This window comes from Halobacillus sp. ACCC02827, from assembly GCF_030291935.1.
Lineage (GTDB): Bacteria > Bacillota > Bacilli > Bacillales > Halobacillaceae > Halobacillus.
The window spans coordinates 1-115,343 of the sequence record NZ_CP128168.1 but is presented as its reverse complement, the minus strand read 5'-3'; the positions used below and the strand labels follow the sequence as shown (position 1 = coordinate 115,343).

The 115,343-nt window shown below is 47.4% G+C and carries 99 protein-coding genes, 13 tRNA genes, 9 rRNA genes, 1 other RNA gene and 1 other annotated feature (1 of these 123 running past the window's edge); of the genes, 11 read left to right on the top strand and 111 right to left on the bottom strand.

Annotation, left to right across the window (positions count from 1 at the left end):
- From gltX to spoIIE, 38 genes are all read right to left on the bottom strand, one after another.
- Positions 1-1,202: the 5' portion of a glutamate--tRNA ligase gene (gene gltX / locus QRD89_RS00630; protein ID WP_008635857.1), read on the bottom strand. Its footprint begins 268 nt before the window's first position; only the first 1,202 of its 1,470 coding nucleotides appear in the window; it begins with the start codon at positions 1,200-1,202; the stop codon falls past the left edge of the window.
- Positions 1,203-1,260: 58 nt separating this feature from the next.
- Positions 1,261-2,451 (bottom strand): bifunctional 2-C-methyl-D-erythritol 4-phosphate cytidylyltransferase/2-C-methyl-D-erythritol 2,4-cyclodiphosphate synthase, encoded by a 1,191-nt coding sequence (locus QRD89_RS00625; protein ID WP_039871166.1) that lies wholly within the window; start codon positions 2,449-2,451, stop codon positions 1,261-1,263.
- Positions 2,452-2,562: 111 nt separating this feature from the next.
- Positions 2,563-3,666 (bottom strand): PIN/TRAM domain-containing protein, encoded by a 1,104-nt coding sequence (locus QRD89_RS00620; RefSeq protein WP_008635855.1) that lies wholly within the window; start codon positions 3,664-3,666, stop codon positions 2,563-2,565.
- A 154-nt stretch (positions 3,667-3,820) separates the two neighbouring features.
- On the bottom strand, positions 3,821-4,894 hold the full coding sequence (disA, locus tag QRD89_RS00615; RefSeq protein ID WP_008635854.1) for a DNA integrity scanning diadenylate cyclase DisA: 1,074 nt from the start codon (positions 4,892-4,894) through the stop codon (positions 3,821-3,823).
- Entirely contained in the window at positions 4,895-6,274 is a 1,380-nt protein-coding gene (gene radA / locus QRD89_RS00610) for a DNA repair protein RadA (RefSeq protein ID WP_008635853.1), read from the bottom strand. It abuts the gene before it with no gap.
- Between the two features lie 157 nt (positions 6,275-6,431).
- The gene (clpC, locus tag QRD89_RS00605; protein ID WP_008635846.1) at positions 6,432-8,891 is read right to left on the bottom strand and encodes an ATP-dependent protease ATP-binding subunit ClpC; all 2,460 of its coding nucleotides are present in this window, start codon (positions 8,889-8,891) and stop codon (positions 6,432-6,434) included.
- Between the two features lie 18 nt (positions 8,892-8,909).
- Positions 8,910-9,980, bottom strand: a complete 1,071-nt coding sequence (gene mcsB / locus QRD89_RS00600) for a protein-arginine kinase McsB (RefSeq protein WP_008635845.1) — start codon at positions 9,978-9,980, stop codon at positions 8,910-8,912.
- On the bottom strand, positions 9,981-10,529 hold the full coding sequence (gene mcsA, locus QRD89_RS00595; protein ID WP_008635844.1) for a protein-arginine kinase activator protein McsA: 549 nt from the start codon (positions 10,527-10,529) through the stop codon (positions 9,981-9,983). It lies immediately after the preceding gene.
- 21 nt (positions 10,530-10,550) lie between these two features.
- On the bottom strand, positions 10,551-11,009 hold the full coding sequence (locus QRD89_RS00590; RefSeq protein WP_008635843.1) for a CtsR family transcriptional regulator: 459 nt from the start codon (positions 11,007-11,009) through the stop codon (positions 10,551-10,553).
- Between the two features lie 164 nt (positions 11,010-11,173).
- Positions 11,174-11,866 (bottom strand): MgtC/SapB family protein, encoded by a 693-nt coding sequence (locus QRD89_RS00585; protein WP_008635841.1) that lies wholly within the window; start codon positions 11,864-11,866, stop codon positions 11,174-11,176.
- 85 nt (positions 11,867-11,951) lie between these two features.
- A 5S ribosomal RNA gene (gene rrf / locus QRD89_RS00580) occupies positions 11,952-12,065 on the bottom strand.
- 86 nt (positions 12,066-12,151) lie between these two features.
- A 23S ribosomal RNA gene (locus QRD89_RS00575) occupies positions 12,152-15,070 on the bottom strand.
- 182 nt (positions 15,071-15,252) lie between these two features.
- Positions 15,253-16,816, bottom strand: a 16S ribosomal RNA gene (locus QRD89_RS00570).
- 116 nt (positions 16,817-16,932) lie between these two features.
- Positions 16,933-17,008: transfer RNA gene (locus QRD89_RS00565), tRNA-Ala, on the bottom strand.
- Positions 17,009-17,020: 12 nt separating this feature from the next.
- Positions 17,021-17,097 (bottom strand) — tRNA-Pro (locus QRD89_RS00560).
- Between the two features lie 6 nt (positions 17,098-17,103).
- Positions 17,104-17,180 (bottom strand) — tRNA-Arg (locus QRD89_RS00555).
- Between the two features lie 12 nt (positions 17,181-17,192).
- Positions 17,193-17,281, bottom strand: a tRNA-Leu gene (locus tag QRD89_RS00550).
- Between the two features lie 60 nt (positions 17,282-17,341).
- Positions 17,342-17,416 (bottom strand) — tRNA-Gly (locus QRD89_RS00545).
- Positions 17,417-17,423: 7 nt separating this feature from the next.
- Positions 17,424-17,505 (bottom strand) — tRNA-Leu (locus QRD89_RS00540).
- 7 nt (positions 17,506-17,512) lie between these two features.
- A tRNA-Lys gene (locus tag QRD89_RS00535) sits at positions 17,513-17,588 on the bottom strand.
- Positions 17,589-17,639: 51 nt separating this feature from the next.
- A tRNA-Thr gene (locus QRD89_RS00530) sits at positions 17,640-17,715 on the bottom strand.
- Between the two features lie 15 nt (positions 17,716-17,730).
- Positions 17,731-17,806: transfer RNA gene (locus QRD89_RS00525), tRNA-Val, on the bottom strand.
- Positions 17,807-17,818: 12 nt separating this feature from the next.
- Positions 17,819-17,932, bottom strand: a 5S ribosomal RNA gene (gene rrf / locus QRD89_RS00520).
- A 142-nt stretch (positions 17,933-18,074) separates the two neighbouring features.
- Positions 18,075-20,993 (bottom strand): 23S ribosomal RNA (locus QRD89_RS00515).
- A 182-nt stretch (positions 20,994-21,175) separates the two neighbouring features.
- Positions 21,176-22,739, bottom strand: a 16S ribosomal RNA gene (locus QRD89_RS00510).
- Together the 16S, 23S and 5S rRNA genes with 9 tRNA genes alongside form the textbook arrangement of a ribosomal RNA operon.
- A 364-nt stretch (positions 22,740-23,103) precedes the next feature.
- Positions 23,104-24,588 (bottom strand): lysine--tRNA ligase, encoded by a 1,485-nt coding sequence (lysS, locus tag QRD89_RS00505; RefSeq protein ID WP_008633529.1) that lies wholly within the window; start codon positions 24,586-24,588, stop codon positions 23,104-23,106.
- Positions 24,589-24,790: 202 nt separating this feature from the next.
- On the bottom strand, positions 24,791-25,291 hold the full coding sequence (gene folK, locus QRD89_RS00500) for a 2-amino-4-hydroxy-6-hydroxymethyldihydropteridine diphosphokinase (protein WP_008633528.1): 501 nt from the start codon (positions 25,289-25,291) through the stop codon (positions 24,791-24,793).
- Positions 25,288-25,653, bottom strand: a complete 366-nt coding sequence (folB, locus tag QRD89_RS00495; protein WP_008633527.1) for a dihydroneopterin aldolase — start codon at positions 25,651-25,653, stop codon at positions 25,288-25,290. The genes folK and folB overlap by 4 nt, the downstream gene beginning before the upstream one ends.
- Complete coding sequence (gene folP, locus QRD89_RS00490; RefSeq protein WP_081594773.1) at positions 25,646-26,416, bottom strand: dihydropteroate synthase; 771 nt, start codon at positions 26,414-26,416, stop codon at positions 25,646-25,648. Before folP ends, folB begins: the two co-directional genes overlap by 8 nt.
- A 180-nt stretch (positions 26,417-26,596) precedes the next feature.
- On the bottom strand, positions 26,597-27,523 hold the full coding sequence (gene cysK, locus QRD89_RS00485; protein ID WP_008633525.1) for a cysteine synthase A: 927 nt from the start codon (positions 27,521-27,523) through the stop codon (positions 26,597-26,599).
- Positions 27,524-27,737: 214 nt separating this feature from the next.
- Positions 27,738-28,622 (bottom strand): Hsp33 family molecular chaperone HslO, encoded by an 885-nt coding sequence (hslO, locus tag QRD89_RS00480; RefSeq protein ID WP_008633523.1) that lies wholly within the window; start codon positions 28,620-28,622, stop codon positions 27,738-27,740.
- A 5-nt stretch (positions 28,623-28,627) separates the two neighbouring features.
- Positions 28,628-29,419 carry a type III pantothenate kinase gene (locus tag QRD89_RS00475; RefSeq protein ID WP_008633519.1) on the bottom strand — a complete coding sequence of 264 codons (792 nt, stop codon included), beginning with the start codon at positions 29,417-29,419 and terminating at the stop codon, positions 28,628-28,630.
- Positions 29,420-29,547: 128 nt separating this feature from the next.
- Positions 29,548-31,590 (bottom strand): ATP-dependent zinc metalloprotease FtsH, encoded by a 2,043-nt coding sequence (gene ftsH / locus QRD89_RS00470; RefSeq protein ID WP_008633518.1) that lies wholly within the window; start codon positions 31,588-31,590, stop codon positions 29,548-29,550.
- A gap of 117 nt (positions 31,591-31,707) precedes the next feature.
- Positions 31,708-32,247: a hypoxanthine phosphoribosyltransferase gene (hpt, locus tag QRD89_RS00465; RefSeq protein WP_008633516.1), complete on the bottom strand. Its 540-nt coding sequence runs from the start codon at positions 32,245-32,247 to the stop codon at positions 31,708-31,710.
- 11 nt (positions 32,248-32,258) lie between these two features.
- The gene (gene tilS / locus QRD89_RS00460) at positions 32,259-33,653 is read right to left on the bottom strand and encodes a tRNA lysidine(34) synthetase TilS (protein WP_286096100.1); all 1,395 of its coding nucleotides are present in this window, start codon (positions 33,651-33,653) and stop codon (positions 32,259-32,261) included.
- Positions 33,654-33,733: 80 nt separating this feature from the next.
- Positions 33,734-34,657, bottom strand: a complete 924-nt coding sequence (gene prkT / locus QRD89_RS00455; protein WP_286096099.1) for a serine/threonine protein kinase PrkT — start codon at positions 34,655-34,657, stop codon at positions 33,734-33,736.
- On the bottom strand, positions 34,638-35,405 hold the full coding sequence (locus QRD89_RS00450) for a vWA domain-containing protein (RefSeq protein ID WP_255358545.1): 768 nt from the start codon (positions 35,403-35,405) through the stop codon (positions 34,638-34,640). Before QRD89_RS00450 ends, prkT begins: the two co-directional genes overlap by 20 nt.
- 31 nt (positions 35,406-35,436) lie before the next feature.
- Positions 35,437-37,878, bottom strand: a complete 2,442-nt coding sequence (gene spoIIE, locus QRD89_RS00445; RefSeq protein WP_026577055.1) for a stage II sporulation protein E — start codon at positions 37,876-37,878, stop codon at positions 35,437-35,439.
- 276 nt (positions 37,879-38,154) lie between these two features.
- Between spoIIE and QRD89_RS00440 the strand changes: the two genes are divergently transcribed.
- Positions 38,155-38,231: transfer RNA gene (locus QRD89_RS00440), tRNA-Met, on the top strand.
- Positions 38,232-38,252: 21 nt separating this feature from the next.
- Positions 38,253-38,324, top strand: a tRNA-Glu gene (locus QRD89_RS00435).
- A gap of 162 nt (positions 38,325-38,486) precedes the next feature.
- Here the strand turns inward: QRD89_RS00435 and QRD89_RS00430 are convergent.
- The 25 genes from QRD89_RS00430 to metG all read right to left on the bottom strand — a co-directional run bounded on the left by QRD89_RS00430 (position 38,487) and on the right by metG (position 62,153).
- Positions 38,487-38,873, bottom strand: a complete 387-nt coding sequence (locus QRD89_RS00430; RefSeq protein WP_008633506.1) for a S1 domain-containing RNA-binding protein — start codon at positions 38,871-38,873, stop codon at positions 38,487-38,489.
- Between the two features lie 75 nt (positions 38,874-38,948).
- Complete coding sequence (locus tag QRD89_RS00425) at positions 38,949-39,332, bottom strand: FtsB family cell division protein (protein WP_008633504.1); 384 nt, start codon at positions 39,330-39,332, stop codon at positions 38,949-38,951.
- 16 nt (positions 39,333-39,348) lie between these two features.
- Positions 39,349-39,939, bottom strand: coding sequence for a spore cortex biosynthesis protein YabQ (gene yabQ, locus QRD89_RS00420; RefSeq protein WP_008633502.1), 591 nt, complete (start codon positions 39,937-39,939; stop codon positions 39,349-39,351).
- Complete coding sequence (yabP, locus tag QRD89_RS00415) at positions 39,936-40,211, bottom strand: sporulation protein YabP (protein WP_026577056.1); 276 nt, start codon at positions 40,209-40,211, stop codon at positions 39,936-39,938. The genes yabQ and yabP overlap by 4 nt, the downstream gene beginning before the upstream one ends.
- A gap of 130 nt (positions 40,212-40,341) precedes the next feature.
- Complete coding sequence (locus QRD89_RS00410) at positions 40,342-40,602, bottom strand: RNA-binding S4 domain-containing protein (RefSeq protein WP_008633497.1); 261 nt, start codon at positions 40,600-40,602, stop codon at positions 40,342-40,344.
- A 3-nt stretch (positions 40,603-40,605) separates the two neighbouring features.
- Positions 40,606-42,072 (bottom strand): bifunctional methyltransferase/pyrophosphohydrolase YabN, encoded by a 1,467-nt coding sequence (gene yabN, locus QRD89_RS00405; protein WP_286096097.1) that lies wholly within the window; start codon positions 42,070-42,072, stop codon positions 40,606-40,608.
- A complete protein-coding gene (locus tag QRD89_RS00400; protein WP_286096096.1) occupies positions 42,069-43,649 on the bottom strand; it encodes a putative polysaccharide biosynthesis protein in 1,581 nt (526 codons plus the stop codon). The genes yabN and QRD89_RS00400 overlap by 4 nt, the downstream gene beginning before the upstream one ends.
- 94 nt (positions 43,650-43,743) lie before the next feature.
- Positions 43,744-44,280 (bottom strand): stage V sporulation protein T, encoded by a 537-nt coding sequence (gene spoVT, locus QRD89_RS00395; RefSeq protein ID WP_286096095.1) that lies wholly within the window; start codon positions 44,278-44,280, stop codon positions 43,744-43,746.
- Between the two features lie 181 nt (positions 44,281-44,461).
- A complete protein-coding gene (gene mfd, locus QRD89_RS00390) occupies positions 44,462-48,001 on the bottom strand; it encodes a transcription-repair coupling factor (RefSeq protein ID WP_286096094.1) in 3,540 nt (1,179 codons plus the stop codon).
- Positions 48,002-48,048: 47 nt separating this feature from the next.
- Positions 48,049-48,279: an anti-sigma-F factor Fin gene (fin, locus tag QRD89_RS00385; protein ID WP_008633487.1), complete on the bottom strand. Its 231-nt coding sequence runs from the start codon at positions 48,277-48,279 to the stop codon at positions 48,049-48,051.
- An 81-nt stretch (positions 48,280-48,360) separates the two neighbouring features.
- Complete coding sequence (gene pth / locus QRD89_RS00380) at positions 48,361-48,924, bottom strand: aminoacyl-tRNA hydrolase (RefSeq protein ID WP_008633485.1); 564 nt, start codon at positions 48,922-48,924, stop codon at positions 48,361-48,363.
- A 151-nt stretch (positions 48,925-49,075) separates the two neighbouring features.
- The gene (locus QRD89_RS00375) at positions 49,076-49,729 is read right to left on the bottom strand and encodes a 50S ribosomal protein L25/general stress protein Ctc (protein WP_008633484.1); all 654 of its coding nucleotides are present in this window, start codon (positions 49,727-49,729) and stop codon (positions 49,076-49,078) included.
- Between the two features lie 81 nt (positions 49,730-49,810).
- Positions 49,811-50,764 carry a ribose-phosphate diphosphokinase gene (locus tag QRD89_RS00370; RefSeq protein WP_286096093.1) on the bottom strand — a complete coding sequence of 318 codons (954 nt, stop codon included), beginning with the start codon at positions 50,762-50,764 and terminating at the stop codon, positions 49,811-49,813.
- Between the two features lie 16 nt (positions 50,765-50,780).
- On the bottom strand, positions 50,781-52,160 hold the full coding sequence (gene glmU / locus QRD89_RS00365; RefSeq protein ID WP_286096092.1) for a bifunctional UDP-N-acetylglucosamine diphosphorylase/glucosamine-1-phosphate N-acetyltransferase GlmU: 1,380 nt from the start codon (positions 52,158-52,160) through the stop codon (positions 50,781-50,783).
- 157 nt (positions 52,161-52,317) lie between these two features.
- Positions 52,318-52,617, bottom strand: coding sequence for a septation regulator SpoVG (gene spoVG, locus QRD89_RS00360; protein WP_008633479.1), 300 nt, complete (start codon positions 52,615-52,617; stop codon positions 52,318-52,320).
- 163 nt (positions 52,618-52,780) lie between these two features.
- Positions 52,781-53,599 (bottom strand): pur operon repressor, encoded by an 819-nt coding sequence (purR, locus tag QRD89_RS00355; protein ID WP_008633477.1) that lies wholly within the window; start codon positions 53,597-53,599, stop codon positions 52,781-52,783.
- A gap of 60 nt (positions 53,600-53,659) precedes the next feature.
- Entirely contained in the window at positions 53,660-54,526 is an 867-nt protein-coding gene (gene ispE, locus QRD89_RS00350; protein ID WP_008633474.1) for a 4-(cytidine 5'-diphospho)-2-C-methyl-D-erythritol kinase, read from the bottom strand.
- 104 nt (positions 54,527-54,630) lie between these two features.
- Complete coding sequence (locus QRD89_RS00345) at positions 54,631-54,810, bottom strand: small, acid-soluble spore protein, alpha/beta type (RefSeq protein WP_008633473.1); 180 nt, start codon at positions 54,808-54,810, stop codon at positions 54,631-54,633.
- A 166-nt stretch (positions 54,811-54,976) separates the two neighbouring features.
- Positions 54,977-55,237, bottom strand: a complete 261-nt coding sequence (veg, locus tag QRD89_RS00340; protein ID WP_008633471.1) for a biofilm formation stimulator Veg — start codon at positions 55,235-55,237, stop codon at positions 54,977-54,979.
- 196 nt (positions 55,238-55,433) lie between these two features.
- Positions 55,434-56,306 carry a sporulation peptidase YabG gene (gene yabG / locus QRD89_RS00335; protein ID WP_008633469.1) on the bottom strand — a complete coding sequence of 291 codons (873 nt, stop codon included), beginning with the start codon at positions 56,304-56,306 and terminating at the stop codon, positions 55,434-55,436.
- Positions 56,307-56,378: 72 nt separating this feature from the next.
- The gene (gene rsmA, locus QRD89_RS00330; RefSeq protein ID WP_026577062.1) at positions 56,379-57,248 is read right to left on the bottom strand and encodes a 16S rRNA (adenine(1518)-N(6)/adenine(1519)-N(6))-dimethyltransferase RsmA; all 870 of its coding nucleotides are present in this window, start codon (positions 57,246-57,248) and stop codon (positions 56,379-56,381) included.
- Positions 57,241-57,801 (bottom strand): ribonuclease M5, encoded by a 561-nt coding sequence (gene rnmV, locus QRD89_RS00325; protein ID WP_008633465.1) that lies wholly within the window; start codon positions 57,799-57,801, stop codon positions 57,241-57,243. Before rnmV ends, rsmA begins: the two co-directional genes overlap by 8 nt.
- A gap of 94 nt (positions 57,802-57,895) precedes the next feature.
- Entirely contained in the window at positions 57,896-59,137 is a 1,242-nt protein-coding gene (locus QRD89_RS00320; protein WP_062515808.1) for a G5 and 3D domain-containing protein, read from the bottom strand.
- A gap of 223 nt (positions 59,138-59,360) precedes the next feature.
- Positions 59,361-60,134, bottom strand: a complete 774-nt coding sequence (locus QRD89_RS00315; RefSeq protein WP_026577064.1) for a TatD family hydrolase — start codon at positions 60,132-60,134, stop codon at positions 59,361-59,363.
- Between the two features lie 66 nt (positions 60,135-60,200).
- Positions 60,201-62,153 carry a methionine--tRNA ligase gene (metG, locus tag QRD89_RS00310; protein ID WP_008633462.1) on the bottom strand — a complete coding sequence of 651 codons (1,953 nt, stop codon included), beginning with the start codon at positions 62,151-62,153 and terminating at the stop codon, positions 60,201-60,203.
- 417 nt (positions 62,154-62,570) lie between these two features.
- Here metG and abrB point away from each other — a divergent pair, with 417 nt between their 5' ends.
- Positions 62,571-62,846, top strand: a complete 276-nt coding sequence (gene abrB, locus QRD89_RS00305; protein ID WP_008633460.1) for a transition state genes transcriptional regulator AbrB — start codon at positions 62,571-62,573, stop codon at positions 62,844-62,846.
- Between the two features lie 108 nt (positions 62,847-62,954).
- Here abrB and rsmI read toward each other — a convergent pair whose 3' ends face one another.
- The 21 genes from rsmI to tadA all read right to left on the bottom strand — a co-directional run bounded on the left by rsmI (position 62,955) and on the right by tadA (position 79,921).
- The gene (rsmI, locus tag QRD89_RS00300; RefSeq protein ID WP_026577065.1) at positions 62,955-63,827 is read right to left on the bottom strand and encodes a 16S rRNA (cytidine(1402)-2'-O)-methyltransferase; all 873 of its coding nucleotides are present in this window, start codon (positions 63,825-63,827) and stop codon (positions 62,955-62,957) included.
- On the bottom strand, positions 63,796-64,095 hold the full coding sequence (locus QRD89_RS00295) for a GIY-YIG nuclease family protein (RefSeq protein WP_026577066.1): 300 nt from the start codon (positions 64,093-64,095) through the stop codon (positions 63,796-63,798). The genes rsmI and QRD89_RS00295 overlap by 32 nt, the downstream gene beginning before the upstream one ends.
- Positions 64,085-64,828 carry a tRNA1(Val) (adenine(37)-N6)-methyltransferase gene (locus tag QRD89_RS00290; protein WP_026577067.1) on the bottom strand — a complete coding sequence of 248 codons (744 nt, stop codon included), beginning with the start codon at positions 64,826-64,828 and terminating at the stop codon, positions 64,085-64,087. Before QRD89_RS00290 ends, QRD89_RS00295 begins: the two co-directional genes overlap by 11 nt.
- 76 nt (positions 64,829-64,904) lie before the next feature.
- On the bottom strand, positions 64,905-65,252 hold the full coding sequence (yabA, locus tag QRD89_RS00285) for a DNA replication initiation control protein YabA (protein ID WP_008633452.1): 348 nt from the start codon (positions 65,250-65,252) through the stop codon (positions 64,905-64,907).
- Between the two features lie 15 nt (positions 65,253-65,267).
- On the bottom strand, positions 65,268-66,095 hold the full coding sequence (locus QRD89_RS00280) for a PSP1 domain-containing protein (protein ID WP_008633451.1): 828 nt from the start codon (positions 66,093-66,095) through the stop codon (positions 65,268-65,270).
- A 7-nt stretch (positions 66,096-66,102) separates the two neighbouring features.
- Positions 66,103-67,089 carry a DNA polymerase III subunit delta' gene (gene holB, locus QRD89_RS00275; protein ID WP_026577068.1) on the bottom strand — a complete coding sequence of 329 codons (987 nt, stop codon included), beginning with the start codon at positions 67,087-67,089 and terminating at the stop codon, positions 66,103-66,105.
- A gap of 15 nt (positions 67,090-67,104) precedes the next feature.
- Entirely contained in the window at positions 67,105-67,545 is a 441-nt protein-coding gene (locus QRD89_RS00270; protein WP_026577069.1) for a YaaR family protein, read from the bottom strand.
- Between the two features lie 18 nt (positions 67,546-67,563).
- On the bottom strand, positions 67,564-67,893 hold the full coding sequence (gene darA / locus QRD89_RS00265) for a cyclic di-AMP receptor DarA (protein WP_008633442.1): 330 nt from the start codon (positions 67,891-67,893) through the stop codon (positions 67,564-67,566).
- A gap of 53 nt (positions 67,894-67,946) precedes the next feature.
- Entirely contained in the window at positions 67,947-68,579 is a 633-nt protein-coding gene (gene tmk / locus QRD89_RS00260; RefSeq protein WP_026577070.1) for a dTMP kinase, read from the bottom strand.
- 2 nt (positions 68,580-68,581) lie between these two features.
- A complete protein-coding gene (locus QRD89_RS00255) occupies positions 68,582-70,009 on the bottom strand; it encodes an aminotransferase class I/II-fold pyridoxal phosphate-dependent enzyme (RefSeq protein WP_286096091.1) in 1,428 nt (475 codons plus the stop codon).
- A gap of 139 nt (positions 70,010-70,148) precedes the next feature.
- A complete protein-coding gene (locus QRD89_RS00250; RefSeq protein WP_008633437.1) occupies positions 70,149-70,328 on the bottom strand; it encodes a sigma factor G inhibitor Gin in 180 nt (59 codons plus the stop codon).
- Positions 70,329-70,491: 163 nt separating this feature from the next.
- Positions 70,492-70,605, bottom strand: a 5S ribosomal RNA gene (gene rrf, locus QRD89_RS00245).
- Between the two features lie 87 nt (positions 70,606-70,692).
- Positions 70,693-73,611 (bottom strand): 23S ribosomal RNA (locus QRD89_RS00240).
- Positions 73,612-73,793: 182 nt separating this feature from the next.
- Positions 73,794-75,357: ribosomal RNA gene (locus QRD89_RS00235) — 16S ribosomal RNA — on the bottom strand.
- 365 nt (positions 75,358-75,722) lie between these two features.
- Positions 75,723-75,986 (bottom strand): pro-sigmaK processing inhibitor BofA family protein, encoded by a 264-nt coding sequence (locus QRD89_RS00230; protein WP_286096090.1) that lies wholly within the window; start codon positions 75,984-75,986, stop codon positions 75,723-75,725.
- A 72-nt stretch (positions 75,987-76,058) separates the two neighbouring features.
- Positions 76,059-76,283 (bottom strand): YaaL family protein, encoded by a 225-nt coding sequence (locus QRD89_RS00225; protein WP_369815270.1) that lies wholly within the window; start codon positions 76,281-76,283, stop codon positions 76,059-76,061.
- A 4-nt stretch (positions 76,284-76,287) separates the two neighbouring features.
- Complete coding sequence (gene recR, locus QRD89_RS00220) at positions 76,288-76,884, bottom strand: recombination mediator RecR (RefSeq protein ID WP_008636091.1); 597 nt, start codon at positions 76,882-76,884, stop codon at positions 76,288-76,290.
- A gap of 11 nt (positions 76,885-76,895) precedes the next feature.
- Positions 76,896-77,213: a YbaB/EbfC family nucleoid-associated protein gene (locus tag QRD89_RS00215; RefSeq protein ID WP_008636093.1), complete on the bottom strand. Its 318-nt coding sequence runs from the start codon at positions 77,211-77,213 to the stop codon at positions 76,896-76,898.
- Positions 77,214-77,242: 29 nt separating this feature from the next.
- Positions 77,243-78,967: a DNA polymerase III subunit gamma/tau gene (gene dnaX, locus QRD89_RS00210; RefSeq protein WP_286096089.1), complete on the bottom strand. Its 1,725-nt coding sequence runs from the start codon at positions 78,965-78,967 to the stop codon at positions 77,243-77,245.
- A 156-nt stretch (positions 78,968-79,123) separates the two neighbouring features.
- Positions 79,124-79,389: signal recognition particle sRNA large type (gene ffs / locus QRD89_RS00205), an RNA gene on the bottom strand.
- A 49-nt stretch (positions 79,390-79,438) separates the two neighbouring features.
- Positions 79,439-79,921, bottom strand: coding sequence for a tRNA adenosine(34) deaminase TadA (gene tadA / locus QRD89_RS00200; protein ID WP_008636096.1), 483 nt, complete (start codon positions 79,919-79,921; stop codon positions 79,439-79,441).
- A gap of 82 nt (positions 79,922-80,003) precedes the next feature.
- Between tadA and QRD89_RS00195 the strand changes: the two genes are divergently transcribed.
- Entirely contained in the window at positions 80,004-81,293 is a 1,290-nt protein-coding gene (locus QRD89_RS00195; protein WP_062515226.1) for a glycoside hydrolase family 18 protein, read from the top strand.
- Here the strand turns inward: QRD89_RS00195 and QRD89_RS00190 are convergent.
- From QRD89_RS00190 to acsA, 5 genes are all read right to left on the bottom strand, one after another.
- Positions 81,290-82,060, bottom strand: coding sequence for a DUF3891 family protein (locus QRD89_RS00190; protein ID WP_286096088.1), 771 nt, complete (start codon positions 82,058-82,060; stop codon positions 81,290-81,292). The genes QRD89_RS00195 and QRD89_RS00190 overlap by 4 nt on opposite strands.
- 141 nt (positions 82,061-82,201) lie before the next feature.
- On the bottom strand, positions 82,202-82,714 hold the full coding sequence (locus QRD89_RS00185; RefSeq protein WP_008636099.1) for a type 1 glutamine amidotransferase domain-containing protein: 513 nt from the start codon (positions 82,712-82,714) through the stop codon (positions 82,202-82,204).
- Positions 82,715-82,794: 80 nt separating this feature from the next.
- Positions 82,795-84,132, bottom strand: a complete 1,338-nt coding sequence (locus QRD89_RS00180) for a lysine N(6)-hydroxylase/L-ornithine N(5)-oxygenase family protein (RefSeq protein WP_008636100.1) — start codon at positions 84,130-84,132, stop codon at positions 82,795-82,797.
- A 30-nt stretch (positions 84,133-84,162) separates the two neighbouring features.
- Positions 84,163-85,470: a purine/pyrimidine permease gene (locus tag QRD89_RS00175; protein WP_286096087.1), complete on the bottom strand. Its 1,308-nt coding sequence runs from the start codon at positions 85,468-85,470 to the stop codon at positions 84,163-84,165.
- A 140-nt stretch (positions 85,471-85,610) separates the two neighbouring features.
- On the bottom strand, positions 85,611-87,320 hold the full coding sequence (acsA, locus tag QRD89_RS00170) for an acetate--CoA ligase (protein WP_286096086.1): 1,710 nt from the start codon (positions 87,318-87,320) through the stop codon (positions 85,611-85,613).
- Between the two features lie 358 nt (positions 87,321-87,678).
- Here acsA and queF point away from each other — a divergent pair, with 358 nt between their 5' ends.
- Positions 87,679-88,173 (top strand): preQ(1) synthase, encoded by a 495-nt coding sequence (queF, locus tag QRD89_RS00165; RefSeq protein ID WP_008636103.1) that lies wholly within the window; start codon positions 87,679-87,681, stop codon positions 88,171-88,173.
- Between the two features lie 53 nt (positions 88,174-88,226).
- Here the strand turns inward: queF and aldA are convergent, their stop codons facing one another.
- The 4 genes from aldA to QRD89_RS00145 form a co-directional block, all read right to left on the bottom strand.
- On the bottom strand, positions 88,227-89,678 hold the full coding sequence (gene aldA / locus QRD89_RS00160) for an aldehyde dehydrogenase (protein WP_062515218.1): 1,452 nt from the start codon (positions 89,676-89,678) through the stop codon (positions 88,227-88,229).
- A 121-nt stretch (positions 89,679-89,799) separates the two neighbouring features.
- Positions 89,800-90,051 (bottom strand): hypothetical protein, encoded by a 252-nt coding sequence (locus QRD89_RS00155; protein WP_008636107.1) that lies wholly within the window; start codon positions 90,049-90,051, stop codon positions 89,800-89,802.
- 97 nt (positions 90,052-90,148) lie between these two features.
- Positions 90,149-90,259, bottom strand: coding sequence for a YjcZ family sporulation protein (locus QRD89_RS00150; RefSeq protein ID WP_008636109.1), 111 nt, complete (start codon positions 90,257-90,259; stop codon positions 90,149-90,151).
- Positions 90,260-90,361: 102 nt separating this feature from the next.
- On the bottom strand, positions 90,362-91,018 hold the full coding sequence (locus QRD89_RS00145; protein ID WP_026577615.1) for a M50 family metallopeptidase: 657 nt from the start codon (positions 91,016-91,018) through the stop codon (positions 90,362-90,364).
- A gap of 95 nt (positions 91,019-91,113) precedes the next feature.
- On the opposite strand from QRD89_RS00145, the gene modA reads away from it, so the two are divergent.
- Both modA and modB read left to right on the top strand, forming a co-directional pair.
- On the top strand, positions 91,114-91,899 hold the full coding sequence (modA, locus tag QRD89_RS00140; protein WP_286096084.1) for a molybdate ABC transporter substrate-binding protein: 786 nt from the start codon (positions 91,114-91,116) through the stop codon (positions 91,897-91,899).
- Positions 91,900-91,903: 4 nt separating this feature from the next.
- A complete protein-coding gene (modB, locus tag QRD89_RS00135; RefSeq protein ID WP_008636128.1) occupies positions 91,904-92,575 on the top strand; it encodes a molybdate ABC transporter permease subunit in 672 nt (223 codons plus the stop codon).
- A 46-nt stretch (positions 92,576-92,621) separates the two neighbouring features.
- Here modB and QRD89_RS00130 read toward each other — a convergent pair.
- A tRNA-Arg gene (locus QRD89_RS00130) sits at positions 92,622-92,694 on the bottom strand.
- A gap of 209 nt (positions 92,695-92,903) precedes the next feature.
- On the opposite strand from QRD89_RS00130, the gene QRD89_RS00125 reads away from it, so the two are divergent.
- The gene (locus QRD89_RS00125) at positions 92,904-93,545 is read left to right on the top strand and encodes a deoxynucleoside kinase (RefSeq protein ID WP_008636130.1); all 642 of its coding nucleotides are present in this window, start codon (positions 92,904-92,906) and stop codon (positions 93,543-93,545) included.
- Positions 93,542-94,225: a deoxynucleoside kinase gene (locus QRD89_RS00120; protein ID WP_286096083.1), complete on the top strand. Its 684-nt coding sequence runs from the start codon at positions 93,542-93,544 to the stop codon at positions 94,223-94,225. The genes QRD89_RS00125 and QRD89_RS00120 overlap by 4 nt, the downstream gene beginning before the upstream one ends.
- Positions 94,226-94,443: 218 nt before the next feature.
- On the opposite strand, the gene QRD89_RS00115 is transcribed toward QRD89_RS00120, so the two are convergent.
- The 3 genes from QRD89_RS00115 to QRD89_RS00105 form a co-directional block, all read right to left on the bottom strand.
- Complete coding sequence (locus tag QRD89_RS00115; protein WP_026577618.1) at positions 94,444-94,911, bottom strand: NUDIX hydrolase; 468 nt, start codon at positions 94,909-94,911, stop codon at positions 94,444-94,446.
- 16 nt (positions 94,912-94,927) lie between these two features.
- On the bottom strand, positions 94,928-95,539 hold the full coding sequence (locus tag QRD89_RS00110) for an NAD(P)-dependent oxidoreductase (RefSeq protein WP_008636134.1): 612 nt from the start codon (positions 95,537-95,539) through the stop codon (positions 94,928-94,930).
- Positions 95,540-95,602: 63 nt separating this feature from the next.
- A complete protein-coding gene (locus QRD89_RS00105) occupies positions 95,603-96,811 on the bottom strand; it encodes an MFS transporter (protein WP_286096082.1) in 1,209 nt (402 codons plus the stop codon).
- A 252-nt stretch (positions 96,812-97,063) separates the two neighbouring features.
- On the opposite strand from QRD89_RS00105, the gene QRD89_RS00100 reads away from it, so the two are divergent.
- Entirely contained in the window at positions 97,064-97,426 is a 363-nt protein-coding gene (locus QRD89_RS00100) for a winged helix-turn-helix transcriptional regulator (RefSeq protein WP_026577620.1), read from the top strand.
- A 208-nt stretch (positions 97,427-97,634) separates the two neighbouring features.
- Here QRD89_RS00100 and QRD89_RS00095 read toward each other — a convergent pair.
- The 6 genes from QRD89_RS00095 to guaB form a co-directional block, all read right to left on the bottom strand.
- Positions 97,635-97,727: transfer RNA gene (locus QRD89_RS00095), tRNA-Ser, on the bottom strand.
- 265 nt (positions 97,728-97,992) lie between these two features.
- Positions 97,993-99,270 carry a serine--tRNA ligase gene (serS, locus tag QRD89_RS00090; RefSeq protein WP_008636146.1) on the bottom strand — a complete coding sequence of 426 codons (1,278 nt, stop codon included), beginning with the start codon at positions 99,268-99,270 and terminating at the stop codon, positions 97,993-97,995.
- A 55-nt stretch (positions 99,271-99,325) separates the two neighbouring features.
- Positions 99,326-99,549: a binding site (T-box leader), on the bottom strand.
- Between the two features lie 38 nt (positions 99,550-99,587).
- Entirely contained in the window at positions 99,588-100,178 is a 591-nt protein-coding gene (gene pdxT, locus QRD89_RS00085; RefSeq protein WP_286096081.1) for a pyridoxal 5'-phosphate synthase glutaminase subunit PdxT, read from the bottom strand.
- A gap of 18 nt (positions 100,179-100,196) precedes the next feature.
- Positions 100,197-101,081, bottom strand: a complete 885-nt coding sequence (gene pdxS, locus QRD89_RS00080) for a pyridoxal 5'-phosphate synthase lyase subunit PdxS (protein WP_286096080.1) — start codon at positions 101,079-101,081, stop codon at positions 100,197-100,199.
- Positions 101,082-101,205: 124 nt separating this feature from the next.
- Entirely contained in the window at positions 101,206-102,540 is a 1,335-nt protein-coding gene (locus QRD89_RS00075; protein ID WP_008636159.1) for a serine hydrolase, read from the bottom strand.
- A gap of 105 nt (positions 102,541-102,645) precedes the next feature.
- A complete protein-coding gene (gene guaB / locus QRD89_RS00070; RefSeq protein ID WP_286096078.1) occupies positions 102,646-104,115 on the bottom strand; it encodes an IMP dehydrogenase in 1,470 nt (489 codons plus the stop codon).
- A gap of 174 nt (positions 104,116-104,289) precedes the next feature.
- Between guaB and QRD89_RS00065 the strand changes: the two genes are divergently transcribed.
- A complete protein-coding gene (locus QRD89_RS00065; protein ID WP_286096077.1) occupies positions 104,290-105,006 on the top strand; it encodes a YaaC family protein in 717 nt (238 codons plus the stop codon).
- A gap of 17 nt (positions 105,007-105,023) precedes the next feature.
- Here the strand turns inward: QRD89_RS00065 and QRD89_RS00060 are convergent, their stop codons facing one another.
- From QRD89_RS00060 to dnaA, 8 genes are all read right to left on the bottom strand, one after another.
- Positions 105,024-106,121 carry an HD-GYP domain-containing protein gene (locus QRD89_RS00060; protein ID WP_062515210.1) on the bottom strand — a complete coding sequence of 366 codons (1,098 nt, stop codon included), beginning with the start codon at positions 106,119-106,121 and terminating at the stop codon, positions 105,024-105,026.
- Between the two features lie 74 nt (positions 106,122-106,195).
- The gene (gene gyrA, locus QRD89_RS00055) at positions 106,196-108,745 is read right to left on the bottom strand and encodes a DNA gyrase subunit A (RefSeq protein ID WP_008636167.1); all 2,550 of its coding nucleotides are present in this window, start codon (positions 108,743-108,745) and stop codon (positions 106,196-106,198) included.
- Between the two features lie 111 nt (positions 108,746-108,856).
- The gene (gene gyrB / locus QRD89_RS00050) at positions 108,857-110,779 is read right to left on the bottom strand and encodes a DNA topoisomerase (ATP-hydrolyzing) subunit B (RefSeq protein ID WP_008636168.1); all 1,923 of its coding nucleotides are present in this window, start codon (positions 110,777-110,779) and stop codon (positions 108,857-108,859) included.
- A gap of 76 nt (positions 110,780-110,855) precedes the next feature.
- A complete protein-coding gene (gene remB / locus QRD89_RS00045) occupies positions 110,856-111,134 on the bottom strand; it encodes an extracellular matrix regulator RemB (protein WP_008636169.1) in 279 nt (92 codons plus the stop codon).
- Positions 111,135-111,143: 9 nt separating this feature from the next.
- A complete protein-coding gene (recF, locus tag QRD89_RS00040) occupies positions 111,144-112,262 on the bottom strand; it encodes a DNA replication/repair protein RecF (RefSeq protein ID WP_008636170.1) in 1,119 nt (372 codons plus the stop codon).
- Positions 112,263-112,279: 17 nt separating this feature from the next.
- A complete protein-coding gene (yaaA, locus tag QRD89_RS00035) occupies positions 112,280-112,501 on the bottom strand; it encodes a S4 domain-containing protein YaaA (protein WP_008636171.1) in 222 nt (73 codons plus the stop codon).
- Between the two features lie 171 nt (positions 112,502-112,672).
- Positions 112,673-113,812: a DNA polymerase III subunit beta gene (gene dnaN, locus QRD89_RS00030; protein ID WP_286096075.1), complete on the bottom strand. Its 1,140-nt coding sequence runs from the start codon at positions 113,810-113,812 to the stop codon at positions 112,673-112,675.
- 175 nt (positions 113,813-113,987) lie between these two features.
- The gene (dnaA, locus tag QRD89_RS00025) at positions 113,988-115,343 is read right to left on the bottom strand and encodes a chromosomal replication initiator protein DnaA (RefSeq protein WP_008636174.1); all 1,356 of its coding nucleotides are present in this window, start codon (positions 115,341-115,343) and stop codon (positions 113,988-113,990) included.

The window sequence follows — 115,343 nt, the reverse complement described above, 5'->3', positions numbered from 1 at the left end:
ACTTCCATCGCAGCTTCGTCATATTGAATTTCCTGCTTGAAGAACAGATCCGTCAATTCCACAATTTCAGCACCGTAGTTCAGCTGCTCGTGGTATAGGGAAATAAGCTCACGTGCCCATTCCTGCTGCTCTTCTGTCATCGTTTCCGGGAAACGTCCTGCTTCAACCAAATGAGGAAGAGAAAGTTCAACGACCTTATCCAGATCCGAAGCTTTAATATACTGGTTATTCATCCACTTCAGCTTAGCTGGATCAAAAACAGCCGGGGACGTAGTCAGACGTTCCGCGTCAAAGATTTCAATCAGCTGCTCTTGTGTGAAGATCTCTTCTTCACCGACAGGGGACCAACCAAGAAGCGTGATGAAGTTGAACAGCGCTTCCGGCAGATAGCCAAGATTCTTATACTGCTCGATGAACTGGAGGATATGCTGATCCCGCTTACTCAGTTTCTTACGCTCTTCGTTAAGGATAAGCGTCATGTGTCCGAACTTCGGCGGCTCCCATCCAAACGCTTCATATACCATCATCTGCTTAGGTGTGTTGGAGATGTGCTCTTCCCCGCGCAGTACATGAGTAATCTTCATTAGATAGTCATCAATCGCTACAGCGAAATTATACGTAGGGATACCGTTCTTCTTCACGATAACCCAATCACCGAAATCACTGGAATCGAACGTAATGTCGCCGCGTACGATATCGTTGAACGTGTAGGAATGGTTTTCAGGTACACGGATACGAATACTTGGTTCGCGTCCTTCGGCTTCAAATTCTGCTATTTGCTCAGCCGTTAAATTACGGTGTGCTCCAGAATATTTCGGGGCTTCTCCACGCGCCATCTGCGCTTCTCGTTCCTGCTCAAGCTCTTCCGCAGTCATATAGCACTTATAAGCAAGGTCGCGCTCCAGAAGCTCATCAATATACTTCTGGTAAATATCCAGACGCTCCATTTGACGGTAAGGACCATACTCTCCGCCCTTATCCGGGCTCTCATCCCAATCCAAGCCCAACCATTTTAAATAGTTAAGCTGACTTTCTTCTCCACCTTCTACGTTTCGCTTCTCGTCTGTATCTTCAATACGGATGACAACTTTACCACCCGCATTTCTTGCGTATAAATAATTAAACAAGGCTGTCCTCGCATTACCGATGTGAAGAAAACCTGTAGGGCTCGGCGCATAACGCACACGTACTTCATTTGACATAATTGTTCTCCTTTCTTACTTCCGCTCTATTTCCTTGACTTATTTTATCATTTTTCGACTAATCTTGCCGAATTTCTTGCAATAAAACAACAGCTTGGGCGGCAATTCCTTCTTCCCGTCCTGTAAAACCAAGCTTCTCTGTCGTTGTCGCTTTCACATTAATCTTAGCCTTATCCGTTTCGAGAAGAGACGCAATATTACTTCGGATCTCCTCGATATATGGAGCCATTTTAGGAGATTGCGCAATGACCGTGCAGTCCATATTACCGAGCTCGTAGCCCCGATCTCTGCAAATATTCCAGACATGCTGCAACAATTTACCGGAATCAGCATCCTTAAATTCAGGATCCGTATCCGGAAAATGCTTGCCGATATCTCCTTCTCCAATCGCACCTAAGCAAGCATCTGCAATCGTATGAAGAAGAACATCTGCGTCGGAATGCCCGAGCAGACCTTTCTCATGGGGAATGTCGATCCCTCCGATTATACAAGGACGGCCTTCCGTCAGTTGGTGAACATCGTACCCTTGACCGATTCGAAACATAGCAGGTTCATCTGCCTTTCTTTGTAATTGTTTTTGGATGTAAGACTCCGCTTTATGTAAGTCTTCCGGTGTCGTCAGCTTGAAATTATCGTAACTTCCCTGGACAATTACAACATCCCGCCCTGTCTCCTCTACCAAAGAAGCATCGTCTGTTCCGTAGTATCCACGTTCCTTTGCTTGGTCATGCGCGTCTTTAATCCACTCATAGGAAAATGCCTGAGGCGTCTGTGCCGCCCACAAGTATTTTCGATCAAGTGTAGTCAAACCGTTATCACGCTTTTGCTTAATAGTATCTGTCACAGGAACAGCCAACAAAGCCGCCTGCTCTACACGTACCGTCTCTGCCAGTTCATGCAGATTCGTTTCAGAAACAAATGGACGCGCCCCATCATGAATGAAAACAGGAATAGATGGATTGCGGACGGCTTTCAGACCTTCGTACACACTGTCCTGCCTTTCCGCTCCCCCATTAACCATGGTCATTTCTTTTTCCACAGGGTGCTCTGCAAACATCTTCTCCATTTCTGAGCGCTCACGTTCATTTGTCACCAAAATGATCTCTTCACACCATGCATCCTGCTCAAAAACAGAAATAGTGTGACGGATCAGCGGTTTGGAGCCTATCGTGAGGAACTGTTTGTTTCGTCCGGCAAGCATCCGCTTCCCTTGACCGGCGGCAAGTATAATAGCTGTATAGTTCGTCATAACATCCACCCTACATTAAATTAAACTCGGATCACTTACTTCCTTATAAAACAACAAAAGCGATAACACACTGGTTATCACTTTTGTCTTACTTATTTGTTTATACCGTTTTTAAAGTGCTTTTTCAAGTGATTTCGGCTTCGCAAAAATCATTCGTCCGGCAGAAGTCTGCAGCACACTTGTGACAACGACTTCAATAGTTTTCCCGATATACTCTTTTCCTTCTTCTACAACAATCATAGTGCCATCATCTAAGTAGGCGACACCTTGATTCTGTTCTTTTCCGTCTTTAATCACTTGAATGGACATCTCTTCTCCAGGAAGAACGACAGGTTTAACAGCGTTAGCTAAATCATTAATATTCAACACTTGAACATTTTGAAACTCACACACTTTGTTCAAGTTGAAATCATTCGTAACGACGATTCCATTCATGACTTTTGCCAGCTTAACAAGCTTGCTGTCCACCTCTTGAATCTCTTCGAAATCTCCTTCATAAATCTCAACATTTACAGGTAGATCCTTCTGAAGTCGATTCAGGATATCAAGACCTCTGCGACCTCTGTTTCTCTTTAATCCATCCGAAGAATCAGCTATATGCTGCAATTCTTCCAGAACGAATTGAGGAATAACAATCGTACCTTCCAAAAAATGAGTTTCGCAAATGTCTGCGATCCGGCCGTCAATAATGACACTGGTATCGAGAATTTTATCTTTCGGTATTAACGAGGCATCCACTTCCGCCTTGTTTGCTTCGTCCGACGAATCCGTAGCGCCCTGCTTGTCTTTCTTCGACAACAAATTCAAAAACTCGTCTTTACGCTTGAATCCTACCTGGAAACCTAAATAACCAAGAAGGATCGTCAGGAAGATAGGAACGACCTGACTTACTACTTGAATCTGGATATCCTGTACAAATACATTAATCAGATAAGCAACAATCAGCCCGATGATCAGACCCAGGCTGCCAAAAAGCAGATCAGCCACAGGCGCCCGTACGAGTGAATCTTCCACCCATCTGATAAAGTCGACAATATAATCCACGACCCAAAAAGTAATTAAAAATAAAATAAGTGCTCCTAGTACGGCCCCTAAAACAGACTGAATCAGAGTAGGCCAAGTAAGACCTGTCAATTTAAACAAATCCGGAAGATAGAGGTAACCGATTGTTCCACCAGTTATAACTATAAATAACTGCACGATACGCTTAAGCACTTTCCTTCACCCCCTCAATCACAGTATGACCAAACCTTACAACCATTAACCCTTTTATCAAGGAATGATGGTACTTAACTTAGCACAACTTCCAATATAAGTCAATTTGCAAATGTATAATCATACCATAAATTAGATAAATAAGTCAATTTTCTTAAATATGTCGGTCTACGAACAATTGTTCCTGTATGCGGTCCAGACCATCCCGGATCTTCATAGCTCTTACTTCTCCTACGCCATCCACTTCCACCAGTTGTTTAGGTGAAGCCTGTATGAGATCTTCTAAAATGCCGAACTTCTCGACAAGATGATCGATGATAAGGGATGGGAGGCGTGGAATTCGATGAAGAATCCGGTAACCACGTGGATGAATGGCATCAGACATTTTCGTGTTTGTCGAATAGCCAAGCAGCTTAAGCACTTGTTCATCCGACAATAACTCTGTGTTCGTCGTTTCCTGCATCTTCTTCAAAATATAATAAGGTTCGTAATCCGGACGCTTGCTGTAATCCCTGAGCAGCAGCGCTGCCTCTTCCTCAATATTGGAAACTAATTCGGTCAGCTGCAGTTGGATTAAACGGCCCTCTGTTCCTAATTCATTCACATAATTCAAAATCTCCGTCTTTGTACGCAGGACCATCTCCACTCTTGATACGACTTGAACGACCTCAGAAAAAGAGACCATATTCTCAAACTCCAACGCACCGAGGTTTGTCGTGCTCTGGTCAAGGACATTCTTATACTTCTCAAGCGTTTGGATCGCCTGGTTCGCCTTTGTTAAAATGACGCCGATTTCTTTTAAGGAATAGCGGTGGGACCCTTTATACAGGGTGATAACATTACGCCGCTGGGAAATGGCGATAACGAGCGCTCCTGTCTGCTTTGCCACCCGCTCCGCAGTGCGGTGGCGCATTCCCGTTTCAGTCGATACAATATCAGGGTCAGGCATCAACTGAGCGTTCGCGTACAATATTTTTGTACCCTCATCATTCAGAATGAGCGCACCATCCATTTTGGCGAGTTCATAGAGGTGAGCCGGTGTAAAGTCGGATTGAATATGGAATCCACCATCTACAAGATCCCTTATTCTCTCTCCATACCCTAAAACGATAAGCCCTCCGGTATTTGCGCGAAGGACGTTGTCTATTCCGTCCCGGAGCGGTGTCCCCGGTGCCACAAGCTTGAGAATTTCTCCTATACCGTTTTCTTTCATCTCATGCCATTCCATTTAGGATTCCCCCAATGTAACCTTCATTGCTTCCTGTACTGTACTTACCCCGATGACTTCAATTTGTGAAGGTGGAGTCCATCCGTCCATATTTTTCTTAGGTATGATGGCCCGTTTGAAACCGAGTTTAGCCGCTTCCTGTACGCGCTGTTCAATACGGGAAACCCGCCGTATTTCTCCTGTCAATCCGACTTCTCCAACAACGACATCGTCACCGTTTGAGACTTTGTTGCGAAAGCTCGATGCGATACTTAACGCAACAGCTAAGTCGATTGCAGGCTCATCCAGCTTCACACCACCCGCCACCTTTACGTACGCATCCTGATTCTGCAGCAACAGTCCTGCTCGTTTCTCGAGCACAGCCATCAGCAGAGGGACTCTGTTCGTGTCAAGACCGGTTGCCATCCTTCTGGGGTTTCCGTAGGCTGTCGGGGATATGAGCGCCTGAATCTCTACCAGCACCGGCCTTGTCCCCTCCATTGAAGCTACAACAATAGAGCCTGCCGCTCCCTGAGAACGTTCTTCAAGGAAAATCTCCGACGGATTAAGTACTTCTTCCAGCCCTTTCTCCTTCATCTCAAAGATACCCATTTCATGTGTACTTCCGAAGCGGTTTTTAACACTGCGGAGAATACGGAAAGTGTGGTGCCGCTCTCCCTCAAAATAAAGAACTGCATCCACCATATGTTCCAGTAAACGAGGGCCGGCAATGGACCCTTCTTTAGTAACATGTCCAACAATGAAAATCGGAATACCTTTCGTTTTCGCAATTCGCATCAAGTGACTGGTACATTCTCTCACCTGCGCCACACTACCAGGGGCAGAGGTTATATCTTCCTTGAAAATCGTCTGAATGGAATCGATCACTACAAATTTAGGTTCAATCTGATCTATTTGATTCAGTACATCTTGCAGGTTCGTCTCGGGCAGGACATACAGTTCATCCGACATGACCCCAAGGCGTTCGGCCCTGAGTTTAGTCTGCCTGGAGGATTCTTCTCCTGATATATATAAAACCGGAAAATCTTTCTTTGCAATCTGAGCAGATACTTGAAGCAGTAAGGTTGACTTCCCGATACCCGGATCCCCGCCGATTAAAACTAATGATCCGGCCACGATTCCGCCGCCGAGCACTCTGTTGAACTCCGGCATGCTTGTCGGGAGGCGTGGTTCCTTCTGTGATTTTATCTGTGTGATTCTTTCTGGCTTCGTCATTGCGGAAGTGGAACTTGTCTGAAATACGTGCCGAGAGTTTCCTGCCGGAGCAGACGTCTCTTCCACCAACGTATTCCACTGATTACACCCCGGACATTTCCCCATCCATTTCGGTGTTTCATAACCACATTCCTGGCAAACGAACTTTGTTTTTCTTTTTGCCAAGATGATCTCTCCTATCCTTCATTTTATACGAAAAAACATGTGAATAAGTTTCACATCCATATCATTTATATTAAATATCGCTTACTGAAATCATACCTAAATAAGAAAAAAATCGGAAGGCAAACACCTTCCGATTCTTTTACCGGATGAAATCTTGTTAATTTGTGGATTCTTGTTGTGTATGCACCACATAATTCTTGTTTTCATCCAGATCAATTTTAACTTTTTGACCTTTAGCGATATTCTCTTTAAGCAATTCCTCTGATAGAAGATCTTCGACATTCTTCTGTATAGCACGGCGCAATGGACGTGCCCCATATTCGGGGTCGAATCCGGAATCTGCGATGTGCTGGATAGCTGCATCCGAGAGTGTGAAGTCGATCTCCTGCTCCTGCAGACGTTTACGCAATTCTTCTGCCATAAGAACGACAATATCCTTCATGTGCTTCTTCTCAAGGGAGTGGAAAACAATTGTTTCGTCAATACGGTTTAGGAATTCAGGACGGAACGCTTTCTTCAAAGCATCTGTCACTTTGGACTTCATGTCTTTATAATCCTGATCCGCTTCACCCATAGAGAAGCCGACGTATTTGTTTTGTTTTAATTCGGAAGCACCCACGTTGGATGTCATGATCAACACGGTATTTCGGAAATCAACAAGACGTCCTTTAGAGTCTGTCAGACGGCCGTCCTCCAATACTTGCAGCAGGATATTGAAGACTTCCGGGTGCGCCTTCTCAATTTCATCAAGAAGTACAACAGAATATGGTTTGTTCCTTACCTTCTCCGTCAACTGACCGCCTTCATCGTATCCTACATATCCCGGAGGAGAACCTACAAGACGGGACGTGCTGTGTTTCTCCATGTACTCCGACATATCGATTCGAATCATGGCATCCTCTTCACCGAACATGCTCTCTGCCAGCGCGCGAGCAAGCTCTGTTTTACCTACACCGGTAGGTCCAAGGAATATGAAGGAACCAATCGGGCGTTTCGGATCCTTCAACCCTGCACGGGCACGACGGATCGCTTTGGAAATAGCTTTGACCGCTTCTTCCTGACCGATTACTCGGTTATGAAGCGTTTCTTCCAGGTTAAGAAGACGCTCACTTTCATCCTTCGTCATTTTGGAAACTGGAACACCGGTCCAAGTGGATACGACAGAAGCAATATCTTCTACCGTTACCTCTGAATCCTCCTGGCCTTGTTTTTCTTTCCACTCATCCTTCGTCTCCTCCAGCTCATCTCTCAAACGCTGTTCGCTATCACGAAGGGATGCTGCTTTTTCAAACTCCTGACTTTGGACAGCCGCATCTTTCTCTTTCCGGACTTCCTCAAGCTTCTGTTCCAGCTCTTTAAGATTTGGCGGCGCTGTATAGGAGCGCAGGCGCACCTTGGAAGCTGCCTCATCGATTAAATCAATCGCTTTATCCGGAAGGAAGCGGTCCGTGATATACCGGTCGGAGAAACGGACAGCTGATTCAATAGAATCATCCGTAATGGTCACACGGTGGTGAGCTTCATAACGGTCACGCAGACCTTTCAAAATTTGAATGGACTCATCAAGCGTCGGTTCATCCACCTTAATCGGTTGGAATCTACGCTCAAGTGCTGCATCTTTTTCAATATATTTACGGTACTCATCAAGGGTTGTCGCACCGATACACTGCAGTTCACCCCGGGCAAGAGAAGGCTTCAGAATATTGGATGCATCAATGGCTCCTTCTGCTCCTCCGGCACCGATCAATGTATGGAGTTCATCGATGAATAGAATGATGTTACCCGCCTGGCGGATTTCTTCCATCACTTTTTTCAAGCGATCTTCAAACTCCCCGCGGTATTTCGTTCCCGCGACGACTGTACCCATATCCAACGTCATGACTCGCTTATCACGCAGAATTTCAGGTACTTCGTTGTTCATAATCTGCTGAGCCAAGCCCTCTGCGATGGCCGTCTTACCAACACCAGGTTCACCTACAAGCACCGGGTTGTTCTTTGTACGGCGGCTCAAGACTTGAATGACCCTTTCAATCTCTTTGCTTCGGCCGATTACAGGATCAATATTTCCTTCTTTAGCTATGGCCGTCAAATCACGGGCCAGGGAGTCAAGGGTTGGTGTATTCGCATTCGTCGCCTGTCCTCCAGAAGCGCCTCCACGACGATTTTGACCGCCTGTAGACTCATTGTTCCCAAGCAGCTGCAATACTTGCTGACGGGCTTTATTAAGGCTTACACCAAGGTTGTTAAGAACGCGGGCCGCTACCCCTTCTCCTTCTCGGATTAAACCAAGGAGAATGTGCTCTGTCCCTACATATGAATGTCCCAGCTTACGAGCTTCATCCATAGACAATTCTATGACCTTCTTAGCTCTTGGAGTATAGTGGATCGTTTGGGATACCTTTTCCCCTTTACCGATCAGTTTCTCCACTTCCTGTTGGATTTTGGAGGATTCAAGGCCGAGAGCTGTCAGAGCTTTCGCAGCAATTCCCTCCCCTTCACTCACTAAACCAAGCAGGATGTGTTCCGTCCCGATATTATTATGACCTAAGCGTACTGCTTCCTCTTGTGCCAGTGCCAAAACTTTTTGTGCTCTTTCTGTAAATCGCCCAAACATCATGGACATTCCCTCCTAACATTATTCTTCGTTTTCTAATTGAAGTCTTTCCCTGATTAGAGACGCCCTTCTTACATCCCGTTCATCGGGAGATAAGCTGGCTTTGGCGTACTGTTGCAAAAAGCCCGGCTGCGTTAAAATCATCAATTCATTCAAGATCGTCCGTGGTATGTGGTCGATAAAGTCCAAATCGATACCTAACCGTAAATCGGATAAACATTTTGCTGCCTCTTTAGACTCTATGATTCGACTGTTGGTTAGAACACCATAGGATCGAAAAATGCGGTCCTCCAGTTGAATTCCTGACCGGCTCAGAAGCACTTCCCTCGCTCTTCGCTCTTGATCGATCAACTGCTTTACCACACTGTGGAGGTCTTCTACAATGTCACCTTCCGACTTACCAAGCGTGATCTGGTTCGATATTTGAAAAATATTCCCCAGTGCTTCGCTTCCTTCCCCATAGATGCCACGGACAACTAAGCCAAGCTGGTTGATCGCGGGAATCATACGATTGATCTGCTGAGTCATGGATAATGCCGGCAGGTGCATCATAACTGATGCCCGCATTCCGGTGCCGACATTCGTCGGACAAGCGGTCAAATACCCGCGTTTCTCATCAAATGCATAATCAATTTTCTCTTCCAGCCAATCGTCGAGTTGTGATGCCTGTTCCAACGCCTTATCCAGCTGGAAACCAGGGAAATAAAGTTGAAGGCGGATATGATCCTCTTCATTAACCATAATCGACACCTGCTCGTTCTGCGAAATCAACGCAGCCGAGGTGTCCGATTTTTCAGCGAGATGCGGGCTGATCAAGTGTTTTTCAACCAACACTCTTTTTTCAACCGGCTGAAGATCCGTCATCCGGACCATTTCAAAATCTTCATAATCTCTAAAGGACTCTTCTTGAAACTCTTTCTGAAAGAATTCCAATACTTCTTCTAAGGATTCTTCAGATCCAATAATCGGAAATGGATATTGGGAGAAGTTCCGGGCAAGACGTATGCGGCTGCTCATCACAATATCGCTGTCCGGCCCCTCCTGTTTCATCCAGGGACTGATAGCCTCATTTACAAAATTCTGTAACGACATCTACTCATCACCTGCCTCTCCACTATGAAGACGCCCTTCCAAAGATCTGATCCTATCTCTAACTTTCGCTGCCTCTTCAAATTCTTCCTGCTCAATTAATTGTCGAAGATTAGCTTTGTATTCTTCTATCTCTTTCTTTAAATGGAGATTGCCGCTTTCTCTTTTAGGAATCTTCCCATCATGCCTTGTATTTCCACTGTGCACCCGCCTTAAAATTGGATCCAGTCGTTCGCCGAAAGTGGTATAGCACTTTCCGCAACCAAACTTGCCAATCCTTGCAAACTCTTCATATGTCAAACCACAGTTGGAACATTTTAATGGAGATTTCTGCTGAGGTGCAGCTTTGTTCTGATCGCTGTATGGAGAAGGGCTATCCGAATGAAAGAGTCCGGATAGAAGATCATTCAGAGTAAAGTTTTCTTCTCCATAATTAACATATCCATATTCTTTCGCACATACTTCACACACATGTATCTCCGACTTTTGCCCATTTACTACCTGAGTCAAATGAACGGTTGCCTGTCTTTGATGACATTCCTGGCATTCCATCTGAATCTCCCCTTTCCGCAATCAGCATTTATATTTAAGGGTGAACAGCATCGCCGTCATGATTCTTGCTCTTATCTCATCGCGTAGAGGGAGAGAAAATTTGAGCACATCACGGTCAACGATGCTTTCCATGATCTTCGCTTCCCGTTCTGTAATGACCTCATAATCGATAAGTCGCTCCAGAACGTCCACCGCTTGGGTCTGGGAGATACGGGGTTGGATTAAATCCATCAATTCCTCGATCATATCAGCGTATTTCCGATAAGGAACCCGACTGATCCGGATGTACCCGCCGCCTCCGCGTTTACTTTCCACTATATACCCCTTTTCCACAGTGAACCTTGTCTTAATCACGTAATTAATCTGCGAAGGTACACACTGGAAACGCTCAGCAATTTCGCTTCTTTTAATTTCAATGGTTTGGGACTCATCGAGGGTTTTCTTTAAATATTCCTCTATGATGTCTGATATATTTCGCATTTTCCCTCCCCCTCTTTTGACTTTGACTATCTTTGACTTTAATTTCATTATACTCATATTTTACTGGTACGCAACTATATTGTTTATGATAAATACATCAACTATGTTTCCCCTTTTCGTTAGCAAATAAAACAAAAAGCCGTGCAGTTTTTTCCTGCACAGCCTTAAATATAATGTGTCATTTTCATAACTCCTTCCTGCTCACTGATTCGACCCATCACAAGTGTACGATCATAGGACTGAGACGGACTTACCTCAACCAACAATTTCTTTTGGCTCTCAGGTAGAGACAGGACCTCCACTTTTTGAATGGTCAATTGAAATTCCTCAAATACCGACAGAACCCGATGCACCCTTGCACTTCCACGAACGGTAATGCTATAGCTGTTTTTCCGCTTGCCTCTAACTTTATGTTTTTCCATTCTATTCAGAAAGGCCAAGCTTGTCAGCACGACTAAAGTGGTAAACGTAGCAACATCGTATAACCCAGCACCGACTACTAATCCAATTGCTGCTACCGTCCAGATCGACGCTGCTGTTGTAAGACCTTTAATCGTCAAGCCGTTTACCATAATGGTCCCGGCACCTAAAAAACCAATTCCACTGATAACGTAAGAAGGTATCCTCGCCGGGTCAAACCTCACCTGCTCGTGAAGGCTCATAAATTCCGTAAACCCATAGAGAGAAAGCAGCATCATTAAACAAGCACCAACCCCGACCAAAATATGTGTCCTAAAGCCCGCCGATTGATTCTTAATCTCCCTTTCAAAACCGATTAATCCTGATAACACTAAAGCAAAGCACAGGCGGAAAATAATTAAAACAATATCATCATGAAAGAAATAAGACCAGTGCACCGCAGTTCCCCCTTTCTATATTCATATGAAACCGGTTCTGAATATAGAAAAAAACCAGAAGTAATAACTTCTGGTTTCTAAAATGACGTGGCAGCGTCCTACTCTCACGGGGATCTACCCGACTACCATCGGCGCTGAAGAGCTTAACTGCTGTGTTCGGCATGGGAACAGGTGTGACCTCTTCGCCTTCACCACCACATCAATATTCTATTGAGGTAAACCCTCAAAACTGGATAAGGAAACATCTTTATCGAAAGAAACGTTTTTCACGCGATCTATGATCAGATAGATAAGTCATCGATCCATTAGTATCCGTCAGCTCCACGTGTCACCACGCTTCCACCTCGGACCTATCAACCTCATCGTCTCTGAGGGATCTTATTTGCTCGAAGGCAAAGGGAAATCTCATCTCAAGGGGGGCTTCATGCTTAGATGCTTTCAGCACTTATCCCGACCACACGTAGCTACCCAGCTATGCTCCTGGCGGAACAACTGGTACACCAGCGGTGTGTCCATCCCGGTCCTCTCGTACTAAGGACAGCTCCTTTCAAATTTCCAACGCCCACGACGGATAGGGACCGAACTGTCTCACGACGTTCTGAACCCAGCTCGCGTACCGCTTTAATGGGCGAACAGCCCAACCCTTGGGACCGACTACAGCCCCAGGATGCGATGAGCCGACATCGAGGTGCCAAACCTCCCCGTCGATGTGGACTCTTGGGGGAGATAAGCCTGTTATCCCCGGGGTAGCTTTTATCCGTTGAGCGACGGCCCTTCCATGCGGTACCGCCGGATCACTAAGCCCGACTTTCGTCCCTGCTCGACTTGTAGGTCTCGCAGTCAAGCTCCCTTGTGCCTTTACACTCTGCGAATGATTTCCAACCATTCTGAGGGAACCTTTGGGCGCCTCCGTTACTCTTTGGGAGGCGACCGCCCCAGTCAAACTGCCCACCTGACACTGTCTCCGGACCGGATCACGGTCCTGGGTTAGAATGTCCGTACAGCCAGGGTAGTATCCCACCAGCGCCTCCACCGAAGCTAGCGCTCCGGCTTCCAAGGCTCCTACCTATCCTGTACAAGCTGTACCAACATTCAATATCAGGCTACAGTAAAGCTCCACGGGGTCTTTCCGTCCTGTCGCGGGTAATGTGCATCTTCACACATAGTATAATTTCACCGGGTCTCTCGTTGAGACAGTGCCCAAGTCGTTGCACCTTTCGTGCGGGTCGGAACTTACCCGACAAGGAATTTCGCTACCTTAGGACCGTTATAGTTACGGCCGCCGTTTACTGGGGCTTCGGTTCAACGCTTCGCTTACGCTAACGCATCCCCTTAACCTTCCAGCACCGGGCAGGTGTCAGCCCCTATACTTCGCCTTACGGCTTCGCAGAGACCTGTGTTTTTGGTAAACAGTCGCTTGGGCCTTTTCACTGCGGCTCCTCGGCAGAGGAGCACCCCTTCTCCCGAAGTTACGGGGTCATTTTGCCGAGTTCCTTAACGAGAGTTCTCCCGCTCACCTTAGGATCCTCTCCTCGCCTACCTGTGTCGGTTTGCGGTACGGGCACCTCTTTCCTCACTAGAGGATTTTCTTGGCAGTGTGAACTCAGGAGCTTCGGTACTATAGTTCCCTCCCCATCACAGCTTGACGTTATGCCGGACGGATTTGCCTATCCGACCGTCTCACTGCTTGGACGTGCACATCCAATGGCACGCTCTCCTTATCCTCCTGCGTCCCCCCGTCGTTCAAACGGAAAGGAGGTGGTACAGGAATATCAACCTGTTGTCCATCGCCTACGCCTTTCGGCCTCGGCTTAGGTCCCGACTAACCCTGAGAGGACGAGCCTTCCTCAGGAAACCTTAGGCATTCGGTGAAAGAGATTCTCACTCTTTTTTCGCTACTCATACCGGCATTCTCACTTCTAAGCGCTCCACCAGTCCTTACGGTCTGACTTCACGGCCCTTAGAACGCTCTCCTACCATTGATCCTACGATCAATCCGCAGCTTCGGTGGTGTGTTTAGCCCCGGTACATTTTCGGCGCAGAGTCACTCGACCAGTGAGCTATTACGCACTCTTTAAATGATGGCTGCTTCTAAGCCAACATCCTGGTTGTCTAAGCAACTCCACATCCTTTTCCACTTAACACACACTTTGGGACCTTAGCTGGCGGTCTGGGCTGTTTCCCTCTCGACTATGAACCTTATCACCCACAGTCTGACTCCCAGAACAAAGTCTATGGCATTCGGAGTTTGACTGAATTCGGTAACCCGATAGGGGCCCCTCGTCCAATCAGTGCTCTACCTCCATGACTTTCTATTCTGAGGCTAGCCCTAAAGCTATTTCGGAGAGAACCAGCTATCTCCGTGTTCGATTGGCATTTCACCCCTACCCACACCTCATCCCCGCAATTTTCAACTTGCGTGGGTTCGGGCCTCCAGTCAGTGTTACCTGACCTTCACCCTGGACATGGGTAGATCACACGGTTTCGGGTCTACGACCGCATACTCACTCGCCCTATTCAGACTCGCTTTCGCTGCGGCTCCGCTTCTGCTGCTTAACCTTGCATACGGTCGTAACTCGCCGGTTCATTCTACAAAAGGCACGCCATCACCCATTAACGGGCTCTGACTACTTGTAGGCACACGGTTTCAGGATCTCTTTCACTCCCCTTCCGGGGTGCTTTTCACCTTTCCCTCACGGTACTGGTTCACTATCGGTCACTAGGGAGTATTTAGCCTTGGGAGATGGTCCTCCCGGATTCCGACGGAATTTCACGTGTTCCGCCGTACTCAGGATACACTCCGGAGGGAGAAAGGTTTCGACTACAGGGCTGTTACCTGCTCTGGCTGATCGTTCCAGATCGATTCATCTACCTTCCTCCTTGGTAACTCCAAAGGAGTGTCCTACAACCCCAAGAGGCAAGCCTCTTGGTTTGGGCTGATTCCGTTTCGCTCGCCGCTACTTGGGAAATCGCATTTGCTTTCTCTTCCTCCGGGTACTTAGATGTTTCAGTTCCCCGGGTCTGCCTTCTTATACCTATGTATTCAGCATAAGATCCTGCTCCATTACGAACAGTGGGTTTCCCCATTCGGAAATCTCCGGGTCAAAGCCTACTTACGGCTCGCCGGAGCATATCGGTGTTAGTCCCGTCCTTCATCGGCTCCTAGTACCAAGGCATCCACCGTGCGCCCTTATTCACTTAACTATCGTCGTGAAAAGACGTTTGTTTAAAACTTTCGATGTTTGATGTCTTGTCATCAATCGTTTCATCGTTAGATGATACGATGATTCCTTATCCAGTTTTCAAGGTTCACGTAGTTCAGAGAAATCTTTCGATCTCTCAAAACTGAACAACCAACCAAGTACGCTTCCGTTCTAAATCCTTAGAAAGGAGGTGATCCAGCCGCACCTTCCGATACGGCTACCTTGTTACGACTTCACCCCAATCATTGGTCCCACCTTCGGCGGCTGGCTCCAAAAGGTTACCTCACCGACTTCGGGTGTTACCAACTCTCGTGGTGTGACGGGCGGTGTGTACAAGGCCCGGGAACGTATTCACCGCGGCATGCTGATCCGCGATTACTAGCGATTCCGGCTTCATGCAGGCGAGTTGCAGCCTGCAATCCGAACTGAGAATGGTTTTATGGGATTTGCTACACCTCGCGGCTTCGCTGCCCTTTGTACCATCCATTGTAGCACGTGTGTAGCCCAGGTCATAAGGGGCATGATGATTTGACGTCATCCCCGCCTTCCTCCGGTTTGTCACCGGCAGTCACCTTAGAGTGCCCAACTGAATGCTGGCAACTAAGATCAGGGGTTGCGCTCGTTGCGGGACTTAACCCAACATCTCACGACACGAGCTGACGACAACCATGCACCACCTGTCACTTGGTCCCCGAAGGGAAATCCCTATCTCTAGGGAGGTCCAAGGATGTCAAGACCTGGTAAGGTTCTTCGCGTTGCTTCGAATTAAACCACATGCTCCACCGCTTGTGCGGGCCCCCGTCAATTCCTTTGAGTTTCAGCCTTGCGGCCGTACTCCCCAGGCGGAGTGCTTAATGCGTTAACTTCAGCACTAAGGGGTGGAAGCCCCCTAACACCTAGCACTCATCGTTTACGGCGTGGACTACCAGGGTATCTAATCCTGTTTGCTACCCACGCTTTCGCACCTCAGCGTCAGAAACAGACCAGAGAGTCGCCTTCGCCACTGGTGTTCCTCCACATATCTACGCATTTCACCGCTACACGTGGAATTCCACTCTCCTCTTCTGTCCTCAAGTTCCCCAGTTTCCAATGACCCTCCACGGTTGAGCCGTGGGCTTTCACATCAGACTTAAGGAACCGCCTGCGCGCGCTTTACGCCCAATAATTCCGGACAACGCTTGCCCCCTACGTATTACCGCGGCTGCTGGCACGTAGTTAGCCGGGGCTTCCTCGTTAGGTACCGTCAAGGTACCGCTCTATTCGCACGGTACTTGTTCTTCCCTAACAACAGAACTTTACGATCCGAAGACCTTCATCGTTCACGCGGCGTTGCTCCGTCAGACTTTCGTCCATTGCGGAAGATTCCCTACTGCTGCCTCCCGTAGGAGTCTGGGCCGTGTCTCAGTCCCAGTGTGGCCGATCACCCTCTCAGGTCGGCTACGCATCGTCGCCTTGGTGAGCCGTTACCTCACCAACTAGCTAATGCGCCGCGGGCCCATCTGTAAGTGATAGCGAGAAGCCATCTTTCAACTTTCCTTCATGCGAAAGAAAGTATTACCCGGTATTAGCCCCGGTTTCCCGGAGTTATCCCGATCTTACAGGCAGGTTGCCCACGTGTTACTCACCCGTCCGCCGCTCGTTCCACGAGCGTCACCCCGAAGGGATCAGCTCGCTTCCCGCGCTCGACTTGCATGTATTAGGCACGCCGCCAGCGTTCGTCCTGAGCCAGGATCAAACTCTCCATAAAAGTGTTTGACTTGCTCATTTTGCACACCGAATGTGCTTGTTTGAATTCTCTCTATATAATAGAAAGAATGTTTGACGTGCTGGTTGGTTCGTTCAGTTTTCAAAGATCAAAATAAATGGTGGAGCCTAGCGGGATCGAACCGCTGACCTCCTGCGTGCAAAGCAGGCGCTCTCCCAGCTGAGCTAAGGCCCCGTTATTAAGGAATGGTCGGGAAGACAGGATTCGAACCTGCGACCCCTTGGTCCCAAACCAAGTGCTCTACCAAGCTGAGCTACTTCCCGTTATAATGGCGCGCCCGAGAGGAGTCGAACCCCTAACCTTCTGATCCGTAGTCAGACGCTCTATCCAATTGAGCTACGGGCGCATATATATCGTATGGTGCCGAGGGCCGGACTCGAACCGGCACGGTGGAAACCCACCGCAGGATTTTAAGTCCTGTGCGTCTGCCAATTCCGCCACCCCGGCCTGGCATCTATGTTTTCACCTATGTTGTAAGTATCATTATAACTAGCTCTAATGTATCATTGGAGCGGAAGACGGGATTCGAACCCGCGACCCCCACCTTGGCAAGGTGGTGTTCTACCACTGAACTACTTCCGCATTAAAGTGCGGGTGGAGGGACTTGAACCCCCACGCCGTGAAGCACTAGATCCTAAATCTAGCGTGTCTGCCAATTCCACCACACCCGCAAAAACATGGTGAGCCATGAAGGGCTCGAACCTTCGACCCTCTGATTAAAAGTCAGATGCTCTACCAACTGAGCTAATGGCTCTCAATGTAACTAGCACTTTAATTTTTTAAGTTAGCTTTATGAGGCAACTAATGGTGCCGGCCAGAGGACTTGAACCCCCAACCTACTGATTACAAATCAGTTGCTCTGCCAGTTGAGCTAGGCCGGCTAACTTAAATGAAAATGGTGGAGGATGCAGGGTTCGAACCTGCGACCCCTTGCTTGTAAGGCAAGTGCTCTCCCAGCTGAGCTAATCCTCCGGATTTAATTAGGCTTGGCAGCGTCCTACTCTCACGGGGATCTACCCGACTACCATCGGCGCTGAAGAGCTTAACTGCTGTGTTCGGCATGGGAACAGGTGTGACCTCTTCGCTTTCGCCACCAAACCTTTTTTCAAGGACAAGAACTATTATAGCTCTTAACCAGTTGAAAATCAAGGGTTATTTTGAACTTTTTTTGAAAACCCTCAAAACTGGATAAGGAAACATCTTTATCGAAAGAAACGTTTTTCACGCGATCTATGATCAGATAGATAAGTCATCGATCCATTAGTATCCGTCAGCTCCACGTGTCACCACGCTTCCACCTCGGACCTATCAACCTCATCGTCTCTGAGGGATCTTATTTGCTCGAAGGCAAAGGGAAATCTCATCTCAAGGGGGGCTTCATGCTTAGATGCTTTCAGCACTTATCCCGACCACACGTAGCTACCCAGCTATGCTCCTGGCGGAACAACTGGTACACCAGCGGTGTGTCCATCCCGGTCCTCTCGTACTAAGGACAGCTCCTTTCAAATTTCCAACGCCCACGACGGATAGGGACCGAACTGTCTCACGACGTTCTGAACCCAGCTCGCGTACCGCTTTAATGGGCGAACAGCCCAACCCTTGGGACCGACTACAGCCCCAGGATGCGATGAGCCGACATCGAGGTGCCAAACCTCCCCGTCGATGTGGACTCTTGGGGGAGATAAGCCTGTTATCCCCGGGGTAGCTTTTATCCGTTGAGCGACGGCCCTTCCATGCGGTACCGCCGGATCACTAAGCCCGACTTTCGTCCCTGCTCGACTTGTAGGTCTCGCAGTCAAGCTCCCTTGTGCCTTTACACTCTGCGAATGATTTCCAACCATTCTGAGGGAACCTTTGGGCGCCTCCGTTACTCTTTGGGAGGCGACCGCCCCAGTCAAACTGCCCACCTGACACTGTCTCCGGACCGGATCACGGTCCTGGGTTAGAATGTCCGTACAGCCAGGGTAGTATCCCACCAGCGCCTCCACCGAAGCTAGCGCTCCGGCTTCCAAGGCTCCTACCTATCCTGTACAAGCTGTACCAACATTCAATATCAGGCTACAGTAAAGCTCCACGGGGTCTTTCCGTCCTGTCGCGGGTAATGTGCATCTTCACACATAGTATAATTTCACCGGGTCTCTCGTTGAGACAGTGCCCAAGTCGTTGCACCTTTCGTGCGGGTCGGAACTTACCCGACAAGGAATTTCGCTACCTTAGGACCGTTATAGTTACGGCCGCCGTTTACTGGGGCTTCGGTTCAACGCTTCGCTTACGCTAACGCATCCCCTTAACCTTCCAGCACCGGGCAGGTGTCAGCCCCTATACTTCGCCTTACGGCTTCGCAGAGACCTGTGTTTTTGGTAAACAGTCGCTTGGGCCTTTTCACTGCGGCTCCTCGGCAGAGGAGCACCCCTTCTCCCGAAGTTACGGGGTCATTTTGCCGAGTTCCTTAACGAGAGTTCTCCCGCTCACCTTAGGATCCTCTCCTCGCCTACCTGTGTCGGTTTGCGGTACGGGCACCTCTTTCCTCACTAGAGGATTTTCTTGGCAGTGTGAACTCAGGAGCTTCGGTACTATAGTTCCCTCCCCATCACAGCTTGACGTTATGCCGGACGGATTTGCCTATCCGACCGTCTCACTGCTTGGACGTGCACATCCAATGGCACGCTCTCCTTATCCTCCTGCGTCCCCCCGTCGTTCAAACGGAAAGGAGGTGGTACAGGAATATCAACCTGTTGTCCATCGCCTACGCCTTTCGGCCTCGGCTTAGGTCCCGACTAACCCTGAGAGGACGAGCCTTCCTCAGGAAACCTTAGGCATTCGGTGAAAGAGATTCTCACTCTTTTTTCGCTACTCATACCGGCATTCTCACTTCTAAGCGCTCCACCAGTCCTTACGGTCTGACTTCACGGCCCTTAGAACGCTCTCCTACCATTGATCCTACGATCAATCCGCAGCTTCGGTGGTGTGTTTAGCCCCGGTACATTTTCGGCGCAGAGTCACTCGACCAGTGAGCTATTACGCACTCTTTAAATGATGGCTGCTTCTAAGCCAACATCCTGGTTGTCTAAGCAACTCCACATCCTTTTCCACTTAACACACACTTTGGGACCTTAGCTGGCGGTCTGGGCTGTTTCCCTCTCGACTATGAACCTTATCACCCACAGTCTGACTCCCAGAACAAAGTCTATGGCATTCGGAGTTTGACTGAATTCGGTAACCCGATAGGGGCCCCTCGTCCAATCAGTGCTCTACCTCCATGACTTTCTATTCTGAGGCTAGCCCTAAAGCTATTTCGGAGAGAACCAGCTATCTCCGTGTTCGATTGGCATTTCACCCCTACCCACACCTCATCCCCGCAATTTTCAACTTGCGTGGGTTCGGGCCTCCAGTCAGTGTTACCTGACCTTCACCCTGGACATGGGTAGATCACACGGTTTCGGGTCTACGACCGCATACTCACTCGCCCTATTCAGACTCGCTTTCGCTGCGGCTCCGCTTCTGCTGCTTAACCTTGCATACGGTCGTAACTCGCCGGTTCATTCTACAAAAGGCACGCCATCACCCATTAACGGGCTCTGACTACTTGTAGGCACACGGTTTCAGGATCTCTTTCACTCCCCTTCCGGGGTGCTTTTCACCTTTCCCTCACGGTACTGGTTCACTATCGGTCACTAGGGAGTATTTAGCCTTGGGAGATGGTCCTCCCGGATTCCGACGGAATTTCACGTGTTCCGCCGTACTCAGGATACACTCCGGAGGGAGAAAGGTTTCGACTACAGGGCTGTTACCTGCTCTGGCTGATCGTTCCAGATCGATTCATCTACCTTCCTCCTTGGTAACTCCAAAGGAGTGTCCTACAACCCCAAGAGGCAAGCCTCTTGGTTTGGGCTGATTCCGTTTCGCTCGCCGCTACTTGGGAAATCGCATTTGCTTTCTCTTCCTCCGGGTACTTAGATGTTTCAGTTCCCCGGGTCTGCCTTCTTATACCTATGTATTCAGCATAAGATCCTGCTCCATTACGAACAGTGGGTTTCCCCATTCGGAAATCTCCGGGTCAAAGCCTACTTACGGCTCGCCGGAGCATATCGGTGTTAGTCCCGTCCTTCATCGGCTCCTAGTACCAAGGCATCCACCGTGCGCCCTTATTCACTTAACTATCGTCGTGAAAAGACGTTTGTTTAAAACTTTCGATGTTTGATGTCTTGTCATCAATCGTTTCATCGTTAGATGATACGATGATTCCTTATCCAGTTTTCAAGGTTCACGTAGTTCAGAGAAATCTTTCGATCTCTCAAAACTGAACAACCAACCAAGTACGCTTCCGTTCTAAATCCTTAGAAAGGAGGTGATCCAGCCGCACCTTCCGATACGGCTACCTTGTTACGACTTCACCCCAATCATTGGTCCCACCTTCGGCGGCTGGCTCCAAAAGGTTACCTCACCGACTTCGGGTGTTACCAACTCTCGTGGTGTGACGGGCGGTGTGTACAAGGCCCGGGAACGTATTCACCGCGGCATGCTGATCCGCGATTACTAGCGATTCCGGCTTCATGCAGGCGAGTTGCAGCCTGCAATCCGAACTGAGAATGGTTTTATGGGATTTGCTACACCTCGCGGCTTCGCTGCCCTTTGTACCATCCATTGTAGCACGTGTGTAGCCCAGGTCATAAGGGGCATGATGATTTGACGTCATCCCCGCCTTCCTCCGGTTTGTCACCGGCAGTCACCTTAGAGTGCCCAACTGAATGCTGGCAACTAAGATCAGGGGTTGCGCTCGTTGCGGGACTTAACCCAACATCTCACGACACGAGCTGACGACAACCATGCACCACCTGTCACTTGGTCCCCGAAGGGAAATCCCTATCTCTAGGGAGGTCCAAGGATGTCAAGACCTGGTAAGGTTCTTCGCGTTGCTTCGAATTAAACCACATGCTCCACCGCTTGTGCGGGCCCCCGTCAATTCCTTTGAGTTTCAGCCTTGCGGCCGTACTCCCCAGGCGGAGTGCTTAATGCGTTAACTTCAGCACTAAGGGGTGGAAGCCCCCTAACACCTAGCACTCATCGTTTACGGCGTGGACTACCAGGGTATCTAATCCTGTTTGCTACCCACGCTTTCGCACCTCAGCGTCAGAAACAGACCAGAGAGTCGCCTTCGCCACTGGTGTTCCTCCACATATCTACGCATTTCACCGCTACACGTGGAATTCCACTCTCCTCTTCTGTCCTCAAGTTCCCCAGTTTCCAATGACCCTCCACGGTTGAGCCGTGGGCTTTCACATCAGACTTAAGGAACCGCCTGCGCGCGCTTTACGCCCAATAATTCCGGACAACGCTTGCCCCCTACGTATTACCGCGGCTGCTGGCACGTAGTTAGCCGGGGCTTCCTCGTTAGGTACCGTCAAGGTACCGCTCTATTCGCACGGTACTTGTTCTTCCCTAACAACAGAACTTTACGATCCGAAGACCTTCATCGTTCACGCGGCGTTGCTCCGTCAGACTTTCGTCCATTGCGGAAGATTCCCTACTGCTGCCTCCCGTAGGAGTCTGGGCCGTGTCTCAGTCCCAGTGTGGCCGATCACCCTCTCAGGTCGGCTACGCATCGTCGCCTTGGTGAGCCGTTACCTCACCAACTAGCTAATGCGCCGCGGGCCCATCTGTAAGTGATAGCGAGAAGCCATCTTTCAACTTTCCTTCATGCGAAAGAAAGTATTACCCGGTATTAGCCCCGGTTTCCCGGAGTTATCCCGATCTTACAGGCAGGTTGCCCACGTGTTACTCACCCGTCCGCCGCTCGTTCCACGAGCGTCACCCCGAAGGGATCAGCTCGCTTCCCGCGCTCGACTTGCATGTATTAGGCACGCCGCCAGCGTTCGTCCTGAGCCAGGATCAAACTCTCCATAAAAGTGTTTGACTTGCTCATTTTGCACACCGAATGTGCTTGTTTGAATTCTCTCTATATAATAGAAAGAATGTTTGACGTACTGGTTGGTTCGTTCAGTTTTCAAAGATCAAAATGTTGTTTGCCGCTTAACAGCGACTTAACTAATATAACATGTTGTTTCGTTTCCGTCAACAACTTTTTTGTATTTTGTTTCGTTAAGTTCTGTGCGGTGCGCCGCTCTCTTAACGCGACAAGTAATAATATATCATGGATATTAAACCTTATCAAGCGTATTTTTGTAATAAAATAATTCAGATAATTAACCCTGTATATAAGAAAAGCCCCCGCTGAAAACGGGGGCTTAGATTTGTAATTCAATCTTCCTTTATTCTTTGTTTCTCATTTGAGGGAACAGCAGTACATCACGAATAGACGGGGAGTTCGTCAACAGCATAACAAGGCGGTCGACTCCGATACCAAGTCCTCCTGTAGGCGGCATACCATATTCCAATGCCTCCAGGAAGTCCTCATCCATCATGTGTGCTTCATCGTTACCTTCTTCTCTTTCTTTCAATTGAGCTTCAAAGCGCTGGCGCTGATCGATTGGATCATTCAACTCGGAGAAAGCATTCGCGTGCTCCCTTCCTACAATAAACAATTCGAAGCGATCCGTGAAGCGTTCATCTTCACGGTTCTTTTTAGCCAACGGTGAGATTTCGATCGGATGCCCGTAGATAAAGGTCGGCTGAATCAATTTCTCTTCTACACGCTGCTCAAAGAATTCATTTACAATATGACCGAAAGTCATCGTATCTTTAATCTCAATACCATGCTCTTCAGCAAGTTCTTTCGCACGTTCATCAGACATCTGTTCCCAGAAATCTACGCCAGTATATTCTTTAATAGCGTCGACCATATGCAGACGTGCCCATTCAGGCTCCAGGTCAATCTCTTCATCGTTGTACATCACTTTAGTCGTTCCCAGCACTTCTTTCGCTATGTGAGCAACCATATTTTCAGTAAGAGCCATGATATCCTGGTAATCCGCATAAGCCTCATATAACTCGATCATTGTAAATTCCGGGTTATGGCGGGTAGACACCCCTTCATTACGGAAAACTCGACCGATCTCATATACCTTCTCCAATCCTCCCACGATTAGACGCTTCAGATGAAGTTCGATAGCGATACGCATGTACAGCTGCATGTCCAAGGCATTATGGTGCGTGATGAATGGACGTGCCGATGCACCACCTGCAATCCCGTGCATAAGTGGTGTTTCCACTTCCAAGAAGCCGAGGCCGTCTAAGTACCGGCGCATAGACTGGATGATCTTACTGCGCAGCACGAATGTATCGCGGCTTTCCGGGTTGGTAATGAGATCAAGATAACGTTGACGGTAACGCTGTTCCACGTCCTGCAGACCATGAAACTTCTCCGGCAATGGACGAAGTGACTTAGTCAGTAGTTGGAACTCACTAGCTTTTACCGAAAGCTCTCCTACGTTCGTTTTGAACATAACGCCGCTGACACCTACGATATCTCCAAGATCGGCCGCTTTGAAAACGTCGTACGCTTCATCACCGATTTCATCTTTACGGACATACAGTTGGATTTGACCGGAAAGATCCTGGATATGAGTAAATCCAGCTTTTCCTTTTCCGCGTTTCGTCATAATACGGCCCGCTATAGTAGCAGGAAGCTGTTTCTCTTCCAATTCATCTTTCGTAAACTGGTCGTATTTCTCTATAAGTTCTTGAGCAGAATCGGTACGTTCGAATTTGTCACCGAAAGGATCCATCCCTTTCTCACGGTGTGTATCCATCTTATCGCGCCGCACCCGCATATGTTCATTTAGTTCTTCCGCCATTATGATCACTCCATTCTTTATCTTTAGGTTAACTCCGTTACAATAATAAAAACTGCCAGTATTGGACTGGCAGTATCTAACTAAGATTTAGTATAAAAAAGTCCTATGGTCGTGTCAACGATTCAAGAGGCACGAAAAGCGCAAACACGGTTTCCGGAAAATGTATCCTTCCACCCCGAGCTGCTGTTTATGACTGTAACTCTCAAAGATTCCCCCACCTTTTCACCTCTGCGCGTTCTGCCTCCGGAATTCGCTCCAGCACATCCTGAGCCTTGCGGTTTAAATGAGGAAGAACAACATCGCAGCTGATATCTACGAGAGGAACCATCACAAAGGCCCGATCTTGCATATATGGATGAGGAATCTTCAAGTGTTCCTCGTTCACACCTTCCTGATTATACAACAAAATGTCAAGATCGATCGTCCTCGGCCCCCATTTCACTACTCTCCTTCTGCCCAATTCTTCTTCTATCACCTGGCAGTATGCCAATAAGGGAGAAGGAGCAAGATCTGTTTCCACTCGGATGACCATATTAAGAAAGTCCGCTTGATCCGTGTACCCCACAGGGGCAGTTTCATAGACGGCGGACTTATTAGTAATTTGAATCGATGCGTGTTCATCCAGGAGAGTCAGCGCGTCCTGAAGGAACTCTTCTCTTGTATTAATATTGGATCCTAATGCAATGAAGGCGATATTTCTCATGAATGGCGGCTCCTGTGAATCTCAACAGCAACAGAGTCATAATGCCCCGGGATCGGCGGGTCCGGTTTGTACCCTTTGACCGTACATGCTTCTAACAGGTCGAAAGAGAGAAAGAGTTCCGCAGCTATTTTCTCTACCAGCGTCTCGACCAAACGATATGCCTCCCCTTCCACAACCTTCTTCGTCACTTCATAAACAGCGCCGTAGTCTATAGATTTGGTCATATCATCACTGGTCGATGCCGGTTTCAAGTCCAATTCCAGCTGCAGGTCGACATAAAATCGCTGTCCCAATTTATTTTCTTCCGGAAAAAGGCCGTGATATCCCCAGAACTCCATTTGATTAAGATAAATTTTATCCATTCTTCTTCACTCCTATCATAGCATCCATCATCTTCGTCATTTTCACTATTGGCTCTACATCATGGACACGTACCATATGTACGCCTTGCGAGATCCCAAAACAAACCGTTGCACCAGTTCCCTCCATGCGTTGATCCTTCGGAAGATCCAGCACCGTTCCAATAAAAGACTTTCTTGATGTGGCAAGAAGAATCGGATAACCCAGCTCGTGAAAGTCATTTAAATGACGCATGACTACAAGATTATCTTCCTGCGTTTTGGCGAAACCGATACCTGGATCAAGAATAATCTGGTGGTCTTTTACGCCCGCTTCCTTCGCGATGGCCACACTCTGTTTCAAATCTGATTTCATATCTTCGATTAAGGATCCGTACGTTTTGTCTGTACGGTTATGCATAAGGATAATCGGTACATCATAGCGGGCAGCAACGTCGGCAATTTCCGGTTCTTTCTTTGCGCCCCATACATCATTAATAATGGAGGCCCCTGCTTCTACTGCCTGTTTAGCCACTTCCGCCTTATACGTATCAATAGAGACCGGAATATGCACAGCGCGAGTAACAGCTTTAATAATCGGCAACACCCGTGCCAGTTCTTCTTCTTCTGAAACAGGCGCATGCCCTGGGCGTGTGGATTCGCCCCCTATATCAATAATATCCGCACCGGCTTCTTCCATTCTGACTGCTTGTCTTACAGCATCATCCATATCATTGTATAGTCCCCCGTCCGAAAAGGAGTCCGGGGTTACATTCAATATTCCCATAACATGTGTCCGTTCATTCAACGTAAATGTCTTCTGAGGTGTCTCTAATGTAAAAGCCACGCTTGATTCCCTCGTTTCCAAATAATTTCTTCCCCTATCTTACAACATTTTTTAATTTCTATCAGGAACTTCTTATATAAAAAAACTGCACCCCTTCAAAAGGAGTGCAGTTCCCATTATTTACTCTTCGTCGAATTGATAAAGTGGTGTAGACAGGTAGCGCTCCCCATTACTCGGAATAATCGCTACGACTTTTTTCCCTTTACCAAGCTTCTTCGCCACTTGTTTGGCTACGTGAATCGCAGCTCCGGAAGAGATTCCGCCAAGGATTCCATCTTTCCTTGCAGCATCTCTTGCTGCAGCAAACGAATCATCCTTCGACACAGTGACCACTTCATCATAAACTTCTGTGTCCAAGATGCCGGGAACAAAACCTGCTCCGATTCCCTGAATCTTGTGCGGCCCCGGACTCCCTCCGGACAATACCGGAGACTCTTCCGGTTCAATAGCATAAATCTTAATATCCGGATATTTTTCCTTGAGTACTTTACCAGCTCCGGTGATTGTTCCTCCAGTACCAATCCCTGCAACAAAGGCATCCAACTGATCGCCCATCTGCTCCACGATTTCCGGTCCTGTCGTTCTTTCATGAACAAGTGGATTTGCTTCGTTATTGAATTGTTGCGGCATGAAATAACCGTGCTTCTCTTCCAGTTCTGCCGCTTTTTTAATCGCGCCCTTCATTCCATCACTACCAGGAGTGAGAACAAGATCCGCACCATACGCACGCAGTAAGTTACGACGTTCTTGACTCATCGTATCAGGCATAACCAGAATTGCTTTGTAACCTTTAGCTGCAGCGATCATCGCAAGACCGATACCAGTATTACCGCTTGTCGGTTCGACGATGGTATCTCCAGCTTTCAGACGTCCGGCCTTCTCGGCCTCTTCTATCATAGAAAGGGCAATCCGGTCTTTCACGGAACTCCCGGGATTCATGTACTCAAGCTTCAAGTAAACGTCTGCACTGTCTGCATCTGCGCTTCCGTTCAATTTAACTAAAGGCGTTTGTCCAACCAACTCTGTAACATTATTTACGATTCTCATACATTCACTCCTAAAACCAAGTATTTTTATAGGATTTAAACCTAATGTACTTAAAAAAACGTCAATTGTCAAACATTTCAATCATTATTTCGACTTATTTTTCCTTTGAGTCAAACTGCATTGCATGGTCCATAAGGAGCGCTTCTCCTTATAATAAAAGAAATGGCGGATCACAATCACCCGCCATTTCAAACTTAATATTCTCCGGTACGAATTATGAATCAGAAGACGTTGATTTCAATGCTTCTAATTCGTCCACGCCGAAGTGATATTCCTCATTACAAAAATGACACTTCGCTTCGGCTCCTTTATCTTCCTCAATCATACGTTCAATTTCTTCGTTACCAAGACTTGAAAGCGCCATTTCGACACGCTCTCTTGAGCAGTGACATTGGAATTTAATCGGCATCGAATCCAACACACGTACATTTTCTTCCCCTAGAAGGGCATACAGAATTTCTTCCGGTGATTTCCCATCACGCACTAGAGAAGAGATTGCCGGCATTTCCGACAGTCGTTTCTCAATCAAACTCGTTGTCTCTTCATCCGCCCCAGGCATCATTTGAATAATAAAGCCGCCCGAAGCAAGGATGGTGTGGTCTGTATTCACTAATACTCCAGCGCCTACAGCAGAAGGAACTTGTTCCGATGTTGCAAAGTAATACGTGAAGTCCTCACTGATTTCACCGGAAACAATAGGAACCTGACCGGTGAAGTGATCTTTCATCCCCAGATCCTTAACGATACTCAATGTACCGGATGTACCGACCGCACGGCGCACATCCAGCTTTCCTTTTTCATTCAAATCGAAATCGACATGTGGATTTTTAATATATCCACGGACTTCTCCTTTGGCATTGGCATCTGCGACGATTGGTCCAGCCGGGCCGTCTCCTTCTACTTTAACGGTCAGTTTGTCTTCCCCTTTGAGCATAGCACCCATCATGGAACTGACTGTCAGCGTTCTTCCCAGCGCGGCAGATGTCGTCGCCCACGTGTCCTGCCTGCGTCTTGCTTCTTCCACTGTATCTGTAGACTTAACTGCAAACGCTCTGACCTGACCGTCAAAAGCTATTGCACGCACTAAATAATCGGACATGCTGATCATTCTCCTTTAAATACTTCTTTTTCTTTGTTGCGCTGATATATCTTATGCAGACCTTTCAAAGTCAGATAAGGATCTACATGGTCGATCGTCCGGGACTGACCCGCAATTAAGTTGGCTAGACCTCCCGTTGCGATTACCGTAGGGGTTTGTTCCGCTGTTTCCTTCATCCGCCTTACCACTTCATCCACTTGACCGACATACCCATAAAACACACCGGACTGCATTGCTTCAACTGTGCTTTGGCCGATGACTTGTTCCGGTTTCTTAATTTCGATCTTAGGAAGCTTGGCAGCCTTGGCATACAATGCCTCCATGGAAATATTTATTCCCGGGGCAATAGCCCCTCCCAAATATTCCCCTTCCGCATTAATGTAACAATACGTCGTTGCCGTTCCGAAATCAATGATGACCAGCGGCAGATCATATTCGTCTTTTGCACCGACAGCATTCACGACCCGATCCGCTCCGATCTCTTCCGGGTTCGGGTATTTCATCTCAAGGCCGTGATCCACATGACCATCTCCGATGATCATCGGCTGCTTTTTAAAATAATAACGAGACATGCGCTCCAGTGCAAACATTATGGGCGGAACAACAGAAGAAATAATGACTCCGTCCATATCTTCAAAGCGAAGACCTTCATGATCGAACAAAGACTTGATGAGCATTCCGAATTCATCTTCTGTTTTATGACGATCCGTCTTGATCCTCCACTGATATTTTAATGTATCCCCTTCGAATACACCTAGTACTGTATTGGTATTTCCCACATCAAGGACAAAATTCATACGTATAGCCTCCCGCATCGTTTCCTTCGGCTACCATCATATCACAACAACGGTTCCCGCGCGCTTCTGCGGCACAGGAAAAGCCACACCGCTCGGGTCATGAGCTGGTGTGGCCTGGTTAAATCAGATTAAGAACGACGGTCTTCGGAATCAGGGGAATGGTTATCTCCCTCTTGCTCCGCTGTGTCTGCTTCTTTTTCCTCTTTCACGGTATCTGTTTCCTGTACATTTTCCTCATCTTTAGACTGGATGTTCACGCGTACGTCCTCATCAACAGAAGAGGTGTTATTTTTTATCTTCGCATTGTTTTCCTGTGCAAGTGCTTCCAGTTCTTCATCCGTAGGTAAACGCCCTTTGTCGAAAAGGGAACGGATTTGGACAGCATCAAGCGTCTCAATATCCAACAATGTCTGCGCGATTAACTCCAACTTATCCTTGTTCTCGGTAAGAATCGTCTTCGCACGGTCATAGCAATATTCAATGAAGTTTTTAACTTCCTGATCGATTTCATAAGCGATTTGATCACTATAGTTCTGTTCATTTTGGATATCACGGCCCAAGAATACTTGACCGCCTGAATTGGAACCGAACTGAAGCGGACCGAGTTTCTCGCTCATTCCGTACTCGGTAACCATCTTACGAGCGATGTTAGTCGCACGCTGGAAGTCGTTATGAGCACCTGTACTCACTTCACCGAAAATGATTTCCTCAGCAACACGTCCACCCAGCAAACCTGTAATCTTATCGAACAGTTCCGGCTTCGTCATGAAGTAACGATCTTCTTTCGGAAGCATTACGGCATAACCGCCGGCTTGGCCACGAGGAACGATGGTAACTTTGTGAACCATATCGGCATCATCAAGCACCATACCGATTACCGTGTGACCACTTTCATGGTGAGCAACGATGTCACGTTCTTTCTTGGAAATGACACGGCTCTTCTTAGCAGGTCCTGCAATGACGCGATCGATCGCTTCATCGACATCATCCATATCAACCTGTTTCTTATCTCCACGGGCAGCTACAAGAGCTGCTTCGTTCAAGAGGTTCTCAAGGTCTGCACCTGAGAATCCCGGTGTACGCAATGCAATCGTCTTCAAGTCGACATTTTCAGCCAACGGCTTGTTCTTCGCATGAACGCCCAAGACTGCTTCCCGACCTTTGACATCCGGACGATCTACCGTAATCTGACGGTCGAAACGACCTGGACGCAGTAGTGCAGGGTCCAGAATATCAGGTCTGTTGGTAGCCGCGATGATGATGATTCCTTCGTTCACGCCGAAACCATCCATCTCTACAAGAAGCTGGTTCAGTGTCTGTTCACGTTCATCGTGACCTCCACCAAGACCTGCTCCACGCTGACGACCGACTGCATCGATCTCATCGATGAAGATGATACCAGGTGCGTTCTTCTTCGCATTCTCGAACAAGTCACGAACACGGGAAGCACCGACACCGACAAACATTTCAACAAAATCAGAACCACTGATAGAGAAGAACGGCACTCCCGCTTCCCCTGCAACAGCACGGGCCAGCAATGTCTTACCAGTACCAGGAGGCCCCACTAATAGAACCCCTTTAGGAATACGCGCTCCGACAGCAGAGAATTTGCGAGGGTCTTTCAAGAAGTCTACGACCTCTACAAGCTCCTGCTTCTCTTCATCTGCTCCGGCAACGTCTTTAAATCGTACTTTTTTCTTCTCTTCGGAATACATCTTCGCCTTGCTCTTACCGAAGTTCATAACACGGCTTCCGCCGCCCTGAGCCTGATTAAGCAAGAAGAAGAATAAGATGAAGATAATGATGAACGGAATAATGGAGGTCAAGAATGTCACCCATGCACTAGGCTGCTCTTCTTCTTCCACATTCAGAACACTTTGTTCCTGAGCCGTCTGTGTAATGTTCGAAATCACTTCATCGTTAGCAGGGATGTTAGCAGTGAAGGATCCTTCCCCTTCAGCCGCACCTTCTAACTGACCACTGACACGAAACACCCCATTGACAGGCTGGATCGTCATCTCCTCAATATCACCGTTATTCAATTTATCGTAAAACTCATTGACATTTAACTCTTGTTGCGCATCACCTTGCCCTCGGAATAGACCGACTACGCCGATTACAACGAGGAAGATAAGTAAATAAAATAAGGTGTTACGAAATATCCGGTTCATTGCCTACCTCCTCCCAAACGAGAAAAACTATAGTAAATACTACCATACAAAAAACGGACGATACAACTAATTACCCTTGATGACAAAGAGTTGACGCTCTGCGAAAAACTACTACGATCAGCCGCCATAGACTTCCGGCTTCAAGACACCTACATATGGAAGATTGCGGTATTTCTCCTGGTAATCCAATCCGTATCCTACGACAAACTCATCAGGAACACGGAACCCTACTGTATCCGCCTTAATGTCAGCACTTCGGCCGGTCGGTTTGTCCAGTAACGTTACAATTTTAATGGATTTGGCTTTGCGGTACTTAAACAGGTCCACTAAGTAAGCAAGTGTTCTTCCACTGTCGATAATATCCTCAACGATCAAGATGTCGCGACCTTCCACTTTCGTGTCCAAGTCTTTTACAATCTTGACTTCTCCGGAAGATTCCATACCTCCGTGATAACTGGAAACATCCATAAAGTCCATTTCCAGATGCGTTTCTACACGTTTCAAAAGGTCTGTCAGGAATGGGGTTGCACCCTTCAGCACTCCGATTGCCAGCGGAAAGCGCCCGTTATATTCCTCTGTCAATTGGGCTCCCAATTCTTTACACTTCTCCTGAATCTCCTCTTCGGAAATCAAGACCTTTTCAATGTCGTTATGCATGATTGCTCCTCCTACGTGTCTGCTTTGTTTTTATAATGTAACCGAAGCCATGTACCTGATGAAGGGTCTACGGGAGTCCCGCTTCCTCTTAGACCTGCCACCCATATGATCTTTCCAGTCTGGTCCGTAACAATCGGCCAGGAATCACGCAATGCAGCAGGAACCTTCTGATCGATAAAAATATCTTTTACCTTTTTCGATCCGTCCATTCCTTTCAACCTGATCCGATCTCCATTCTTCCTGGAACGGACGATTAACGGCAGCTCTACGTGAGCGGTATCACATATGTACATAGTATGACCTTTAGTATCCAACGTTTCTGTCCACTCCGCCTCCACCACCGAGCCGTCGGGTGTAACGACATGCCCGCCGGGTTCCAGCTGGAACCGATAGGGGGCTGATCCGCTTTTCTTTTGGAAAGAGAGCGTGACTTCATCATAGGCACGGACAACTTTCAAACCGCCCGGGAAGTCCAGCATTACGTTTGATTTTTCACCTTTTAACAGGTCTAGAAACAGATCTTCATGCAGGTAAGATATGTCTTCGGTCTGCTTCACATACAGATAGTTCAATATTAGATGAAAGGCAGTCCTTTGTAAAGCTGGCGGGAAGGTTTTGAATGTTCGCACAGACAATTGTACGAATTTCTCAACATTTGTAGAAAAATGTACGGTTTTCAGCACTTCTTCGGCCTGTTTCCTTATGTACGTTCTCTCTTCCCTCGCCCTCTCACTCCACGCCTGCATGTGTTCATGCAGCTTCGGGTTCTGCTCTTTCATGAAGGGCAATACATACTTACGAAAAGCATTCCGTGTATAATCCGTCTGTTCGTTTGAAGGATCGTGCTTCGCCTCGATACCGTGCCTATCCAGATAAGCGGCAATATCCTGTTTGGATACTCCCAGGAGCGGGCGGATAATTCTTCCCGTACTGAAAGGCCGCTCAAGCGGCATCCCCTGGAGTGCTTCCGGCCTTGCACCCCTGACCATCTGCATAACCATCGTTTCTGCCTGATCATCCCCGTGATGCCCTGTAGCAAGCACATCGGCATCATGTGCTTCCATCATCTCCTCGAAAAAACGATAGCGTAAATCTCGCGCCGCTTCCTGGGTTCCTTTCCCTGTCCATTCTTTGTACGTTTGTACATCCACGGAAGTTCCGACAAATTCGATTTCCCACTCCCTGCATATACGCTCCACGAACAAGAGGTCCTCCTGAGACTGGACCCCTCGCAGGCCATGGTCAACCGAAAGCGCCGTCAGCCGGAAAGGGATGTCCTCACGCAGGAGATTCAAGAAGTGCAGAAGTGCCAGAGAATCCGGACCGCCCGATACAGCTGCCAACACCACTTGGTGAGGCTGTATCAACTGATGTTTCGTGATGAATGCACGAACATTGCGATCCATGACATGTACCTCCTGTCTGTAATTTCAATCTAACTAATCCTATCGTATCACTCTTCGATCTATCTGCAAAAGAATACCCACTAAATAAAGAAACTTATTATCGACACCCCGAAAAGAAGAGCAGATACGAGGGAAAATACGGTCCACTCCTTTGTTTCCATATCCTCTTTCTTTCGTCTGACATAACGTGTCTGGTTGTTTTGAGCTTTCTTGCTGCTCATCAATACGCCAGAAAGAGCCTGCTTCATTTCCCGGGAATTAATGTATCTGCCTCTCCAACAATCTTGTATGAAACGCCGATATGGTTTTAGAAGATCTGCCTGCTGCAGCTTATTTTCCAGTGTCTTCTTTGGACTGGAGCCTCGTTCGAACCGCTTCGGGTACGCCATCTCCATCATAATCATCGTTACAGCGAAGAGGTCGTAAGATGGTTCCGCCCTTCTCGATCCCATCCCCCAGTACCCCCTGTCATAAAACTCGGTATACTCCTTGATCGCTCTTCCCAATGCTGTCACACCTCCTACATCGATCCAACGAACTTTGGAAGCGGACATAAGGAGGTTGTCCGTTTTTAAATCGCCAAATACATAGCCTGCCTGATGGAGATGATCCAAATCACTGAGAAGCTGCAGTGTACATATACCGATCCAGTCTTTCGTCTTTCCTTTAAGGAATTGTTCTAAAGGAATTCCGTCTATATATTCCATGACATAGAAAGGCATAGCCTTTCCGCCTATTCTTGTCCAATCATCGACGTCAACAAAAGAAGGCCCAAGCTTGACCCCTTGGACCTTGCTGAACTTCTTCAGCATATTCACTTCCATCATCATGCGCGAGCTGTCCTCTCCCGCCTTCAAGGCGTACTTGCGCCCATTTTCATTCCGGCACAAAAAAACCGTACCACAAGCACCCGAGCCCAGCTCTCGGATGATTGTGTAGGTTTTTCCATTCCACTTTCCTGTCACCTTCGCTCCAGGTTGAAGATTAATTACCTGTTTCTTCATAAGGATCGACCTCATCTCGCATCGTACGGAATAATGGCTTTTCGGCAAACGCATAGATCGCCTCTTTCAGTGCAGGTCCAGTCGGTGTGTACCCTCCACTGTTCAATTTGGAGAAAATGCCGTTGATTTCCCCTAGTTCCGGCGTCCAATCCACCATGCGTTTGATGGTTCGCTTCGGATCAGGGAACGTGTAGACGCTGAACTGATTCGATCCGGTTCTTGCATTCAAACTTAAGGATAAGTCATACAATGCATCTTTGACCGTCGGCAGCTTGTGATGCATGCTTGCACTCGTGTCGACAAGCACGAGAACTTCCAAATCACAACTTTCTCCAAGCTCATCCACCACCTCCACGACTTCCCCCCGCTGTTCCGGAGGTAATTCCTCAATCGTCTGGCTCTTTCCGAGGATCTCCTGCAATTCTTTATTAACGACTCCTTGTATCGTTTGGGTCATGGCTTGTCTCGTCACCATCTGCACGGTTTGGGACAAACTTTGTTGATAAACAATTTGACTGACGCCTCCACCCGCCTCTGCAATGGACTCTACTTCCTCAAGCCCCTGAGGTTGTCCGTTCTGACGATCGTCAAGAACGCCAATCACATTGACCGTTATGCCCTGATTCCTGGCAAGTGCTGCTACAGCAATCGGGTCTTCTCCGTGGTTTGAGCAACCATCCGTTAATAAAAGAATCTGCTTCAGTCGGCCTGGTTTCATGTTGGATCCCTCCTGTTTCGTTGCTCTCAGCTTCGCCGAAACGGAGGAAATATATACTAAATCACGCCTCTTTTTTCTCTGCTGGAATGGAGGACCACTCCGGCATATACCGATCAATTCTGGCGACGATAATCGTCATATCATCATCGATCGTTCCTGCTTGGGCGCGAATAACTTCTTCTAATAAAAGATCCGCGATAATCTGCGGGTCTTTCTCTGTTATACCTTTGATCCGATGCTTGAGCCACAATTCCACATCATCCAGCTGTTTCGGACCTTCCAAAATCCCGTCGCTCATCATGATAAGGAAATCTCCCGCTTTCAATTGTTCACTCGTCATATCGACGTCGACTTCCGGGATAATTCCCATTGGCAGGTTTCCTGACTCCACAGTAAGGATCTGCCCGCCTCGTTTGATAAAGCTCGGTGTGCTTCCTACCTTAATAAATTTGGATGTCGCCTTATGCAGGTCGATCACCGCTAAATCGAGAGTAGAGAAGATTTCATCATTCGTACGTAGAGATAGAATGGAATTAATGGACTGGATCGCGACAGACTCCTGAATCCCTGACTGCAGAATTTGTTTCAGCAGCCGGAGCGTTTCCATACTTTCTTCATGTGCCCGCTCCCCATTCCCCATCCCATCACTGATTGCAAGGGCATATTTCCCTCTGCCCAATTCCATCATGGTGTAACTGTCACCGGATATGAACCCTCCTCCTTTTGCCGCGTGTGCGACGCCTGATTCAATCGAATAATGCTTTGCCGAACCAAAAGATAAATAACACCGGCCGTTCGGATAAGGAGAAATCTCCTCCATCGTCACAACAATCGTCTCCCCTAAGATATCGGACAATACCGGCGCAATGATCTTGGATCCTTCTCCGCGGTAATTCTCAATTTCTACAATTAACTCCAAGTCCATGTTTCCTTCATCAAGCGAGTAGATTTCAAGTTTCTGAATAATCATCCCCATTCGTTCCAGTGCATGATAAATGATCTGTTCTTTATGTTCGTGCTGCTCCCGCTCCTTTACAATCTCTTTGGCGAAATTATTCATGACCTCTGATACACCCTGCAGCTGCTCCGCTACGAATTTGCGGCTCTCCATCACCTGCCGCTTCAGCTGCTTATTAGCATGATAGAAAGATAATTCATGATTCATCGTATCGATCAGCTTCTGTGATTTCACACAGTGCTGGTCTACATTTTTCCTTAAGAGCCGGCTCGGTTCCCCCTTCTCATCCAGCTCATGCATCAGATCAGTCATTAAATCATGGGTGTCGTCGAACTTACTCACCCAGCATTTCTCCTTCTTAAAGCACGACTGACACGTTTTCTCCGTTACATGACTGAGAAAATAATCGACCTCCTCCGCTTGTCCTTCGTCTACTTTCGGCTGTTCCAATGTGAAACTCTTCGATAACGCCTGAAATACGTCGGAAAACTTTCCGACGCGTACAGCCGTCACATCTCTAACCTTCTGCAAATATTTTTGCTGCTCTGAATGATGTTCTTCCGTTCCCGGAATGTATTTCGATAATTGTGTCACCCATGAATTCGGAGTCAATATAAACAAAGCCACCGCCCACGCAGACGCCCACAGAGAAGACGGCAGACCTGCCCCACTGTTCATATAAAAGCCGATAAGAAGGGTGCCGACGATGAGCCCAGCACTCACCCCCAGCTTCTTCCCTTCTTTCAATAAACCACCCAGCAAGCCCGAGAATGCAAGCAGGCTCATTTGATAGATATGATCCATGTTAGACAAACTTAATACGAGTCCTGTCACGACTCCTACCGTCGACCCGATCGCCGCCCCCGCGATATAGGCCAACAAAACAACTAAGTACCGTGCAAATATATCCACAACTGCTACCCCTTGAATCTGCCAACCGATCATGCCTGTCAATACAGAAGCTAACAATATGATCAAACAAACAATCTCTTCATTCTTTAACGTAGGTTGATATCTTTGTGGTGTTAAAATCGGAAGACTCTGCATAAAGATTAGTACAAGGATGAAGCTCAATACCCCTTCTGCCGCCATTAATGTAATTTCGTAAAGCTGCCAGCGATCGAGCAGTGCCAGACTGACGGTCCTTGGTATGAGACTGGCAATCAAGGCGAGTGCCGGCAGCCATCTCTGGGGGTGACTTGTTTTGCGCACTCCCAGACTTAAGAGCAAAAAAGCCAGCGACGCTCCGACGATAAACCCCGCATGACTGTAGCTGTATGTAGAAGCTCCAGCAGCCATCATAATGGTGACCGGTATAACCAGCGGCCGCTTCAACCACCAGATCACGGCCAGGAACGCAACACCGAAAGGGGCCATGGACGATAATATAATCGCTCGTCCCAGTAGTAGTGCAAGAAGCATGTGGAACACGCCTTTGTTCGCCATGAAGGAGAACGTTCCGAAAGAAACCTTCTGTAAACCTTGTACAATTCCTGATCCTCGAACAGCCTGACGACTTTCCCGTTTTGATACAGTACCCAACATCTATCACCACTCCTTTGTGAAACCTATTAAACCACAGCAAGAACAAGCATTTTGTCAAAACAACAGGAGAGCAGAAACAAAAACTTCGATGGTTTTCCCACGAACGGATGGAGTTTCTACAAAATGTCTCAGGTCCAACCCCCTTCTCCCCCATAAACCTCCTTCATTCCCTAGCGAAATAGACAGACTTATCTGATATTTTTATTTGTTGTTGACACTTTTTTTATCATGGTGTACTATATTTCTTGTGCCTTTGAGATAACTATTTAAAAATATGGCGGTGTAGCTCAGCTGGCTAGAGCGTACGGTTCATACCCGTGAGGTCGTGGGTTCGATTCCCTCCGCCGCTACCATTATTTTTTCAAATACATAAAGGCCCGTTGGTCAAGCGGTTAAGACACCGCCCTTTCACGGCGGTAACACGGGTTCGAATCCCGTACGGGTCATCGAAAGCATTCTTGTCCTAAAAAAGCACGTCTCCCTATGGAGACGTGCTTTTTTCTTTCGCATAGAAAGATAAGCAGCAAAAAAGCAGATCCGCCATCGGATCTGCTTTTTCTATAAGTTATGAAGACGCGCACCTTTTACTCATTGTCCTAGACAGCAAGCTATCCTCTTTTAGCACCTCGACCTCCACGTTTGGATTCCGTGTGCTTTTTCAGTGATGCTAAACGCTCGTCGCTATCCTTGATAAAACGGTTCATCTTCTGTTCAAAAGACTCTACCGGTTTACGAGGTTTTGGCGGACGACGATTCTGGTTCTCTTTTGCCTTTTTTATGGAAAGGCCGATCTTACCGTCATCTCCAACATTAATGACTTTCACTTCCACCTGGTCGCCCTGGCTCAAGTGCTCATTAATGTCTTTGACATAGTTGTCGGCAACTTCACTAATGTGAACTAGACCCGTCTTACCATCTGGAAGCTCGACGAAAGCTCCGAAATTAGTGATTCCCGTTACCTTACCCTGCAGCTTGCTGCCTACTTCAATTGACATAAAAAAAATGCTCCTCCTTAAGTTTTCGATAAAAGTATCGTTCCTACATATTATATATAAGCTTTGAAAAGAGTGTCAATAAGACGGGTCCTCATTAGGCATTTTAAAGATAATTTCGCCTTCTTTGGAGAAGAAATAGTTCGTTCTGGCTATCTGCAGAACATAATCTTCATCATTTAACAGCTCGATCTCCTGTTCCAGCCCATTTTCCTCTTTTTTCAAAGCGGCCATCTCTTGCTGAAGTTGTTCGTACTGTTCGTTCTTTTCGGCATACACGGATTGCTGTTTCCAGTGATACACACCCATGGAGCCGGCAACGACCGTCACTAACAAGGCAAACATAACAAGACGACGAATCAAGCGTTTCTTCTTACGCTGGTGTCTGTCCATGTAAGCATCGTAGTGCTTCATGTATGTAGAATCCATGCGTGCTACTGACTCCGACTGTCTCTTTGCCATGCAGGCTCTGCCTCCTTTACCTCTTTAATCGTTTTATCCACTTGTTCCATGTATTCTTTATTTTATCCAAAAAACCTGCTGTTTTCCTTAAGTAATTTTTCATGTTTTTCGGCACAAGTCGCCAAATCACTCGTAAAATTAACCGGATCGGATAAAATATGACAAGAAACAATAGAATGATACCCTTTAAAAGTATCTTATAAACGCCAAGAAGTAAAGAAATAATAAGGAAAATGATGGATTTCGATGGAAGGAAAAGCACATAGTACACCAGCTTTTTCACAGCATTCCAAATTCCGAGCCATAAGCGGATCCAAGCTTCAAGCGCTCTTAAGTAAACCTTCTGAAACAATGCACGATAGGCGGAAAATCCACAGAGAATCGCCAGGAATACATAGACTCTAAGCTCACCATAGTTAGCCAGGTACAGCAAATAAAACAAAAATACCGCCTGAACGAACCAGAAACCAAGCTGATAAAAAACCTCCCGCCACGCGCGTTTATTACGCCGGCCGAAGATGCGCTCGAATGTGTCCATGGAGGCTCCCACCCCCATCCCTCCCACAATCATAGAGAGGATGGTGATGAACTGTACCGTGAGCGTCATTTGAAGAGCTTGCTAAATAGTCCTTTAGCTTTCTCCCCTTGGTGTTCGTCCAGGTATGTCATCTCATGCATTTTACCCTTGATGGCCACCACACCGGAGTCCAAATCGAGATTCTTCATTTGTAGATTCTGCCCGCGGACGACGAGGTATCCCATGGATGTCTGAAGTAAGAACTCCTCGCTGTCGAAGCTGTCCACTTCTTTCACACCAGTGATTTCTATATTTCTCCGGTTCCAAACCTTCACATTATGTTCTGCCTGCTGTGTGCGCATACCATTGTTCTTATCGTAACCTTCCATTGATTCACACCCTCCTTCTCTAGTACAACCTATGAAAAGAAACAGGAGAATAGAACAAGAAGAAAAACCCGCCGTCCTCATGGACAGCGGGATAAGAACAGCATTATTGTTTCACCGGTTCTTCTTTCTTAATTTCATAAAGTGTCGTCGCTTCATCCTTTGTTACGTTTTCCTTGAGAGACTTCACTTCAATGGTCAAGATTTTCTGACCGAACTGGATCGTCAATTCATCGCCGACGGCTACGTTGCTTGCTGCCTTGCTTTGAGATCCATTGATGCTGATTCTGCCTTGATCCGCTACTTCTTTAGCCAGTGTACGCCGCTTGATCAACCTGGAAATCTTCAAGAATTTATCTAAACGCATCTGTTATTCCGCTCCTTTATTTTTTGCTTTCGCTTCTACCCACAATGCTTCCAGCGAATCAAGATCGTAGTCTTCCAGCTTACGCCCCTGCTGACCAGCCGCTGTTTCCATTAATGACAGCCTCGTCCGGAACTTGCGGTTGGTTCTTTGAAGAGCATTCTCCCCACTTATCTTGTAATGCCTCGCCAGATTAGCGATTGCAAACAACCAATCACCGAATTCCTTCTCCATCTCTACTTCATCTCCGGCATCACGCGCTTCGAGGAATTCCGCCCATTCTTCGTTCACCTTCTCTATTACGGGTTCCGCCGAATCCCAGTCGAATCCAACCTTGGCGGCTTTCTTCTGGAGCTCTTGTGCCTGCAGCAATCCAGGGAAGCTCTCCGGGACACTATCCAGAATAGAGGCAGGAGCCGCTCCCTTCTCTTCCTGTTTGATTGCTTCCCAGTTGGTCAACACTTCCTCCGCATCCCGAGCTTCCTCATCAGCGAATACATGAGGATGACGACGGATCATTTTATCCGTTATGGATATAATTACGTCATCGATTGTGAAAAATCCTTCATCTTCTCCAATTTGACTGTGAAGCATGACTTGAAGCAGGACATCTCCGAGCTCTTCAATCATATTCTCATCATCCACACGATTAACCGCGTCTATAAATTCATATGCTTCTTCAATCATATATTTGCGCAGAGATTCGTGCGTCTGCTTCCTGTCCCAAGGACAACCTTCCGGACTTCTTAAAATGCGGATCACTTCCCGGAGGCGGAAGAATTGATGGTTAAGGCGCTCCCTCTCCAGAGGAGGAACATAGACACTCGTAAGGTTGTCTACTTCCACATGGCGGTCCAGTTCCTCCAGAGGTACAGTCGTAAGCTTCTCTGCAGAGCTTCCCGCCGCCGTTACCACCGTCACGGGATGACTGGCAGGCAGGTCTTCCAGCAGCGTCAGTTTCACTTCTGATGCAATCATACTGTCGTAGACCTGGCAGAGAATAATGTGATTTAAATATTGCAGTTCTTCCCGCTTCAAAGCAGTGGCATCCAGAAATTGAAATCCTTCTACAGGATCGATTTCCAGTGCCGAAAAGGTAGCATCCAGGTAACTCTGTCCCCCCAGTATTTCTACAGCGATGATTCCCGCTTCCCTTTTCTCCAAAAGGAGCTGAGTCGTTCGTTCTGCAAGCATTGGATGTCCAGGTACCACATAGAGAAGATCCCCTTCTGCGGATGCCTCGACCAACATGTCTACGATTTCCTTGTAGACATCCCCAAACTGCTGATGAGACTCATATACATCATCAAAGCTGCGAAATGCCAGCCCCTCCTTCTCCAATTCGTGGACGACCGGGTGTTCTTTCGTCCTCATATAAACCGGTGATTCGGCATGGATCAACGCACGGTAAATTCCGAGCGGGAGCTGATTCAATTCCGCAGCACCAAGCCCGATTACTCTAATCGTGTTCATTCTTTCATTCCTTTCGGCAACAATTTCATCAACCATCTCCGGGCCGGCAGTGCGGCCACTTCCACTCTTGTGAAACATCCGCACTTAAGCAGGAGCAATAAGTAAAGAGCAGCACCGACACCTACTCTCACAAGCACAAATAATAACAGCCAGATACGGCTTCCTGATATATTCACATATGGTAAAACGGCATCAATAATCCACAGACCGACAACCATCCCGGAAGCAGAAACAAAGACAGCCCGCCAAGGTAATGCGAACCATTTCCTCCATGGGATCTCTTGCCTTAAGAGTACGATATTTCCCACTAAAACGAAAGCAACAGCTATTATGGATGAAACCGCTGTGCCATAGACACCGAACGCAGGTATCCACACTAAGTTGCCAAGCGTCTTCACAACTACCCCTATCACCAGGATCCCAGCTGTCTGTCTCATATATCCCAGCCCCTGCAGGATAGAGGACAGGGTGATGATCAACGAACTGAAAATGATAACAAACATAAACACTCGGAGTGGACCGGTTCCTGCTTCATCCCGAAAGAAGGAAATGTTGATGTCCCGAAACAGATACATCAGTCCCACTGCTGCGCCTGCAGCGATTATGAGAGTAAATTTTACTGCCCGAAACGCATCCCTTTCTACCGCGCTTTTTTCTTTCTCCCATCGTTTTCGATTGATGGACGGCAGAACAGCGAGTGCAAGGGAAGATGCAAGGACCGTCCCTAACTGAACGAGCGGCTGGCCGCGGTCAAAGACCCCTTTTGCCTCCCGGGCTTCCCTTACACTGAATCCGTTGTCCATTAGACCAGGTATCATGGTAAACGCATCTATGAGCTGAAGAGATATCAATAACATATAATTCAAACAGATGAAAATCCCGTTGAGCAGGATCCTCCTCCCCATCTTCGGGTCGACCGAAGAACGCTCCCACGTCCAAAAGGAAGGGGTCTTTCTAAACCATACGTACAGAAGCACCGCAGCACCAAAGGCACCAAGCATGGATCCAGCGGCGGCACCAAGCCCGATCCGGTACACTTCTCCGCCCCTCATTACAGAAATAGCGGCAGCGAGAATAAGCCCTACCCGCAAGAGCTGCTCTGTAATTTGCGAAATCGCCGTGGGCCCCATGTTCCCCCGCCCTTGAAAGACGCCCCGGAAGATAGCTGCAAAAGGAACAAGCAGGAATACGGCAAAAGATGCGCGCAGCGCGGAAACCAGGCGCGTATCGCCCATCACCGAAGCGAGATCAGATGCCATTAAATAACCCGCACTAAAAATCAACAGACACAAACCCGACATGTACCCAAAAACCGGAAGATAGAAGGAAGGAATCGACAGCGGCCGTTCTCCTTTTTCAGCAACTAATACAGAAATAGCCGCAGGAAATCCATAGAGTCCCAGCAGAAGTGCAACACCCAGAATAGGGTAAACCTGCTGATAAATATAAAAACCGATATCTCCCGTCAAATTTTGAAGAGGAATTCTGTAACCTGCACTGATGACTTTGCTGATCAAACCGGCGAGAGTTAAGATGAAAGCTCCTTTTAGAAAGGAGTTGGAACGTGTATGAGTCATTGCGAAACCTTTCTTTCTTATGTATATTCGAAGCTTTCATTATACCATATGAAAAGGTCAGATCCCTTAACCCGCTCGGACCTGACCCTGTTCACTACTCCATTTGTTTCGCCAGAAAGCTGGCAGCTGTCTGCAGCGCTTTTGTCATACTTTCCTCCATTGGTGATCCTTCTTTATTAAAGGCAATCACACATCCAATCGGGTCTCCCTGGGCGATGATAGGATAAATAATGTAGGAAATAACGTCTTCTTCCTGCCCTTGGACAAACTCAACCGGATCCGGATGCTTTTCAAAAGACATCGATCTGGTATCCATAATTTCTTCGACTTTACTCCCAATCGAGCGATTCATGTACTCCTTCTTCACGCCTCCGGCCACGGCTATAAACTCATCCCGGTCGCAGATCAAGACAGGAGATTCCAACGATTCACTCAGCGCTTCCGCGTATTCCTTAGCGAAATCACCCAGCTCACTAATCGGCGAATACTTCTTAAGAATAACTTCTCCTTCACGGTCAACGAAAATTTCTAAAGGATCCCCTTCACGAATCCTCAATGTGCGGCGGATCTCTTTCGGAATAACTACACGTCCTAAATCATCGATACGGCGTACTATACCAGTTGCTTTCATCCTTTATGCTGCCTCCTTTTCTGTGATGAATTCCATTCTTTCTCCTGTTGAAGCGCAAGCAGAATGAGCGGGTGATTAAGGATAGTATGATTCAGCAGAAAAAACCTATGCACCCTTGGTATGGTTTTTTAAATAAATTATGTAAAAACCCCCACTTTCCATGGGATAAGTGGGGGTTCTTTCAAGCTGTAGTCGTTTCACGCATCATTTCCGGCAGTTTACTGATAAACTCTTCAACTAATTCATATTTGTTCCAATCGGCTTTTCGATTCCAGCTGATGGTCACCTTCAATTTCGTTTCTTCCGTACCAAGTTGAACCATCCGCCCATACTTGTTGGCAAATTCGAACAGCTTCGCACCATCAACCTGCTGACTTTGTTCGGATTCCATCAACAATTCAATCTTCTGCTTACGTTCTGTAATGGCTTCGATCCGGGCTCGTTTGGCATACAGACGTATGGAAGAAACGCGGAACAAGTTGTCGACCTCTTCCGGATAATCCCCGAAGCGATCAATCAATTCATCCCGGAGGTCATGAATGTCCTCGACAGATTCAATCGCCTGGAATTGTTTGTACATATCTATTTTCTGCTTCTCATCCTTGATGTATTCTTCCGGAATATACGCATCGACCATCATATCCAGTTCCGGCTGGAATGGTTGGACCGCTTCCGGCTCTTTCCCTTGGCGTTTCGCTTCGATCGCATCCTTCAGCATTTGGGAATACATATCGAATCCGACAGAATCAATATATCCATGCTGTTGGGCTCCGAGCAGATTACCTGCACCGCGGATAGAAAGATCGCGCATGGCGATTTTGAATCCGGAACCGAGCTCTGTAAATTCTTTGATCGCCTGAAGACGCTTCTCCGCCACTTCTGTCAGGACCTTGTCTTTTTGGTACGTAAAGTAGGCGTACGCTACCCGGTTGGATCGTCCGACTCGTCCCCGCAGCTGATACAGCTGGCTGAGACCCATTCGATCTGCATCGTAGACGATAAGCGTATTTACGTTCGGTATATCTACTCCCGTTTCGATGATCGTCGTACTGACAAGCACATCGAATTCCCCTTCTAAGAAGGAGAACATGACATTTTCTAGCTCGGTTTCGTTCATCTGCCCGTGAGCGAACGTTACTCTTGCTTCCGGTACCAGCGCGGAGATCTCCTGCGCCATCCGTTCTATATTTTCCACACGGTTAAACAGGAAAAACACCTGACCGTCACGGGCCATCTCCCGTTCCACTGCTTCACGAAGAAAGATCGGATTGTACTCCAGGACGTAAGTTTGAATCGGGAAACGGTTGGCAGGAGGGGTTTCTATGACGGACAGATCCCTGACGCCGAGCATAGACATGTGCAGCGTACGCGGAATCGGCGTCGCTGTAAGGGTCAGTACATCGACATTATTCTTCAACTGCTTGATCTTTTCTTTGTGTTTGACTCCGAAGCGTTGTTCTTCATCGACAATCAACAGACCAAGGTCTTTGAACTCTACATCTTTGGAAAGGATGCGGTGGGTACCGACGACGACGTCCACCAGTCCTTTGCGTAAACGATCAGACGTCTCCTTCAGCTGCTTCTTCGTACGGAAACGGCTCATCAGCCCAATGTTAATACCAAATCCCTGGAAGCGCTCCTGAAGCGTCTCAAAGTGCTGTTGAGCAAGTATGGTAGTCGGCACAAGCAAGGCTACTTGTTTGCCGTCTACAATGGCTTTAAATGCCGCACGAATCGCAACTTCCGTTTTTCCATAACCAACATCCCCGCAGAGGAGACGATCCATCGGGCGAATCTGTTCCATATCCTTTTTGATTTCCTCAATACACCGGATTTGATCTTCCGTCTCTTCATAAGGAAATGCTGCCTCAAATTCCCGCTGCATCTCCCCGTCTTCACTGAAGGCATACCCTTTCGATGCCTCACGCTCCGCATACAGCTGGATCAAGTCATCCGCAATGTCTTCGACAGAGGATTGGACTTTGCTTTTGACTTTCTTCCACTCGCTGCCTCCAAGCTTATAAACTTTCGGCTCTTTCCCTTCCGAACCGACATACTTCTGGATCAAATCGATTTGGTCAATCGGCACATACAATTTGTCGTTTCCAGAGTATTTAACCATAAGGAAGTCCTTATGGTTGCCCCCCATTTTCAATGTTTCTATACCAAGGTACTTCCCGATTCCGTGGCTGGCATGGACGATATAATCGCCCACTTTCAACTCCTGGTAGCTCTTGATCCGCTCCGCATTGGACATCTTCTGCTTCTTACGCTTCGGCTTGGCCGTACGTTTTTTGAATAACTCATTCTCTGTCAGCACCGCAAGCTTGTGCATCGGCCACTCAAAGCCACTGCTGATATTCCCTTGAACAATCGTCGGTTTGACTAATGGGAGCTTCACTTCTTCTTTACTGACGACGGCTTCCATGTCGTAATCGTCCAGGACACTTTGGATTTTCTCCTGACGTTTCTCATCAGGCGCCAGAATAACGACGGAGTATCCCTGCTTCTCCCATCGGTCCATTTCGTTCTTCAACAAATTCATCTGACCATGAAACTGCTGCATCTGTCTGCTGGATATGTTCACAACATTCTGGGGCTGTGTATTCGGAATATGACGCATAAACACAGACATATATAGACGAGGCTGCTCGATCTTATCCCACGTATCCTGCCAGTCGAAGGATATGTTCAGATCCCTCACCGTTTGATTAGCCTCCAGCAAACTCTGATGCCATTCCGCCTCTTCCTGATCCAGACGGGTGGCTGTTTCCTGAATCCTGCTCATTTCATCCAGAATGACAAGGCCGTCTTTCGGAAGATAATCCAGTAAGCTTACCGGCTCTTCATAAAAGTACCCAATATACTTATACATCTCCTGAAAACGTTCCTGTTCCTTCAGTCTACCAAGGTCATGTTCCACGACCTGGGCAAGGGTTTCTTTCGCCTCGGATTTCGTCAACTTTTTCAACGATTGACTCAGTGCCGTTTCTAAACGATCGTGGGAACGGGCATAATCCTCTTCCCTCAACAGAAGCTCTGCTGCTGGCCCAACGACAACGGAATCAAGCTTATCATGGGACCGCTGCGTTTCTGAGTCGAACGTGCGAATAGAATCGACCTCTGTATCAAACAGCTCAATCCGATACGGGTGCTCCGATGTCAGCGGGTAGACATCTATAATGCCGCCCCTTAACGAGAATTCTCCGGGACTTGCCACCATTTCCGTCCGGTCGTAACCCATACTGATAAAACGGGTTAAGTATTCATCAAGATCCACTTCTTCTCCAACACGAAAAGGGAGCTGGTTATGCTCCCAATACTTTTTCGGCGGCATGATTCGTTTCAGAGCAGCTACCGGTGCAATCAACACACCGGACTTTTGATTCAACCACTGACTTAGCGCCTCGATGCGCTGACTACGCAATTCTGGACTTGCGACGGCAATTTCAGATGCAATCAATTCGTTAACCGGATACAGATGCACCTGGTCCCCGTCCGTCAATTCCTGCATGTCTTCATATAGCTGCTGTGCTTGAATCAGCTGATGGGTGACGAGAATAATCGGCCGTTTCAACGATTCACGCAGCATCGATATTAACACTGTTCTCGATGCTCCGGAAAGGCCGGCAACCATCTGTTCTTTCATCCCTGACTCATAGCCAGCTATCACCGAATGTATATCATCTTTTGGATATAAATAATCCTTTATTCCCTGCATATCGAATTCCTCCACCATCCGGATCTTCCATGATGGAAGATCACGATTTACTGAATGAAAAAGTCTAGCTCATGATAGTGTGGATTCTCGTCTAATGATTCTTTGCATGAATCACAAATCGTCCGTATATCCATATGCCCGTCCGTTGTCATGCGGACCATCTGCTCCTGGTCGGTGTCATTTAAAAGATCAAACCCCAACTGGGAGACATCCACTTGTGCAGCGTCCAATTCTCCAACTTGGTTCTCGCAGTGACGACAAAAATAACGTATTTTCATGTCCATCCTCCTCTAGGTTGATGGTACATAGTTTTACCGTCACAGGCGGGCGTTATACGGTTATCTGACGAGAGGCGACGATCATTTCACATTGTAATCATTCATCACTTCATTGAAAGGCTGATTGAGCCATGCTTCGCACGCTTGGACAGACTGTTCGATACTCTCTTCCACAGCCTTCCACTCTTCCTTATAGAAATCCCCCAACACATGGTCAATTACAGTCTGGGACCCATTCGGTCGGCCAACTCCTACACGAAGTCGTTTAAACTCTTTCGTACCAAGCTGGTCAATGATATTCCGGATACCGTTATGACCGCCGTGGCCGCCTTTTTGCCTTAAACGGATCTTACCGGGAGGAAGATCCAGGTCATCGTAAACGACCAAAACATCCTCGACATCCATATCGTAATATTCCATCAATGGACGAAGGGACTCTCCGGAAAGGTTCATATACGTTTGAGGTTTCAACAAAACGACCTTTTCCCCGTCTACACGTTCCATCGTGAAGAGGCCGTTGAATTTCTTCTGAGTAAGTGTCCAGCCATTCTTCTCTGCCAGCTGGTCGACAATCATAAATCCGATATTATGACGTGTCTGTTCATATTTCCTGCCTGGATTACCCAGGCCTACGATACATTTCATACATAACTTCCTTTACTGTCTTTGTACTATTTCTCTATTATATCAAAGCATAGATAAAAATAATGTCACAATTCTTGGTCATTGAAAAAAGACGAAATACAAAAGAAGAGGACGCGCCTTCCGGCTACGCCCCCTTATCCTATTCCGTTGTTTACTCTGATTTCTCTTCGGAATCCCCATCTTCATCTTCTGATTTCTCATTGATGACTTCCGGTTCTTCGTCTGCATTATCTGTATCCGGCTCTTCCGGCATTTCTTCCGGTGGAGTTACGGAAACAATTGTCGTATTATCATCTTCTGTGATTTCATAACCGCGGGACTCTTTCAAGTCGCTGACCATCACACTGTCACCGATATTCAATTCAGAAACGTCTACGACGATTTCTTCCGGAATATCCGCTGGTTTAGCACGAACCGCCAATTCATAAAGCGGTTGTTGTACGACACCGCCTTCTCTGGCGCCGGCAGCCTCCCCTTCAAGACGGACAGGAACTTCTACATCCATCTCTTCTGACATGTTAACGATATAGAAATCTGCATGAATCAGCTGGTCCTTCAACGGATCGACTTGATATTCATGTAGCATAACATCCACTTTATCTTTTCCATCGATATCAAGGGAGATAATTGCGTTCTTCCCTTCATCACGCACAGTTTTAAGTAACTCTATGCTGTTAACAGCAACCGTGATCGGCTCTTTTTCTTTACCGTATACTACACTCGGCACATTGCCGTTAAGTCGCAGTTCACGAGTAGCAGACTGTTTGAGATCTTTTCTTTGATTTGCTTTAAGAGTAATAGCCAAATTAATCAACCTCCAGTAATTTACCAATCATAATAACAGTTTCCCGTTAAACAAGAGAGTTAAACCTAATTTTATAAAAAATTAGTCAAACAAGATGCTGATGGATTGACGTTCATGGACACGAATAATGGCTTCACTAATTAAACCGGCAACAGAAAGTTCTTTAATCTTCCCACTGGATTTCTCTTCCCCTAAAGGAATCGTGTTCGTAACAACAAGCTCTTTAATCTTGGAATTATCGATGCGCTCAATCGCAGGACCTGAAAGCACCGGGTGCGTACAGCATGCATATACTTCCTTCGCTCCATTCTCAACAAGAGCGTTCGCAGCAAGCGTAATCGTACCGGCTGTATCAATAATATCATCGATCAAAATAGCTGTTTTCCCTTCGATGTTTCCGACGATATTCATCACTTCCGCTACGTTCGGACGAGGACGACGCTTATCAATAATGGCAATCGGCGCTTTCAGGCGATCGGCCATTTTGCGTGCGCGGGTCACTCCACCGTGGTCAGGGGAAACGATGACGAGGTCGTCAAAGTTCTTCTCCTCGAAATAATCCGAAAGAATCGGCACACCAACAAGGTGATCGATAGGAATATTGAAGAAGCCTTGAATCTGCGGGGCATGCAGATCGAGCATCAGCACACGAGTCGCTCCGGCTGTTTCCAACAGATCCGCAACCAATTTCGCAGTAATAGGTTCACGCGGACGGGCTTTACGGTCCTGCCTTGCATATCCGTAGTAAGGCATAACGATGTTGATGGTTCTTGCAGAAGCTCGTTTCAGTGCATCGATCATAATCAGAAGTTCCATGATATGTTGGTTGACCGGTTCACACGTGGATTGCACCACATAAACATCACAACCGCGGATACTTTCTTCGATGTTGATTTGAATTTCGCCGTCACTAAAGCTTGTGACTGAACATTTCCCTAAGTCTACTCCGATTTGGTCGGCAATTTCTTTTGCCAGCTCCGGGTTGGAGTTTAGTGAGAATACTTTCAGTTTTGAATCCTTATATCCAGTTGCCATGGAATGGAACCCTCCGTTAATCTTTTTTGATCGATTTCATTTTAGTAGCGTAGCCTTCTTTATTCGTCTGGCGGGAACGCGCGATGGAAAGCGCTTCGGACGGGACGTCTTGATTGATCGTCGAACCGGCAGCGACGTAAGCTCCCTTGCCGACCGTGACAGGTGCAATCAAGTTGGAGTTACATCCAATGAACGCATCATCTTCAATAGTCGTCAAGAACTTATTCTCTCCGTCATAATTCACTGTTATTGTACCACATCCGATGTTGACACCACTTCCAACTTCCGCATCACCGATGTAGCTTAAATGAGAAGCCTTGCTGCCGTTACCGAACTGCGCCTTCTTCACTTCCACGAAGTTACCGATTTTGACATCATCGCCTAGAGAAGATTGCGGACGGATGTGGGCAAATGGTCCAATTTGGACTCTTGCGCCGATTTTGCTGTCAGCAGCAGCACTCTGCTTAATGCTCGTTTCTTTACCGACATGGCAATTTTTAATTGTCGTATGTGGACCAATAACGGCATCATCCTCGATAACCGTCTCTCCTTCCAACACAGTTCCAGGGTAAATCACCACATCCGGACCAATGACGACATCCGGACCAATGTAGGTTTGATCAGGGTCCACCAATGAAACCCCGTTTCTCATATGCTTCTCATTAATTCGTTCTTTCATTAATTTCTCTGCTTTCGCCAATGCGACACGGTCATTTACTCCAAGGGACTCCGAAAATTCAGGTGTCTGATAAGCGGAAACCGTCTCCCCGCGGTCTTTCATAATTTCCACGACATCCGGTAGATAGTACTCTCCCTGGACGTTATCATTGGAAACGTTCTTCAGCGCTTCAAAAAGCATAGCGTTATCAAAGCAATACGTTCCTGTATTAATTTCCTGTACGGCCTGCTCTTCTTCCGAGGCATCCTTCTGTTCGACGATTCGCTCCACCTGACCGTTGCCACCACGGATCACGCGCCCGTATCCATGTGGATCTTCCGCATGGGCAGTCAAAATGGTTGCCTTCGCCCCTTCTGCATCATGGTGGTCAAGCAGTTTCTGGAGCGTCTCCCCCGTAAGAAGAGGAGTATCTCCGCAGACAACAACCGTCGTCCCCTGCTTGTCTGCCAGGATATCGTCTGCCTGCATTACAGCATGTCCTGTGCCAAGCTGTTTTTCCTGGACGACATAGTGGCTGTCCTCACCCAGTTGATCCTGAACCTTCTCTGCGCCAAAACCAACAACAGTGATTAGCTCATCTAATTCCAATGTATTTAATTGATCGACAACGTGCTGTACCATAGGCTTCCCACATACGGGGTGCAAAACTTTATAAAGTTTCGACTTCATACGTGTACCTTGGCCAGCAGCGAGAACAACAGCGTAACGGTTAGTCATGAACGTACCTCCATCCTAATTATCCACTTTGAATCATATCTCAAACGTAGGGTGATTTCAACATTTGAGCCGGTGGGAAAAGGTAGGAATCGACATTTCTCCCTATCAAAAAAAGAGCCTGACCGCAGTGGTCAGACCCTTTGTTGTGCTTTAAGTATTACGAAGCTCCGGCTTCTTCAAATTCCACCCCTGCTTCGTCTTCTTCACCGGCCTGGTGGTAGGCTTCAAGAACAGCGTCCTGAATCTTTCCACGTGTGCCGGAATTGATCGGGTGTGCAATGTCTCTGAACTCCCCGTCCGGGGTACGTTTGCTCGGCATTGCTACAAACAACCCATTGTTGCCATCAATCACCCGTATGTCATGGACAACAAACTCCTGATCCAAGGTAATAGAAGCAATTGCTCGCATTCTTCCATCGGTATTCACGCGTCGCAGTCTCACGTCAGTTACTTCCATTAAATTCACCACCTTTATCCCAAAGGAACTTATGTTAAATAAATTCCACAAAACGGGAATAATTCCTGCTTATTTTTCTAAAAAATTTTTCAAATCAATTAATTTTTCACAAACAGGTATAGAAAAGGCCCCCATCACAAGGATGAGAGCCTGATTGACAGTCCTATATATTTTCCAGCAAGTTCCCAGGTCGTACTTCAATGGAGAATTTCCGTTCATCCGCATTGACGATTTGAACTAAGGAAAGGTAATCGTCCACGACACGATCCTCTTCATCGTCTTCGGCTTCTGCCAATACACCGATGCCGGCAAGCTCTGCGTCGAATTCCTTCAAGAGATTTCTCATGCCGTTGATCGTTCCCCCGGCTTTCATGAAGTCATCAATGATACATACGCGTGAACCTTCCTGCAGAGAACGCTTGGTTAATACCATCGTCTGGATCTTCCGCGTCGAGCCTGAAACATAGTTGATACTTACCGTCGACCCTTCCGAAATTTTAGGGTCTCTTCTGGCTATAACAACAGGAACGTTAAGATAGGAAGCGACAGCGTAAGCAAGCGGTATTCCCTTAGTGGCCACTGTCATGACGACATCTATGTCTTTATCCCGGAAAGCGGAAGCGAATAATCGGCCGATATTCCTTGTCGTCTCGGGATCACCGAGTATGTCACTCATAAATAAGTATCCGCCCGGCAGAAGCCTCGCCGGATCCTGCAATCGTTCGCACAATTCACGAACAAACGTCTTACTGTATTCTTCTGAAAAAGCAGGGATATATTTAACGCCGCCAGCTGCTCCCGAAATCGTCTCCAGGTAGCCTATCCCTTCATGTTGAAACATTTTATTAATAATACCTAGATCTTCGCTGATCGAGGATTTTGCCGCTTCATACTTCTCCGAGAAGAAAGGAAGGGAAATCAATTCTCGAGGTCGATCAAGGATGAAATGGGTCATCGCAACTAGTCGCTCACTTCTTTTCATAAGAGGACACCTCAAAATCCGAATATTTTCATTAAATATAACAGATTTGTACGGATTTTATCAAGTGTTTTCTCTATATCCCAGCATCCGAACCATATATACTTCGGTACAGAAGCCTTTTAAACTGTTATAGATCCGTTGGGCGCGTGCATCCTGCTCTACAAGCGAAAACACAGTCGGTCCGCTTCCACTCATAAGCACAGCATCCGCTCCGGCCTGGCGCATCTGCTCCTTGATCTGCCCCACTTCCTCATGCAGCTTAAGCGTCACACCTTCCAATGTATTTCCTACATTGGCACAGATTCCTTCGTAGTCCTCTTCCTGTAACGCCCGTACCATCGCTTCCGTATCAGGGTGTTCCGCCTGGGAAACGTCCAGACCCTGATAGACCGTTTGTGTAGAGACACCGATGGTCGGCTTCGACAGAACAACCCAGCAGGGCGGCGGTGCTGGCAGGAAACGAATCTGCTCTCCTCGCCCAGTAGCAAGGGCCGTTCCTCCATAAACACAGAACGACACGTCTGATCCGATTTCCGCACCGAGTTCGGCCAGCTCATCGTCAGAAAGCCCAAGGCCCCACATTCGATTGACACCACGCAGAACAGCAGCGGCGTCACTGCTGCCTCCCGCAAGGCCCGCTGCGACAGGGATATTCTTTTCAATAAATATGTTAACCCCTTTATTTACCTTAAACCGGTCCTGGAGGAGTTTCGCCGCACGATAAGCTAGGTTACGCTCATCATTAGGGACGAAACGGCTCTCTGATTCGACCTTAATGACAGGTTCGGAAAGCAGCGTCAATTCAATCCGATCTGCAAGGTCCACCGTTGTCATGACCATTTCCACTTCATGAAAACCATCCGGGCGCTTATACAGGACGTCCAGTGACAAGTTTATTTTGGCAGGAGCTTTTTCAAGTATTTGCATGCAAGCACCTCATCTTCAAGATTATCTTACAGCATTGTACCATATTTATATGAACAAGAAACGTTATGTAAAAAACCCCTCTGTTATGCACAGAGGGGATTCATTCACCGCTGGTTGTCCGCCAGCTGTTCTTCTGCCATTTGTATCGCTCGTTTTACCATGTTACCTGCATCACGCGTGGTGATGCCACCCCATCCATCTTGCTGCACCTTGTCGTAAAACCCAAGTTCTTTCGCGAGTTCCTCTTTAAACGAATCGGACATGATACTTCGCTTACGTCCCATCGCTTTCAGCTCCTTTCGCATTCACTTAGTTACGACAGTCCTAGTATGTGTCTAGACGGATGAATTATAGCGGGGAGTTGTATGTAATTGTTCCATAAAATACATGGGAACGATTTTTATATTTCATGGAAAAAAAGACAAAATAAAAAAGCAGTAAACGAAAGGTTCACTGCTCAAGAGCCATAGTCTGTAGGTCGTCGAAGTTCAATTCGACTGTCTCTGTAAGAACATCTGCATAGCTGTACGATACACGTTCAAAAGCATTTTCATCTTGGTCAAGTTCAACAATGAACACGGCAGGATATGTCTCTGCCAAAATTCCAGAACGCTCAATCGTCTTACGACGGCCGCCATTCGCCTTTAATGTTAAACGCTTGCCAATTTGTCCTTCTAAGGATTGCTTAATTTCTACTAATGTTTTAGCCACTGCACTCCACCTCACTAAAGATTAGTTTACCATAAGACAGGGACAAAGTCAAATAAAATTATTAATTATACCAATAGCCGCTTCACATTGCAATAGAATGACGTAAATAATGCGTTGATGTTTATGTTATCCATTAACAGGAAAAATATGTACACCCCCTTGGAAAAGAAAAACCGCTATCGTCGTTCGATAACGGTCAATCTTCTTCCTGATCCTTCGTGTACGGCATTCCGATCCGTAGCAGCCCTTTTGTTTCCACGCCGCCAAGTCCATCTTCTCCACTAATCGTGTTTCTGATGACCTCCCATACATTTATATGCTCTGTAAAGGATGTATATGCCACCCTTGCAGCTACATAAACAGGATCGATCGCATGAATATTGACGCGGGCCGGGGAACTTGCGAAATTGGCTCCTGCCCGGATGATGGATTCAAAATGGGACTGGCAGGCTCCTGCAAAAATGACCATTTGATCGAAATTAGGGTGCTTCTGCCTTATGTTGCGTACGGCCTCTACAAAATATTTGGAGTGTCTGTAAGAGTCAAGGGCTCGAATAGACCCCTTAGCTTTTGAGTATGCATCATGGCCTGTAAGAACCACAATTTGAGGGTGAACCTTCTCGATAAGAGGCATCACTTTGTGAGGCATTTCTTTTTCATGCAGATACTGGCCGTGTACCTGAAGACCGAGCTGTTCATACAGCGCAATACACTTCTTTAGAAACAACGGGTCCCCGTCAATATGAAGGATCCGGGGGGGCAGTTGGAAATAGTTCGTCTCCGATTCCTTCGTGTATCCGGTTCCCGCTTCTGCGTCTCTTTTCTCTTTCAGCAATCGGTAATCCTGACGAAAAAGCCTGTAAGAATAGGCTTCCTGCTCTTCATATTCATTTCTGATCCGGTGGTATGCTGCACCTGTTACTTTTTCCAGGTCATCGAGAGGTGCATCAGCCTCAAGGCGTACATGTTCGCCCATCAGCTTCACAACCGTTTGAGCCTGTGCCATCACTCGGAAGATGATATCGTGCCGATAGGACTTCCGTGTTACAAGATCTCCGTTTGCTATCATAACTCTCCACCTCATTCCAAAACACTACTGTAGTGTATGTGAAGAGGTGGGCTTTGTGCCTTCAGAATTCTGTTATTTATAAAGAATGTTAGCTAAGGAGGCGAATTCATCCATCGATAGAGATTCCCCCCTGCGCTGAGGATCGATGTTCACCTCTGCCAGGCGGCTGCGGATCTCTTCTTTATCTAATGTCCCCTTAAAATGCCTTGCCAGGTTGTTCATCAATGTTTTACGGCGCTGACCAAAAGTAGCTTTTACAACATCAAAGAAGAAGGACTCATCATCGACATGAACCGGCGGCTCTTCTCTCATCTCCAGATGAAGAACAGAGGAATCTACGTTGGGCTGTGGCATAAAGACGGTTTTCGGCACGTTCAGTGCCACCCTGGCCTTCGTGTAATATTGAACAGCTATTGAAAGGGAGCCGTAACTTTTCGTATTTGGTTCCGCAGCCATCCGATCAGCAACCTCTTTTTGAATCATGACCGTGATGCTGTCTACAGGCAGACGATCCATCAACAACTTCATGAGGATCGGTGTCGTAATGTAATAGGGAAGGTTTGCGACGACGCGTATTTTCTGACCTTCTTCAAAATGTTCTTCAATCATCCCGGCAACATCCGCTTTCAGGATATCTTCATTGATGATGTGGACATTGTTATATTCGGAAAGCGTCTCTCCCAGAATAGGAAGCAGGCGCTGGTCTATCTCAAACGCCACAACCTTGTCGGCATGCCTTGCAAGTTGTTCTGTCAACGCGCCGATTCCAGGCCCGATTTCGATAGCTGCTGTTGTGTCGTCAATCCCTGCTTCTGCAATAATATTCGTCAAGATGTTCACATCGATCAAGAAGTTCTGACCAAGGCTTTTCTTGAAGGAGAAACCGTAATTCTTCAATATTTCTTTCGTGCGTGTAGGTGTTGCAATGGCTTTGTTATTCATTATTTTCCTCCTGCATGATCTGCTTCATCGCTTCTCCCAATTGCTGTGGCGTGATGTGGAACATATTCAGTCGCTTGAGCAGTTGTTTTCCATTAGTCTTTCCAATTCTTAAGTGCAGCCCCAGCTGTTCTCTAAGATCCGTCGATCGGGAGCCTCCGATCAGTCCGAGATCGATCAAATCCTGCTTCGTTATCTCTCCCTCTATCCCGTCCACCAGTTCATAAACCGATGAGAGGGCAGTTCGGATATCCTGGATAGATGCATGTTCGATACCAATCCCTTTATCTCGTTTGGCCCTCGCTTGGTCCTTCGGAAGAAATGCATGCTTACAATTCGGGACATGCTGGTCGACTATATGTCTGATTCGCTCCCCTGGATAATCAGGGTCTGTGAAAATGATAATGCCACGTTTTGACTGGGCATGTTTGATGCGGTCGAGAACTTCCTCATCGATAGCAGAGCCGTTCGTTTCGATCGTATCTGCATCTACAGCCGCTTTGATTTTCGCTGTATCATCTTTCCCTTCAACAACGATCACCTCTTTTATTTTCAATACCTTATCCTCCTGTACGTACGTGTCCATCTTCTTCTAGCATACCATGAGTTTACAGACGAAAAAAGCAGAGGTATCCCCTCTGCTGTCTCCTTTAATCCAGTATTTTGACCGTTACTTGTTTTCTCCCATAGCTGTGGGCCTGACTCTTCGATGGAACGAATAAATCAATGCGTTTCCCATCGATGGCTCCCCCGGTATCTCCAGCAATGGCTGTGCCATACCCTTCTACCCACACACGGCTGCCGAGTGGAATGACATCAGGATCGACGGCAACAACTTTTCTATCAGGATTCTCTTTCAAATCAATTCCTGTAGCAGTCACACCGGAACAGCCGGCGCAATTTGCCGTATAGGCAGTCGCATGCATTTGTAACGTCTTCGTATCATCCTGTTTATCAGAAGGTTTGGCTGACGCTTGAACAACACGAGCTTCCTTCTTATCAGAGGAAGCAGAAGCAACCGTTACAGGCGCTTTTTCCTCCTCCACTTTCGTACCGAGTGCTATGATCTCTTTCCTGCTTTCCTTCTGCACCGTTTCTTCTATTAGCTCTCGGCTTTTCTCTTCACCGTTCTCAAGAATGACTTCATATTTTTTCGTGACGAGGCCGTTCTCCCCGGAGGAAAGAACTTTCCTTTCCCCTTTCGGCAGAGACTCGTCCCGCCTTGTTTCCACCGCATACTCCATATCTTCTTCTACAGTGTCCGTCATTTTCTCAATTCTGGTAATTTTGATAGGAGTGTCTGCCTTGACGATTTCCTCCTCGGAAACGTTCAACTGATCAAGGTCGCTGAGTTCAACCTGCTGATCTTTCAGTAAGTCTCCGACAGTTGTAGCGGTTGTCCATATCTTCTCTTTTTCTCCCCCATCATGGAGGGTCACTTGGAATGCTTTCTGTACTTCAATATCCATCCCTTGTTCGATCGGTGCTGCTAAGTCATGAGACACCTCGTCCCGTTCTTGGAACTCCAGACCTTGTTCGTCGAAGAATTCACCTACTGTAGAGGCTGTCGTGTTGTATTGTTCTGTATTGGAACGATCAATGGCTAATTGAATACGCTTCGATGCTATGTAGTTTACATCCATACCACGTTCAATCGGATCGGATAACTTATGGGATAGTTCATCATGCTGGTGTACAGTAATTCCCATTTCGGACATAAGTTCTTTAACAGTATTGGCATGAGTGCGAATTATTTCTTTCTGTCCATTTTGAGACACTTGTACAGGCTTTTTAGTAAATTCATAGGAAGCCATTACTAAAAAAGTGATGCACAGGACGGATACGGCGGCGACCCAAATATAAATGGATTTAGTCACTTTTTCCTTGTTCATCCTTCATCCTCCTTTCAAAAGCATGCGTTCTATTCTAGTCAGACATAGATTCGATGTCAAACGGACTGCTTTTTTCACAACATTTTCCTGTCATAAAAAAAGAAGTCAGATGATAGAATCACTGACTTCTTACATTATGATATTATACCTAGACAATTAACATAACAAACATATTACAGTTCCTAAACAATTGCATCTGTTTTGTAACAATCATGACACAATTTTACTTTGATTCTATGCCGAAGAACCGAAGCGCGTTGGCTGTTGTCGCTTCACTGACTTCCTCATAAGTCAGCTCCTTCAAATCCGCAATCTGTTCAGCCACAAGCTTGACATAAGCAGGCTCATTGCGCTTTCCACGGTTCGGGTGGGGAGCGAGAAACGGACAGTCCGTCTCAATAAGAAGGTGCTCCAGGTCAACAGCTTTAGCGACCTCTTTAGGCAGTTTCGCATTTTTGAATGTAACAGGTCCACCGAGTGAAATCATGAAATTCATCTCAATACATTCTTTGGCGATGTCAGCAGGTCCACTGTAACAATGCATGATGCCGCCCACTTCCGCTGCATTCTCTTCTTTCAGTATTTCGACGATATCGTCCGTCGCTTCCCGGTTATGAATGATGATGGGCATCTTTACCTTCTTCGCAAGACGGATCTGTTTACGGAATACTTCTTTCTGGACTTCCGCCGGAGACTTGTCCCAATGATAGTCGAGCCCCATCTCGCCGAGAGCCACGACTTTGGGATGATCGGTAAGCGATTCAATCCACTCCAGATCCTCCTCTGTCATATCAACGGCATCGACCGGGTGCCATCCGACCGCAGCATAGATATGTTCGTGATTCTCAGCGATTTCCAACGCTTTTGGAATCGTCACCCGGTCGAAGCCAACGACCGTCATATACGTGACCCCTGCTTCACGGGCCCGCTCGATCGTCGCTTCTAAATCCTCTTCAAACTGATCTGCGTTCAAATGTACATGCGTGTCAAAGAGCATGTCTATTCCACCTTTCCTATTGAAAAAAGGGAAAGCTGTATGGATGCTTCCCCTTTTTTCCTCTTGTTATTTCACTTTCGTTCCGTTCGCAAGTGTTTGATCTACAGAAGCGAGGGCAAGCTTGCCTTCGTCTTCTCCGGCAAGGATCATTCCTTGAGAAAGCTCTCCGCGAAGTTTGACAGGCTTCAGGTTGGCGACACAAATGACTTTCTTGCCCACCAATTGTTCCGGTGTATAATGTTCTGCAATTCCAGAAACAACCTGGCGCTGCTCATAACCGAGATCCAATTGAATCTTCAGCAGCTTATCGGCTTTCTTCACTTTGTCCACCTTCGTCACTTCTGCAACACGGAAGTCCAACTTCATGAAGTCATCGATGGTGACTTCTTCTATTTTCTCTTCCTTCTCGACCTTCTTCTCTTCTTTCGGAGCAGAAGATTTCATCATGTCTTTAATCGCTTGTGTTTCCTCTTCTGCATCCAGACGAGGGAAGATTGGTTCACCTTTGGCTACGTGTGTACCCGCCGGAACAGCACCGAAGCTTTCCAAACTGGCCCATGCTTTCCCAGCTTCCCCTTCGATACCAAGCTGCTGGAACATACGATCCGGTGTACGTGTGAGGAAAGGTTGAAGCATGACGGCGATTTGACGTAGTGACTCTGCGAGGTGAGCCATTACATTTCCAAGGCGGTCGCGCTTACTCTCATCTTTCGCCAGCACCCACGGCTGCGTTTCATCAATGTATTTATTCGTACGGCTGATGAACTTCCATAGGTCTGCAAGAGCAACAGAGAATTCCATGTTTTCAAGGGATGTTTCCACCGCGTTTTTCGTATCCGCAGCAAGCTGTTCCAAACTTTGATCGAATGCATCTTCCCCAAGGGTTAATGCCGGGATTTCCCCATCAAAGTATTTGCTGATCATCGCGACTGTACGATTCAGCAGGTTTCCAAGGTCGTTCGCAAGGTCATAGTTGGTACGCTCCACGAAAGCCTCTGGTGTAAATACACCATCAGAACCGAATGGAACTTCTCGAAGAAGGTAGTAACGAAGCGCATCAAGACCGTAACGGTCGCTGAGTTCGACAGGATCGACGACGTTTCCTTTGGATTTGGACATCTTTCCGTCCTTCATAAGAATCCAACCGTGTGCGAATACTTTCTTCGGCAGCGGAAGATCGAGCGCCATCAACATAATCGGCCAGTAAATCGTGTGGAAACGAACAATTTCTTTCCCGACAAGCTGCACATCTGCCGGCCAGAATTTCTGGTAACGGCTGTCATCTTCACTGTCGTAACCCAGTGCAGTAATATAGTTCGTCAGGGCGTCGATCCAAACATAGATGACGTGCTTCTCATTACCAGGTACGCCAATCCCCCAGTCAAATGTCGTACGTGATACGGCCAAATCTTCTAATCCCGGCTTAATGAAGTTATTGATCATTTCATTTTTGCGGCTTTCCGGCTGAATGAACGTCGGATTCTGTTCATAGAATTCCAACAACTGATCGACATATTTACTCATCTTAAAGAAGTAAGATTCTTCTTTTACTTTTTCAACGTCACCGCCACAGTCCGGACATTTGCCGTCTTCCAGCTGACGTTCGGTGAAGAAGGATTCACAAGGTGTGCAGTACCATCCTTCGTACTGATCCAGGTAGATATCCCCTTTGTTCTTCAAGTAGTCAAAAATCTTGGCAACAACTTCTTTATGACGGTTCTCTGTCGTACGGATGAAATCATCATAAGAAATGTCGAGTTTGTCCCATAACTGCTTAATTCCGCTCACAATATCATCGACATATTCCTGCGGGGAAACGCCTTTTTCCTCCGCTTTCCGCTGGATCTTCTGCCCATGCTCGTCCGTTCCAGTCAAGTACATGACCTCGTATCCCTGCAGACGTTTGTATCTCGCCATTGCATCTCCGGCAACAGTCGTATACGCATGTCCGATATGCAAATTCCCACTTGGGTAATAAATAGGTGTGGTGATGTAAAAGGTGTTCTTATCCTCAGCCATGCTGTTCCCTCCTAAAAATCTTCCATTCTCATGCCGAAAACGGCCATGTTAACATTCTATCGATTTATTTACTTTATTTCCATTCCTAACATTAAAATATACCGAACAAAAGTCGAAACTGTCAAAGATTGGATTTGTCGAATTCCACAACTGTCATGACTACAGTAAAAAAACTTGTCCATACATCCATGGATAAACTAACCAATTTTGGAACATAAGGAGCATTAGAAATACAGCTTTAATTCGGCTAATACCCTGAAATGAAAGGATATCGTTATACCCCACGATGTATTAAATGCTGGAAAAGAAAAATCGGTTATTAGTAATTGACACGTCTGGGAATGGTTGGTACTATTATGTCGAGACATATGTCGAATATTGACGATTTTAAACTTTTGATTGAGGGGAGACAGAAAAATGAAATCTACAGGTATCGTACGTAAAGTCGACGAACTAGGTCGTGTAGTAATCCCGATCGAACTTCGCCGCACATTGGGAATCAACGAAAAAGACGCATTGGAAATTTATGTTGATGATGATCGTATCGTCCTTAAAAAGTACAAGCCGAACATGACATGTCAGGTGACAGGGGAAGTTTCAGATGACAATATGAAACTGGCCAATGGCAACCTCGTCCTTAGCAAAGAAGGCGCACAAATCCTTCTTCAAGAGCTACAAGACAACCTTAAATAATTATTATAGAGATAAAAACAAAAAGACGACAACTGGTTACAAAGAAACAGATCAACAAGACATATGTTCAAACAAATCCCTTACTGTAGTACAGTAAGGGATTCTTTATTAATCCTCGATATGATAGGCCTGATACACATCCCGTTTCGGGATTTTCCGATCGAGGGCTGTCTGTTTGATGGCATCTTTGTTCTTTTTATTCTCTTTCCTAATATAGTATTCGACATGTTCGACTAAAGACATTGCCGACCACCACAATTGATCCTCTGTGACCGCTTCATCCGTTCCCTCCACAAGCACAACGAATTCGCCGCGGAGCTCCTGTTCCTGAACCCAGCCGCTTAACTCTTCCAGCGTACCGCGCGCATATTCCTCATACCGCTTGGATAATTCACGTGCCAGGGCGGCCGGACGTGCACCAAGCAATTCGTATAGATGAGCAAGCATCTCTTTTAAACGGTGGGGAGATTCGTAGAAGATTAGTGTTGCTTCCATTGTTTTCAGACGATCCACAACCACTTTACGATCTTTCTTTTTTCGTGGCAAAAAGCCACAAAAATGGAATTCTTCTGTAGGCAGGCCGGAACCTGCTAAAGCCGGCAGTGCCGCGTTTGCTCCCGGCAATACGACGACGGGTACTGCTGCTTCCACAGCCAATCGCACCAAATCTGTACCTGGGTCAGAAATTCCCGGCATACCTGCATCACTCACCACAGCCAGGTCTTCTCCGGCAGTCAGACGCTCAATCAGTTGAGGACCTCTTGTCTGTTTATTGTGTTCATGATAGCTGACAAGCGATGTGTCGATGTCGAAATGATTAAGCAGTTTTTTCGTATTGCGCGTGTCTTCTGCACCGATTGCCTCTACTTCTTTCAAGACCCGGACCGCCCGGAACGTCATATCCTCCAAATTCCCAATAGGGGTAGGAACGATATAAAGCGTACCGGTTTCATGGTTTTCGAAACTTTTCTGTATGTTCATAGTCATCCATCCTCGCTTTCCGCTCTGTGATCCACGCTTCCTTCTCGCCCTTCGACAACTGCTTCAAACGATATTCTTCACGAAGTGCCTCGCCTCTGCTTTCATAAGATTCAAATGCCTCGAGGAGAAGCGGGCCGCGGCCGCGAGTGTATTTTGCCCCCTTACCGGCACGATGCTTCTCCAGGCGGGCGGACAAGTTGTTTGTATAACCGGTATATAGTGTATCGTCCTTGCAGCGGAGCATATAAACACAGTGCTCATTCTCCATCAAGGATCTCCCTCAATTCATCCGTGTAGGAGCCGTCATCCTTTAAAGCGTAGAACGGCGGGAGAATCTTGAGACCAGGCTTCCCGTCTCTTACTCCTTCCACCAACAGAATATTCGCTTCTTTTCCTGCTTTCGGATATACGAGCTGCATCCGTTTCGGTTCCAGTTTATATTTCTTGAACAACTCAATGATTTCCACCATTCTGTCCGGCCGATGGACCATAGAGACTTTCCCTCCGGATTTAGTCAGCTTGCTGCACGCTTGTACGACATCTTCCAGCGTGCAGTATATTTCGTGCCGCGCAATGGTCAGATGCTCATTGTCATTCTGCTCTTCTTTCTTCGGCGTTGGGAAGTATGGTGGATTGCACGTCACCAAATCAAATTTATTGTTCCCATAATAGGCCGGCATGTCTTTCAGATCCCCATGAATCATCTCCAGTTGATCTTCAAGCCCGTTCAATTCGATATTCCTTACCGCCATATCGTAAAGCCGCTCCTGGATTTCCACCCCCGTAATCGGCACGCTCGATCTAGTAGATAAGAAAAGGGGGATGACGCCATTCCCAGTACAAAGATCTAAAATCTTTCCTCTCGTTTTCGGAACATAGGTGAAATGCGCAAGCATGACCGCATCAAGAGAAAAGGCGAAAACACTGGGACTTTGAATGATTCGTTTATCTTTCTTTGCTAACAAATAGTCTATCCGTTCATCACCATATAATGAAACCATCTTCCTCTAACCCTTTCTTCCTTCTATATAAAGACAGCCCTTCCTCGGACGAGCAAGGAAAGGCTTGGACCTGGAATTATTTCTTTTTATTTAAGAATGATAGACAGAACAAGCAGTCTTCGTCTCTCGGGCTGCCAAAATGCAAATTACAAATATGAAAGCCTTCTTCGTAAAGCCTGGCGAGGTTGTCATAACCTTCACCGACGACGGCGCCCTTTTCCTGTTTAGAGGGGGAGGAAGCTGTCTGTTCTTTCTCATTTTCTTTCTCTAGTCGTTGCCGCAAATGATGATTCTCAAGCGATAAGTGCTGGTTCTCCTCCAACAAATAGGCAAGCTGCTTTTTTAAATCGCCCAGCTGTTCATACAGCTCGCCGATCTGACTTTCAAAATGGGATACTTGTTCAAAAATGGCTTTCTTGTTCACGCTTGACTCCACCCTTTATTCTGAAGCTTCTGCTTGAAGGACTCCTTCGTCAATCAGCTCTTGCAAAGAGTATTCCAATACCCGCTCTTGATCGCGGAATTCGACCTGGATCAGCCGTTCCAGCATGTTCAGCCCGACAACTTTGCCCTTGCCGACAGAAGTCGCAATACTTTCACCAAGGTCTGGAAGCTCTTTCTTCGCATGTTCATAATCATCATTCTCATATTTGAGACAACACATTAAGCGGCCGCACAATCCGGAAATTTTCGCTGGATTCAACGATAGATTCTGATCTTTAGCCATCTTAATGGATACCGGTTCAAAATCTCCTAGAAACGTCGAACAACATAACATCCGGCCACACGGGCCGATGCCGCCGAGCATTTTCGCTTCATCCCTCACACCGATCTGGCGGAGCTCAATCCGTGTCTTAAATACGGATGCCAGATCCTTTACAAGCGTACGGAAATCCACGCGTCCATCGGCTGTAAAATAAAAAATCACTTTATTACGATCAAACGTATATTCCACATCGACAAGATTCATGTCCAATTTATGTTCTTGAATTTTCTTCTCACAAACGCGGTAGGCTTGGAAAGCGTTATCTTTGTTTTCATCCACCGTTACTTTATCTTTATCATCTGCAAGCCGGATGACCTTCTTGAGAGGTAAAACAACGTCTTCTTCATCTATGGATTTATTAGCAATGACAACTTTCCCGAACTCAATCCCACGGACCGTTTCGACGATGACATAATCTTCCGTCGTCATACGGATTCCGCCTGGATCGAAATAATATACCTTACCCGCCTGTTTAAATCGGACACCTACAACTTCGATCATTCGATCATCACCTCTGTAGTTGAAGGGTAAGTTGTTCCATCACTAAATTAGGATGGACATTTTGATTTATCTTTCGTTTCGCCTCAAGTATTTCAGACAAGCAGTTAGCAGCTGACTGACGGGACCACCGCATACTCGCTTGGTTCAATTTCTCTTTCTCTGTCATGAAAACGATGGATTCTTCCCGGTCCAAAAATAGGTTGATAACATCCTGGAACCAAAGCATCAAGACGTCTAGCCCACGTTGCAGCTGAACGCGTTCTTTAAAATGAGGCATCCACTGATGGTTGATAAACAAAAGTCCTTCATTTGGTTTATTTTGAAGCACTTCAACTAATTGTATCACTAGTTTTCGCACCTGCGCAAACCACTCATCATTATTCATATCGAGCGCTTCACTTAAATTATTCGTCAAAGAAGCGAGCAGCCTGGCATTGGATGCGGAAACGCCTTCTTGGATTAATTTTTTCTCGACATTGTGAGGATTGAGCGGTTGAAAAGCGAGGAGCTGGCATCGGGAACGAATCGTATCCAATATCGTCTGCCCGCTTTCTGTCAACAGCATCGCTGTCGTCTGCTGGCTGGGCTCTTCCAGGAACTTCAACAGCCTGTTTGAAGCGTTGACGGTCATCTTATCTGCATCCACAATAATGTAAACTTTCCGGTTGGATTCCATACCGGTATAGGCGAACTCCTTCTGCAGATGAAGGATCTGTTCTTTCTTAATGGATTGGCCGTCTGGTTCAATCCAGTGAAGGTCCGGGTGGTTTCCAGAATCGATTCTGTGGCAGTCCCGGCAGTTCTGGCAGGGTTCCGGACCTTCCCTCTGTTTACAGAAGATGCTCTTCGCAAATAGAAGACTCATCTCCTTTTTCCCTGTCCCTTTACTTCCCTGGAACAGATAGGCATGGGAAATGCGGTCTTTCTTAAAGCTGTTTCTTAACATTTGTGCCGCCAAAGGCTGGATCTCTTGCATAGTTGTCCAAGTCTGCATATGGCTTTTCCGTCCTTACGTATATAAATTGATGAGCAGACCTTTGATTTCACCGATCAAGCTCAGCAAATCAATAGAGTTGGATTCTTGATCCATGACAGCCTCGGTAAGCTCCACCAGTTTTTCGTCAACCGTTTCTACGATAGTGAGCTTCCTCGTCTGTCCGTGGAGGTTCCAACTGTGTGATTGTTTCTTTTGATAACCGTAACTGACTGATTCCTTCAGGAAATCACGGACCAAACGCTTATATTTCGCTAAATCACGGAAGGAGCGGGAGCGGGCCACGCGGTCCCCCTGCGACGCAATCGTCGACATCAAATGGTTCAGCTGGGTCTGCTGCAGCTGCTCGGTCTTCGTTTGAATGACGCTGTGGAAACTAGACTTAGCCTTCCCGGACGGAACCATCTGTTTCCCTGCTCCATCCACCTGCGTACGTACATCCTGCGTAATTTTCATACGAGTATCCTTCCTGAATTAAAAATGGAAAAATGATTCGACGGGAAGGACAAATACCGTCGCACCGCCGACTTCCACTTTGACAGGCTTCGGTATATAGGAATCGGCATTTCCTCCCATAGGGGAGATCGGTGCAATCATCTGCTCTCTTTGGCTGCAATTCTTTCGAATGATATCCAGTGTCGGATCAACCTGATCATCATCACAGCCGATCATGAATGTCGTATTCCCCTCCCGAAGGAAACCGCCTGTCGTTGAAAGTTTTGTTGTCTTTATATCGTTTTCCGCTAACGCATTCGTCAAGCGGTTGCTATCTTTATCCTGAACAACAGCAATAATCATTTTCATAAGCAAAACCCCTCCTATCGGGTGTTATCTATAGTATAACAAATGATGGAATCTTATGAGGAAGTCAAAAAACTGTCCAACACACGTTGGACACTATTTCTTACCTCTTCGAAGGATTTTCCAGCGTCAATGACCTTAATGCGTTGTTTATGAGCTTCTGCAAGCTTATGATAGGCGTCCCTGACTGTCTTATGGAAAGCGATATGTTCCAAGTCAAGTCGATTCTGCTCTCTTCCCTCATTAGCTTCGATTCTCGAAAGACCCTGCTCCGGTTCAATATCAAACAGCAGGGTAAGGTCCGGCATGTGATCATCAATGGCAAATTTGTTGATGTCATAGACTTCTTCCATTCCGAGGCCGCGGGCCGCACCTTGGTAGGCCAGACTCGAATCAATGAAGCGGTCACATAGAACCACCTCTCCCCGCTCTAAAGCAGGGAGGACTTTCTCGATCAGGTGCTGCCTTCTTGCTGCAGCATATAATAAAGCTTCTGTCCTTGCATCCATTTCTGTATGGGCAGGATTAAGTATTACCTTTCTAATTTCTTCTGCAATCCGGATACCCCCGGGTTCTCTTGTCTCTAGAACTGCATATCCCTGATCACGCAGCTCTCTGCCTACTTCGCGAAGGATGGAGGATTTTCCTGCTCCTTCTCCACCTTCGAATGTTACAAACAATCCCTTCACGTTCATTCTCCTTTAAACACTCGTATCCCATCTTCCATTCCTACATTATGAAAACGCGCCCCCAGCGATAGAAGGCGGCGGATTTCTGACACATGGGCCTCCATGATCCGCTCTCCTTTCATGAGGATCGGAATACCAGGCGGATAAGGAATGACCGCCTCTGCGGCGATTAAGCCCACTGCATCTTCCAAAACTGCCTGTTCCTGCTTTCTATCCCGCATTTCTGTATACCGCATCTCTAAGGTTTGGATTGGTGGAAACGTAATTTGTTCTTCTGCTATTGTAGCACGCCCGGGGGCCTTTTTTAATGCGGAATCTACTTTCCCAATACGTTCCTTTAACTCTTGAAGAGAGAAATGAGGACGCAATCCTAGAATAAGCAGGACCTGTCTGCTCGTAGCGAGCTCCGGCACGATTCCCTCCTTCTCCAACGCCTCAGCAAGTTCGAATCCGCTCCCTTCAGCGGGTTCCAATGTAATCTTAAATGGATCATCCCTTGGCCCCTGCTGCAGGACATGCCAATAGGGGGAGGATTGAAAGACATCCCGTACCTGCACCGCCCAATGCAAACCGGCTTCTCTTTCTTCTTCTCTCCAAGTAGATAAGAACTTCCGGGCGAGATCCAAGCTTGCCATCAATGGGTAAGATGGGCTGCTTGATTGAAGCATTTGCAGGTAATGACGCAATACGTATTTATCCACCCTTTTCCCTTGGACATGCATATAAGAGGCCATCGTCATCGCAGGAGCCATTTTATGAGCAGACTGAACGACGACATCTGCCCCTGCTTCCAGTGCAGGAACAGGCATTGGATCACCTAAATGAAAATGAACCCCGTGCGCCTCATCAATGAGTAAAGGTACACCTTTGCTGTGAACAACCCGGGCAATCTCCTTCAAATCGTAAGCACGGCCGAAATAGTCGGGATACGTCAATAACACACCTTTGCTGTCCGGGTGCTCTTTCAACGCCTGCTCAATGCTGGACGGAGTTATGCTGCTGTATCGTCCTGTTTCTTTCTCATACGCGGGACTTATTACCACCGGGGATACATTCGCAAGCTCCAAGCCGTTCCAAACAGATTTATGACAATTCCGTTGGACAATAAGTTTTTCCCCCGGCTTACAGACCGCGTGAATCATAGCCAGATTCCCAACCGTCGTTCCATTAACAAGGAAAAATGTTTCATCACTTCTAAAAAAAGAAGCTGCTAAGTGCTGTGCTTCTTTTATGACCCCTTCCGGTGCATGCAGATCATCCAAACTGCTTACCTCCGTAGCGTCGATCCTTAGAGTTGATGGCAGGATACCTTCCGCTTCTCCCGGGAGAATCCTTCCATATTTATGCCCGGGGACATGAAACGACATTGGATCCCGGTCTATATTTGCTTGAAGGGCCTCATATAGAGGAGCCCGTTTATAATCATTCATTTACTCCACCTCTTCCAATAGAAAGCGTACAAAAAAACCCTTCTACAATCAATGGATTAGTAGAAGGGTTGGTTATATCTTAAATAAGCTGAAATACCCTTATTATTTTTTTATAAGACCCATATACCAGGCACTCTTTTCAAGAAGGAATCATCGAACGCTGCGCTTTGGACATTTGTTTTACAAAATACTCATACCTTGGATCATCTGCCGGCGTCTCAATCATTTCTGCTTCACAGGACGGACAAATGTAAACTTTCAACAAGTAAATTCCTTCACTCGTTTCTTTTGAACAAATGCTGCACTCATGCTTAGCCATTTTGATTTCCCTCCCCTGTTACTTTCCATATCCTTAACTCTAGTTTCTCCGAAACTACGAATAATATACATCTCCTTTCAAAAAGAAGAAGTACTAGATAGAAAGAAAGCACACGAAGGATACACAAAACCCCTCCAGGATAACCTGAAGGGGTTTCAAAGAGACGTGGCAGCGTCCTACTCTCACGGGGATCTACCCGACTACCATCGGCGCTGAAGAGCTTAACTGCTGTGTTCGGCATGGGAACAGGTGTGACCTCTTCGCCTTCACCACCACATCAATATTCTATTGAGGTAAACCCTCAAAACTGGATAAGGAAACATCTTTATCGAAAGAAACGTTTTTCACGCGATCATTTGATCAGATAGATAAGTCATCGATCCATTAGTATCCGTCAGCTCCACGTGTCACCACGCTTCCACCTCGGACCTATCAACCTCATCGTCTCTGAGGGATCTTATTTGCTCGAAGGCAAAGGGAAATCTCATCTCAAGGGGGGCTTCATGCTTAGATGCTTTCAGCACTTATCCCGACCACACGTAGCTACCCAGCTATGCTCCTGGCGGAACAACTGGTACACCAGCGGTGTGTCCATCCCGGTCCTCTCGTACTAAGGACAGCTCCTTTCAAATTTCCAACGCCCACGACGGATAGGGACCGAACTGTCTCACGACGTTCTGAACCCAGCTCGCGTACCGCTTTAATGGGCGAACAGCCCAACCCTTGGGACCGACTACAGCCCCAGGATGCGATGAGCCGACATCGAGGTGCCAAACCTCCCCGTCGATGTGGACTCTTGGGGGAGATAAGCCTGTTATCCCCGGGGTAGCTTTTATCCGTTGAGCGACGGCCCTTCCATGCGGTACCGCCGGATCACTAAGCCCGACTTTCGTCCCTGCTCGACTTGTAGGTCTCGCAGTCAAGCTCCCTTGTGCCTTTACACTCTGCGAATGATTTCCAACCATTCTGAGGGAACCTTTGGGCGCCTCCGTTACTCTTTGGGAGGCGACCGCCCCAGTCAAACTGCCCACCTGACACTGTCTCCGGACCGGATCACGGTCCTGGGTTAGAATGTCCGTACAGCCAGGGTAGTATCCCACCAGCGCCTCCACCGAAGCTAGCGCTCCGGCTTCTAAGGCTCCTACCTATCCTGTACAAGCTGTACCAACATTCAATATCAGGCTACAGTAAAGCTCCACGGGGTCTTTCCGTCCTGTCGCGGGTAATGTGCATCTTCACACATAGTATAATTTCACCGGGTCTCTCGTTGAGACAGTGCCCAAGTCGTTGCACCTTTCGTGCGGGTCGGAACTTACCCGACAAGGAATTTCGCTACCTTAGGACCGTTATAGTTACGGCCGCCGTTTACTGGGGCTTCGGTTCAACGCTTCGCTTACGCTAACGCATCCCCTTAACCTTCCAGCACCGGGCAGGTGTCAGCCCCTATACTTCGCCTTACGGCTTCGCAGAGACCTGTGTTTTTGGTAAACAGTCGCTTGGGCCTTTTCACTGCGGCTCCTCGGCAGAGGAGCACCCCTTCTCCCGAAGTTACGGGGTCATTTTGCCGAGTTCCTTAACGAGAGTTCTCCCGCTCACCTTAGGATCCTCTCCTCGCCTACCTGTGTCGGTTTGCGGTACGGGCACCTCTTTCCTCACTAGAGGATTTTCTTGGCAGTGTGAACTCAGGAGCTTCGGTACTATAGTTCCCTCCCCATCACAGCTTGACGTTATGCCGGACGGATTTGCCTATCCGACCGTCTCACTGCTTGGACGTGCACATCCAATGGCACGCTCTCCTTATCCTCCTGCGTCCCCCCGTCGTTCAAACGGAAAGGAGGTGGTACAGGAATATCAACCTGTTGTCCATCGCCTACGCCTTTCGGCCTCGGCTTAGGTCCCGACTAACCCTGAGAGGACGAGCCTTCCTCAGGAAACCTTAGGCATTCGGTGAAAGAGATTCTCACTCTTTTTTCGCTACTCATACCGGCATTCTCACTTCTAAGCGCTCCACCAGTCCTTACGGTCTGACTTCACGGCCCTTAGAACGCTCTCCTACCATTGATCCTACGATCAATCCGCAGCTTCGGTGGTGTGTTTAGCCCCGGTACATTTTCGGCGCAGAGTCACTCGACCAGTGAGCTATTACGCACTCTTTAAATGATGGCTGCTTCTAAGCCAACATCCTGGTTGTCTAAGCAACTCCACATCCTTTTCCACTTAACACACACTTTGGGACCTTAGCTGGCGGTCTGGGCTGTTTCCCTCTCGACTATGAACCTTATCACCCACAGTCTGACTCCCAGAACAAAGTCTATGGCATTCGGAGTTTGACTGAATTCGGTAACCCGATAGGGGCCCCTCGTCCAATCAGTGCTCTACCTCCATGACTTTCTATTCTGAGGCTAGCCCTAAAGCTATTTCGGAGAGAACCAGCTATCTCCGTGTTCGATTGGCATTTCACCCCTACCCACACCTCATCCCCGCAATTTTCAACTTGCGTGGGTTCGGGCCTCCAGTCAGTGTTACCTGACCTTCACCCTGGACATGGGTAGATCACACGGTTTCGGGTCTACGACCGCATACTCACTCGCCCTATTCAGACTCGCTTTCGCTGCGGCTCCGCTTCTGCTGCTTAACCTTGCATACGGTCGTAACTCGCCGGTTCATTCTACAAAAGGCACGCCATCACCCATTAACGGGCTCTGACTACTTGTAGGCACACGGTTTCAGGATCTCTTTCACTCCCCTTCCGGGGTGCTTTTCACCTTTCCCTCACGGTACTGGTTCACTATCGGTCACTAGGGAGTATTTAGCCTTGGGAGATGGTCCTCCCGGATTCCGACGGAATTTCACGTGTTCCGCCGTACTCAGGATACACTCCGGAGGGAGAAAGGTTTCGACTACAGGGCTGTTACCTGCTCTGGCTGATCGTTCCAGATCGATTCATCTACCTTCCTCCTTGGTAACTCCAAAGGAGTGTCCTACAACCCCAAGAGGCAAGCCTCTTGGTTTGGGCTGATTCCGTTTCGCTCGCCGCTACTTGGGAAATCGCATTTGCTTTCTCTTCCTCCGGGTACTTAGATGTTTCAGTTCCCCGGGTCTGCCTTCTTATACCTATGTATTCAGCATAAGATCCTGCTCCATTACGAACAGTGGGTTTCCCCATTCGGAAATCTCCGGGTCAAAGCCTACTTACGGCTCGCCGGAGCATATCGGTGTTAGTCCCGTCCTTCATCGGCTCCTAGTACCAAGGCATCCACCGTGCGCCCTTATTCACTTAACTATCGTCGTGAAAAGACGTTTGTTTAAAACTTTCGATGTTTGATGTCTTGTCATCAATCGTTTCATCGTTAGATGATACGATGATTCCTTATCCAGTTTTCAAGGTTCACGTAGTTCAGAGAAATCTTTCGATCTCTCAAAACTGAACAACCAACCAAGTACGCTTCCGTTCTAAATCCTTAGAAAGGAGGTGATCCAGCCGCACCTTCCGATACGGCTACCTTGTTACGACTTCACCCCAATCATTGGTCCCACCTTCGGCGGCTGGCTCCAAAAGGTTACCTCACCGACTTCGGGTGTTACCAACTCTCGTGGTGTGACGGGCGGTGTGTACAAGGCCCGGGAACGTATTCACCGCGGCATGCTGATCCGCGATTACTAGCGATTCCGGCTTCATGCAGGCGAGTTGCAGCCTGCAATCCGAACTGAGAATGGTTTTATGGGATTTGCTACACCTCGCGGCTTCGCTGCCCTTTGTACCATCCATTGTAGCACGTGTGTAGCCCAGGTCATAAGGGGCATGATGATTTGACGTCATCCCCGCCTTCCTCCGGTTTGTCACCGGCAGTCACCTTAGAGTGCCCAACTGAATGCTGGCAACTAAGATCAGGGGTTGCGCTCGTTGCGGGACTTAACCCAACATCTCACGACACGAGCTGACGACAACCATGCACCACCTGTCACTTGGTCCCCGAAGGGAAATCCCTATCTCTAGGGAGGTCCAAGGATGTCAAGACCTGGTAAGGTTCTTCGCGTTGCTTCGAATTAAACCACATGCTCCACCGCTTGTGCGGGCCCCCGTCAATTCCTTTGAGTTTCAGCCTTGCGGCCGTACTCCCCAGGCGGAGTGCTTAATGCGTTAACTTCAGCACTAAGGGGTGGAAGCCCCCTAACACCTAGCACTCATCGTTTACGGCGTGGACTACCAGGGTATCTAATCCTGTTTGCTACCCACGCTTTCGCACCTCAGCGTCAGAAACAGACCAGAGAGTCGCCTTCGCCACTGGTGTTCCTCCACATATCTACGCATTTCACCGCTACACGTGGAATTCCACTCTCCTCTTCTGTCCTCAAGTTCCCCAGTTTCCAATGACCCTCCACGGTTGAGCCGTGGGCTTTCACATCAGACTTAAGGAACCGCCTGCGCGCGCTTTACGCCCAATAATTCCGGACAACGCTTGCCCCCTACGTATTACCGCGGCTGCTGGCACGTAGTTAGCCGGGGCTTCCTCGTTAGGTACCGTCAAGGTACCGCTCTATTCGCACGGTACTTGTTCTTCCCTAACAACAGAACTTTACGATCCGAAGACCTTCATCGTTCACGCGGCGTTGCTCCGTCAGACTTTCGTCCATTGCGGAAGATTCCCTACTGCTGCCTCCCGTAGGAGTCTGGGCCGTGTCTCAGTCCCAGTGTGGCCGATCACCCTCTCAGGTCGGCTACGCATCGTCGCCTTGGTGAGCCGTTACCTCACCAACTAGCTAATGCGCCGCGGGCCCATCTGTAAGTGATAGCGAGAAGCCATCTTTCAACTTTCCTTCATGCGAAAGAAAGTATTACCCGGTATTAGCCCCGGTTTCCCGGAGTTATCCCGATCTTACAGGCAGGTTGCCCACGTGTTACTCACCCGTCCGCCGCTCGTTCCACGAGCGTCACCCCGAAGGGATCAGCTCGCTTCCCGCGCTCGACTTGCATGTATTAGGCACGCCGCCAGCGTTCGTCCTGAGCCAGGATCAAACTCTCCATAAAAGTGTTTGACTTGCTCATTTTGCACACCGAATGTGCTTGTTTGAATTCTCTCTATATAATAGAAAGAATGTTTGACGTACTGGTTGGTTCGTTCAGTTTTCAAAGATCAAAATGTTGTTTGCCGCTTAACAGCGACTTAACTAATATAACATGTTGTTTCGTTTCCGTCAACAACTTTTTTATATTTTGTTTCGTTAAGTTCTGTGCGGTGCGCCGCTCTCTTAACGCGACAAGTAATAATATATCATGGCTATAAATCTATTGCAATACCTTTTTCAAAAAAAGTTATATTCTTTTCAAACACTTCTATTCATAGATACATAAGGACACATAAATAGAAGGGAAGGGGCTACTCCCCTTCCCTTCTATAGTACCCATATATGGATGGCCGCCAAGGAAACTACTCCGGGGAAGCCCAGTATAGTGGCAACTGCAGCAGTGAAGACATTAATAGGAACATGCAGTCCGAACTGGGCACCGAACAGGTTGACGAAGAACAACAGAATAACAGCAACGATCAACTTCGTAACCGCTTGTCCGGCAAACTTTATCGGTGAAGAAGGCAAACCGATGATCAACAGAAACGGTATAGTCAGTCCCAATAATAGAAGAACGAGCACCGGATCCATAAAAAACCCCCTATCCATGTAAACTGTTTCTATAAACAGTGTATGTTCATGGATAAGGGGTTAGTACCACCTTTAAGAGAGTGCGTTGATTCCTCTGTAACGTGCTTCTCTTAATAAGTAGAAGTATTTCGCTTTATAAAGAGCAAGATCCTTCAAACCTTCTTCACTAGGTTCGATGCTTTGTTCAATTATATTGTTTAATGTTTCCCATTCCTGTTTCATCTTCTTTATATGAATAAGAAGATCCTGGTCGAACTCTTTTTTGATCTTATTTTTTCGCCCTAACAATCGGAACACCTCTTTACAGTTCTCTCCGACCTTCCAGCGCTTTGGATAAGGTCACTTCATCTGCGTACTCCAAGTCTCCCCCCACAGGTAAGCCGTGAGCGATTCTGGTCATACGAATTCCCGAAGGCTTTACGAGCCTGGAAATATACATCGCTGTCGCTTCTCCTTCTATATTGGGGTTCGTCGCAAGGATCAGCTCTTCGATTCCTTCATCTTTCAGACGATTAATCAGACTTGGAACGTTGATGTCTTCCGGTCCAATACCGTCCATAGGTGAAATCGCCCCGTGAAGTACGTGGTACTTCCCGCGGAATTCTTTCATTTTCTCCATGGCGATGACGTCTTTTGGATCCTGAACGACACAGATAAGCGTCTGATCTCTGGATTCGTCCTGACAGATAGAGCATGGGTCTTGGTCGGTGATGTGTCCGCAAACCGTACAATGGGTCAACTCCCTCTTCGCATTAACGAGGGATTTCGCAAAATCAAGCACATCGTCTTCTTCCATTTCTAAAACGAAAAAGGCCAGGCGAACGGCCGTTTTCGGACCGATTCCCGGCAGTTTCGTAAAACTGTCGATCAGTTTTGATATTGGTTCCGGATAATACATAAGAACTCCTCCTAGAACATTCCCCCAGGCATGCCTTTCGTGAATTGTCCCATCGTGTCATTCGTTTTCTCATCGACTTGCTTCAAAACATCGTTGGTTGCGGCAATGATCAAATCCTGCAGCATTTCTACGTCATCAGGATCCACAACATCTTCATGGATCTCGACGTCTGTCACTTCTTTCTTACCGTTGGCTGTGACTTTCACCATACCACCACCGGCAGATGCTTCAAATGTCATTTCATAGAGCTCTTCCTGAGCTTTCATCATTTTCTTCTGCATCTTCTGCATTTGTTTCATCATATTATTCATATTTCCTCCACCACGCATGGGGCATTCCTCCTTTAGTTCATTCCATTTTAATCTTGTATTTCTATCAAATCGTCCCCGAAGTGCTTACGCGCCTCTGTGACGAGTGGTTCTTCCTCGTTTCCTGCTGAAGGAGACCCTTCTTCTCCGTCCGGTCCACCCTCTCCGTCATCCGGATTATGCTTCTGCTTACGGACGTATTCTTCCCGGATCTCCTGCCAGTTCGCTTCTGGTATCGGAATAATGGTCAAAGGCTTTCCGACAAATTCTGTAAGCAGGGGCTCAATCGTACTCTGATGTTCGAGCGCGAGAGAACAGTGAATATCATAACGGAAAGCCAGGACAAGAGCTTTTGGTGAAGCTGCTCTCGGTTTACTATTCAGAAGCGTCGCGTGTGCAGGCGCATTGTTCTGCTTCAACGCTTCCATAAAGTCAGCCCAGCGCCCCTGCACATTCTTGATTTCCTCTTTGGATGCTTCATTCAGCACCTGTCTGATCCGCTCGTAAGGTACATTATACCCTTTTCTTCCTGACTTTGCAGGGGCCCGCTTTTGACGGGCAGGCGTCTGTGAACCCGCTTCCGGAGCGCGCTGCTTCAGAGCAGTCAGTTGTTTCTCCAGTTCATCGATTTTTTTGCTGAGCTGATCGACGACGCCGGACTGGACAAGTGCCGCCTTTGATTCTCCGCCGCCCCTTACTTCGACCATATTCAACATGGCTATCTCAATAAATACTTTCGGACTGGTCGTCCACTTCATTTCCTGCTGACATTTGTTCAACTCCCGAATAGCCTGCTGGATCCATGCCGGCGTTAACTCGCCTGATAGTTCACGGAAAGAGGGATCCGGTATCGCCCGCTCCAAATTATGTTCTAAATCCGGAGCACTTTGAAACAATAGTAAGTCGCGAAGGTAATAAATCAAATCAAAGACGAATCGACCTGGATCTTTCCCTTGCTGGATCAAATCATCGACTGCTTCCAAAGCTGCCTTGGCATCCTGATCAAGCAGCGCCCGGATAACGTTAGTAAGCTTCGCTTGGGATACTGATCCTGTGACAGCAAGCACATCATCAATCGTAACCTCTTCATCGCTGTAGGAAACGGCCTGATCCAACAGACTAAGCGCATCCCTCATGCCGCCCTCTGCAGTCAGAGCCACGATTTCAAGTGCCTCTTTTTCAATCGCAATGTTTTCCGCTGCCGTAATCTTCTCCATACGGCCGACCATCGCCTTCTGGGAAATCCGTTTGAAATCAAAACGCTGGCATCGGGATATGATCGTTAACGGAATCTTGTGTGGTTCGGTCGTCGCCAAAATGAATAGGACGTGTTTCGGGGGCTCTTCCAATGTCTTTAACAGGGCGTTGAAGGCACCCATGGACAGCATGTGTACTTCATCAATGATATACACCTTATAGGGTACAGCACTTGGTGCGTATTTCACCTTGTCCCTGATTTCCCGGATCTGTTCGACGCCGTTGTTGGATGCGGCATCAATTTCAATAACATCCGAGATGGAACCGTCCTGGATTCCCAGGCAAGCGTCACACTCGTTGCACGGTTCTTTGACAGGAGCACGCTCACAGTTGACCGCCTGGGCAAAAATCTTCGCCGCACTCGTCTTCCCCGTCCCCCGTGGACCGGAGAATAAGTACGCATGAGAAAACTTATTCTGCTCGATGGCATTCTGCAACGTCCGTGTAATGTGTTCTTGTCCGACGACTCCCTCGAAATTCCGCGGGCGCCAAACACGATATAACGCCTGATAGCTCATAAAACCGTTCTCCCTTTTTAGTCTCGTGTCCATTATACCTGATAGGAGGTTGCGATGTGAACCGTATCCATCCGGTAGAAAAAGAGCCGCTATGACCAAATGATCATAGCGGCTCTCCGATGTATGTATTACGTATTTGGAACTTCCTATGTAATGCCGTGCACCCATCTTCGATGATACGACCCTAAGCGTTACTTATGGTTATGGCTCGACCCAGGCACTCCCGCGGCACACGAGAGAGTCAGCTTACTGCTGCTTCCTTCCGGATCTGACAGGGTTCACTGGTTCCCGTTGCGCAGGACCTGAGTGTCAACACCACTCACATAAGGCAGACCTTAAGGCCGTACCACCTCGGATGGGGATTCGGCCTCGCTATAGCGGATTGCGAGTACAGGGCACCGCTACCTCCCCGCTTAGCACGGCATAAACTAGTATATCGACTTTCCACGAAAAATGCAATGATTAGCGGCTTTATTTGTCCTCGGCACGGGATTTTTTCTTGCGGTCCCGCAGCTTACGAAAGAATAGAGACAATATTTCTCCGCACGTTTCCTCAAGAACCCCGGGAACAACCTCTGCCTTATGATTAAAACGATCCTCATCAAGCAGATTCATCAACGTCCCCGCACACCCGGCTTTCGGGTCTCTTGCTCCATAGACGACCCTCGGAATCCTTGACTGTACGATCGCTCCGGCGCACATCGGACATGGTTCTAGGGTGACGTACAGCGTACAATCTTCCAACCGCCAGCTGCCGATGCGTTTGTTCGCTCTTTCGATAGCGATAAATTCTGCATGGGAAGAGGCGAGCTGGGATGTCTCCCGCTGATTGTAGCCTGTGGCAATGACTTCGTCCTCCAACACGATAACAGCACCGATCGGGACTTCGCCCTCTGCTTCTGCTTTCTTTGCTTCCTCTATCGCAAGGTTCATATATTTCATGTCCTGATCCATAGCTTCCTCCTAGTTATATAAAAAGAATAATCCGGAAAGGTTGTTTCATACAATTGATAAAGATGAGAAAGGAGTGACGCCCATGCAAATCCATGTCGTTCAGCAGGGAGATACCGTCTTCTCTATCGCTGGTCTTTATGATAGTACGCCAAGTGCCATTATTACGGCAAATGAATTGGAGACACCCGGGGATCTGGTCATCGGCCAGGCGCTGGTCATCCCGATTGTCGGCCAGTTTTATTTCGTTCAGCCCGGTGACACCTTATCTTCCATAGCGCGAGCCTTTAACACGACTGCCGCCGCACTCGCACAGGTAAACGGTATTGCTCCAAATGCACCGCTGTCCGTCGGTTTACGTTTGTACATTCCCCAACAACCGCCTGTTCCGATTTCGACAAATGCTTATGTGGAACCGTTTGGTGGGGAGGTGTCGGAAGCACTGGAGACGGCAGCAGAAATCAGATCACCTCAGCTCACTTACTTGGCACCTTTCAGCTACCGGATTCAGACGGATGGGACATTGAAGGCACCACCTCTGGATGATTTCAAGAACATCGCTCAAAAAAACGACACCTCCTTGATGATGGTGGTTACGAACTTAACCGACGAAGGATTCAGCGCAGAACTGGGAAGATCGATCCTGACCAATGAAACGCTTCAGAATAAGCTGCTCGATAACATTGTAAAAACAGCAAAGGAAACCGGCTTCCGTGACGTCCATTTTGACATGGAATTCCTGCCTCCGGAGCTTAGGGAGAATTATAATCAATTCTTACGGAAAGCGAAACAGCGGTTATCCTCGGAGGACTTGTTAATGTCGACAGCTCTGGCACCGAAGACAAGTGCCGATCAGAAAGGGGCCTGGTATGAAGCACATGATTACCGCGCGCATGGAGAAATTGCGGACTTTGTCGTTCTGATGACATATGAATGGGGATACAGCGGGGGGCCTCCAATGGCTGTTTCACCAATCGGTCCTGTAACAGAAGTTGTCGATTATGCGTTGACGGAAATGCCGGCGAACAAAATTCTCCTCGGCCAGAACTTGTATGGCTATGATTGGACTCTGCCTTATGAGCCGGGCGGACCTTTCGCCAAAGCCGTAAGCCCTCAGCGTGCCATACAAATCGCACGAGAGAATAATGTTCCCATTTCCTATGATCAAAAATCCCAGGCACCTTTTTTCACGTATACGGATGCATCCACAAGCAAAGAACACGAAGTATGGTTTGAAGATGCACGATCGATCCAGAAAAAATTCGACCTGATCAAAGACAGAGGTCTCTTAGGCATCAGCTATTGGAAGCTGGGGTTATCCTTCCCGCAAAACTGGCAGCTGCTCGGAAGCCGGTTCAGTATTGAGAAGGTTTAATCCTGTTTTCGGACTACAGCCACTGTCTTATGACGTACTTCTTCCTTCTGATAGGCAGCGAGCAGTCCTTTATCGGAAATATCCTGTTTCCCTACACGTCGATAGGGGATGTCTACTTCAAACGGCTGAGCAAACGGGAACGGGTGGACAGAAATACGGTCCTCCGCTTCCCAATCAGCACGAATGCCTTCCGGAGCAACATCAAACGTTTGTGGGAATCCATTACGAAACCAAGGTACTTCTTCTTCCTCCGGGACGTCCGGACCTGTCATACAAAGGAAAAGAGAAAGATCGTCGCAGAACTGCAGCCTTCGGAAGTGGAGCTGGTAGATATCTTCCGGGATATCCATGTCCATTTGTTCAAACAGTCTGGAGCGGCGATTTTTTTCTTCTTCTATAAAATTTCGCTCCTCTTGAACGCCGCTGTCTTCCTTGAAGAAAGACGCATAATGCATGCTGCATAGAATACCGGCGTACAAGGATTGTTCTTCCACCTCTTCTATACCTCTGCGATACGCCTCTATCTTCTCTGCCAATGGATAATCGATAAAAGAATAAGGACGCTGCTTTTCCTCATTCCAAGCAGGATTCTGATCAAGTGGAATCCAAGCACGGTCGTGTTGCTGAATCGCCCAGTCTGCCACTTCCCTGAGCTTCGAGCGCAACAAAAAATTCTTCTTCCAGAACGCGACAATTTGTCCAGATATGTAGGCATGGTCATGTTGCTGAATCATGATGAAGTGATCTTGCTTTTCTATGACAATCATAATTCTTCCTCCTCGGTAGGTATGATACGCAGATCGGTACGAGCGTCTTCTTTCATTATAAAGCAACCAGCCTGTCACCTCTACTTATGAAAAAGGAAAAAAACCACAGAGCCATGCTCTGTGGTCCTTCCATAGATTAGCTTATTTCAGCAGTTTCAGTGATTCCCGATTAAATGCCGGGATATCATCCGGCTGGCGGCTTGTCACCAACTGGTTCTGACAAACGACGACTTCCTCGTCTTTATAATTCACGCCTGCATATTCCATATCTACCGCGATAGACTTGAAGCCTGTCGCTGTACGACCTTCCAGAGTCTTCGCTGTAATCAACAGCTGCGGCCCATGACAAATAGCGAATACCGGTTTCTTTTCATCCATGAAGTGTTTCACGAACGATACGAATTTATCATCGGCACGGAGAATGTCCGGGGAGAATCCACCAGGGATTAACAGCGCATCGAAATCGTCCGGCTTCACATCATCGATGGATGCATCGATCTTCACCGTCGCATCTCCTTGTTTCCCTGTCACTTCCTTGCCTGCTTCCCATTCGATATTCGTCACTTCATGACCTTCTCCAGTGAAAGCATCGGCAGGTTGTGTATATTCCACGTCTTCAAAGTTTGATGTAATGACACAAGCAATCTTACTCATTTCTTACCATCTCCTTGACTTCATTGTGGTTTATTGTGAATACATCCTTTGTCTTCCCTCATCGCACGAGATTAAACCAATTAATTACCATTTGGATGCTTCTGTAAATCTTTGACGGTAAATTGTTGGAAGGCGGAATCCTTCTGGTTCCTGTAGATCTCCCTGCCTGCAATCGTGTTAAGGATATGGACGTTTCTGTGAACGGACAACCCCAAGTTGGTCGCTCCAGCCCCGTGTGAATGGACTAGGTCCGTCAGAGTAAAGATGTGATGCTGACGATCATCCCCAAACACAAGCTGGTAATCACGGGTCACCTTATACATTCCTTCGTCCTCCCATTCCACCTCGGACTCAAAACGGTCGTAAAACCATTTCGGAACATGCGGCTTGTAGCCGGTTGCCAGAACCACTTTCTCTGTCTCATACTCATAGTCTATCTCTTCCTGCCACTGGCGGCACTGCAGGCGGTAGCCTCTTTCGTCCGCTTCAATCCCCCTGATCTCCGTCATAGGCTGTATAAACACGCGGCTGTCTTCCTGACCCGCCGTCCGGTGATAAAGCTTGGTGTAAAGCCTCGTCAATGTTTCCGGGTCAATCCCCTTACGGAGCGGGTCAAGGGTAGAGAGGGCTTCTTTTCTGGAATCCAGGGAAAGTTCATGAAAATAATCGACAAATGCCGGTGTAAACATCTCCTGTGCGAATTTTGCCTTGTCCAGCTGAAACAATCCACCGGATCTTGTCAGAAGACTCACCTTCATATCCCCGCGCCGGTCCTGCTCCTCCAGCAAATCAAGGAACACCTCCAAGGCACTTTGACCAGAACCCACCACTGTTACATGCCCGGCCTTCAACAGCTCATCTTTCGCAAATAAATAACGACTCGTGTGCAGGACATCTTCATTTGGAAGGTGATCCATTCCGTCCAGGATAATCGGTTCGCTCCCCGTACCAAGCACGACGTGCCGGGAGAAGAACGATTTCCTCTTTCCTGTGGTGTGATCTTCGACAACCACCTCATAGTGCGGAATGGATTCATTTTTCCTATCCAATACATCGATGACGGTATGTCCAAAATGCAGATTGTCGATCTGACCCGCCACCCATTTCATATAGTGGTTGTATTCCTGCCTCGGAACCTCGAAATGACGATGGAAGAAGAAAGGGAACATCCGGTCATGCTCATAGAGATAATTCATGAACGTATAGGGACTCTTCGGATCTGCGAAGGTCACGAGATCAGCCAGGAAAGGTACCTGCAGATCCATTGTCTCGATCAACATGCCCGGGTGCCAGGCAAACTCCGGCGTCTTATCAAAAAAGATTCCGTCCACCTCTCCTTTCTGATCCATGAGAGCTGCAAGACCCAGATTATAAGGACCAATTCCAATTCCGGCGACATCATATATGTGTTGCTGCATATCATCACATCCTCTTTCTACTATTCTCTACTATGCCGTTCTGTTTGATTCCTTCCACAACTGATCCAACAGAATGACAAGGATGGTGCCGACAAGCAGACCATTGCTGAGCAGATTCTGCGCCATAGCAGGCATACCAGCGAAAACGGAGGAAGGCAGGAACATCAATCCAATACCGATGGAGAAGGAAATCCCGAGGATCATTAAACGGCGTTCGTCCAGCCGTTCACTCGTCATGTTCGACAGACCGAGACCCATCAACTGGATAAATGTAGCCAGAAGCGCTGCATTGGCAACAGGCTTCGGAATGCCGGATATGAAGGCAACAATCGGCGGGAAGAAGGACACCAGGATAAGAAGCGCCGCAGCATATAAAAACGGCGCTTTCCGCTTTTGGCCCGTCAGCTGCATAAAACCGGAAGAAGAAGCCATCGACACATTAGCAATAGAAGAAAAAAGTGCAGCAAGGCCGTGGTTGATCCCCATGAAGCTGCTTCCACGATTGATCTGTGCATATGTATAGGTCGCTTTCCCATGAATCGTCTCTGTCACTGCTACAACAGAAGCTACCAAGTTAGACAACAGGATGACTGCTATCATGAAAGCGAGCGGGATCGTATTCAAGGAAAAAACAGGAGCCCCCCATGCAAACACCTCCGGAAGCGAGAAGCCTCCCCCGGCTTGTCCTCCGCCGGATCCACCGCCGGCAACTATGACATACAATACCCATCCCATTACAATTCCAATCAGAACGGCGAAACTTTTCACCCAGCCCCGTCCGGCAATAGATAAACCCAATACCAGCAGTACCGTTACGAAAGCAATGATGGCGCCGGTTGATTCAATCTGCTGTTCTCCTCCATCAATACCGAGCATTCCCTGAAGAAATGTCCCACTGAGCTGAACGGTCAATAAAAATAAAAAAGCGCCCGTTACAAACGGGGTGAAAACAAATAGCACACGGTGAGATAGACGGAACAAACCGAATAGAAGCAGGAAGATTCCCGTCCATATCATCGTCCCCTGCAGAACCTGCAATACTTCCCGGTAACTGTCTCCGGCATGGACACCCGTATAAGCCATCACGGTGAAAATACTGATCCATAATCCCGCCGGCCCTTCCATGATCGGCAGTCGATGCCCGATCCATCCTTGCAGAAGGGAGGCAAGCCCCACAACGAAAAACGTACGCTGCATTAATTCGGAAATCTCAACGAAGTTCAATTCGAATATGGCGCCGATGACAATCGGCAAGGCAACGGCATTGGCCAGAAGGAAAACGAACCATTGGATCGTTTCCATCGCATTATTTAATACTAAACTCGAATTCCTGCTCATGACTATGACACTCCCTATTTTTGTAAAACGCTTACATCCATTATTTTACCACAGGCTATCAACCCCATTTCACGTGAAACATCTTCTTGCAAAAAAGAAAACCCATGCAGCCGGGGCTGCATGGGTGGAGAAAGCTCTTTTTATTCTTCCAGTGTGGAAGTATCGCCAGTCGGAAGACCAAGCTCCCAAGACTTAAGTAATCGGCGCATAATCTTACCGCTCCGCGTCTTCGGAATCGTATCCTTGATTTCGATTTCCCTCGGTGCCGCATGGGCACTCAATCCTTTTTTAACGAATTGACGGATATCCTCCAGAAGTTCATCTGATTGTTCATATCCATCCCGAAGCGTAATGAAAGCTTTGATGATTTCCCCGCGCTCGGGATCCGGTTTACCGATGACTCCCGCTTCTGCAACGGCTTCATGCTCAATCAGCTTACTTTCTACTTCAAAAGGACCTACCCGTTCACCAGAAGTATTAATGACGTCATCCAGACGTCCCTGGAACCAGAAATAGCCTTCTTCGTCTTTGTAAGCACTGTCTCCGGAAACGTACCAGCCGTTAAGGAAATAGCTTTCGTATTTCCCTGGATTATTCCAAATGGCACGCATCATGGACGGCCATCCCTTTTTGATCGCCAGGTTACCCATCTGGTTCGCGGGAAGCTCGTTTCCTTCATTATCTACGATCGATGCTTCCACACCAGGAATCGGTTTACCCATCGATCCCGGACGGATATCCATCGATGGATAGTTACAAATGAGCATAGCTCCTGTCTCGGTCATCCACCACGTATCGTGGATACGAAGGTCAAAAGCTTTCAACCCCCAGCTTACTACTTCTGGATTTAGGGGCTCACCGACACTTAGAATATGCCTTAAGGAAGATAAATCATAGTTCTTCGCTGTCGCTTCCCCGGCACTCAGCATTTTCCGGAAAGCCGTTGGCGCGGAATACCAAACAGATACATTCTTGTCTGCAATCGTCGCATACCAGTCATCTGGACTGAAACGGCCGCCTCGGATTACGCTCGTCACTCCATTCAGCCATGGGGCGAAGATACCGTAGCTGGTGCCCGTCACCCATCCCGGGTCAGCCGTACACCAATATACGTCATCTTCCTTAAGATCGAGTACCCATTTTCCTGTCTGGTAATGCTGGATCATCGCGTGATGGACGTGCAGAACCCCCTTCGGTTTTCCTGTCGAACCGGATGTGTAATGCAGAAGCATCCCATCTTCCAGGTCGACCCATTCGACGTCGAACTCGCTCGATGCCTGTTCCATCTCTTCCTCAAAGGAAATATAGTTCCCAGGTGCATCGCCGCCTACCAGTACGACTTGTTTTAAATTCGGAAGATCATCAGCAGGAACACGCTCCAATAAATCCGGTGTCGTGATCAGCATCGTTGCTTCACTATCCTCGAGCCTGTCGCGCACTGCCTGCTCCATGAAGGCTTCGAACAGTGGTCCTGCAATCGCACCAACCTTTATAATACCGAAGAATGCTGCATAAAATTCCGGGCTTCTCGGCATGAAAAGAAAAACGCGGTCCCCTTTATCAATATGATGCTTCTTCAATATATTGGCGAACTGATTACTCTTCTGCTTTAAATCTTCAAACGTCAGCACTTCTTCCCGGTCAGGGGCGGAAAATATAAGAGCCGCTTTGTCCTTCTTCTCCGGGTCCTCTGCATGACGATCAACCGCTTCATAAGCGATATTAACCTTTCCTGTTTCATTCCACGTGAAATGACGCTTCGCTTCTTCCCACTGAAAATTCTTATACGTTTCTGTGTAGTCTTCCATGTTGTGATTGCCAGATCGAGCCGGTATTGGTTGCATGTCCATAAAATCACCTCATAAGAATTTTTGTAAACGTTTTCTGTCCGTGGCTAATGAAAGCTCTGAATCTTTCAGAGCCTGGACGCGGATATATTTTCTGAATATTAAAGGAATTATCTATATTGTAGGTGATTTCTGTAGATATTTAAAGAGGAATGTCCAAAGATTTACAGAAACAGGTCGACAGCAGGACAAAAATTGACAGCCGTTTACTCCTCCACCTATAATAAACGAAGCATAGAAAGAGGTTTCTTAGCCAACCCCTCTATAAAAAACTAAGGATGTCACTTACTACAAGTCGCAGCCCTTAGGGGTTGCGGCTTTTTTCATGTTCCATTAACTACATCACAAAGGAGAAAACATAATGCCCGGACGAAACGAAGATTCTCTTAATCTATCTCTACTGGGAAACCAGGAAACAGCTTACGCCACTACTTACGACCCGCAGGTCTTGGAGACATTCGATAATCAGCATCCGAACCGCGACTATTTCGTCAAGTTCAACTGCCCGGAGTTCACAACTCTGTGTCCAAAAACAGGCCAGCCTGACTTCGCCACCATTTATATCAGCTATGTACCGAACATTAAAATGGTCGAGAGCAAGTCCCTGAAGCTTTATCTCTTCAGCTTCCGTAACCACGGAGACTTTCATGAGGACAGTGTCAACACAATCATGAACGACCTGATCGATTTGATGGACCCTCGTTATATAGAGGTATGGGGTAAATTCACTCCACGCGGAGGTATTTCTATCGATCCTTACTGCAATTATGGAAAGCCGGGCACGAAGTTCGAACAAATGGCCGATCATCGTATGATGAACCATGACATGTATCCGGAGACGATTGACAACCGTTAAATGAAAAAGAGCTGCCACCCTTTGGTGACAGCTCTTTTTGTGTGGTATCCGGTTTATTTCTTATCGTTCTTATACTGCATATAAACGACGTGGGTGACGAGGAAGTCTTCCATTCCATGTTTCCCATCCGCACCGCCGAGGCCGGATTTACGCATGCCGGCATGGTATCCCTGAACGGCTTCGAAGTTTTCCCGGTTCACATATGTTTCACCGAACTTCAGCTCATTGACCACTCTCATCGCTTCATTCATATCGTCCGTATAAACAGAGGAGGAAAGTCCGTATTCGGTATCGTTACCTTTTTCAATCGCTTCATCTAGTGTTTTGTAAGTCGTAATCGGGATGACGGGACCGAAAATTTCTTCCTGCATTATTTTGCTGTCGTGGGTGACGTTGGTCAGGATTGTAGGCTTATAGAAGTAGCCTTTATCCAAATCTCCCCGTTCACCGCCAATTTCCACCTTGGCGCCGTTCTGAACGGCTTCCTTCACCATTTCTTCCACTTCTTCCAACCGGTCTTTACTGACAAGCGGTCCAACGTCCGCTTCTTTGTTCTCCCGCGGATTTCCAATCGTCAAGCCCTCGAACTGATGACGCAGCTTCTCTACGAACTCGTCTGCAATGCTTTCATGGACATAGACGCGCTCCGCATTCGTACACGCTTGTCCATTGTTGGCAAGACGGGAGGTTGTAATAGACTCCACTGCAATATCCAAATCTGCATTTGGAGTGACGATCGCCGGTGCTTTGCCTCCAAGCTCCAAATTGACTTTCGTAATATTTTGAGCTGCTGCTTCCATTACTTTCGTACCCGCAGGCACACTCCCCGTCATCGTAACCATCTGCACCTCCGGATGCGTCGCCAGTCCGTTACCGATCTCCGAACCGGAACCAGTCACGACGTTATAGACACCCTTTGGAATTTCCTCCATCTTATCAATAATTTTCGTGAATTCCATCGCTGTGTTAGGCGTCTGCTGGCTCGGCTTCAGCACAATTGTGCAGCCAGTCACAAGCGCCGTCGCGACCTTACGTGCCAAAATGAAAACAGGGAAGTTCCATGGTACGATACCGGCGACAACGCCAATCGGTTTTTTATAGATGAAAATATTTTCGTTCGCACGATCACTCGGCACAATTTCCCCTTCAATCCTGCGCGCCCATTCGGACATGTATCGGAAATAATCGATGGCAAGGTCTACTTCGCCGCTGGCAAGCTCGTAATCTTTCCCTTGTTCTTCTTGAAGTAAATCGATGAAGGTAGCACGATTTGCCTCGATTTCATCTCCAAGCTTACGAACGATTCGGCCGCGTTCAATATTAGGCGTCAGCTCCCAGCCCTTTTGCGCAGCTGCAGCCGCGGAAACCGCACGTTCGACATCGTTCTTCGTCCCTTTCGGAATCTTGGAAATGACTTCTTCCGTCGCCGGATTCAGAACTTCGATCCACTCCGAGCTGTCCGATTCTGTATATTCTCCATTAATGTATAGTTTATGTTGAATCATTTTGAATGACCTCCTGTAATGGTTTACCGGGAATATTCCACTTCTTTCGCACCCCTAAACTTTCCAGTTGGTTCACGTCCCACGGAAAATAAAAAAATCTCTGTTTCCAGAGATTTCGTTTTTACCACTCCAATATGTACCCTTTTACTTTCCTTGGTGTTCCACTTTCGACCATCTGCTCTCCTTCAAAATAAGGATTCTCCACGTCAAATCGATAAGCAATTGATTCTGGCTCCAAATACAGCTTGTACTCTAAATCTGTTACCTTGTTTAGAGAAATATCCGCAACCGTCGTCTTGTTGGATTCCTCATCAATGAGAAGTATATCAATGTGCTCATATCCTTGTGTCATCAGCTTCTCCTTCATATTCATAGCATGACTCTCCCGTCCTTTTTGTCTATTAACCTTTACCCGGCCTGTCCATCACAAAAACGTAAAAAACGGGAGGAAATCCCCCCGTTCTTATTTATTAATATCCGTATCCACGGCCACCTACATAAGATGCACCAATGATGATCAAAAGGATGAACAAAACAACCAACAGGGCGAAACCGCCTCCGTATCCGTATCCTCCGCTCATTTATTCCCCTCCTCTCACTTACTTTACTACCTTATTCAGATTCGGGGGGTTAGGAAGGGCGGATGCGGATTTTCATTTAAATTATCTTTTCCCTGCACCCCTTCAAAAAGGAAGGGCTCGTCTTAATGATAAATAAGCGAAGTAGAGCGATTGCGCAAAAAAGGCGATCCCCCATATCGGGGCCGGTATGATTTTAGTCGCCCTTGCCAGATTGGCGGCATCTCCAGCCTGTCCCGGAGCGACGAAACTGATCCACATAATTTCAAAAGCGCTCGTCACCGATTCGACGAGAATCAGCGAAGCAAAAAAGACCAGCGTATATTGGACAACCGTCTCATGACCGGTCCGCAGCAGCCAAAGGAACCCGGCTCCGAACGTCACGATCCAAAACACCCCATACAGGTTACGTACCCAGAAGATCAAATTAACAGCAAGAAAGGCAAGAAGAATATAGATCATCCATTTATAGTGGCCACGCCAGATTAAATAAAAAAACAAGAAAGCAAAAAAGGATGCGAAGACGTATCCAGCCATGCTTGTCAGCACCTGTCCGAACCAGGACCGGTGCCCCGTCCACGTGAGACCGGAGGTGTCAGGAAGGAGTGAAATCCTCCGGACCTCGCCACCAGTCAACAAAGCCATGAGAGAATGTCCGCTTTCATGGATCATCGTATTCAAAATAGCGAAATACTTCCCAACAATAGGCAACTGCGTCAAAATCAGCGCCAGGACGAGCATCAGAATGATTTGTAATTTCAAGAGTAGACCTCCTTTTCGATAAACTGTGTCGATAAATTCTTTCGCCCGTTTCTTTCCTTTGTACTATACTTAATGAAACGAAGGAGGCACGAAACATGAAGAAATTAATCATATTATGTTCCCTCACAGCCTGTCTGTTTCTGGCCGCATGCTCCTCCCAAGCGGAAGAACAGAAAAATCAACCGAAAGAAATAACGGTTGCTGCAGCCGCCAGTCTGACGGATGCCGTTGAAGAAGCTGCTCCCTTATTCGAAGAAGCAACCGGTACGAAAGTGAATACGACATTTGGAAGCTCTGGGAAATTAGCCAAGCAGATCGAACACGGTGCTCCGGTCGATCTATTCTTATCTGCAGACGGAATGTGGGTCGATGAATTAGAAGAAAAAGAACTTGCCGATACAGAAACACGGACGAATTTTGCTGCCAACCGCATCGTATTGATTACACCAAAGGGTCAGTCGAAAGAAGATGCCCTCACGTTCAAGAGCCTGAATAAGGTCCCGGGTGAGCAAACAATTGCAATCGGTAATCCAGACAGCGTTCCCGCTGGTTCTTATACGAAGCAGGCATTGGAAAAGATTCAATTGTGGAAGGATTTGAAAGATCGGCTTGTCTACGCCAGTGATGTCCGCCAGGTGCTGGCTTATGTAGAATCAGGCGAGGCTGCTTACGGGTTCGTTTATGCAAGTGATGCAGAGATTTCGGATAACATTCAGGTCGTCGAACAAGTGGACAAAAATCTACATAATCCGATCACATACCCAGGAATCCTTATTTCAAAAAGCCGGACTAAGGATCAAGCAGAAGCCTTCCTATCTTTCTTAAAGGAAGATCAGGGACAAGACATCCTGCGGAAATATGGGTTTGAGGTAGAGGGCTGACACGGTGAGTTATTACCCGCTCTACCTATCCCTCAAAGTAGCAGCCATCGCAACCGTTTTTGTTTTTCTTACGGGGACTCTGGCAGCAAGGTGGATTTCCAGACGAATATTTCCCGGGAAAAGTGTCCTGGAGTCTATTTTCCTCATGCCGCTGGTACTTCCGCCGACTGTAACCGGATTCGCCCTTTTATATCTGTTCGGCTCTAATGGATTCATCGGCAGCTGGCTGATGGAATCGTTCGGCATCCGGGTCATCTTCTCCTGGACAGGAGCGGTAATCGCTTCAACGGTGGTCGCTTTTCCACTCATGTATCAAAGCGCCTCCGCCGCTTTTGCCAACTACGATAAAGATTTGGAAAACGCCGCACTTACAATGGGAGCATCGAAGTGGAAAGTGTTCTTCACGATCTCTCTTCCCCTAGCATGGCCCGGCTTATTGGCAGGTCTCGTCATGACATTCGCAAGGTCACTGGGCGAGTTCGGCGCAACCCTTATGATCGCCGGCTACATCCCCGGGAAGACCGATACCATTCCACTCGCAATTTATTTTGCTGTCGAATCCGGCCGAATGGAACAGGCCTACATGTGGGTACTGATTATCGTCGCACTCGGATTCAGCACCGTCCTTTGGTTGAATATATGGACGAAGAAGAAAATCTCCTCCCATCCTCATTAAAAAAGCGGAAGATCCTCCGAATGGAAGATCTTCCGCTTTTTCTTTATGCCCCCGGCAGGATTCGAACCTGCGACACACGGTTTAGGAAACCGATGCTCTATCCCCTGAGCTACGGGGGCCAAAACACGTATGTCCCCTATTATACAAAATAAACCAACAATTGAAAAGAGGTACACGCTGAATTTTACGAACTCAGCTGTTACACCTTTGGGATCTATATGGTAAAATGTTAGCTGTCTGTCTACACGTATCGTTTTTTGTAAGATAACCGCGGATGCTGCTGAGCACTGCGTTGAAATAGTGAAAAGAGTTTGAAGGAGGAGAAACCATGGGGGACCTGCCTTTCATTTCCGTCGAAGGGCCCATAGGGGTCGGGAAGACGTCTTTGTCTAAAAAGCTCGCCGCCCAATTTGACTTTCATTTGTTGAAAGAAATCGTGGAGGAAAATCCGTTTTTAGGCAAATTCTATGATGATATCGAGGAATGGAGTTTCCAAACAGAAATGTTCTTTCTATGCAACCGTTTCAAGCAGCTGGAAGACATTGAACGCAAATACTTGCAGCTTGGAAAACCTGTCGTTGCCGATTACCATATATCTAAAAACATGATCTTTGCAAGACGCACCCTGAGAGAGGATCAGTTCGACAAATACGCCCGGATTTTTGACATTCTTACTCACGACATGCCGAAACCGAATATGGTCGTCTATCTGCATGCAAGTCTGGACACATTAATGGACAGGATCCGGATGCGCAATCGTGATGTAGAAGCAAACATCCAACCGTCTTATTTGGAGCAGCTCTCTAAAGATTACGATGCGTTCATGCAGCATTTTGAGAGGGAGAATCCGGACATACCGGTTATCCGATTGAACGGGGATGAGCTTGACTTCGTAAAGCGACAGGACGACCTCGACCAAATTGTCGGACTCGTGGAACAACACTTGAATAAAGGAGAAGTAATCAAATGAATGCACGTGAACGCTATGGTATACCACATGACAGCGTCATAACAATCGCCGGTACAGTTGGAGTTGGAAAGTCTACGATGACAAATGCCATTGCTGATGCCCTCCAATTCCGTACCTCCTTTGAAAAGGTGGATACGAACCCGTATCTTGATAAATTCTATCAGGATTTCGAACGCTGGAGTTTCCATCTGCAAATTTACTTCCTCGCCGAACGCTTCAAGGAACAGAAGAAAATCTTCGAATACGGAGGCGGCTTCATCCAGGACCGTTCCATCTATGAAGATACCGGGATCTTCGCCCGGATGCACTACGAGAAAGGAACGATGTCGGAAACGGATTATGAAACCTACCGCAATCTGTTTGATGCAATGGTCATGACACCGTACTTCCCTCATCCTGACCTTCTCATTTACCTGGAAGGTTCTTTTGAAGATATCCTTTCCCGCATCAAAGAACGAGGCCGGCCGATGGAACAGGAAACTCCTGTCGAATATTGGGAAGAAATGTTTAAGCGTTACGATAATTGGATCGACAATTTCAATTCCTGCCCCGTTCTTCGTCTGAACATCGCCGACTATGATGTTTTGAACGATGAATCAAGCATTGAACCGGTATTAGAGAAAATCGGCCACTTCATCCAGGAATCACGCAAATGGCGTTCCACCCGTCTGCTCACATAAGATTCTCACCCCCTTCCAAACGGAAGGGGGTTTTTTATAAAGTATTTATGAAATCCAACGTTTCATCACTTCCTATGCTTATCATGATAAACAGGAGGGAGCACCAGCATGCCTGTTTCTACAGCGACTGTCAGCTTGTTTATTCTTAGTCTGTTTTGTTTACTGTTCACTTGGACGATACTCGTTTTGTATAAAAGAAAAAACAACCGCTCCGGACATTAGTCCGGCCGCGGTTGTTTTTGTTTAGATAGGAATGCCTGTATCATATTCCGGTGGCTTCCGACCATCCGGTCCGGAAGCGCTTCAGGATCTATAAATGCAAGCTGCAGCGATTCTTCGTTTCGTCTTAATATCCCGCTGTACTCCTGCGTGTGATAAACGGTTGTGACGACATAGAATTCATCACCGTTTTCCACTTTGCTGTACTGATCTTCCCCCGAATAGACATCCATCAAGGAAAGAGTACCAAGCGTCAAACCGGTTTCCTCATAGACTTCCCTGCGAGCGACCTGCTCTGTGCTTTCGCCAAGCTCCATTAATCCGCCGGGAAGCCCCCAGACGCCGTGCGGAGAACGACGCTGCTGGAGAAGTATTTTCCCTTCTTCGTTCCTCACGATGACAACAGAACCGACAAGTATCAGCGGGCGATGACCGACAAGGGCGCGAAGTTCCTGAACATAACCCATCAGACGACCTCCCCTGTCAGTTGGCCAGGCCGACGGTTTCTTTTAGGTGACGGCCTTCTTCCAAAGCCTTCAGGAGGAAATGAGCGACGTCGCCCCGATTGATTCTTCTTCCATCCTTAGGAACTGTAGGCGAAGTACGGTACATCTTTGTCACACCACCGTCATCGAGGCGCATCGGACGGGCGATCGTATAATCGAGTCCTGCTGCCATAATGGCATTGACCGCCTGGCTGTGATCCTTAAGGACGTTCTTCAAAATAAGCCGGGACATCCACCCTGTAAAGCCTGGGATCTCTTTATAAATACCGGCAGAAGCAACGTACAGAATACGGGAAATGCGATGTTCAAGCATGCCCCGAACGAGATTCCCCGCCATTCTTTCCAGATTATCCTTCTGTTTCAGGCTGTCAGATCCGAGACACGATACGACAGCTTCCTGTCCTTCCATTACAGCGGAAACGGCTTCTCTGTCGAGGGCATCTCCCTCTACGACACGCAGGCGCTCATGGACAAGCATCCATTTATCCGGTGTCCGTACAAAGGCGGTTACCTCATGGCCTGATTCAAGTGCCTGTTTCACAAAGGAAAGACCCGTTCCTCCAGTCGCACCAAATACAACGATTTTCATAAATTCCACCTCCAAGACTTCCTTCTACTCTATTATAACTTGGAGGTGTTGGGAAACCAGCATTCAGCTCTCCATCCGTCTCAGGAGAGCGGTGAATAGAACAGCACCAATAACCATTATACCGCCGATCCAAGGTGTATGGATCAGACCGATGGAATCTACAATCAACCCACCGACAAAGGAACCGATGGCAATACCGACATTAAAGGCCGCAATATTCAAAGCGGAGGCGACATTGACAGCAGAAGGGACGTATTTCTCCGCCAGCTGAACCACTAGTATCTGCAAAGCAGGAACGTTCATAAATGCAAACAGTCCCATCAGGAAAAGAACGATTAGACTGACGGCCTTGAATGGAATGGCAAAAGTAAGCACGATCAGAACCACTGCCTGAAAGACGAACATCCAGAACAACGCCTTCAACGGGTTACGGTTGGAAAGCTTACCGCCGACCGTGTTACCGATCGCCACTGCCACTCCGTAAACGAGCAGGATGACACTGACAAGGCTGGGAGCAAAGCCGGTGATATCCTCTAACAGTGGAGCCAGATAGGTAAACGCAACAAATGTTCCACCATACCCGAGAGCCGTTATAAGGAAAGCAAGTATAATCTTACTGTTCTTTAATATTTTCATTTGATCCGAGAATTTGGAGGGTGGTGCTTCCTCCAAATCTTTCGGCACAAGTAAAGCACTTGCAATGATGCCGATCACACCAAGTAAAGCCACACCGGCGAAGGTCGCCCTCCAGCCGAAGTGCTGACCGATGAAAGTACCGAGCGGGACCCCTGTTACCGTGGCTACCGTCAATCCTGTAAACATAAAGGCAATTGCACTTGCCCGCTTATTCTCAGGGACAAGACTTGCTGCAATGGTCGAACCGATGGAAAAGAAAATACCATGAGAAAAAGCCGTAATTACCCGCGCAGCCAACAATATACCGAAACTGGACGATAAAGCAGCGATGGAATTACCTATAATAAAAATTATCATAAGTGCCATAAGCAGATGCTTTCTACCCATTCTACTTGTTAAAGCAGTCAAAACAGGAGCACCGACGGCAACCCCCACCGCATAACCGGAGATCAACAAACCGGCAAGTGTAATGGAAATAGATAAGTCACCTGCAAGGGAAGAAAGCAGGCCGACTGGAACGAATTCTGTCGTTCCGATACCAAAAGCACTGATCGCAAGAGCTAATAATGCAAACGTATTGCCGTTTTCTTTTGTTTGAATGGATGCCTTTCCGACACCTTGTGATTGGGAACTCATTCTGTTCCTACCTCCTCTTTTCATGATCAAAACGAGGCGCCTTTCGTTTCTAGAAACGATTATGCCTGCTTTTCCATGACTTGAGAAGTACGCACTTCCGGGTGCTATAGGAACTTATAAGTAACATTTATGACACACCAAGGGTTCTACCGAGATAAAAAAATAGCCAAACAGGTCGAACCATGGTAATTTAGTGTATAGCAATTATAAACTGTACCGTCTAAAAAGTACCTTAGGGAAGGAGAGTTAGACATGGCCAAGTACAACATCCCTGTAGAGGCTGCATTGGAAGTCATCGGAGGTAAATGGAAGGTCGTCATCCTCTGTCACTTGATCAAAAAGAAAAGGCGCACGTCCGAATTGAAACGCTTGATGCCCGGCATCACACAAAAGATGCTGACTCAGCAGCTTCGTGAATTGGAAGCAGACGGCGTCCTGAACCGCATCGTTTATAATCAAGTACCACCGAAGGTAGAATATGAACTGACGGAATATGGATGGACGTTGAAAGGTGCCCTCGACATGCTTTGCGAATGGGGTGAACAGCATATCGAGAATACGTACCCGAACAAAGAAGATGTGCTACTGGACACAGAGGAATTAGAAAAAGTATAGAAGGACAGATAACCATTGCTTGGAGCAGGCTCCTTGCAGACAGTGCATTCATATTAATAAAAATCCCTCCTGATCCATGGAGGGATTTTTATTTGCCGTAACCTAAAGAGGACGCCTCTAATTTTAAGCATAAAAAAAATCGTTACATGACGTAACGATTTCTGTTCTATAATCTCCAATTTTTATGCGCAATTGTTGATAATAATAATGGCGGAGGAGGAGGGATTCGAACCCCCGCGAGCCGTAAAGCCCCTGGCGGTTTTCAAGACCGCTCCCTTCAGCCAAACTTGGGTACTCCTCCGTATGACCGACAATAAATATATTACCATTTATCATCTCTTTCGTCAATACATCCTGAAGATTTTCCCTAAAAAACCCCCGGAATAATGACTGCTTTGTTATTATACAAAATCCGTATTGCCTTCGTCAACTAAAATCGACAACTTCCGATGCCGATGAACACGATGAGCTTTCTATGATGCGGATGACCCTCCTGATCGTTTTGCTCTTCCAGGGTCTCATTGCTGAAAAAAACCGTACAGACAGGATCTGTACGGTTTTTTCTCTTATTTGCTGATGACGTCTTTGCCACCCATATATGGACGAAGCACTTCCGGCACGACGACAGAACCATCTTCCTGCTGATAGTTTTCCAAGATCGCTGCAACGGTACGACCGATGGCAAGTCCGGAACCATTCAGTGTATGGACGAATTCCGGCTTCGCTTTCTCGTCACGGCGGAAACGGATACCGGCTCGACGCGCCTGGAAATCTTCAAAGTTAGAGCAGGAGCTGATTTCGCGGTATGTTTCCTGACTCGGGATCCACACTTCGATATCGTATTTCTTCGCTGCTGTGAAACCAAGATCGCCTGTGCACATGCTCATGACACGGTAAGGAAGTTTCAACAGCTGGAGTACTTTCTCCGCATGACCGGTGAGTTCTTCCAATACATCGTAAGAATCCTCCGGCTTGGCAAGCTGGACAAGCTCGACTTTGTTGAATTGGTGCTGGCGGATGAGTCCGCGGGTATCGCGGCCGGCAGAACCTGCTTCAGAACGGAAGTTGGTGCTGAAAGCGACAAACTTCTGTGGAAGATCTGCTGCACTTAATATTTCTTCCCTGTGGAAGTTCGTAACTGGAACCTCTGCCGTTGGAACGAGGTAATAATCCCAGTCCTGAATCTTAAAGGCATCTTCTTCGAACTTCGGAAGCTGGCCTGTACCAGTCATAGAGGTACGATTAACCATTTGTGGTGGCAGCATCTCCTGATATCCGTGCTCATCAGAATGAAGGTCCATCATGAAGTTGAGCAGGGCACGCTCCAAGCGGGCACCAAGGCCTTTGTAGAATACGAAACGGCTTCCCGTCACTTTAGAGGCACGCTCGAAGTCCAGCATACCAAGGTCTGTCGCCACGTCCCAGTGCGGCTTCGCTTCAAAGTTGAAGGCAGGGAGTTCTCCCCATTTTCTCGCTTCCTGGTTGTCGTCTTCATCTTCTCCGACAGGAACACTTTCGTGAGGAATGTTCGGAATAGATAACAGCATCGTTTCCAATTTCTCCTCGACTTCTTTCCATTCTGTATCAAGCGTTTTGATACGATCGCCGACTTCGCGCATTTCCTTAATCTTATCGTCCGCATCTTCCTTCGCTTTCTTCAGCTGGGAGATTTCCTTGGAGACTTCATTCCTTTTCGCTTTCAGCTCTTCTGTTTCCTGAATCAGCTCCCGGCGTTTACTGTCGAGATCACCGAATGCATCCAGATCAGACAAGTCTTCCCCGCGGTTTTGCAGCTTCGCTTTTACTTCGTCAAAGTTCTGACGCAGATACTTCATGTCTAACATCATCTATTCCTCCTTGTTATTTTTCTGCCTATAAAAAAAACTCCCGTCCCTTATATAAAGGGACGAGAGCTTTCCTATATGCTTCCCGCGATACCACCCAAGTTGAAGGTACCATGACCTTCCGGCTTCTACTCATAACGGTGAGCACCGGTACAGCTTACTGGACTTCGGCTGCACAACTCAAGGATGGATTCACACGGCTTCCCCGTCAGTTCTCACCAGCCACTGACTCTCTTCAAGGAGAAGGGACGTGCTACTATTTCCTATCATCGCGTTAATTATAAAGGTTGTGTTACATAAGATTAGCGGATTTAAAATTATAATGCAAGTGTTTTACGGGAGTTCTCCACCATTTTCACAAAATGAGCCGTGATGCGGTGGTCATCTGTCAATTCAGGGTGGAAAGAACATGCCAGGTACTGGTCCTGCTGAGCTGCGACGATATGTCCGTCATAGCGGGCCAGCACTTTCGTTTCTTCACCGACACCTTCGATATAAGGAGCACGGATGAAGACCGCATTGAATCCTTCCGCTACCCCATCGATATCAAGATCCGCTTCAAAGCTTTCCCGCTGTCGGCCGAAAGCATTGCGGCGTACTTTGATATCCATCAGACCGAGGTGGACATCATAGGAACCGTCGATTTCAGATGCAAGGAGAATCAGGCCGGCACACGTACCGAAGATCGGCTTCCCCGCTTTTCCGAATTGACGGATCGGCTCAAGGAAATCGTATTTGTCAATCAACCGGCGGATGGTTGTGCTCTCTCCACCGGGAATGATCAAACCGTCGATTTGTTCCAGCTGTTCCTTCTTCTTAACGACGACAGCTTCTGCTCCTGATGCCTCGACAGAACGAACATGCTCACGAAAAGCGCCTTGTAAACCTAATACACCGATTGTAGTCATGATGTCATTCTCCTTTACTTACTGGCTGCGTTCCTGCATGCGCTGATCAGGTGTAAGAGTAGAGATTTCCATCCCTTTCATCGCTGTACCCAAGTCTTTGGACAGCTCACCAATCAGTTTGTAGTCCGTATAGTGAGTCGTCGCTTCTACGATCGCACGAGCGAATTTCTCAGGGTTGTTGGACTTGAAGATACCGGATCCAACGAATACACCGTCTGCTCCAAGCTCCATCATAAGAGCCGCATCAGCCGGAGTAGCAATTCCACCAGCTGCAAAGTTTACAACAGGAAGACGGCCTTCTTCACGGATTTCCATAAGAAGATCGAACGGTGCGCCGTTTTCTTTAGCAAATACCATGACTTCATCTTCAGACAGACCGCGAAGTTTACGAATTTCTGATTGTACTTGACGCATGTGGCTTACTGCTTCCACGATGTTTCCTGTACCAGGCTCACCTTTCGTACGAAGCATGGAAGCTCCTTCACGGATACGACGAGTCGCTTCTCCGATGTTACGGCATCCACAAACGAAAGGAACCGTGTAGTCATCTTTCTTGATGTGGTAGATTTCATCAGCTAGAGTCAGTACTTCACTCTCATCGATATAATCCACACCCATCGCTTCAAGGACACGAGCTTCTGTGATGTGACCGATACGTGCTTTAGCCATTACCGGAATAGAAACAGCATTCATGACTTCTTCTACGATCGTTGGATCCGCCATACGAGCGACTCCACCTGCAGCACGGATGTCTGCTGGTACACGTTCAAGAGCCATAACGGCTACTGCGCCGGCCTCTTCCGCGATTTTTGCTTGCTCTGCGTTTACGACGTCCATGATGACGCCACCTTTTTGCATTTCGGCCATTCCGCGTTTGACGCGATCCGTACCTGTTTGTGACATGATATATTCCTCCCTGACAGCTATATGTTTCAAGCATTTTAAATTTTTTGAATCATAGATTCTTATCCTCTATTGTAACGCATTACCGCTTTAAATCCTACAAAATATGTAGGTTTTTTTTATGTTAGAACCAACCTTTGACCATATCTACGGCACCAGTGAAGATATCCGCAAAGAATTGGCCGATTGCTCCAAGCATCAGCATGAACCAGTTTGATTTATCGACGTCTTCCGCAGCGACGAGTTCAACGGTCTCCCCTTCATCAGAAACAAGGTTGCTGTAGTTATCTTCCCCGTTATAAACAAGAACGGCCGTTCCGACTTTGTCTCCCTTTTTGACCGGGGCGACAAGTTCTCCATCTTCATTCAGCTTGTCCTTATCCAACTTGTACTCCAGTGTGTATTGATCTTCTTCGGCATTCTTCACCATGGTGCTTAATGCTTCGCTTGTTTCAATAGCGACACTGTCTTCTTTTCCTTTAGCAACAGAAACGGTCGATTCTTCCTCTTTCGCATATCCTGCCGGGAATAGTTCCTGGCGGGAGAATTGCTGGAATCCGTAATCCAACAGTTCGGCTGTCTGCTGGAAACGGCTCTCACGGGTTTCTGATTTCATAACGACGGAAATCAGACGTACACCGTCCCGTTCAGCTGTTCCTGTAAAGGTATTGCCCGCAAGCTCGGTATAGCCGGTTTTCAAGCCGTCCATGCCTTCATATTCGAACTGCTTCAAGTTCTCTCCAGGCATTCCCGGAAGCATCCAGTTCCAGTTCGTGACGGTTTTTCCTTCGAATTCCAATGTTGGCTGACTGGAGATTTCCAGTGCCTGCGGATAATTATTGATCAGGTGATAAGCAAGCGTGGCAGCGGATTTCGCAGAAAGCATGTTGACTCCATCTGCCGCCGTTCCTTCTGGGTGGTTATCCCCGAGGTGGGCGTTATCTAATCCAGAAGCGTTCACGAATTCATAATCCGGAAGACCTAATTCCTTGGCTTTTTCATTCATCATTTTGACGAATTCGCCTTCACTTCCACCAACCAGCTCGGCCAGTGTAATCGTCGTGGCGTTATCCGAGTTGATCGCCATCGCTTCATATAGTTCTCGTACCGTATAATCTTTATTCATTTTTAACCCGACACCTGAATATTCAGGGTTGGCGGATATTTCATAAGCATAAGGACTGATTTGTGTCGTCGTATCCCAGCTGATTCTTCCTTCATCAATCGCTTCCAAAACGAGATACTCTGTCATCATCTTCGTCATACTTGCTGGAGGTAGAGTTAAATCTGCCTCTTTTTCATACAAAATCTTCCCTGTGTCTGCATCAACGAGGATCGCTGATTTCGCCCCAACGTCAACGGTGCTTGCATATGTACTCAATGGACTCATAAATACGGCAAACACTGTCATAAGCACGACCATAGTCATGGCCACTGATGCTCTCAATCTTTGTTTCAACTTTCTCGACCTCCACCCTTAAAATATGCATCCTCGTTATTTTATCACATGCGTATATAAAAGAATAGACAGGGAAAAGTCCCTGTCTATCGGATATACAGAGGGTCAAACGGAGTAGTTTGGCGCCTCTTTCGTAATCTGTACGTCATGCGGATGGCTCTCTTTCAGGCCTGCACCTGTGATACGGATGAACTGGGAATCGTTCCTTAGTGCGTCGATTGTCGGTGTGCCGCAATAGCCCATACCGGAGCGTAGTCCGCCGAGAAGCTGATGGATCGTATCCGCAAGCGGCCCTTTATAAGGCATGCGGCCTTCGATTCCTTCCGGTACCAGTTTCTTCGCTTCCTGCTCATTTTGGAAATATCGGTCTTTCGATCCGGATTCCATCGCGCCGACAGATCCCATACCGCGATACACTTTAAAGCGTCGGCCTTGGAAAATTTCCGTTTCACCAGGGCTTTCTGTTACACCTGCCAGAAGACTGCCTAGCATAACAGCATGTCCACCAGATGCAAGCGCCTTGACGATATCTCCGGAATACTTGATACCACCGTCTGCGATGATCGGTTTGCCGTGGCGGGCAGCTTCCGTTGCACAATCATGAATGGCAGTGATTTGAGGAACTCCGACTCCTGCTACGACGCGGGTCGTACAGATGGATCCAGGTCCGATTCCGACCTTCACGACATCCGCACCTGCTTCGATCAATTCGCGTGTCGCTTCCGGAGTCGCTACGTTTCCGGCAATGATATTGATTTCAGGGTGACGGTCGCGGATACGTTTCACTTGTCCGATAACCCCTTGGGAATGGCCGTGAGCCGTATCGACGACAAGGGCATCGACGCCGGCATCCACAAGTTTATCAATTCGAGTCATGGCGTCTGCTGTGACACCTACCGCTGCGGCAACAAGCAGACGTCCTTGAGAATCTTTCGCAGAGTTCGGGAATTCGATGACCTTCTCGATATCCTTGATGGTAATCAAGCCTTTCAGTACGCCTTGGTTATCGACCATCGGAAGCTTCTCGATCTTGTATTGCTGAAGGATCTTCTCCGCTTCATCCAATGTCGTGCCGACAGGAGCTGTGACCAGGTTTTCGCTTGTCATGACTTCACGGATCGGAATGGAGTAGTTTTCGATGAAGCGAAGGTCACGGTTCGTCAAGATTCCGACAAGTTTCTGTTCTTCTTCATTGTTTACGATCGGTACACCGGAAATACGGAACTTGCCCATCAAGTGTTCGGCATCAAAAACCTGATGTTCCGGTGATAGATAGAATGGATTCGTGATGACGCCGCTCTCGGATCGCTTCACACGATCGACATGCTCGGCTTGTTCTTCGATCGACATATTCTTATGAATGACACCAAGACCGCCTTGTCGTGCCATGCCGATCGCCATCGCTGCTTCCGTAACCGTATCCATACCGGCACTGATGATCGGCATATTCAACCGAAGCGTCGGGGATAGTTCTGTCGCTAAAGAAACATCACGCGGCAGGACATCTGATTTCGCAGGCAAAAGCAGTACATCGTCAAATGTTAAACCTTCTTTAGTAAACTTGTCTTCACGCATGCTTGACCTCTCCTTTTCTTCCTTCAAATAGTTTGGGTGAAAGTGGGTAAAATAAGTGGTACATTCGCAACATTAATTACTTATTGTTATTTACAATACGACAATGATAGTGCTTTTTCAACCATAAAAATATTGGGAGAAACTCCCTTGTAACAGTGGAAAGGAGAGGAAGCGTTGCCAAATCACGATACGATTCTGACCTATCTGCAGGTCACTGCCCATTCCCGCCCGTTTCTTCAGGCTTGCTATGACAAAATCGGACATCACAAAGCGGAGCATCACGCCTATAACAACGCCGAACGTTTCCAATACGGGTTACTTCTCGGCGGCGACTACTGGCGGACGGCTCTTCAGACACCGCTCAGCGTAAAGCCTCTCCTGTTCTATTACGGACTAAACCACTTTATGAAGAGCTGCCTGCTTACGGTCGACCCTGGTTATCCAGCAACGGCAAAAGTGCTTGCCCACGGGTTATCTACGAGAAAAAGAAAAAAACAGCATTACCGGTTTCTTGAAGATGATATAAGGATCCAGCCCCACGGCTTGTTTCAGCACGCGGCGCATCATCTTTTTCAATTCTCCTCGAACAAAGAGAAAGTATCGATGGATGAACTGCTCCGACCGCTTCCGGCGATGGACACCATCTATCAATGGAAAGAGGAAAAAGCCAAAGAACCGGATGAAAACTGGCCGGAGCTGCTTCGTTACTTCGCCGTCCTCTACAATTTAAGTATGCTTGTCCGTTATGAGGGCGAGTGGTGGGGGGAGATGGAGCAGATGAAGGACAGAGAGGATTACGTCTTCATTCTGCATTTCCTCGAAACCGCTTCGGAAAGAATTCCGGAATTGATTTCTTTGTGGATGAAAGACCAGTGGTCATCGGTTCCATGACGTCACTGGTCTTTTCTTTATTCATAGACTTCTTCAATATATAAATCCAAGTGTTCTTTTAAATTTATAATGGAATCGTTACTTTGAACAATCGGTCTGACTGGATCCTGTTCATCTACAAAGAGAATATCCGCTTTACTGTTATCGGAAAGTCGTACCTTCGTACCAATTGAGTAGCCTGTCAGTTCTTTGGCTAAGGTTTGAATGACTTCCTGGTGATACCGTCCCATCTGCTTCTGCAGCATTTCCTCGAGTACTAGAAACGGAGAACGCCGTTCCCTGTAATGGCGCTCGGACGTCATGGCATGGTACATGTCACTGACGGCAAGGATTTGACTGAACATGTGAATCTTGTCGTGATGCAGGCCAAGTGGATATCCGGTCCCGTCCATCCGCTCATGGTGCTGGAGGATCGCAAGCTTCGACTCCTTGCTTAACGAAGCGATTTTCTCTGTCATTCGGTAGGATAAGGCGGGATGATTCTTCACCTGACTGTATTCCGTTTCGGTGAGTGCAGCTTCTTTACTGGTTATCCGTTTATCGATCCGGGCCATTCCTGCATCAGCCAGTGCCCCTGCAAGCCCTACCTGAATCCATTCTCCATAGCTGTATCCCATCTTTGAAGCCACATAGCCGGATAAGAGGCCGGTCGCCACTCCGTGATGATACATATAATCAACAGCTGTCGAATGATGATGAAGTGTAAAGATGTCCGGTTTTGATTCTACCGACTTCTCAAGCAGGGGCACCATGATCCGCCTTACTTCTTGAATATCGACGGCGGACCCGGCCTGCCAGGAATTGTACCATTCCTTATAGGATTGAACGGCATCCAAGTACTGCTCCTCGAAAGTATGCAGTATAACAGAAGAGGGAGAAGGCGTATTGGATATCGGTTGTTCTGTTTCTGTGTCTGTGTCTTGCTGAGGAATGAACGGTGTGCCGTCGGAACGCTTGTGGGATATTTCTATGTAAGGGATTTGAAACTTCTTCAAAACTTCGATATGAACCGGTTGAACGATGGTATTTTTCGGAATGATCGGTCGCTGTGTACGTCCTTTCACGTCTTGAACGATGATGCATCCCGGTGTCAACTGCCCTGGACTCACTCTCATACGTACTTCCACCTCTCTTGTAGAAATAAAAAAGCCGCCTGCCGCTAAGGAACGACAGGCGACGGTATTTAAGCTTACGACTCTTCTGTAGGATCGTTACCGGATTCAGATTCTGTTTCCGAAGCTTCCTGCTCCGCCTGCATTTCGGCTTCTGCTTCCATTGCTTCTTCCAACAGTTCTTCTTCCTCTTTCTCGGATTCAACCCGGGCGACAGTCGCCACTTCTTCTCCATCTCCAAGACGGATCAGGCGGACTCCTTGTGTGTTACGTCCTGTTTCGGAAATACTTTCCATCGGCATGCGGATCAAGACACCGCTTGCTGTGATGATCATGATATCCTCTTCACCGTTTACGGCTTTTGTTGATACAACATGACCGTTCTTATCTGTCAGATTACACGTGATGATTCCTTTACCACCACGGTTTGTAATTCTGTAATCACTCGCAGGGGTACGCTTTCCGTAGCCATTCGTCGTTACGGTCAATACCTGCAGGGAGTCATCAAGGATTTCCATGGAAACGACGTGGTCATCGTCACGGAGGGAAATTCCCTTCACACCAGCTGCTGTACGGCCCATTGGACGAATCTGGTCTTCATTGAACCGGATCAGATATCCGTTCCTTGTTCCGATCATGATATCCTTCGATCCATCCGTAAGACGAACGGAGATAAGTTCATCATCTTCCCGAAGACCGAGGGCGATCAGACCGCCTTTACGAATATTGGCGAACTGGGACAATGTCGTCCGTTTCGTAATCCCGTTTCTCGTTGTGAAGACGAGGTACCAGTCATCTACGAAATCTTCGACAGCGATGACGGCATTGATCCATTCATCCTGCTCGATATTCAGCATGTTGATGATCGGGATTCCTTTCGCAGTACGGCTGAATTCCGGTACTTCATACCCTTTTGCCTTGTAAACCTTCCCTTTGTTGGAGAAGAACAACAGCGTATTGTGAGTAGAAGTAGAAAGCAGGTGTTCCACGAAATCTTCTTCATGAGTGCCCATTCCCTGTACTCCGCGTCCTCCGCGGCGCTGGGAACGATACGTGGTTGCAGGAAGACGTTTCACGTATCCCTGGTGAGTCAATGTCACGATGACCGTCTCTTCCGGAATCAGGTCTTCATCTTCAATAAAGTCTGTACCGCCAAGGACGATTTCTGTACGGCGCTCATCATTGTAACGCTCTTTGATGTCGAGGAGCTCTCCACGAATTATCTCAAGAACCTTCTCGTCATCGGCCAGGATTGCCTTCAATTCGGCAATATGCTTGATAAGCTCCTGGTACTCTTCTTCGATCTTCTCTCTTTCAAGACCAGTCAAACGCTGAAGGCGCATATCAAGAATCGCTTGGGCTTGTTTCTCTGAAAGACCGAATCGTTCCATCAAGCCGTTTCTCGCAATGTCTGTCGTCTGCGATTCACGAATCAGCGCGATCACTTCATCCAGATGATCAAGTGCGATACGCAGCCCCGCCAAAATGTGGGCACGCGCTTCCGCTTTTTTCAGTTCGAATTCTGTACGTCGTCTGATAACGACCTTCTGGTGCTCTAAGTAATGCTCCAGACACTGCTTAAGGTTGAGGACCTTCGGATGGCCGTCAACGAGAGCAAGGATGTTGATGCCGAAAGTAGACTGCAGAGCTGTCATTTTATACAAATTATTCAAGAGGACGTTCGGATTCACATCTCTGCGAAGCTCGATAACGACACGCATTCCGTTCCGGTCAGACTCGTCACGAAGATCGGTGATACCGTCAATCTTCTTATCACGGGCAAGATCGGCGATCTTCTCTACAAGACGGGCTTTGTTCACCTGGTATGGAAGCTCTGTGACAAGCAGACGTGTTTTGCCGTTCGCCTGTTCTTCAATATCGACTTTGGCACGAACGGTAATCGAGCCTTTCCCAGTTTCATAGGCTTTACGGATACCGCTCAAGCCAAGGATCTTACCGGCAGTAGGGAAATCCGGGCCGTAAATATGATTTTCCATCAATTCCTGGATCGTAATATCCTCATCCTTACTCAAGGCAAGGACTGCGTCGATGACTTCCCCCAACTGGTGGGGAGGGATGTTTGTCGCCATACCGACAGCAATTCCCGCTCCTCCGTTCACGAGCAAGTTCGGGAATTTAGATGGCAGAACGGCTGGTTCACGCTCGGTACCATCATAGTTGTCATTGTAATCGATCGTATCCTTGTTGATATCACGAAGGATCTCCATCGAGATTTTAGACATTCGGGCCTCTGTGTAACGCATGGCGGCTGCGGCGTCCCCGTCCACAGAACCGAAGTTACCGTGACCGTCTACAAGCATGTAACGGTAGTTGAAATCCTGAGCCATACGGACCATCGTATCGTAAACAGCGGAATCTCCGTGCGGGTGATACTTACCGATAACTTCCCCTACGATACGAGCCGATTTCTTATAAGCTTTATCTGCGTGCATTCCAAGGTCATGCATGGCATACAATATTCTCCGGTGTACAGGCTTCAATCCATCCCTTACATCCGGAAGGGCACGGGCGACGATAACACTCATCGCATAGTCCAGGAAAGAGGTTCTCATTTCCTGACTGATATTGATTTCCTGCACGCGCGGGCGTTCGGGTTGATCGACCATTCTTTCTACCTCCTAGTTGCCTTTCAAAGAGAAGCAGCCGCAAAAGGCTGCTCCCTCCTCTTCCCTCCCATCCAAACTGGTGGAAAAGAAAAAGACTGCTGATCTATCTATTTACACATCAAGATTCTGTACATACTGGGCATTTTCCTGAATGAAGTTACGACGCGGTTCGACTTTGTCTCCCATCAGGATATCAAATGTTTCATCAGCGCCCATCGCATCTTCCAGATTCACCTGAAGCATCGAACGGGTTTCCGGATCCATCGTCGTCTCCCACAGCTGTTCCGGGTTCATCTCTCCAAGTCCCTTGTAACGCTGAATCCCTGGTTTCGGTGAAGCAGAAAGCTGGGCAAGCATGGAATCAAGCCCTTTGTCGCTGTAGGTATAGTACGTCGCTTTCCCCTGCTGGATCTTATACAGCGGCGGCTGGGCGATGTAAATATAGCCTTTTTCGATCAGAGGACGCATGTAACGATAGAAGAACGTCAGCAGCAATGTACGGATATGGGCACCGTCGACATCGGCATCCGTCATGATGACGATCTTATGGTAACGGGCTTTCTCTATGTCGAAATCTTCACCGATTCCCGTACCGAGCGCCGTAATGATTGTTCTGATTTCGTTGTTGGAAAGAATCTTATCCAGGCGCGCTTTCTCTACGTTGATGATCTTACCTCTCAATGGAAGAATAGCTTGGAAGTGCCTGTCACGGCCCTGCTTTGCTGAACCTCCGGCAGAGTCACCCTCAACGATGTACAGTTCTGATATTTTGGCATCTTTGGAAGAACAGTCTGCTAATTTACCAGGCAGGTTGGATACTTCCAACGCGCTCTTACGGCGGGTCAATTCCCTGGCTTTCTTCGCTGCCATTCTTGCTCTTGAAGCCATCAGGCCCTTCTCGACAATCGTTTTCGCCATTTGCGGGTTTTCAAAAAGGAATCTGGAGAAATTCTCTGAGAACAAGGCGTCCGTCACGGTTCTCGCTTCACTGTTCCCAAGTTTCGTCTTCGTCTGTCCCTCAAACTGCGGATCCGGGTGTTTGAGCGAGATGATCGCTGTCAGTCCTTCCCGGACGTCGTCCCCGGTCAAGTTCGGATCGGTCTCCTTGAACATGTTGTTCTTGCGGGCGTAGTCGTTAATGACACGCGTCAGTCCTGTCTTGAACCCGGATTCATGTGTTCCACCTTCATAGGTATGGATGTTGTTCGCGTAGGAATAGATATTGCTTGCGAATCCATCATTGTACTGCATTGCGATTTCGATGGAGATTTCATCCTGCTCGCCTTCGATGAAAAAGGCATCATGCAGTACTTCACGCGTACGGTTCATGTGTTCGACGTAGGAAAGGATCCCACCTTCGAAATGATATTGGACCGGATCTTCATCCGTACGTTTATCATCGATCGTTATCGTCAATCCTTTATTCAGGAAAGCAAGCTCACGCAGACGGTTGGCCAGGATTTCGAACTTATACTCCTGCGTTTCTGAGAAGATCTCTTCATCAGGCTTGAATGTGATGCGTGTTCCAGTAATGTCTGTCTCACCGATCACTTTCAAATCATCCGCAGGTACACCGCGGTGGTAGGCCTGGTAATAAATGTTCCCATCCCGGTGAACGAATACTTCCAGCTTCGTTGATAAGGCGTTCACGACAGAAGCTCCCACCCCGTGCAGACCTCCGGACACTTTGTATCCTCCGCCGCCGAATTTACCGCCGGCGTGGAGAACGGTCAGGATCGTCTCTACGGCAGGACGACCGGTCTTTTCCTGAATACCTACAGGGATACCGCGCCCATTATCTGTAACCGTGATGCTGTTATCCTCTTCAATGGCAACTTCAATATGGTCACAGTAACCGGCCATCGCTTCGTCAATACTGTTATCGACAATCTCCCATACGAGGTGGTGAAGGCCCTTTTCGTTCGTCGATCCGATGTACATTCCCGGACGTTTCCGAACAGCCTCCAACCCTTCCAGTACCTGTATTTGACTCTCATCATACGCCTGTTGTTCTTCGATAATATCTTCCTTCATGGTACTCACCTACATTTCTCAAGTGGTTTTGCATTAAATCCTTTAGGACTGCTGACTGAATCTATCGCTTGTTTCTTTATGTTTCCTCCGAGAAATCCTCAAGCTTGCTTAAGGTCGTCATCATATTGGCACGTTTCTTCAACGTGAAAACAGACAGTGGACTGAAGTAGATCACATCGTTCGTTATGACGATAGACTTCGCTTGATGATCTTCTGTTTCAATAACCTGTCTGTTTTTTCGCTGATTGAAAATAAACTCCTCGATGATCGAAGAAGAAGAAATCAAGCTGTTATCGATGATCGCCACTACGTCTTCCGAATGAATCACATGGTCATCCCCGATGTGAATAAACATTCCTCCACCTCATTTCTCAACGTCTATCGTTCCTTCACGGACACGGAATATCGCAGCCTCCTCCAACGCCTCATGTTCGATCCCTTCAATGCTCGTCGTCGAAACGAACGTCTGCACTTTCCCTTGGATCGTATGAAGCAGGTGGGACTGACGGAAGTCATCCAGCTCGCTGAGCACGTCATCCAACAGAAGAATCGGGTATTCTCCCACTTCGCTGTGAATCAATTCGATTTCTGCGAGTTTCAAAGACAACGCCGTCGTCCGCTGCTGGCCTTGGGAGCCGTACGTCTGAACATCCTTCCCGTTAACATAGAACAAGAGATCGTCCCGGTGCGGACCGGCAAGCGTGGTGCCGCGTTCCACCTCTTTTGCTTCTATTTCCGCGAACTTTTCCGAATATGTCTTCTTTATTGTTTCCAAATTCATATCCTCTGATACTTTCACACTCGCATCATAGGAAATTTGTAATTGTTCCAGCTGTCGGCTGATCCCTTCATGGATCGGAGCCGCCCATGAACGAAGAAGCTGAAGGAACTTGAACCTCCGCTCGACGATCGTCGCTGCGTGTTCCATCAGCTGCTCTGTAAGGACGGCAAGCATCGTCCGGTCTGCCCCCGGCTTTCTCTGCAGGTCTTTCAATAAATGATTTCGCTGCTTGAGTATTTTTTGATACTGTCCGAGGTGATAAATATACCTTGGCTGGATCTGCCCGATTTCCATGTCGATAAACCGACGACGCACCTGAGGACTCCCTTTGACAAGATTGAGATCCTCAGGTGCAAACATGACGACATTCAAAGCGCCGATATAGTCACTCAAACGCTTTTGTTCCATATGATTCAACTTCGCTTTTTTCCCTTTATTGGAAATGATGATTTCAAGGGGAAAGCGTTGATTCCGTTTAGAAATACTACCTTTTATTTTACCATACTCTTGATCCCACTGTATCAATTCTTTATCTCTCGGCGTCCGGTGTGAACGAGTGAACGCTAAGACATAGATCGCTTCCATCAAATTGGTTTTACCCTGGGCATTTTCACCAATGATGACGTTGATCTTATGGTCGAAAGTCAGGGAGAGATCATCATAATTCCGGTACGATCTCAGGGACAGTTCCTTGATATGCATAAGTAAGGGGTATCCCGTTACCCTTCCTGGACAACGGTGTAGCTGCCGAATTGTTCTATTTCTACTGTATCTCCCAGGTACAGTTTGCGCCCACGGCGGTTTTCCGGTTCCCCGTTGACATACACCTCGAATTCTGCCAGAAAAATCTTCACCATTCCTCCGGATTCGACAATGTTCGCCAATTTTAGAAATTGACCGAGAGGAATGTATTCTGTCGTGATACCGATTTGTTCGCTCATTTTATCCACCCTATTCCATGAATTAACCTATTCTCCATTTTACTAAAGAAAAGTTTGTAAAGAAAGTACTTCCCGTTTCTTCCGGTTCCTATTTCAGGAAGGAAATAAAAAAAGGTGCCATTATGGAGTCCATAACCACACCTTTGTAAATACTATTCTGCCCCGGTCTGATCAGTATGTCCGTACCGGAAGGATCAGCTGGAGGATTTGATCGTCGTCTACGGGACGGATCAAGAACGGACGCATCGCTCCGGTAAATTCGACCTTCACCTGATCATAATCCACCGCTTTTAAAGCGTCCATCATATATTTCGCACTGAACGAAATTTTCAAGTCTTCCCCTTCGACATCATTCGCCAAAACTTCTTCGACGACGTTACCGACTTCCGGAGAATTTCCTGTAATTTCGAGATGATTGTTTTCTTTTGTCATCAGACGAACGACATTGTTGCGGTTCTCTTTCGCTAGAAGAGAGGCACGATCGACAGACTGGAGAAGTTCCTTCGTGTCGATTTGAACGATCGTTTTGCTGTGATCCGGAATGAGTCGGGATGTTTCCGGATAGTTCCCATCCAATAAACGGGACAAGAAGTACAGGTGCTTCGTCCGGAACAACACTTGGTTGTCTGTCACACTGATTTCAATGGTATCTTCCGAATCAGCCAGAATCTTGTTCAATTCCGTCAGGCTTTTCCCTGGAATGACAATGGGTGGAAGCGTCGTACCTGCCGGCTGCTCCAATGGAAGCTTACGAGATGCAAGACGGTGGCTGTCTGTTGCGATGAACTCAAGTTCCCCTTCTTCCATCCGTACATGTACCCCTGTCAAAATCGGACGCGTTTCGGAAGTGGACACAGCAAAGACTGTTTGACGAATCAAATTCTTCAACAGATCGATCGGCAGTTCAAAGCTGTCCTCTGTATGCAGCTGAGGGAGCTGTGGATATTCTTCCGGGTCTTGTCCGTTCAGATGAAATTCCGCACTTCCAGAGCGAATAGTTACGTTTCTTGAGTTATCACTTTCAATTTCCACCGTATTTTGTGGAAGCTTTCTTACGATGTCAGGGAAGTACTTCGCCTGAAGAACAATGCTCCCCGGTTCAATATTCTCTACATATACGATTCCGTCTTCTTCTTGTGGAATGAACGACTCAATTGAAATATCAGAGTTACTACCCGTCAATTTAATTCCTGAAGTACTCGCTTCTATTTTCATTCCTGTGAGTATCGGGATAGTTGTTCTTGAAGATATGGCCTTCATGACATTCTGGACACTCTCGATCAATTGATCCCTCTGGATTATAAATTTCATTGCATACACTCCTCCTAATGAGCATATATTTAATTATTATTATTAAAAAAAAGTAGTAATAGTACTAGTATGCGCTGTGGAAATGTGGATATCTTTATTAAACGCTTATGTGCCTAGGTTATCCACATGTGGACAGACTGTTGATGAACGTGCAACCGTTATTCACATTATCCACTTAATGAGACTTGAGCTGTTCCTTGATTTCTTCCAACTCTTTTTGGAGCTGCTGGTCATCTGCCACCATTCTGGAAATCTTCTCGTGGGCGTGAATGACTGTCGTATGGTCACGGCCTCCGAATTCTTCGCCGATTTTCGGCAGAGAGAAGTCCGTCAGCTCTCTTGATAGATACATAGCGATCTGTCGCGGGAATGCCACGGATTTCGTCCGCTTCTTCGCAGGGAAATCTTCTAATCTTACATTATATTTCTCGCCGACCATTTCCTGAATAGCTTCAATCGTAATTACTTTCGGTTTCGAGCTCGGGATGATATCCTTCAGCGCCTCTGCTGCCAGGGATGCATTAATGTCGCTGTTGATTAAAGAGGAATAAGCGACGACACGGATCAATGCTCCTTCCAGTTCACGGATGTTCGTATCGATCTGGTTTGCGATATAAAGCATCACTTCATTCGGTATGTCGAGCCCGTCTGCTTTCGCTTTCTTCCTTAAGATCGCAATTCTCGTCTCCAGGTCTGGAGGGGTGATATCGGTGATCAGGCCCCATTCAAAACGGGATCGCAGACGATCTTCCAATGTCGGAATCTCCTTCGGCGGCCGGTCACTGGAGATGACGATCTGCTTGCTTTCCTCATGGAGTGTATTGAACGTATGGAAGAACTCCTCCTGCGTCTGTTCTTTCCCCGCCAGGAATTGAATATCATCAATGAGAAGTACATCGACGCTGCGGTATTTATTACGGAAATTGACCGCTTTGTTATCACGGATCGAGTTGATGAACTCGTTCGTGAACTTTTCTGATGACAAATAAACCACTTTCGCATTCGGATTGTGGTCTAGTACATAGTGACCGATAGCGTGCATCAAGTGAGTCTTGCCAAGTCCTACCCCTCCATAGATGAACAGCGGATTATACGCTTTGGCCGGAGCTTCTGCTACAGCGAGCGACGCTGCATGGGCGAAACGGTTTCCGGAACCGATGACGAACGTGTCGAACGTGTATTTTGAGTTCAACATGCTCTGCGGAGACTCTTCATTGCCGTTATTCTTCACATTCGGAACCTTTTTAGAAGAGAGTTTTACATCTTCAAGCGAGTCGTCCTTCGATTCCGGAATGATGAATTTTGTATCTAATTCTGCTCCTGTCACTTCATATAACGTCTCCGTTATAAGACCTTCATATTGATTTTCAAGCCAGTCTCTGGCGAATTCATTCGGAGCAACAATAGTTAACGTATTTTCGTTCAAAGAGTCGGCTTTTGTCGCCTTCAGCCACGTCTCGAAGCTGGGCTTGCTGATTTTCTCTTTGATCTGATCCAACGTATTCGTCCATAATTCATCGATGTTCTCCAA

Bases quoted from the DNA above. Each gene is read 5' to 3' on its own strand.
- QRD89_RS00625 (WP_039871166.1), bottom strand. From the start codon at position 2,451: ATGACGAACTATACAGCTATTATACTTGCCGCCGGTCAAGGGAAGCGG.
- disA (WP_008635854.1), bottom strand. From the start codon at position 4,894: ATGGAATGGCATGAGATGAAAGAAAACGGTATAGGAGAAATTCTCAAG.
- clpC (WP_008635846.1), bottom strand. From the start codon at position 8,891: ATGATGTTTGGGCGATTTACAGAAAGAGCACAAAAAGTTTTGGCACTG.
- mcsB (WP_008635845.1), bottom strand. From the start codon at position 9,980: ATGTCGTTACAGAATTTTGTAAATGAGGCTATCAGTCCCTGGATGAAA.
- mcsA (WP_008635844.1), bottom strand. From the start codon at position 10,529: ATGGAATGCCAGGAATGTCATCAAAGACAGGCAACCGTTCATTTGACT.
- QRD89_RS00590 (WP_008635843.1), bottom strand. From the start codon at position 11,009: ATGCGAAATATATCAGACATCATAGAGGAATATTTAAAGAAAACCCTC.
- lysS (WP_008633529.1), bottom strand. From the start codon at position 24,588: ATGGCGGAAGAACTAAATGAACATATGCGGGTGCGGCGCGATAAGATG.
- folK (WP_008633528.1), bottom strand. From the start codon at position 25,291: ATGAGAAATATCGCCTTCATTGCATTAGGATCCAATATTAATACAAGA.
- folB (WP_008633527.1), bottom strand. From the start codon at position 25,653: ATGGATAAAATTTATCTTAATCAAATGGAGTTCTGGGGATATCACGGC.
- folP (WP_081594773.1), bottom strand. From the start codon at position 26,416: ATGGGAATATTGAATGTAACCCCGGACTCCTTTTCGGACGGGGGACTA.
- cysK (WP_008633525.1), bottom strand. From the start codon at position 27,523: ATGAGAATCGTAAATAATGTTACAGAGTTGGTTGGACAAACGCCTTTA.
- hslO (WP_008633523.1), bottom strand. From the start codon at position 28,622: ATGTCCGATTATTTAGTGCGTGCAATAGCTTTTGACGGTCAGGTCAGA.
- QRD89_RS00475 (WP_008633519.1), bottom strand. From the start codon at position 29,419: ATGAATTTTGTCCTTGATGTGGGAAATACCAATACAGTACTAGGTGTA.
- ftsH (WP_008633518.1), bottom strand. From the start codon at position 31,590: ATGAACCGGATATTTCGTAACACCTTATTTTATTTACTTATCTTCCTC.
- hpt (WP_008633516.1), bottom strand. From the start codon at position 32,247: ATGCATAACGACATTGAAAAGGTCTTGATTTCCGAAGAGGAGATTCAG.
- tilS (WP_286096100.1), bottom strand. From the start codon at position 33,653: ATGGATCGCAATGTTCGTGCATTCATCACGAAACATCAGTTGATACAG.
- prkT (WP_286096099.1), bottom strand. From the start codon at position 34,657: ATGAAGAAACAGGTAATTAATCTTCAACCTGGAGCGAAGGTGACAGGA.
- spoIIE (WP_026577055.1), bottom strand. From the start codon at position 37,878: ATGTTGGGTACTGTATCAAAACGGGAAAGTCGTCAGGCTGTTCGAGGA.
- QRD89_RS00430 (WP_008633506.1), bottom strand. From the start codon at position 38,873: ATGTCAATTGAAGTAGGCAGCAAGCTGCAGGGTAAGGTAACGGGAATC.
- QRD89_RS00425 (WP_008633504.1), bottom strand. From the start codon at position 39,332: ATGGCAAAGAGACAGTCGGAGTCAGTAGCACGCATGGATTCTACATAC.
- yabQ (WP_008633502.1), bottom strand. From the start codon at position 39,939: ATGACGCTCACGGTACAGTTCATCACCATCCTCTCTATGATTGTGGGA.
- yabP (WP_026577056.1), bottom strand. From the start codon at position 40,211: ATGCGCACACAGCAGGCAGAACATAATGTGAAGGTTTGGAACCGGAGA.
- QRD89_RS00410 (WP_008633497.1), bottom strand. From the start codon at position 40,602: ATGCGTTTAGATAAATTCTTGAAGATTTCCAGGTTGATCAAGCGGCGT.
- yabN (WP_286096097.1), bottom strand. From the start codon at position 42,072: ATGAACACGATTAGAGTAATCGGGCTTGGTGCTGCGGAATTGAATCAG.
- QRD89_RS00400 (WP_286096096.1), bottom strand. From the start codon at position 43,649: ATGACTCATACACGTTCCAACTCCTTTCTAAAAGGAGCTTTCATCTTA.
- spoVT (WP_286096095.1), bottom strand. From the start codon at position 44,280: ATGAAAGCAACTGGTATAGTACGCCGTATCGATGATTTAGGACGTGTA.
- mfd (WP_286096094.1), bottom strand. From the start codon at position 48,001: ATGCAGGGAATAAAGGATTATTTATATCCAAAAGATGATATACATTCG.
- fin (WP_008633487.1), bottom strand. From the start codon at position 48,279: ATGAAAATACGTTATTTTTGTCGTCACTGCGAGAACCAAGTTGGAGAA.
- pth (WP_008633485.1), bottom strand. From the start codon at position 48,924: ATGAAATGTATCGTAGGCCTGGGTAATCCAGGCAGGAAATATGAACAG.
- QRD89_RS00370 (WP_286096093.1), bottom strand. From the start codon at position 50,764: ATGGCAACTGGATATAAGGATTCAAAACTGAAAGTATTCTCACTAAAC.
- glmU (WP_286096092.1), bottom strand. From the start codon at position 52,160: ATGACTAACCGTTACGCTGTTGTTCTCGCTGCTGGCCAAGGTACACGT.
- spoVG (WP_008633479.1), bottom strand. From the start codon at position 52,617: ATGGAAGTAACTGACGTGAGACTGCGACGCGTGAATACCGATGGAAGA.
- purR (WP_008633477.1), bottom strand. From the start codon at position 53,599: ATGAAAAGAAGTGAGCGACTAGTTGCGATGACCCATTTCATCCTTGAT.
- ispE (WP_008633474.1), bottom strand. From the start codon at position 54,526: ATGCAAATACTTGAAAAAGCTCCTGCCAAAATAAACTTGTCACTGGAC.
- QRD89_RS00345 (WP_008633473.1), bottom strand. From the start codon at position 54,810: ATGGGACGTAAGCGAAGTATCATGTCCGATTCGTTTAAAGAGGAACTC.
- yabG (WP_008633469.1), bottom strand. From the start codon at position 56,306: ATGATAGCAAACGGAGATCTTGTAACACGGAAGTCCTATCGGCACGAT.
- rsmA (WP_026577062.1), bottom strand. From the start codon at position 57,248: ATGAATAACAAAGCCATTGCAACACCTACACGCACGAAAGAAATATTG.
- QRD89_RS00320 (WP_062515808.1), bottom strand. From the start codon at position 59,137: ATGAACAAGGAAAAAGTGACTAAATCCATTTATATTTGGGTCGCCGCC.
- QRD89_RS00315 (WP_026577064.1), bottom strand. From the start codon at position 60,134: ATGCTCTTTGACACGCATGTACATTTGAACGCAGATCAGTTTGAAGAG.
- metG (WP_008633462.1), bottom strand. From the start codon at position 62,153: ATGGCTGAGGATAAGAACACCTTTTACATCACCACACCTATTTATTAC.
- abrB (WP_008633460.1), top strand. From the start codon at position 62,571: ATGAAATCTACAGGTATCGTACGTAAAGTCGACGAACTAGGTCGTGTA.
- rsmI (WP_026577065.1), bottom strand. From the start codon at position 63,827: ATGAACATACAGAAAAGTTTCGAAAACCATGAAACCGGTACGCTTTAT.
- QRD89_RS00295 (WP_026577066.1), bottom strand. From the start codon at position 64,095: ATGGAGAATGAGCACTGTGTTTATATGCTCCGCTGCAAGGACGATACA.
- QRD89_RS00290 (WP_026577067.1), bottom strand. From the start codon at position 64,828: ATGGTTTCATTATATGGTGATGAACGGATAGACTATTTGTTAGCAAAG.
- QRD89_RS00280 (WP_008633451.1), bottom strand. From the start codon at position 66,095: ATGATCGAAGTTGTAGGTGTCCGATTTAAACAGGCGGGTAAGGTATAT.
- holB (WP_026577068.1), bottom strand. From the start codon at position 67,089: ATGCAGACTTGGACAACTATGCAAGAGATCCAGCCTTTGGCGGCACAA.
- QRD89_RS00270 (WP_026577069.1), bottom strand. From the start codon at position 67,545: ATGAAAATTACGCAGGATGTACGTACGCAGGTGGATGGAGCAGGGAAA.
- darA (WP_008633442.1), bottom strand. From the start codon at position 67,893: ATGAAAATGATTATTGCTGTTGTTCAGGATAAAGATAGCAACCGCTTG.
- QRD89_RS00255 (WP_286096091.1), bottom strand. From the start codon at position 70,009: ATGAATGATTATAAACGGGCTCCTCTATATGAGGCCCTTCAAGCAAAT.
- QRD89_RS00250 (WP_008633437.1), bottom strand. From the start codon at position 70,328: ATGGCTAAGCATGAGTGCAGCATTTGTTCAAAAGAAACGAGTGAAGGA.
- QRD89_RS00230 (WP_286096090.1), bottom strand. From the start codon at position 75,986: ATGGATCCGGTGCTCGTTCTTCTATTATTGGGACTGACTATACCGTTT.
- recR (WP_008636091.1), bottom strand. From the start codon at position 76,884: ATGTATTATCCGGAACCAATATCAAAACTGATCGACAGTTTTACGAAA.
- QRD89_RS00215 (WP_008636093.1), bottom strand. From the start codon at position 77,213: ATGCGTGGTGGAGGAAATATGAATAATATGATGAAACAAATGCAGAAG.
- dnaX (WP_286096089.1), bottom strand. From the start codon at position 78,967: ATGAGCTATCAGGCGTTATATCGTGTTTGGCGCCCGCGGAATTTCGAG.
- tadA (WP_008636096.1), bottom strand. From the start codon at position 79,921: ATGGATCAGGACATGAAATATATGAACCTTGCGATAGAGGAAGCAAAG.
- QRD89_RS00195 (WP_062515226.1), top strand. From the start codon at position 80,004: ATGCAAATCCATGTCGTTCAGCAGGGAGATACCGTCTTCTCTATCGCT.
- QRD89_RS00190 (WP_286096088.1), bottom strand. From the start codon at position 82,060: ATGATTGTCATAGAAAAGCAAGATCACTTCATCATGATTCAGCAACAT.
- QRD89_RS00185 (WP_008636099.1), bottom strand. From the start codon at position 82,714: ATGAGTAAGATTGCTTGTGTCATTACATCAAACTTTGAAGACGTGGAA.
- QRD89_RS00180 (WP_008636100.1), bottom strand. From the start codon at position 84,132: ATGCAGCAACACATATATGATGTCGCCGGAATTGGAATTGGTCCTTAT.
- QRD89_RS00175 (WP_286096087.1), bottom strand. From the start codon at position 85,470: ATGAGCAGGAATTCGAGTTTAGTATTAAATAATGCGATGGAAACGATC.
- acsA (WP_286096086.1), bottom strand. From the start codon at position 87,320: ATGGACATGCAACCAATACCGGCTCGATCTGGCAATCACAACATGGAA.
- queF (WP_008636103.1), top strand. From the start codon at position 87,679: ATGCCCGGACGAAACGAAGATTCTCTTAATCTATCTCTACTGGGAAAC.
- aldA (WP_062515218.1), bottom strand. From the start codon at position 89,678: ATGATTCAACATAAACTATACATTAATGGAGAATATACAGAATCGGAC.
- QRD89_RS00155 (WP_008636107.1), bottom strand. From the start codon at position 90,051: ATGAATATGAAGGAGAAGCTGATGACACAAGGATATGAGCACATTGAT.
- QRD89_RS00150 (WP_008636109.1), bottom strand. From the start codon at position 90,259: ATGAGCGGAGGATACGGATACGGAGGCGGTTTCGCCCTGTTGGTTGTT.
- modA (WP_286096084.1), top strand. From the start codon at position 91,114: ATGAAGAAATTAATCATATTATGTTCCCTCACAGCCTGTCTGTTTCTG.
- QRD89_RS00125 (WP_008636130.1), top strand. From the start codon at position 92,904: ATGGGGGACCTGCCTTTCATTTCCGTCGAAGGGCCCATAGGGGTCGGG.
- QRD89_RS00120 (WP_286096083.1), top strand. From the start codon at position 93,542: ATGAATGCACGTGAACGCTATGGTATACCACATGACAGCGTCATAACA.
- QRD89_RS00115 (WP_026577618.1), bottom strand. From the start codon at position 94,911: ATGGGTTATGTTCAGGAACTTCGCGCCCTTGTCGGTCATCGCCCGCTG.
- QRD89_RS00110 (WP_008636134.1), bottom strand. From the start codon at position 95,539: ATGAAAATCGTTGTATTTGGTGCGACTGGAGGAACGGGTCTTTCCTTT.
- QRD89_RS00105 (WP_286096082.1), bottom strand. From the start codon at position 96,811: ATGAGTTCCCAATCACAAGGTGTCGGAAAGGCATCCATTCAAACAAAA.
- QRD89_RS00100 (WP_026577620.1), top strand. From the start codon at position 97,064: ATGGCCAAGTACAACATCCCTGTAGAGGCTGCATTGGAAGTCATCGGA.
- serS (WP_008636146.1), bottom strand. From the start codon at position 99,270: ATGTTAGACATGAAGTATCTGCGTCAGAACTTTGACGAAGTAAAAGCG.
- pdxT (WP_286096081.1), bottom strand. From the start codon at position 100,178: ATGACTACAATCGGTGTATTAGGTTTACAAGGCGCTTTTCGTGAGCAT.
- pdxS (WP_286096080.1), bottom strand. From the start codon at position 101,081: ATGTCACAAACAGGTACGGATCGCGTCAAACGCGGAATGGCCGAAATG.
- guaB (WP_286096078.1), bottom strand. From the start codon at position 104,115: ATGCGTGAAGACAAGTTTACTAAAGAAGGTTTAACATTTGACGATGTA.
- QRD89_RS00060 (WP_062515210.1), bottom strand. From the start codon at position 106,121: ATGAGAGTGAGTCCAGGGCAGTTGACACCGGGATGCATCATCGTTCAA.
- gyrA (WP_008636167.1), bottom strand. From the start codon at position 108,745: ATGGTCGATCAACCCGAACGCCCGCGCGTGCAGGAAATCAATATCAGT.
- gyrB (WP_008636168.1), bottom strand. From the start codon at position 110,779: ATGAAGGAAGATATTATCGAAGAACAACAGGCGTATGATGAGAGTCAA.
- remB (WP_008636169.1), bottom strand. From the start codon at position 111,134: ATGTTTATTCACATCGGGGATGACCATGTGATTCATTCGGAAGACGTA.
- recF (WP_008636170.1), bottom strand. From the start codon at position 112,262: ATGCATATCAAGGAACTGTCCCTGAGATCGTACCGGAATTATGATGAT.
- yaaA (WP_008636171.1), bottom strand. From the start codon at position 112,501: ATGAGCGAACAAATCGGTATCACGACAGAATACATTCCTCTCGGTCAA.
- dnaN (WP_286096075.1), bottom strand. From the start codon at position 113,812: ATGAAATTTATAATCCAGAGGGATCAATTGATCGAGAGTGTCCAGAAT.